The following is a 113,382-nucleotide window of genomic DNA, read 5'->3' on the forward strand; positions in this document are numbered from 1 at the left end:
CGGCTCGTCGGATCGCCCTTGAGCATGGCGTCGAGGATGGCGTCGCTGATCTGGTCGGCGATCTTGTCCGGGTGACCCTCGGTGACCGACTCGGAGGTGAACAGGCGGCGGGACATCTTCACTCCTCGGGAATCTTGGCGCGAGATCCGAATTCTCGCGTCCTGTGCTCAAGCTCGATTAGAAACGACTGCGGACGGCCATGCCGACAAAGATCACGGGCTGGAGAGTGGCCGCCGTCGTGGCGATGGTGAGCCGATGGCGATATTCGCCTGAGAAAAGCAAGGGCCATCGTGCGAATGGCGCTCGCGCGATGGCCCTTGCCCGCGTGGGGACTTACCGCGAAGGAAACCAGCGACCAGGGACATCACCTCTTCATGCGGTTAAAAATCCTTGCAAGCTCGATTGATTCGATGCTAGACCGGAGCCCGACCCCGCTGAAACCCCAGTGCGACCCCTACCGTCCGGGCCGCCGATAGCCGCGTTATCGAGGACACCCCGGCGATGCTTTTCAAAGGGGCTCGCAGCCCGCGCGCGCGGGGATACCCCACGCGTTTCCCGCCGTTCACCCTATTACCGCCACCGGCCCCGTCGCACGCCGCGCGGGCCGTCGGCGGCGGCGGGCGCCGCGCCGTCCCGCCCCGTGCGCCGTGCTCCCCACCGACCCCTGGCCAGGATATTCTCCGGTCGATAACCGGATGCGCAGGCGGCCTTTCGGCGTCCGGAATATGCCCTAGTTGTCGTGCGCACCGAGTTGTACCATGCGAAGACAAGTGGTCAAGGTCGGCGAGGGGGCGATCGGCGCCGCGAGGCTCCGCCGCATGTCCGGGCATTCGATCCACTCAAGCCCGAAAAACCGCGTCACCTGAGCGGTGTGTCCGATACTGGGAGAGCGCGAAGACTTCGGGTGGTCCCGCGGGTTCTCTTGCAAGGAGTCACAGGTGGAGTTCCGAATCCTGGGGCCGCTGGAGGTGGTCGAGGGCACTGAGCGGCTGGACGTGGGGGGGACGCGGCAGCGCATCACTCTGGCCAACCTCCTGCTCGACCCCAACCGCGTCGTCACGGTCGACCGGCTCGCCGAGGCCATCTACGGCATCGCCCTGCCGCCCACCGCGCGCGCGCAGGTCCAGATCTGCATTTCCTCGTTGCGCCGGCTCTTCGCCGCGTACGGAGGCGCGGACCTCATCACCACCCAGTCGCGCGGTTACATGATCCGCGTCGACGAAGGCCGCCTGGACGCCCAGCGCTTCGAGGCGCTGACCCAGCGGGCCCGGCGCGCCAGGGACGCCGGCGACGCCGACCAGGCGGTGCTGGCCTACCGCGAGGCGCTGGCGCTGTGGCGCAGCGAGGAGGCCCTGGACGGCATCGAGAGCAGGCCGGTGCAGTCGGCGGCGAGCCGGCTGACCGAAGAGCGGATGACGACCAACGAGGACTGCCTGCAGCTCGAGCTCGACCTCGGACGGCACGAGCAGCTGATCGGCGAGCTCACCCAGCTCGTCGACCGCTACCCGCTCCGCGAGCGCCTGCGCGGCCAGCTCATGCTGGCCCTGTACCGCGCCGACCGCCGGGCCGAGGCCCTGCAGGTCTACCGGCTGGCCCGCCAGACCATGATCGAGGAGCTGGGCATCGAGCCCAACGAGCAGCTCCAGCGCCTGGAACACGCCATCCTCACCGCCGATTCGAGCCTGGACCCGCCGGGCAAGGCCGCCGTCATCTCCGCCGAGGCGCCGCGGGCGCCGTCCGTGACCGCGGTGCCCTTCCTGCTGCCGAGCGCGATCGCCGACTTCACCGGGCGCAGGAAGCAGATCGACGCGATCGAACGCGAACTGGCGATCGCCGAGGAGGACCCCACCCGGTTCGCCGTGCCGATCATCATCGTCGCCGGCAAGGGCGGCATCGGCAAGACCACCGTCGCGGTGCACGCCGCGCACACCGTGGCCGGCCGCTACCCCGACGGCCGGCTGTTCGCCGACCTGCACGGCGGCGGTTCCCGGCAGGTCAGCCCGATGCACGTGCTCGAACGGTTCCTGCGCGCGCTCGGCGTCCCCGGCAGCGCGATGCCCGAGAGCCTGGAGGAGCGCGCCGAGATGTACCGCGCGCTCCTCGCCGACCGCAGGACCCTGGTGGTGCTGGACGACGCGTCCGGCGAGAGCCAGGTCCTGCCGCTCCTGCCCGGCACCCGCACCTCCGCGGTGATCATCAGCAGCCGCAGCCGCCTCGCCGGGCTGGCCGGGGCGCTCCACGTCGACATCGGCGTCTTCGACACCGACCAGTCCATCGAGATGCTCGAGCGCATCGCCGGCGCCGAGCGGGTCCGGTCGGAGATCGAGTCGGCCAGGGCGCTGGCGGAGCTGTGCGGGCACCTGCCGCTGGCGCTGCGCATCGCCGGCGCCCGCCTGGCCGCCCGTCCCCACTGGCGCATCGAGCAGCTCGTGGGCCGCCTGGCGGACGAGACGCGCCGGCTCGACGAGCTCAACCACGGCGACATGGGCATCCGCGCGAGCCTCTCGCTGACCTACGAGTCGGTCGGCGAGCAGGCCAGGCGGCTGTTCCGCCGGCTGGCGATCCTCGACAGCGGGGTCTTCTCCGTCTGGACCGGCGCGGCGCTGATGGACGTGCCCTTCTTCGACGCCGAGGAACTGTTCGACGAGCTGGCCGACGCCCAGCTCATCGAGGCGACCGGCGGGCACGGCCCCTACAGCGCCTACCGCTTCCACGACCTGGTGCGCGTGTACGCCCGCGAGTGCCTGGCGGCGGAGGAGACCTCCGCCGAGCGCAAGGCCGCGCTGGGACGGGCGCTCGGCGGTCTGCTGTTCCTGGCCGAGGCCGCCCACCGCCGCGCCTACGGCGGCGACTACGTCCAGATCCACAGCGGCGCCGAGCGGTGGGCCCTGCCCGACAAGCTGACCGGCGTGCTGGTCGCCGATCCGTTCGCCTGGTACGAAGCCGAGCGCACGCTGCTGGTCTCCGGCATCCGCCAGGCCGCGCACGCGGGCTTCATCGACCTGACGTGGGACCTGGCGGTCAGCGCGGTCACCCTGTTCGAGTCGCGGATGTACCTGGACGACTGGCGCGAGACCCACGCCATCGCCCTCGCGGCCACCCGGCAGGCCGGCGACGTCCGAGGTGAGGCCGCGATGTTGTACTCCACGGGCACTCTGAAGCTCACCGAGAGGCGCCTGGCGGAGGCGTCGCTGGACTACGAGGAGGCGCTGCGCCTGTTCGCCGAGGTCGGCGACGACAAGGGCACCGCTCTGGTACTGCAGGTCATGAGCCTGCTGGACCGCGTGGGCGGCCGGTTCGAGCAGGCGATGGCGCGCGCCCGGCAGGCGCTGGAGATCTTCACCGGCACCGGCGACCAGGTGGCCGCCGCGTACGTGCTGCACAACATGGCCCAGGTGCGGCTGGAGAGCGGCGACTCCGCGGGGGGCGAGAGCGCCGGCGAGCTGCTGGCCCAGGCGCTGGACCTCAGCCGCCAGGGCGGCAGCAGGAGGGTGGAGGCCCAGGTGCTGCACCGGATGGGCCATGCCCATCTGGCATCGCACGAGCCCGACAAGGCCGTCGAGGTCTTCGAGACGGCGCTGACCATGGTGCGCGAGCTCGGCGACACCTCCGGGGAGACCTACATCTTCAACGGGCTCGGCGTCGCCCGGCTGCGGCAGGGCGAGGCCGCGGCGGCGGAGGACGCACTGCACGAGTCGGTGCGGCTGGCCGTGAGCACGGGCGACCTGCTGGCCGAGGGCCGTTCGCTGCTCGGCCTCGGCGAGGTGGCGATCGCCCGCCACGACGGCGAACGGGCCGTCGCGCTGTGTGAGCGGGCGCTGGACATCTTCAGGTCGATCAGCACACCGACCTTCGAGGAGCGGGCTGTGGCGTTGCTGGAGGAGGCGCGGGGCATGCTCGCGCCCGCGGAGCGCATGGGCGAGACGGGCGAACTGGTAGGCTGACCCGCCTGGACGCCGGAGCGGACCGGCCGACTCGCGCTCCCCGCGAGAGGCGTCCCGCGGTCAAGACCCGAAGACCGGTCGTGGCCCTAGGGGCGGTCGCGGCTTAAGGCCGATCATGACCCAAGGCCGGTCGTGGTCCAAGGGCGGTCGCGGCCGGGCCGCCGGTCGCCGCGCGGGGCCGGGAGGCGTCGCGGGTGCCGGACGGCGTCACCGGGAAACAAGTGCCGCGACGGCAATGTGCGCCCGGTGTGCAATCTCGTCCTTTCGCGCATTGGACGCCGGAATGCGCGCCGCCGCATCTCGCAAACAGCTATTGTCGGCGGCGGCGGCCGAATAAGAGCGTGCCAGGCGGTGCCCGCCGGCCGCGAATACGCGGGAAATCCCCCGTGCGAGCGTTGCCGAGCGGCCGCGACCTCCGGCCGGCGCCACGCCGGTCTTTTTCCCCGGGCGTCCCCGCGCGCACCCTTAGTACCCCGTGCCCGGCCCTAGCCCGGCGTCCGGCCGTCCCGAGAAAGATTGGCGTTGACGCCTCGTGGAACGGCGGCGTCGATACGCTTGGATCGTGATCGCCATGCGAGTGAGGTACGAAAGGTCCCCGGGGGCCGGCGTTTCCGATTTCGCCGTTTCCTTCGGGAAACGAAACGCCGCCGTCCCGCCATCCCGGCCGCGGACCGGCGGACGCTCGCGCGACGGCGTCTCGCCTTGGCCGGTCTTCCCCATACCTTTTGGCGCGAGCCCGCTCGCCCTCAGCCCCCTGCCGCACCTCGAGGGATCATGATCAAGTCAATCCTGCCCGACTTCGTCGCGGCCGTCGACGTGTTCACCGATCCACCCGACCCGATGCTCTTCCCCGAAGAGGAGCAGGTGGTCGTGCACGCCGACGACCGTCGGCGGCAGGAGTTCAGCACGGCGCGGGTGTGCGCCCATGACGCGCTGCGCAAACTCGGCGTGCGTCCGGGCCCGGTGCTGCCCGGGCTGCGCGGGGAGCCCCAGTGGCCCACGGGCGTGGTCGGCAGCATCACCCACTGCGCCGGCTACCGCGGGGCCGTCGTCGCGGCCGCCTCCAAGGTCACGGCCATCGGCATCGACGCCGAGCCCAACGAGCCGCTCGTGCCGGGCGTGCTGGAGGCCATCTCCCTGCCCGAGGAGCGTGAGAGCCTGGCCAAGCTCACCGCCCGGCATCCCCGCGTGCAGTGGGACCGCATGCTCTTCAGCGCGAAGGAGTCGGTGTTCAAGGCGTGGTTCCCGCTGGCCAAGCGGTGGCTCGACTTCCAGGACATTCTGATCAACGTCGACCCGGCCAACGGCGAGTTCACCGCATGGCTGCGGATCGGCGGGCCGCGGGTGCGCGGCCTGCGCATCACGGTCTTCTCCGGTCGCTGGGTCTCCGACGCCGGGCTCGTGCTGACCGCCGTGGTGCTGCCGGCTCCGGGCCGTGCGGGCTCCCCCCGGCCGGGCGCCGTCCACCGCGCCCCGGTCCAGGGACGACCGCCGCACGCGATGTGACCGCCGCCGCCTCTCCGGCTCCCCGGCATGATCGACTATCGAATACGTGTGCGAAAGTGTCGCATATACTGCGGGTATGGACACCGCGTTCCAGGCTTCGCTGCTCGACTGGGGTGACGAGGCCGGCCTCGGCCCGCTGGGGCCGGCGGTCCGGCGCACCCGTCTGGCCCACGGCGCGTGGGTCGACGTCCGCCCGGCCTGGGTCTCCGGCGCCGACGCGTTGTTCGAGCGGCTGGCCCGGGTCGTGCCCTGGAAGGCCGAGCGGCGCCACATGTACGACCGGGTCGTCGACGTACCCCGCCTGCTGAAGTTCTACGAGGAGGGCGAGCCGCTGCCCGACCCCCTGCTGGAGGATGCCAGGCGCGCGCTCGACGCCCACTACGGCGAGGAGCTCGGCGAGCCGTTCCGCACGGCCGGGCTGTGCTTCTACCGGGACGGCCGCGACAGCGTCGCCTGGCACGGCGACCGCATCGGGCGTGGCGGCACCGAGGACACCATGGTCGCGATCATCTCCGTGGGCGTGCCGCGCAGCCTGCTGCTGCGCCCGCACGGCGGTGGAGGGCCGACGCTGCGCCACGACCTCGGCCACGGCGACCTCATCGTGATGGGCGGCAGCTGCCAGCGCACCTGGGAGCACGCCATCCCCAAGACCAGCCGTCCCACCGGCCCGCGCATCAGCATCCAGTTCCGCCCTCGCGGCGTCCGCTGACCCGTTCCCCCGTTCACGGCTCCCCCGTCGGCCGGGTGACGCCTTGGTCAGCCGCGGGGAATGAGCAGCGAGCCCATGCCGATGAACAGCGCCCCGGTGACGATGTCGAGCTTCCTGCGCGCGCGCCGGTAACTCCTGGCGATCACCGGGGTGGCCGACAGCAGGGCCACGCACCCGAACCAGGTGAAGGCGATGACGAGCATGGTGGCCAGTGTCCCCGCCCTGACCGCCATGGAGGCGCCGTGCGGCAGCAGGCTCGCGAAAAGCGCGCCGAAGAAGGCGAGGGCCTTGGGGTTGGCCAGATTGGTCAGCAGCCCGACCCGCCACTCGCGCCACCGGCTCTGCGTCGCACCCGCCTCCACCGGCGGCGTCACGCCGTCGGCCGCGCCCGCCGACCGGTCGCCGAACGCCTCCTCCGCCGAAGCGGCCATCTCCCCTGTGGCCGTCCCGGTCCGCCCGCCCGGGTCGCCCTGGTTCGTCAGGTCGGTCCCGACGGCACGCGCGGCCGGGCGGCGGGCCGCGCGGATGGTCAGCACCCCGAGCGCGACGAGGAACAGCGCACCCGCGACGCGCGTCGCCGTGTACAGCCACTCGAATCGTTCGACGACGACCGTCAGCCCGAAGAGTGCGGCGAGCGCCCACACGGCGATGCCGGTGACCACACCCGCGGCCACCCGCAGGCCGCTCCCCCGCGACCGGCCGGCCGAGTACCGCAAAGTGATCAGGAAATCGGGCCCGGGGCTGATGACCGCGAGGGTCCAGAATCCGAGCAAGGGAAGCAACGCGAGCCAAGACATGGTGAACGATCCTCCAGGGTGCGGGTCAGCCGACCACCGGTGAGGCGATGACGACGATGATGTCGGCGGCCTGGTCTCCGGTGCGGTAGGAGTGCGGGCGGTCGCCGGCGAAGGCGAGAAGGTCGCCGGGGGTGAGCTCGCGGACGTCGTCGCCCGGACCGGCGGCGACCGCGCCGGAGGCGATCAGCAGGTGCTCGACGGTGCCGGGCGCGTGCGGCACCCCGGCGAGGCCGGTGCGCGGCGGCATGCGCAGGCGCCACAGTTCGAGACTGTGCCCGCTGCCGACTCGGCGCAGCAGTTCCCGGGTGGGCTCGTCCTGGCTGGCGACGGTGGCCGGGACGCGGACCGGGCCGGAGTCGGTGTCCCGGGCCAGCAGGTCGGTCAGCGGGATGTGCAGGGCGACGGCGACGGCGTCCAGGGTGTCGATCGTCGGGTTGCCGGTTCCCGCCTCCAGCCCCGACAGCGTCGCCTTGCTGAGCCCGGCACGGCGGGCCAGCTCGGCCGCCGACATGCCGCGCTGCGCGCGCCGCCGCCGGATCTGCTCCCCCACGGCCACCGCCGCCCCGCCGCCGTCCGGACGCCGCTCCCCGTTCATGTCGCCCGCCCGGAGAGACGCGCCGCAAGCGCGACCGACCGCGCGCCCACGTAATGAACCATACGTTCACTATACCGAACGTATTTGTCAGGCGCATCGTTCCGACGTCTCGCCGGCCTTCAGAAGCGGTAGCGCAGGATGCGGCCGACCTTCCTGAGGAAGTAGAAGCGGTTCATGACGGCCAGGGCGGCGCGGTACCCCGCGGGGAAACGGGCCACCTCCGGGACATCGGAGAAGAACAGCTCCTCGGCGAGGTGGAGGCCCGGGACGGCGGCGGTGAGTTCGGCGGGGTCGTCCAGGCCCCAGCGCAGGGTGGCGCCGGTCGCGCGGATGGCGGGCTGGAAGCGGCTGAACCTCACGGCGAGGTGGCTGAGCGCGTCGAAGACGATCTCGCCGGCGGGGAACCGGCCGGTGATCCGGCGCAGGAGGTCATGGACCTCCTCGGTGGTGAGGTACATCATCAGGCCCTCGGCCACGACCAGCACCGGGCGGTCGGCGGGCACGCGCGGCAGCCATCCCGGGTCGGTCGCGGGCAGGCCGATCATGGTGTAACCGGTCGTCGCGGTGCCCTCGCGAGGTGGGAAGAGGCGTTCGCGCAGGGCGATGATGTCGGGGTAGTCGACGTCGAACCACCGGACGGCCTCCGGCGGGTCGAGGCGGTGGACGCGGGTGTCCAGGCCGCAGGCCAGGTGGACCACCGTCGCCCGCGGATCGACGGCGAGGCGGCCGGCGGTGAGGGTGTCGAAGGTCTTGCCCCGGATGGCCACGCCCAGCGCGTCCGTGGAGCGCATCCTCAGCTTGCCGAAGTCGTAGTCGATGCGATCGAAGGCCCGCTCTGCCAGCGGATCGCGCAGGACCGGGTCCGGTGTGCGGCTGTGCACGGCGCGGCCGTACAGGGTGGCGAGGAGGGTCTCCTTCTCCTTGGTGAGGTGGACCTTCTCGGTACCCATCCCTCCAGCGTAGACCCGACCGGCAGGGAGTCCGCGCAGGTCAGCACGGGTCCGCACGACGGAGTTGCGCTAGCCCGGGGGCTTCGGGCCGGTGGACCAGCCGGCGTGGCGGGCGGTGGCGATGGCCTCCTTCAAGGCCAGCCGGCTGACATCGGCGCGCAGCCCGGCCAGGCGCAGCACGTGGCCGTCCTCGGCGACGGCGTACTCGTGGCGGTCGCCGTCGGTGCGGTACCACCCCACCTCGTCCCGGTCGCAGGAGACCCGCACGTCGGACAGGTCGGCGTCGGGCAGGTCGCCGGCGGCGGCCGGCGTGGGCGAAGCAGGGGCGGCGGCCGGCGGAGGCGAGGCGGGGGCCGGCGTGGACGAGGCGGGGGCGGGGGTGGCGGCGGACGGCCTGGGGTCGGGGTCGTCGGTGGGCGGGTCGTCGGTGTGGACGGGCCAGTGGCGGCAGATCTCGTCACTGAAGGAACCGCGGTCGACGCCGAACCACACCTGCCGGCCTTCGCCGGAGATGTAGTAGGTCTGGAAGCCCTCGTCGTTGTAGACGCTCACGGACTGCCTCGCCGGCTCGTATCCCGGCAGGTCGACCACGTACACCAGGTCGGGGGACACCCCCTGCTCCCTGAGGTCGTCGAACTGCACCCCGGCCAGCGTCACCCCGGTGCCGCAGCCCGACACCAGGACGAGCCCGGGCATGATGAGCAGGCCGGCACGTCGTATCACGCTGACACCTTCTCCTACGGCGTCCTCACCGGCCGGGTCATTGGGCGACCTGATCCCCGAACAGGCCGGACCTTTACCTTCGGGCGCCGCTCCGCTCCCCGGCTCCCCCCTCCGGCGGCGACCGCAGCAGCCACGGGGAAGCCGGGCAGGAGGTCAGCGGAGCGCACGGGCCTGGCGTGCGGACAGGCCCGTGGCACGTGGGGATCAAGGGCGCGTCCAAGATCGGGTGCCGAAAGAGCGGCATGCCCGGGAGGCGATCGCTATGGCGAAGTCGAGCGCCGCGATGAAGGCGCCGGCGTCGAGTCGCCCGGCGAAGCCCGCCGGCCCGCCGTCCGCCGGCATCGCCCGGCACAGCGCGAAGGTCAGGGCCCCGTGCAGGACGTCGCCGGCGCCGAGGGTGTCCACGACGTCGACCCGCGGAACAGGCCGCATCCCCGTCCCACCCGGCGCCGAGACCCCCGTCCCACCCGGCGCCGAGACTCCCAAGTCACCAGGCGCCGAGACCCGCGTCTCCCCCGGCATCGACGGGTCCTCGCGGCTTTTCGGAGGTGAGGCCACGTGGTCGTCCCCCAGGAAAGGCGGCGCCTCGGCGGTGGCGCGTCCCGCCGTAGGTGTTCGGGGGGACACGGTTCGCACCACGTCGGGACCGTCGTCCCGCCTCGGGCCTCGCCACAGCACCGGGGCCGGGCCGCGGGTGACCGCCGTCCACGGCACGCCGGCCGCGTGCAGGTGGGCGAGCGCCTCCTCGGGCGTCCGGGTGCCGGGCGGGTGGAACTCGGCGGACGCCACGGCGACGTCGATGTAGGGCAGCAGTTCGGCCGTGCCGGACTTCCAGCTCCCGGCGTCGAGGACGGTGAGGCGGCCCTGCTCGCGCGCGGCCCGCGCCGCGGCGAGGGCCAGGCGCGGGTGGTGGCCGTCCAGGTGCACCGCCTGGCTCGCCGCCACCAGCGAAGCGAGATCGGAGGGCGGCTCGGCGCGCTGGTGGGCGGCGTTCACCGAGACCACCGCCCGGTCCCCGCTTCCCCGGGTCACCATGATGGTGGAAACGGCCGGCGGCTCGGTCGCCGCCGGGGTGGCGTCCACGCGGCGCACGCCGTACTCGGCGAGGTCGGCGTCGATGCCGGTGACCAGCGGATGCGCGCCGACCGCGCTGAGCAGCGTCGCCTCGCCGCCGAGATGGGAGAAGGCGACGGCCGCGTTGGTCGCCGGTCCCCCCGCGGCGACGACCTGGGCCAACGCCGTGATCTTCTCGTTGGGCGAGGGCATCCGTTCGACCGACTGCACCAGGTCGAGCGTGCACAACCCGGCGAACAGCGCCCGCGACATCGTCATGCCCAAACGTAACCACACGCCCGAACCCACGCCGCGCTCTCCCCTGGCGACCGGCCGCCGTGGTCGGTGGAACGGCCGGACCGGCGCACCGTCGAATCCGACCGATCCGGCTCGCCACCGGACGCGACCGGCTCGGCCGACCGGTCCGCCTCGCCACCGGATCCGACCGGCTCGGCCGACCGGTCCGGCTCGCCACTGGAACCGACCGGCTCGGCCGAGCGGGCCGACGTACCGCCGGGAACCACTCGCCGGCTCACCAGGCGGGCGCGCGCGACGGCCCGCTACCGCGCCGGAGCCAGGGCGGCGTCCGGGCGGTCGACGTACAGCCTGTCGAACTCGGCCAGGTTGGCGAAGCCGGCGAAGTTCGCGTTCACCTCCGTGCGCTCCACGGCGCTCGGGTTGGCGTTGGTGCAGCTCACCGGGGCGCTGGAGCCGGACATCAGGTCGCTGCAGCGGCCGGTGCGGCGGTCGGGCAGGCCGAGGATGTGCCCCATCTCGTGGGTGGCGATGCGCAGCGGGTAGTACCCCTCCGCGGTCGCCTCGCGGCCCATCCAGATCGTGCCGCGGCCGAGGCCGGCCATCTGCGTGCGCGGCCAGCCGTTGTCGGCGAGCACGACGAAGTCGGCGGGGGTGCCGGCGACCAGGCGGACGTTGGTCACACTGGCGTTCCACACCTGCGCGGCCTGGTCCATGACGGTGCGGAACTCGGCGGCGCGGGTCGCGTCGTACCGCAGCACGCGGACGGCGGCGCCGACCTGTGCGGAGGCCGCCGGGGCGGGCGACACGGTGACGAGGAAGGCCAGGCCGAGCAGCAGAGCCGAGACGGTGCGAAGGATTCGTGACACGTGATCGGGTCTCCTCAAGGTGGGGACGGCCACCGCGAGGCACGCCGAAGGGATCACCGGCACGGCGGCCCGCGACCTGCGGAGTCCTCGGGTGAGGCTCCCGCCAACGTACGCGCGCCGCCCTCCACCCGGGGATACGCCAGTTCCCCCCTACCACCGCGTTATGGATCGCCGCACAGCCGCACCTCGATGCCGCCGGTGGCGTCATGGGGTGGCACGCGGAACCGTCACGACAAAGCAGTCGCGAATGTCCCCTGAACGCACCACAGGACGGGCCCCGCGCGGCGGTGCCGTCATGGGGCGTGGATCGGGGACAGGGCGTTGTGTCAGAGGGTCAGGGGGATCCATTCGCCGTGCTCGCCGCCGCGCAGCAGAGTGGTCAGCCCGGCGTCGTCGAAGGCTCGGTCGATGTCGGCGCGGCCCTCGCTGAAGTGCGCCCATCCGTCGTAGTGCGCGGGGATGACGATCGGCGCTCCCAGCACGGCCGCGGCCGCGCCGGCGCGCTCGCTGGTGAGCGTGAGAGGCCGGCCGCGTTCCTTCCGCGGCACCCGTGCCCCGCCGACGAACAGCACGGCCGCGTCGACCGGCCCCACCCGCCGGGCGATCTCGGCGACCACGCCGAGCGAGGCGTTGTCACCGCTGACGTACACGGTCGGCAGATCTTGGCCGGCCAGCAGGAAGCCGGTGACCTCGCAGTTCACGTGGCCGTCCTCGTCGCGCGCCCCGTCCTGCGGGCCGTGCACGGCGGGCAGGGCGTGGACCGAAAGGCGCCCGCCGCCGTCGGCGCGCGGCAGCTCGTAGGTGGTCCAGGGGGCGAGCCCGATGGCCGGCGGCCCGAGCCGCCGGGCGGTCGCCGGCCCGGTCAGCAGCACCGGCGCGGCCAGCGCGAACGCGCGCCCGCGGTCGTCGAGGTTGTCCGGGTGCAGGTCGTGGCTGACCAGCACCGCGTCCACGGGGCCGACCTCGTCCTCGGAGGCGGCGGGACCGGTGAGCTTGGTCAGGTACGCGTGCGGCCCCGGGTCGTCGAACGTGGGGTCGGCGACCAGTCGCAGGCCGCCGATGTCGATGACCGTCGTGGGCCCGCCCAGCACGGTGACCGCGCACTCCTGCCGCTCCACCCCGATGCGCCCCGTCATATCGGCTCCTTCCGCTCCCCTGTGGACCTGGCGTCACCCGCCTGGCCTCACCTCTTATGCCACCATGGGCGCCCGCCGGTCGCGCCGGGAGGGCGGGCGGGCAGGGCGCGCGGACGGGTCAGGCGCGGTTCCTGGCCTCGTCGTAGTGGTCGCGGGCCTCCATGATCTTGGGCATCTGGCCCCCCAGCCACTCGTACAGGCCGAGCAGACGACGGGCGGCCTCCTGGCCGAGCGGGGTGAGGCTGTACTCCACGCGGGGCGGGATGGTGTGCTGCGCCTCGCGGTGGATCAGGCCGTCGCGTTCGAGGGCCTGCAGGGTCTGCGCCAGCATCTTCTCGCTGACCCCGTCGACCCTGCGGCGCAGCGCGTTGAAGCGGTAGGGGCCCTCGCTGAGCGCGAGCATGGCCAGGATGCCCCAGCGGCCGGTGATGTGCTCCATCGTCTCGCGCGAGGGGCATCCGCGGGCGAACACGTCGAAGATGAGCCGCCCGTGCTCCTCGGCCTGGGCGGTGCCCTGCTCGTTCATGGTCGCAGCCTACGCCGTCACCTCACTGCGCGTCGCACCGTACTAACTTTTGACTAGCACTTTCTGAAAGTTAGTACTAACCTTCCCGCGAGATGTCGCCAACGAAGGAGCACAGATGATCGTCGTCACCGCCGCGACCGGGCAGCTCGGCCGCCGCGTCGTGGAAGGACTGCTGGAGCGCGTCCCCACCGGCCAGATCGTGGCGGCCGTGCGCAGCCCCGAGAAGGCCGCCGACCTCGCCGCCCGCGGCGTGCTGGTCCGCGAGGCCGACTACGACCGGCCCGAGACGCTGAAGGGGGCCTTCGGGGCCGGGGACGTCGTACTGCTCATCTCCTCGGACCTGGTGGGCGGCCGTCTGCCGCAGCACGTCGCCGTCGTGGACGCCGCCGTCGAGGCCGGGGTCGCCCGCATCGCCTACACCAGCCTGCTGCACGCCGACACCGCGACCGTCTCGATCGCGCCCGAGCACAAGGCCACCGAGGAGCACATCCGCGCCTCCGGCCTTCCCTTCACCTTCCTGCGCAACGGCTGGTACAGCGAGAACCACGCCGCGGCGATCGCGCAGGGCGCCGCGACCGGCTCCATCTTCGGCAGCGCCGGCGAGGGCCGCGTCGCGAGCGCCACCCGCGACGACTACGCCGCCGCCGCGGTGGCCGTGCTGACCGGCGTGGGGCACGAGAACACGGTCTACGAGCTGTCCGGGGACCTCGCCTGGAGCCTGCCCGAGCTCGCCGCCGAGGTCTCCGCGGTCGCCGGCAGGCCGGTCTCCTACCAGGACCTGCCGGTCGAGGCCTACGAGCGACTGCTGGCCGAGGCGGGGCTTGCGCCCGAGCTCGCCGCCGCCTACGCCGGCTTCGACGTCGCCATCGCCAAGGGAGAGATCGGCGACGCCACGGGCGAGCTGCGCCGGCTCATCGGGCGGCCCACCACGCCCCTGCGCGACACGGTTGCCGCCCTTCTCGGCGACGCCTGACGCTCTCACCGGGAGCGCGACCGTCCCGCCCGGCGGCGGCCATGCCGCGCGGAGCGGAGCGCCCCTCGGCGCCCTCAGTCGAGGGCGCCGAGGGTGATGCCCTCGATGATGTGACGCTGGGCGGCGACGGCCACCACCAGGACCGGGACGATCGTGATGAGCGACGCCGCCATGATCAGGTTGTACTGGGTGGTGAACTGGCTCTGGAACACCGACAGCCCCTGCGACAGCACGGCCATGTCGGTGGTGTTCACCACGATCAGCGGGAACAGGAAGTTGTTCCAGTTCTGCAGGAACAGGATGATGGCCAGCGCCGCGACGACCGGCCGGGCCAGCGGGGCGTACACGCTGAGGAACACGCGCAGCTCCGAGGCGCCGTCGATGCGGGCGGCCTCCCCGAGCTCGCGCGGCGTGCCGAGGAAGAACTGCCGGAACAGGAACGCGCCCAGCGCCGAGGCGATGTTCGGCACGATGAGGCCCTGGTAGGTGTTCAGCCAGCCGAGGTCGCCCAGGAGCTGCGACATCGGCACGATGATGGCGCTGAAGGGCACCATCAGCCCGCTGAGCGCGAGCAGGAACAGCGGGCGCCTGCCCGGGAAGTCCAGCATGGCGAAGGCGTAGCCGGCCAGCAGCCCGCTGGCGAGCTGGCCCGCGGTGGCGGCCACGCCGAAGATCGCGGTGTTGAGGTACCACCGGCCGAACGGGGCCTGCGACAGCGCGCGGCCGATGTTGGACCACTGCGGGTCGCGCGGCCACAGCGGCGCGGCCGGGTTGATGATCTCGGCGTCGGTCTTGAGCGCGCTCACCGCCATCCACACCAGCGGGAAGGCCACGATGAGCACGGCCAGGCCGAGCAGCGCGTACACCACCGAGCGGCGGGCGACCAGGCTAGCGGGCACGGTCGACCCGCCCGAGCAGCCAGATCTGCGTCACGGTGACCAGCAGCGAGATGAGGAACAGCGCGACCCCCATGGCGTTCGCGCGCCCGGTGTCGAACTGGACGAACCCCTCGTTGTAGACGTAGTAGAGCGCGGTCTGGGTGGCGCCGTCCGGGCCGCCCTGGGTCAGCACGTAGATCTGGGTGAAGGTCTGCAGGCCGGTGAGCGTGGTGACCACCCAGATCAGCAGGGTGTGGCGCCGCATGATCGGCCACTGGACGTGGAGGAAGCGCCGCCAGGCCCCGGCGCCGTCCACGCTGGCCGCGTCCAGCACGTCCCGGGGCACCGACTTCAGGGCCGCGACGTAGAGGATGACGTTCTGCCCGAAGAACTGCCAGGCGCCGAAGGTCAGCACGGCGGCCAGCGCGAGCCCCGGGGAGGACAGGAAGTCCGCCTGCGGCAGGCGCACCGCGCTGAGCAGCCGGTTGATCAGCCCGAACTGCGGCGCGAACATGTTCGCCCAGATCAGCGCGGTCGCGACCACCGGGACGACGAGCGGGATGACGAACGGCGCCCGCAGCCGCGCCACACCGGGCGCCCGCGAGTTGAGCAGCAGGGCCAGCACCAGCCCGGCGCCCATCGTCAGCACGACGAACCCGGCGGTGTAGAGGCCGGTGACGCCGAGCGCCCGGGCGCCGCCCTCGCCGAGCATGTCCGCGTAGTTGTCCAGGCCGACGAACCGCGGCTCGACGTCGAACACCCCGCCGCTGTACAGGCTGCGCCACAGCAGCATGGCCAGCGGCACCAGCGAGAACAGCACGGTCAGCAGCACCGTGGGCGCCACGAACGCGTACCCGAGCGCCCAGGTGCGGCGCGAGCGCCGCATCAGCCGAGTTTCTTCAGGGCCGCGTCACCCTCCCGCGCCGCCTTGGCCAGCGCCTGCGCCGGGGTCTGGCGCCCCTTGAGCGCCGCGTTGATCTCGGTCCACAGGCTCTGGGAGATCGCGTTGTAGGCCGGGGTGATCGGGCGGACCTTGCCGGTCTTCTCGGCCTCGGCGAACACCGGGTAGGTCGGGTCACCGTCGATGTGCTTCTTGAGCTCCGGCTGTTCGAGCTGGGCCGGGTCCGAGGGCAGGCCGCCGCTCTTGACCGCCAGGTAGGCGCCCCGCTCGGGGGTGGCGAGGAACTTGAGGAACGCGAGGCCGGCCTTCTCCGCCGCCGGGTCGGTCTTCAGCAGCGCCGCCACGCCGATGCCGAGGCTCGTGGCCGTGCCGGACGCGCCGGCGGGCATCGGCGCCACGCCGAAGTCGATGCCGGCCTTCTCGAACGTGGGCACCGCCCACTGGCCGTTGACGATCATGGCGACGGTGCCGCTGGCGAACGCGGGGGCGCCGTCGAAGCTGCCGGCCTGCGCGTAGCTGGTGCTGGGCGCCGCGCGTTTCTTCAGCAGGTCCACCCAGGTGGTCAGGGCCTTGACGCCGGCGGGGCTGTTGAAGGCGGTGGCGGTGCCGTCGGCGTTGAGGAAGGACCCGCCTTCGGCGTAGAGCATCGGCGCCCAGGCGAAGGAGATCCATTCGGCCTCGCCGAGCGGCACGTAGAAGCCGTACTTGTTCTTGGCGGGGTCGGAGAGCTTCTCGGCGTCGGCGGCCAGCTCGGTCCAGGTGGCGGGCGGCTTGGCGATGCCGGCGTCGGCGAAGGCCTTCTTGTTGTAGAACAGCACGATGTCGCCCACTCCGGCCAGCGCCATGCCGAGCTGGTGGCCCTTGTGGAACAGGGACTCCTTGATGCCGGGGTACAGCGCGTCGGTCTCGGCGGTGAGCTTGCCGTCCAGCGGGATCAGCTTGCCGCTCTGGTTGAGGATCGGCAGGTCGGAGGGGTTCTGCGTGAGCAGCACCGTGGGCTGGGTGCCGTTCTTCAGCGCGGCGATGACCTTGGGCAGGTACTGGTCGGAGCTGGCGATGTACTCGCCTTTGGCGTGCATGCCGGGGTGGGCCTTGTCGAAGGCCGCGTCGACCTCGGCGATCTGGGCCGGCTGCCAGCCGCTGGTCCAGTAGGTGAACGTGCCGCCCGCCGCGCCGGAGCCGCCGGCGCCGCCGGACCCCTGGTGCGCGCCGGTGCCCCCGCACGCGGCGGCGGCGAGCATGAGACCCGACGCGATGGCGCCGGCGGCGACCCTCTTGCTGATCATCATCTTCCGTCCTGTCGCTCTCGGGGCTCCATGGGACGTGCGGCGTACGGCCGGTGGATCACGGTGACCTACTTTATAAGTAGGTAAAGACGTGTTGTAGAGACTCCCACGATCACCCATGTACCCCAAGATCGCCGGCTATCACGTCCCCGGCCGCCGAGCGAAACCAGGCCGATGAGCAGATCAGTGGCCGACCACGTCGGAGTCGACGGCGGCGGCCTCGCCCTTGTCCAGGGCGCTGATCGCCGCCACCTCCTCGGCGGTCAGGGAGAAGTCGAACACGTCGATGTTCGCCCTGACCCGCTCGGGGGTCGCGGACTTCGGCACCGTGATCAGGCCGAGGTCCAGGTGCCAGCGGAGCACGATCTGGGCCGGCGTCTTGCCGTACCGCTCGGCCAGGCCGGTGACGACCTTCTCCGACAGCGGCCCGGTGCCGCTGCCGCCCAGCGGGCTCCACGACTGCGTGGCGATGCCGTGGGCGGCGTGGTAGTCGCGGGCGGCGTCCCGGGTGAGGTCCGGATTGAGCTGGATCTGGTTGACGTCGGGCACCACCCCGGTCTCGGCCACGATGCGGTCGATGTGCGCGGGCTTGAAGTTGGAGACGCCGATGGCGCGCACCCGGCCGTCCTGGAGCAGCTTGACCAGGCCCTTCCACGCCTCGACGAACCGGTCCTGCCGGGGCAGCGGCCAGTGGATCAGGTAGAGGTCGACGTAGTCCACGCCCAGCCGATCGGCGCTCGCCTGGAACGCCTCCTGCGCCGCCTGGTAGCCGTGCCACTCCCCGTTCAGCTTGGTGGTGACGAACAGCTCCTCGCGCGGCACTCCGGAGGCGCGCAGGCCCCGCCCCACCCCCACTTCGTTGCCGTAGGCGTAGGCGGTGTCGAACAGCCGGTAGCCGGCCTGGACGGCGTCGGCCACGACGACCTCGGCCTCGCTGTCGGTCATCGGGTAGGTGCCCAGCCCGATCGCGGGGATCGAGGCGCCGTTGACCAGCTTGACGGTGGGTGCGGCGGGTGCGGCGGGTACTGCCATGTGCGGGACTCCTCGGCGGCGCGTGCGCGCGTAGCGGGCCGGCTGATCGGCCGATCAGCGGTGCACCTGTCCAATCCCCCGAAGGCCGGGTGTATTCCGCCGGCCGGCGCGAGCCGATTCGCCTCCGGGGAGGTTCCCGGTCCGGGGGGCGGGTACCTGAAGCGGACGTCCCATCCCTTCGAGCGGAAAGGACCGCCCATGGCCGACCGGCAGCGCGTCGTCATCGCCGGCGCGGGGTTCGCGGGTTTCACCGCCGCACGCCGCCTCGCCCGCCTCGCCAAAGGCGCGATCGAGATCGTCCTGGTCAACCCCACCGACTACTTCCTCTACCTCCCCCTGCTGCCGGAGGTGGCGGCCGGCGTCCTGGACCCCCGCAAGGTGGCCATCCCCCTGTCGGGCAACCTGCCCGGCGTCCGGCACCTGCTGGCCGCCGTGGACCGGGTGGACGCCGACGCGCGCCGCGTCGAGTGCACCGACGCCGAGGGCAACCGGCGCGAGCTGCGCTACGACCGGCTGCTCCTCGCGGTCGGCAGCGTGAACAAGCTGCTGCCCATCCCCGGGGTGGCCGAGCACGCCCACGGCTTCCGCAGCATCGCCGAGGCGCTGTACCTGCGCGACCACCTGATCCGCCAGATCGAGCTGGCCGACGCGAGCGACGACCCCAAGGAGCGCGAAGCGCGCTGCACGTTCGTCGTGGTGGGCGCCGGCTACACCGGCACCGAGGTCGCGGCGCAGGGCCAGTTGCTCACCCGGGACGCCAAGCGCCGCCGGCCGGGGCTGCGCGACCAGCCCGACCGCTGGCTGCTGGTCGACAAGGCCCCCCGCATCCTCCCCGAGCTCGACGAGCGACTGTCGCGCACGGCGCACCGCACTCTCGTCGGGCGCGGCCTCGACATCCGGCCCGGCATCACCGTGTCGGAGGCCACCGCCGACGGCGTCAAACTGTCCGACGGGGAGTTCGTGCCCACCCGTTCGCTCATCTGGTGCGTCGGCGTCCGCCCCGACCCGCTGGTCGAGTCGCTCGGCCTGCCGACCGAGCGCGGCCGGCTGCTCGTGGACGAGTATCTGTCGGTCCCGGGGCGTCCGGAGATCTTCGCCTGCGGCGACGCGGCGGCGGTGCCCGACCTCACCCGTCCGGGCGAGTACACGGCGATGACCGCCCAGCACGCCACCCGCCAGGGGACGCGCGCCGCCGACAACATCGCCGCCTCCTACGGCCGCAAGGAGCGCCGTCCCTACCGGCACAGCGACCTGGGGTTCGTGGTGGACCTGGGCGGGGCCAAGGCGGCCGCCAATCCGCTCGGCGTGCCGCTGTCCGGCCTGGCCGCCAAGGCGGTGACGCGGGGATACCACCTGCTGGCCGTGCCCGGCGGGCGCACCCGCATCGCCGGGAACTGGCTGCTGGACGCGGTGCTGCCCCGGCAGACCGTCCAGCTCGACCTGGTGCGCGGCTCGGCGGTCCCGCTCGACTCGACCACCCCTGAGCGCCCGCACGCCCAGGACGGCTGACCGCGCCCGCCGGGCACCGCCCCACCTGGGCGGTGTTTGGCGCGGGCGGTGGTGGTAGAGAGGCGGGATGCCCGATGACGATCTACGTCCCGGCGTCCTGGTGGGCACGGCCTCGTGGACCGACCGGAGCCTGCTCACCTCCGGCTGGTACCCCAAGGACGCCACCACCCCCGCGGCGCGGCTGGCCTACTACGCCTCACGGTTCCCGCTGGTCGAGGTGGACGCCACCTACTACAACCCCCCGTCCCTGCGCACCGCCGAGGCCTGGCGCGACCGCACCCCACCCGGCTTCACCTTCGACGTCAAGGCCTTCTCCCTGCTGACCGGCCACCCGACCCGGACGCGGTCGCTGTACAAGGACCTGCGCGAACGGCTCGGCACCGCCAAGGACACCGTCTACCTGCGCGACGTGGGCCCCGACATCGCCGAGGAGGTCTGGAGCCGTTTCCTCGGCGCGCTGACGCCGCTGCACGAGGCCGGCAAGCTCGGGGCCATCCTGCTGCAGTTCCCGCCGTGGCTGGTCCCCGGCGAGCGCGGCCTGCGCTACGTGCTGCACTGCGTGGAACGCTGCCGGCCCATGCGCGCCAGCGTGGAGTTCCGCAACGCCGGCTGGATGGCCCCCGAGCGCCGTGACGAGACCATCGGCTTCCTGGCCGAGCACGGCATCCCCTACGTGGCGGTCGACATGCCGCAGGGGCACCCCTCCTCGGTCCCGCCCGTGCTCACGGCGACCGCCGACCTGGCCGTCGTCCGCTTCCACGGCCACTCCGACAAGTGGACCAGCAAGGTCATCGAGGAGCGGTTCGGCTACCTGTACTCGGAGCAGGAGCTGGAGAAGTGGGCCGTCGACATCGCCGGCCTGGCCTCCCGCGCCCGCACCGTCCACGTGCTGATGAACAACTGCTGCGCCGACAACGCCCAGCGCAACGCCGCCCACCTGGCGTCTCTGCTCGCCGCCGGGGCGCCCGCCGCAGGATGATCCGGCCCCGGGCCGCGGTTGCTCTTGACGGTGGAGCGACGGGGACCATACATTCCCCGGCAACTGAGGCAGGTGGGGAAATATGGCCGGCACGCAGGACGAACCCATAGATCAGCCGTACGGCCGCGCGGGCGGCGGCGGGCTCAAGGTGGAGGTCCACGGGCTCGACGTCATCGGTGACGCCGAGCGCAAGGGACGCCCCCGGCAGCTGTTCTGGCCCTGGTTCGGGGCCAACGTGTCCATCCTCGGGCTCAGTTACGGCTCCTTCGCGCTGGGCTTCGGCGTCTCCTTCTGGCAGGCGGTCGCGGCCGGGCTGGCCGGCATCCTGTTCTCGTTCCTGCTGTGCGGATTCGTGGCGCTGGCGGGCAAGCGGGGCTCGGCGCCCACGATGGTGCTGAGCAGGGCCGCCTTCGGCGTGCGGGGCAACCGGCTGCCCTCGGCGATCTCGTGGCTGCTGACCGTCGGCTGGGAGACGGTGCTCACCGCGCTGGCGACCCTGGCCACCGCGACGGTGTTCGACCGGCTCGGCTGGGGAGGCGGCACCCCGACCAAGCTCGCCGCGCTCGTCGTCGTGACCCTGCTGATCATCGCGGGCGGCGTCATGGGCTTCGACGTGATCATGCGCATGCAGACGGTCATCACCGTGGTCACCGGCGCGCTGACCGTGGTCTACATCTTCCTGGTCGCCGGCCACATCCACTGGGACGCGGTCGCCGCCATCCCCGCCGGGCCTCCGCAGGCGTTCATCGGGGCGCTGGTCTTCATGATGACCGGCTTCGGGCTCGGCTGGGTCAACGCGGCGGCCGACTACTCCCGCTACCTGCCCCGCCGGTCCTCCGGCGTGGGCGTGGTGGGCTGGACGACCTTCGGAGCGTCGCTGGCCCCGGTGGTGTTGCTGATCTTCGGCCTGCTGCTGGCGGGGTCGTCCAAGGGGCTCAACGAGGCGATCGCCGCCGACCCGATCGGCGCGCTGACGACCGTGCTGCCCACCTGGTTCCTCATCCCCTTCGCCGCGGTGGCCGTCCTCGGCCTGGTCGGCGGCGCGGTGCTGGACATCTACTCCTCGGGGCTCGCGCTGCTCGCCGCCGGCCTGCGCGCGCCGCGCTACGTCGCCGCCCTGATCGACGGCGTGCTGATGGTCGCGGGCACCGTGTACATCGTGTTCTTCGGCGGCACGTTCCTCGGGCAGTTCATCGGGTTCCTGACGACGCTCGGCGTGCCGATCGCGGCCTGGTGCGGGGTCATGCTGGCCGACGTGGCGCTGCGCCGCCGCGACTACGACGAGGCCGACCTGTACCGCCCGGCGGGCCGCTACGGGGACGTGCCCCTGACGCCGGTGGCGGTGGTCGTCGTCGCCACGGCCATCGGGTGGGGCCTGGTCACCAACACCTCGGCGAGCTGGCTCGGCTGGCAGGGCTACCTGCTCGGCCCGCTCGGGCTCGGCGGGACCTCCGGCTCCTGGGCCTTCGCCAACCTCGGCGTGCTGGTGGCGCTGGTGCTCGGTTTCGCGGCGACGCTGCTCGCCCGCCGCGTCCACGTCCGCACGCAGGAGGACCTGCCGTCCACCGGCCCGGACGCCGAGCCCGCCGGCGCCCGCCCCTGAACGGCTTCCGACGCCGGGGCGGCCGCCCCTGAACGGCTCCCGAGGCCGGGGCGGCCGGCCCGTCCCCGCGGGCGAGCCGGGCGTCAGACGTCCACGATGCCGCCGGTGCGCCAGTACACGTTGTTCTCCCTGCCGAGCAGGCCTTCGTCGATGAGGTAGCGCCGCAGGGCGGCGTAGTCGTCGTGGAAGGCGCGCAGCACCACGTTCACGTCCTTCTCGGCGTAGCGGACGCCGGGCTCGAACGCGCGGGCGATGTAGTTGAGCACCGCCAGGCGCTTCTCGCGCCGCGTCGGGATCGCCCGCAGGCGCCCTTCGACCAGGAAGGTGCGCACGACGCGCTCCTCGGCCGAGACCGGCGCGGCGGGCGGCCTGGCGCCGGCGTGCAGCAGTTCACGGAACCGCTCGCGCCGCACCCGCCAGCCCGCGCCCTCGCGCACGGCCAGCCCGCCGCGCTCCAGCCGCTCCAGCGCCCGGCGCGCGACGTCCGGGGCGAGGCCGCAGCCGTCCGCCGACCCGTGCAGGACCAGGGCGGACAGCACGCGCAGGGTGTCCTCCTGGTACAGCAGGCCGAGGACGCGCCTGACCGCTTCGTCGATTTCGCCGGTCTCGCCGGTTCCGCCCATCGCCCCGATGCCCTCGATGTCGTGCTCGCTCATGGTCTCCAGCCGATCGACGCCGCGCGGGCCTGGTCCCTTCGCCCTGGTACGGCCCGCCAGGTCGATCCTCGCACTGGTCGAGGAGTCGATCGGTCACACGGCCCGGTCGTACTGGTGCGGCCAGCGCGGTCCGGCGCCGAGCTCGCGGGCGGCGCGGTTCGGCCAGTACGGGTCGCGCAGCAGCTCGCGGCCGAGCAGGACGGCGTCGGCCTGACCCGAGGCGACGATCTCCTCGGCCTGCCGTGGCTCGGTGATCAGGCCGACCGCGGCGGCGGGGAGGTCGGTCTCGGCCTTCACCCGGGCGGCGAGCGGCACCTGGTAGCCGGGGCCGAGCGGGATACGGGCGTCCGCCGCGTTGCCGCCGGAGGAGGTGTCCAGCAGGTCGACGCCGTGGACCAGCAGCTCCTTGGCCAGCAGCACGGTGTCTTCGGCGGTCCAGCCCTGACGAGGGTCCTCGGCGTTCTCGGTGAGCCAGTCGGTCGCCGAGACGCGGAACAGGACGGGCAGGTCGTCGGGCCAGACGGCGCGCACGGCGTCGACGACCTCCAGGGCGAAGCGGACGCGGTTGCCGTGGGAGCCGCCGTAGGCGTCGGTGCGGTGGTTGCTGTGCGGCGAGAGGAACTCGTTGATCAGGTATCCGTGGGCGCCGTGCACCTCGACCACCTGGAACCCGGCGGCGAGCGCCCGGCGCGCGGCCTGCGCGAAGGCCTCGACGACGCGCCCGATCTCCGCGGCGCTCAGCTCGGCGGGCTCGGGGTGCCCGCCGGCGAACGGGATCGGGCTGGGCGCGACCGGCCGCCAGCCCCCGTCCTGCGGCCCGACCGGGCGGCCCCCGCGCCAGGGCCGGTCAGTGGACGCCTTGCGTCCCGCGTGGGCGAGCTGGATGCCGGGCACGGCGCCGTGCTCGCGCAGGAAGCTCGTGATGCGGGTGAACTCGTGCTGCTGCCGGTCGTTCCACAGGCCGAGGTCGTAGGGGCTGATGCGGCCCTCCGGCGTCACGGCGGTGGCCTCGGTGATGATCAGACCCGCCCCGCCGACGGCCCTGGCCGCCTGGTGGGCGAGGTGCCAGTCGGTGGGCGCCCCCTGGCCGGGACCATCGGAGGCCGCGCTGTACTGGCACATCGGGGACATCCAGACCCGGTTGGGGATGGTGAGGTTCCGCAGGGTCAGCGGCTCGAACAACGCGCTCACGTCTTCGCTCCTTGAGGTCAGGGCCGGAGTTCCGTCCCGTGTGCCGGGCGGCAGATTGTACGATACATGGCGTACTACGGTAAGTGTCAAACTACGGCGACCGTCGTACAATGGGTGACTGATCGAGGGAGGAACACCGTGACGTCGACGTCCGCCAGAGAGCTGGAGCATCCTCAGTGCGGGGAGATCCGGCTGGAGGCGGTGCTGCACGCCCTCTCCGACCCCATGCGCCTGCAGATCGTGCGCTACCTGGCCACGCTCGGCCGCGACGGCGAGGCGCCGTGCTCGGCCATCGACCTGGTGGTCACCAAGTCCACCTCCACCCACCACTTCCGCGTCCTGCGCGAGGCCGGGGTGATCTGTCAGATCTACCAGGGCACGGCGAAGATGAACCGGCTCCGCCGCGAGGACCTCGACGAGCTGTTCCCCGGCCTGCTCGGCACCATCCTGGACGCCGACGCCGCCCAGTGCCGCCGCCTCGGCGACGGCCACTGACGGAACGGGCACGCGCCAGGGTGTGCGCGACGGCCCGGCCGCACGGGCGACGGCGCGGACGTGGACGCCGCCACGGGCGCGGCGCCGGCGGTGACGAGCGGCCGACCTGGAGATGAATTCTCGGCCGTCCCGCCCGCCGGAGGATTAGACGCCGCCCGTGGCGTCATATCAGCCGCATGGATGCGAACACGGTGCTCCTGGCACTCGTCGTCGTCACGGCCCTGTCCTTCGACTTCACCAACGGCTTCCACGACACCGCCAACGCCATGGCGACCTCCATCGCCACCGGGGCGCTGCGCCCCAAGGTCGCGGTCGCCCTGTCCGCGGCGCTCAACTTCGCGGGCGCGTTCCTGTCCCTCCAGGTCGCGGCCACCATCGCGACCGGCATCGTGGACAGCGGCGCCATCACCCTCACCGTCGTGTTCGCCGGGCTGGTCGGCGGCCTGGCCTGGAACCTGGTGACGTGGTACTTCGGCATCCCGTCGAGCTCGTCGCACGCGCTGATCGGCGGCGTGGTCGGGGCCACGCTCATCGCGGCCGGCGCCTCGGCGGTCAAGGGCGCGGCGGTGGTGTCCAAGGTGCTGGTCCCGGCGCTGCCGGCCCCGGTCGCGGCGATCCTGGTCGCCACCCTCGGCACCTACCTGGTCTACACCCTGACCAGGAACGTCCCCGACGGCACCCGGTCCCGCGGGTTCCGGTACGGGCAGATCGGGTCGGCCTCACTGGTGTCGCTCGCGCACGGCACCAACGACGCCCAGAAGACCATGGGCATCATCACGCTGGCGCTGATCGCCGGGGGCGTGGTATCCAAGGAGGCCGGTCCCCCGCTGTGGGTGATCGTCTGCAGCGCGAGCGCGATCGCCCTGGGCACCTACCTGGGCGGGTGGCGGGTCATCCGCACCCTGGGCAAGGGCCTGACCGAGATCGAGACCCCGCAGGGCTTCGCCGCCGAGACCTCCTCGGCCGCGGTGATCTTCGCCTCGTCGCACTTCGGCTTCCCGCTGTCGACCACGCACGTCTGCACCGGCTCGGTGATCGGGTCGGGCCTCGGCAAGCGCCTGTCGGAGGTGCGCTGGAGGGTGGCGGCCAGGATGCTGCTGGCGTGGCTGGTCACGCTGTCCGCGGCGGCGGCCGTGGGCGCGCTCGCCTGGGCCGGCGCCACCCGCATCGGCGGCACGCTCGGGGTGGCCGCCGTCCTGGCCGTCGCCCTGGTGCTGTCCGGGGCGCTGTACCTGGCCTCGCGCCGCACCGCGGTGCACGCCGGCAACGTCAACGCCGACTGGACCGGGCGGCTCGCCCCCGCCCCGGCGACGGAGGGAGGGGCCGCGTGAACGACTACATCGACCTGGACGCCCTCTGGAAGGTCATGGTCGCCTCGCTGGTCGCGGGTGCCGGCCTGGCCGCGGTCTTCTCCCTGGCCCTGGCCGGGCTGTCCACCGGCCGCCCCGCGGGCCGCGCCGCCGCGGGCCTGTGCCTGCTCGTCGTCGCCGCCGCCATCGCCCTCGGCCTGTACGTGATGCTCGCCGCGTAGCCCCTTCCGGCTCGCCCCTGGAACCCCCGCGCGGGCGGGGTGCAAGAGGGGCGAGCCGAACTTGTGATGAAACCGTCCTTGCTAATCACGCCCGTCGTGGGCAATTATTTTCATCCGATCACTCATCGGTGAAAGGAACGCCCGTGACCGGAGGTGCGCTGGGCCGGATCCAGACGGAACTGCCTGGACTGCCCGAGGCCCTCCGGCGTGTCGGTGAGGCGATCATGGAGGATCCTGCCCTGGCGGCGCGCTCGACGATCACCGCGCTGGCCGGCCGCAGCGGCAGCTCCCCGGCGACCGTGACCCGGTTCTGCCGCCTGTTCGGCTTCGCCGGGTACGCCGGGCTGCGGGTGGCGCTCGCGACCGAGACCGGCCGCGCCGCCCAGGCGCACTGGGGCGCGGGGGTCGGCCGTGAGATCGGGCCCGCCGACGCCCTTGAGTCGGTGGTGGAGGTGGTGGCCGCGGCCGACACCCGCCTCATCCAGGAGACCGCGGCCCAGCTCGACCTGGCCGTGGTCGGCAAGGTCGCCGACGCCGTGCTGGCCGCCGGCCGGGTGCTGCTGTTCGGCGTGTCGGCCAGCGGCGCCGTGGCCGGCATGCTGGAGGGCCGCCTGCGCCGCATCCGGGTGCCCTGCTGGAGCTTCACCGACCCGCACGACGCGCTCGCCGACGCGGCGCTGCTCGGCCGGGGCGACGTCGCCATCGGCATCTCCCACCGGGGCCGCACCCGCGAGGTGCTGGAGGCCCTCGCCGAGGCCGCCAAGCACGGTGCGACCACAGTGGCGGTGACCTCCTTCGCCCGCTCGCCGCTGGCCGAGGCCGCCGACCTGGTGCTGACCACCGCCAGCCGCGCGACGACGTTCCGCCCTGGCGGCCTGGCCGCCGTCCACTCGCAGCTGCTCGTCCTCGACGTGGTGTACGTCGCGGTCGCCCAGCGCACCTTCGAACGCGCCGACCAGGCGTTCGAGCTGACGATCAGGGCCGTCGAAGGCCACCGCGTGGAGAGGAGCTGAGAGAATTGGACATCAGTGCCGCCGCCTACGTCCAGAAGGTCGAGACGCTGGTGCGCGAGGTCGCCGCCGGCCAAGAGCGGGCCGTGCGCGACGCCGCGACGCTGCTGTGCGCCTGCCTGCGCGGCGACGGGGTGATCCAGGCATTCGGCTCAGGCCACTCCGAGGCGATCGCGATGGAGATCGCCGGGCGGGCCGGCGGGCTCGTGCCCACCAACCGGCTGGCCCTGCGCGACCTGGTGCTGTACGGCGGGGAGCCGCCCGGCCTGCTCGGCTCGCCGGAGCTCGAACGCGACCCCTCGATCGCCCGGCGCATCTACGAGCTGGCGCCGGTGCGGCCGCAGGACGCCTTCGTCATGATCTCCAGCTCGGGGGTGAACGGCTCGGTGGTGGAACTGGCCTCGATCGTCAAGGAGCGCGGGCACAAGCTCGTCGCCCTGACCTCGGTGCGGCACAGCTCCGAGATGAAGTCCCGCCACCCCACCGGGCTCAAACTGCTCGACCTCGCCGACGTGGTGCTGGACAACGGCGCCCCGTACGGAGACGCCGTCATCCCGCTCCCGGGCGGCGGCACCTTCGGAGCGGTGTCGACGATCACCTCGGCCCTGCTCGCGCAGATGGTCGTCGCCGAGGTGGTCAGGGAACTGCTGGAGGCCGGCGAGGCGCCGCCGATCTACCGCTCGGCCAACGTCCTCGGCGGCGACGAGCACAACCGGGCGCTGGAAGCCCGCTACGCCGGACGCATCCGCCGCGGCGGATGACCGCGCCCGGGCCGCGCGGTCCGCGCGGTCCGCGCAGCCCAGGCGACCTTCCACCCGCACACGACCCGACCAGGTTCGACCAGAGAACCGCCCGGCGTGCCGGGGCCCGCCTCACGGGCCCCGGGACGGCGGTCCGGGACTCCCGCCCCCCAGGAGGACTGATGGCGCAAAACCCTGTCACCCGGCGCGAGCTGCTGCGCAGCGCCGCCCTCGCGGGACTGCTGATCCCGGCCGCCGGCACGCTGTCGGCGTGCGCGACCCCGGCGGGCGGCGGCGGCCCCTCCGGCCCGGCACCCCAGGCCACCGGGCCCACCAGCGCGGCCAACCCGCTCGGACTCGCCGAGGACAAGCCCTTCGAGGTGGTGATCTTCGACGGCGGGTACGGCGACGCCTACGCCAGGACCATCCACGAGCCGCTGTTCAAGACCAAGCACCCCAAGGTCGAGATCAAGCACACCGCGACCAAGGAGATCGCCAAGACCCTGCAGCCGAGGTTCGCCGGCGGCAACCCGCCGGAGTTCGTCAACAACTCCGGCGACAACTCGATGGACTTCGGCGCCCTGGCCCAGGACGGGCAGTTGCAGGACCTCTCCCCCCTGCTCGACGCCCCGAGCTGGGACGATCCGAACGTCAAGGTACGCGACACCATTCTGCCCTCGGCCATCGAGCTCGGCACCTACGACGGCAAGTACTGCGTGCTCGAGTACGCCAACACGGTGTGGGGCATCTGGTACTCCAAGAAGCTGTTCGACGACAACGGCTGGCAGGTGCCCAAGACCTGGGAGGAGTTCACCGCGCTCTGCGAGCAGATCAAGAAGTCCGGCAAGTGCGCGCCGTTCACCTACGCCGGCAAGCACCCGTTCTACATCTACGAGACCATCCTCACCCTCGCCGCCAAGATCGGCGGCGTCGAGGTGCTGAAGAACATCGACAACCTGGCCGACGGGGCGTGGAAGGCCGAGCCGGTCGCCAAGGCCGCGGGCGCCTTCGCCGAGATCGGCGCCAAGTACCTGCTGCAGGGCACCGAGGGCCTGGACCACATCCAGACCCAGACCGCGCACAACAAGTACCAGGTGGCCATGCTGCCCTGCGGGTCGTGGCTGGAGAACGAGCAGAAGGACTCCACACCGGCGGACTTCCACTACGCGATGTTCCCGCTCCCGTCCTTCTCCGGCTCCGACGCCCTGCCCTACGGCACGGTGCACTCCCGGCCGGGCGAGGAGTACTTCGTGGCCGCCAGGTCGGCCAACCCCCGCGCCGGCATGGAGTACATGCGTGCCATGCTGTCCAAAGAGGGGGCCGGCAAGTTCAGCGAGCTGCTCAGCACGCTGACCGTGGTCAAGGGCGCCTCACAGGGCCGCAAGCTGACGCCGGGTCTGGAAGCCGCGGCGACGGCGCTGCAGAACGCCGGCGCCAACACCACCTACTTCCGCTTCCGCCAGTGGTACCAGCCGCTGCACGACGAGGTGGCCGCCGCCACCGGCCAGCTCATGGCGGGCCGGCTGAAGGTCGGCGAGTGGGCCGACCGGTGCCAGAAGAAGTCCGACGAGATCAAGGGCGACTCCTCGGTGAAGAAGTTCACCCGCTGAGATCATGGGCGGGAGGGGCCGCGGCCCCTCCCCCGTCCCGCGCGTCCGCCGGGCACGCCAGGCCGCCCCGCGGGCGGGGCCGCCGCCCGCCGTCAACGACAGAAAGCAGATGTCCCATGTCCAGCTCGGCCTCCAACCGGCGCCCGGACGGTTCGCCGTGATCCGCAGGGCCGGCCTCCTCCGGGCGCGGTTCATCGCGGGCTTCCTGGTGCTCCCGGTGGCGCTGTACGTGACCTACGTGATCGCGCCCTACGCGCAGGCGTTCTACATCGCGATGACCGACTGGCGCGGGGTGAGCGCCAGCCCGCGGTTCATCGGGCTGGAGAACTTCCGCCGGCTGTTCGCCGACTCGGTGTTCTGGACCGCCGTCGGCCACAACGCGCTGCTGCTGGTGCTGCTGCCGCTGCTGACCATCGTCATCGCCCTGTTCTTCGCCTTCCTGCTCAACGCGGGCGGGGAGTCCGGCGGCGGGCACGGCGGAGTGTTCGGCGCCCGCTTCTACCGCGTCGTGTTCTTCTTCCCCCAGGTGCTGGCGGTCGCGATCGTCGCGGTGCTGTTCCAGCAGGTGTTCCGGCCGGACAGGAGCGGCATGCTGAACGCCCCCCTGATGGCGCTCGGGCTGGACCCGGTCGGCTTCCTGTCCAACCCGGACGTGGCGTTCTGGTCGATACTCGGCGTGCTGGTCTGGCAGGCGGTCGGGTTCTACGTGGTGCTGTTCTCCGCGGGCATGGCCTCCATCCCCCGTGAGATGTACGAGGCCGCGCGCATCGACGGCGCCGGCCGCGCCCAGCTGTTCTTCCAGGTCACCTTGCCGCTGCTGTGGGACACCGTCCAGGTGGGGCTGGTCTACCTCGGCATCGCCGCGCTGGACGTCTTCGCCATCGTGTGGGTGATGACCGCCGAGCACGGCGGCCCCGACCACTCCACGACCGTGATGGCCGCCGAGATCTACCGCAACGCCTTCCAGTACTTCAGGTTCGGCTACGCCTCGGCCCTGGGCGTGGTGCTGTTCTTCTTCACGGTCGCCTTCGCGGCACTGACCCTGCGCCTGTCGCGACGCGAGCGCATCGAGTTCTAGAGGGAGGCCTGGCGACATGGTTTCGCAGGCAGGCAAGGTGACGCTCGGCCGGAGCGCGTCGCGGGAGCGGCGCAGGGCCCGCCTCGGGCCGCTGTCAGGGCTGTCCCACCTGGCGCTGATCGTGTGGACGGTCCTGGTGGCGGTGCCGATCCTGTGGACGTTCCTGGCCTCGGTCAAGAGCGAGGACGAGATCTTCGGCAGCGCATGGTCGCTGCCCGCGGCGCTGCGCTGGGACAACTGGGCCCGCGCGTGGGACACCGCCCACATCGGCCGTTACATGATCAACAGCGTCATCGTCGTCGGGTTCGGCACGTTCGGCACCATGCTGCTGGGGTCGATGGCGGCCTACGTGCTGGCGCGCTACCGGTTCCGCGGCAACCGGGCGATCTACCTGCTGTTCGTCTCGGGGCTGGCCTTCCCCGTCTACCTGGCTCTGACCCCGCTGTTCTTCGTGGTGCAGAACATGGGCGCCGTGCCGGTGATCGGCCGGTTCATCGGCCTGGACACCCACGGCGGGCTGGTGCTGGTGTACATCGCCTACTCGCTGCCCTTCACCGTCTTCTTCCTGTCGGCGTTCTTCCGCACGCTGCCCGAGGCGGTCGCCGAGGCGGCGTTCGTGGACGGCGCCTCCCACAGCAGGGTGTTCTTCCAGATCATGCTGCCCATGGCCCGGCCGGGCATCGTCAGCATCACGATCTTCAACGTCCTCGGGCAGTGGAACCAGTACCAGATCCCCCTGGTGCTGCTCAGCGGCCAGGCCAAGGACAAGTGGGTGCTCACTCAGGGCATCGCCGACATCTCCACCTCGGCGGGGTACGACGCCGACTGGTCGGCGCTGTTCGCCGCGCTCAGCATGGCGATCCTGCCGATGTTGATCGTCTACACGGTCTTCCAGCGCCAGATCCAGGCCGGCCTCACCGCGGGCGCGCTGAAATGACCTCGCCCCGCGGGTGCGGCCGCACCCGCGGCCGGCCCCGGCATGACGCGACGGCCGGGCCCGGCCCGACCGTCCGGGCACGGCGCTAACCGGTGCGCACGAAACTGTCGCGGCTCCTGGCGAGGCTGGCCCGGCGCTCGTCGGGGTCGGTCCCTCCCCAGATGCCGTGTTCCTGGCCGGTCCGCACCGCGTAGTCCAGGCACGCGTTCCGCACCGGGCAGCGGCGGCACACGGCCTTCGCCCGTTCGTGCTGGGCGTAACCGGGACCCTTCGCCGAGATCGGGAAGAACAGCTCGGGGTCCTCACCGCGGCAGGCGGCACGGCGCAGCCACGAAACGGCCGGTATGAGGGTGTCCTGGATGACCATAGCTATCCCATGAGAGTGAGTGGCGTTATGCGGTCTCTGCCGAGGGTTCGCGTGCCCGCTCTGGTGGGGTTGACACATCTTTGTGGAATTAATTTAAGGAGTCCGTTTTTCCGGATTCGGTCCGTTTACCTCGGCCGGAACCGCTGAGCCCCACTCCTCCTCGTCCTCCTCGTCGGCGTACAGGGCCTCCTGGGCGGACCCGGGGGGCACATGGCGGCGGGGGGTGAAGCCGAGCAGCTCCTCCACCAGCTCGTCGTTGCCGGCGTATCCCGCGTCGGCGTCGAACACCTGGGCGCCGTCCCACAGCGCGAGGATCGTCGAGACCGTGCGCAGCTCGCTGTCGTGCATCAGGTCGTAGTGGGCGATCATCGGGACGGTCGGGTAGGTGCACCACAGGTCGTGGCCGGTCATGAGCAGGTCCAGGCCGAAGCGCACGGTCAGGCCGAGCAGCTCGGGCTTGTAGTTGTCGTCGATGCCGGCGAACGCCTCGTCCAGCGCGATCACCCGCGGGCACGAGGCCCGCCCCGAGGAGTACAGCGCGTTGGCGGCGGCGAACAGGGGCAGGTGGATCGAGGCGGACTTCTCCCCGCCGGACATCTGCGAGTGCCTGGCCCGGGTCAGCCGCACCTCCGGCTCGCCGCGCCGGGCCATCAGCAGCTCGAAGGTGTACCAGGAGCGGTAGTCCAGCGCCGCGGCGAGCGCCTCCTTGTAGGTGGCCCGCGAGTGGCGGCCCCGGTGGTCCCTGATCATCCGCCGCAGGTGCCCGCGCAGCGTCGCCAGCCCCTGTCGTCCCAGGGCGTCGGCGTCGCGCACCAGCAGCCCCGCCACCGCGCGCTGCGCGTCGTCGATGCGGTCGGACTGCACCCAGCGGATGCCGATCGTCGTGCCCGAGGACATCGGCTTGGACCGGGTGTCGGCGTTCATGCCGCGCACCAGTTCCCTGGCTGCGGCGACGCGGGCGTGGATCTGCCGGGCCAGCCCCGCGAGCAGCTCGTCCTCCAGGACGGTGCGCTCGCGGTCCTCCAGCAGGACGCCCTGCTCGGCGGCGCGCTCGGCGACCCCGCGGGCGAAGGCCGCCACCGGAACCCGCCCGTCGGCGTCGATCACGTGGACGGTCAGCACCGCGCCGGGCTCCCAGTCGAGCCGGTAGTCCTCCTGGCACCGCTCCAGTGCCGCCTGGAAGTCGCGAAGCCCGTTGGAGACGCGGTCGAGGGTGTTCTTCAGGGTGGCCTCGGTGACGGCGCGCCCTCCCCCGGTCGCCGCCTCGAAGGCGTCGATGATCGTCAGGGCGTCGGGGGGCAGGGTGGCGCGGACGCTCTCCAGCGGGCCGGGCGCGGGATCTTCGAGCATGAGGTCGGCGACGGACTTGGCGGCCTGCTCGGGCCCCCGGGGGTCGTTCTCCCTCGGCCACGGGGTGGTGTCGGCGACGCCGGCGAGCGGGCGCAGGTCGGCCTGGGTGTAGGGGACCAGCTCGGCGACCTGCCCGGCCAGCGCCTCGAAGGCGCCGGTCAGCGACTCGCGGGCGTGTTCCAGCTCGGCCCCCGCCAGGACCTCGGCCTCGCGCTCCCTGGTGGCGGTGCGGTCGCGTTCGTCGCGGGCCGCGCGCGCCCGTTCGATCAGCCCTTCGGTCTCGGCGATGCGGCCGAGCACGTCGCGCAGATCGGCGTCGAAGGTGCGCTCGAGCGTCTCCAGCCGCTCGGCCAGCACCGCGTGGGCCGCCTCGCGGGCGGCGAGCGCCGCGGCGGCCTCGGCGTGCTCGCCGCCCAGCCGCTCGGCCGTCCGCTCGCGCTCGGCGAGGTCTCCCTGCGCGGTGGCGGCCTTGTCGCGCTCGGCGCGCAGCCCCTCGGCCGCGCGGGTGAGGTCGTCCAGGGCCTGCGCGACGGCGTCCACCTCGCGCGGGTCGCGCGGCATCGACAGCTCGGCGGCGGCCTGGCGGAGCCTGCGGCCGGCCGCGCCGACCTCGGCGACCATCCCGTCGAGCTCCCCGCCGGCCTGCTCCAGCCGCGCGCGGGCCACGGCCAGGCGGGTGGCCCGGTCGGCGAGGCCGCGCGCCGCCGCGACGACCGGCGCGGTGCCGGGCAGCTCCTTCCTGGCACGGCCGAAGCCGGCCACGAGCGCGGCGAGGCGCTCGGACTCCTTCTCAAGGCCCGCCAGGGCGGCGGCACCCTCGGCGATGAGCCCGTCGTAGCCGGCCAGGCGGGACGCGCGGCGCGCCGCGCGGGCCGTGGCCCCGATGTACTCGGCCGCCGCCTTCGGCCGGCCGCCGAGGTGCGGCCCGAGGCCGTACCGGGCGTCGGTGCTGACCACCGGGAAGGCGCCGGCCAGGTCGTCGCCGAGGGCGATCGAGCGCAGGACGGTCTCGACGACCTCGGGGGGCACCATGTCCTGGTCTTCGGCGATCAGGACGGCGGCGAGCGTGCGGCCGCCGGGGCGGCGCTCCTCGGGGAGGGCCACCAGATAGCGGCCCGACGCGCCGGCGGCCAGCTCGGCCATGGTCAGAGCGGGGTCGGGGTGGATCCACGCGGTGAGCAGCCCGGCGCCCTCCAGCGCGCCCTCGACGCCGGCGGCGGCCCCCTCGTCCACCCCGTCGGCGAACCGCACCAGCCGCCACAACGGCGCCCCCGCCCGCTCCTCCCCGGCGGTCGCCGACCCATCTACGGCGGCCCGCGGCTCGTCCCCAGCGGCCTGTGACTCGTCTACGGCGGCCCGTGGCTTGTCTCCAGCGACCTGTGGCTCGTCTCCAGCGATCGCCCGCCGCTCACCGGCGGTCGCCCATTCCTCCCCGGCGGTCGCCTGCCGATCTCCAGATCGGCCCGGGCCGGCGGGACGTCCCTGGCCCTCTCCGCCTCCGCGGTCGCCGGAGTGCCCCGCCTCGCCGGGCGGGGCGTCGTCGCGTTCGGCCGCGACGGCGTCGCGTTCGGCGCGCAGGTCGCCCAGCAGGGCGCTCACGCGGGCGTGCTCGGCCCGCACCCGCGCCCTGGCCTCGATCACCTCGGCGCGGCGCTCCTCGGTCAGCTCGCCGAACGCCTCGGGCAGCCGGGGCGCGCCCGGCTCGCCGGCCGCGGCCAGCGTCTGTTCCAGCACGGCGAGGTCCGCCGGGGTCGCCACGGCCCACCCTCCAGGCAACGCGGACGCCCCGAACGCGGCGAAGCCGCCAAGGTCAGGCGCCGCGGAGACGGCGGGCGCGGCACCGGCAGACGTGGCAGAGGCGGCGGAGGCAGACGCGGCGGGCGTGGCACCAGCAGGCGTGGCGGAGGTGGCAGAGGCAGAAGCGGCGGGCGCGGCACCGTCAAGCGTGGCGGAGGCGGCGGGGGCGGTTGCGGGGGCGCTGGAGGCCGGGGAGGCGGCCGGGTCGGTGGTGATCCACTGTGCCGCCCAGTGGGACAGGGCGGCGGAGGCCGTCGTGCGGGCCTCCTCCAGCGTCTCCTGAGCCGACGCCAGAGCCCGCTGCTCAACGGTCACGGCCTGGTCGGCGTCCTGGACCGACCGCTCGGCGCGACCGCGCCGGGCCTCGGCGGCCTCCAGGGCGGCCAGGTGGCCGCGCACGGTCTCCACGTCGCCGCGCCGTGCGGCGGCGCGGGCCCTGGCCATGGCCAGGCCCTCCTCGGGCGCCGCCTCGGCGATCTCGGCGCCGCCCGCCACCCCGGCCCGTCCGGCGGCCTCGACCAGCTCGTTCAGGTGGCGGTCGGCCTCGGCCCGCGCGCCGGCGAGCCGCCCGGCGACCTTCGCGGCCTCGGCGCCGAGCCTGGCGACGTGCTCGCGGGCCTGGTCCAGGCGCCGCCGCTCGGCGTCGATGCCCGCGCTCTCGCCCGCGACCTGCCGGCGCAGCCCGTCGAGCTCTCCCCTGGCCTGGTAGGCATCGTGCTGCTTGAGCGCCGACAGCCGGCCGTCGTAGCGGTCGAGCTCGGCCTGCGCGGCCTCGCGACCGGCGGCGGCCTCCTGCCGTGCGGCGCGGGCGCGGCGCAGCTCGGCCGCGGCCTGGGCGACCCGGGCGGCGACGCCGGCCGCGCCCTCGACGCGCTCACCGACGCGGTCGAGCTGGTGGCGGATGTGGGCGCGCAGGTAGGCGGTGTAGTGGTCCAGGAACTCCTTGACCGCCCCGTCGGCGAGGGTCAGGTCGTCGAACAGGCGCTGCACGGCGGCGAGGTTCTCGAAGTCGCGGGCCGCCTGGTCGACCAGCGCCGGGTCGATGGGGCTGAGGCCGGCGCTGAGGGTGTCGGAGACCTTCACCGGGTCGAGGTCTTTCGCCAGCAGCGGGCGGCGCAGCGCCAGCAGCAGGTCCAGCAGCTGGGCGTAGCGTTCTCTGCCGAGCCCGAACAGGCGGGCGTCCACGGCCGCGCGGTACTCGGTGGCCGTCCGGTAGCGCGCCCCCGGCTCCAGGGACGCCCTGAGCTGCTTCTCGGTGAGCGGCCGGGAGTCGGCCGACAGCAGCCCGAAGTCGACGCCGACCCGCCTGCCGGTCACGAAGAACGAGGAGGCGACGCCGTCGCGGTGGCGGTGGGCGCGCAGGCCGATGACCAGCGTCACGGCCTGCGCGCCCCCGTCCCCCGCGCCGTCGTCGCGGGTGAACTCCATCCACACGTAGCCGTACTCGGCCTCCTGGCCGCGGTAGAGCAGGTTGGACTTCATCGTGCGGTTCTCGCCGCTGAACGGGTCAAGGCGCCGGGCGTCGCTCACCCCGTCCAGGATGAAGGGGAACAGCACCTCAAGGGCCTTGGTCTTGCCCGACCCGTTGTGCCCGCGCAGCACCAGACGCCCGTCGGCGAAGACGAACTCCTCGTCGATGTAGTCCCAGATGTTGATCACACCGGCGCGGGACGGTTTGAATCGGCCGAGAGCGGGTGTCATGAAGAGGGTTCCTCCGCAGGAGACGTCGGCGGTTCCAGGGCGAGCCGGCCCTGCTCGGCGCGCTTGTCGGGCAGCGCCAGTGTGATGTTGCGGTAACGGGCGAACGCCGGGAGCAGCAGCACCCCGCCGGGATGGCGCCGCACCAGGCGCAGTTCGGCCAGCAGCGTCACCGCGGCCTCCAGCAGCCCTTCGGGGTCGTGCTGCCAGGCTGCCGAGAACGACGCCGCGCCCAGCTCGTCGTACAGCTCGTGGATCATGCCCGCCAGCCTGGCCCGCTCGACCAGCGCCACCGGGGCCGGTGGTGCGCCGGTCGCCGCGGGCGCGCGGGCGGCGGCGGGCGGCGTCCAGGCCAGCGCGTCCACCACCCCGGCGCGTGGCAGCGCGGCGTCGACGCGCGCGAGCAGCTCGCGCTGGTCGGCGGCCCGCGCTGGCGGCTCGGCGAAGTGCAGCGCCGCCCGCTCGGCGGGATCCTCCAGCAGGTCGGCCATCTTTGCCAGCAGCAGCCCGGCCGCCCTGTTCACCGCCCCTCCCCTGCCCGGGAAGGGCTTGTCGGTGAAGCGGCCGCCGGGGTCGGCCAGCATGACGCCCTCGGCGCGGCGCTCCACGACCAGCCCGGTGAGCCGCGCGAGATCGGCGGCCAGGGCGGGGCGGCGCAGTTCCTCGGCGACCTCCGGCTCCAGCTCGCCGAAGTAGACGACCGGGTGCTCGACCAGGGCGCGGCGGGCCCGGCGGGCCGCCTCGCCGGGACGCGCGCCGCCGTCCGCGCCCTCCAGCAGGCCGGCGGCGCTGGTGAGGTGCTGCACCGGGCGAGCGGGCTTGAACAGCACCGCGCAGACGTCGTGGTCGATGTCGAACAGCGCGTCGCCCCGTTCGGTGTCGTGCGCCCAGGAGTCCAGCGAGCCGTCCGATATGCGCAGGGCGCCCCGCTCGACCAGCCAGTCGAGGCAGTCGACCACCGCGGCCTTGTGCGCGCCGAGCGTCGGGTCGAAGCCGAGCCCCTCGATGGCGCCGGCGGCCGGGGCGAAGGCCCGCACCAGGTCGGCCAGGCTGATCTCGACGCGCGACCGCTGGAACAGGGCGAGCACCAGGCACAGGTAGGCCAGGCGGCGGCGGTCGAACGGCTTGCCCTTCTTGGCGAACAGGTGACGCTGGGTGTCGTCCAGGGCGTCCAGGCGGCGCACCACGCGCACCTGGCGGGTGGTCGCGACCACGGTGTAGCCGAGCAGCTCGCGCAGGTCGCGGGTGAGCTGGTCGGCCCACGGCAGGACCTGCTCCAGCGCGCCGGGGCGCGGACGGGAGGCGGTGATCAGGTCGTTGGTGAGGGCGAGCCGCACGGCGTGCTGGTAGGACCCGAGGTCGCCGGGTGCGACGCCGGCCGCGGCGCCGCGGGCGCTCATCGCAGCGCTCCCCTCGCGTGCGCGGCGGGGGCCAGTTCGAGCCGCAGGCCCGGGAGGTGCAGGACGCCGTGCGGGGTGCGCACCGAGCTGCCCCGCGCCGCGGGGACCAGGCGGACGGTGAGCACCTCGTTGCCGCCGGAGGCGTCGCTCAGCCGGCCGGCGACGATGGTGCGGGCCTCCAGCGCGCGGGTGAGCAGGCGCAGGACGACCCGCGTCTCGGCCTCGTCCAGGACGCGGTCGTGCACGCCCGCCTCGATGAGCCCGCCGGCGGCCTCGCGCTCGGCGGCGCGGTGGGAGGCCTGGCGGCGGCGCAGCTCGCCGCGGATGCCGGCCCTTCCGCGCGCCGGCTGCGGCACGCCCGGCGCGGGAGCCTTGCCCTTGCGGAACAGCGGCACCGAGATCTCGACCCCGGGCGCGTCCCACCAGGTGGAGCGGACCGAGATGTCGTCGGCGTCCTCGTGGACGCCGCCCAGGTGGCGGGCCGTGCGCGTGTTGAAGGCGGCGGCCATCAGGGCGTGGGCGGCGCCCTCGTCGGGGGCGTTGAACACCCATTCGGCCAGGTGGCGTAGCTGGGTCGACCGGTTGACCCCGCCGCGCTGTGCCTCGGCGATCTGGCGCAGCAGGGCGATGACGCCGGACACGCCCGTCCTGGTGGCGGCGCGCAGCTCGGCGGCGCGGGAGGCCTCGCCGCCGTCGGCGGCGAACCAGGCGCGCAGGACCGCCCAGCGCCGGCGCCAGTCCGAAAGGCGCTCGTCCTGGTGCAGGAAGGGACGCTCGTCGGCCGCGGCGGCCCGGGCCAGCATGGCGGCCACGCCCGTGCGCTCGACGTCGCGTACGGCCCGGTCGAGCCGGGGCAGGTAGCGGTCGAGCTCGGCCATGAAGTCGGTCATGTGCGTGAGCAGGGTGTTCTTGTGGCGCAGGAAGGTCTCGGGAGAGGCGTCGGTGGAGCGGGTGATCTCGCCGAGGGTGAGGTGGAAGCGCGCGGAGCGGCGTGCCATGTCCTCCATGACGCCGTCCAGGCGCGACAGCCGGCGCCAGATCTGCTCGCCGTGGCCGGCGCGGTTGGCCGCGGCCAGCGCCCGCAGGTCGTCCAGGATGTCGGAGAACACCAGGCGGGAGAGGTTGGCGTCCTGCGGCCGGGCCGCGAGCACCTCCTCGACGGCGGCGAATGCCTGGTAGCCGAGCTCGCTGAACTGGTACACCGACTGGCGGTTGCGATAACGGACCAGACTGCCCGCCCGTGAGGCGTCCTCCAGGCGGTGGACGACGCCGTCGTCGGCCAGGGCGTCCAGGCGGGCGCGGAGGTTCTCCTCGGCGGCCGGCACCTGGTCGTGCACGCGGCCCAGCTCGGCGAGCACGCGGGCGACGTCGTCGGGGTGGGCCTGCATCTGGTGGACGGCCCTCAGGCCGTCCATCGCGCGCAGCACCCACAGGTAGACCAGGTGGTCGTCGCGCCGGGTGAAGTTGAACAGGCGGAAGCGGTCGCTCACGGCGGCGGCGCTCAGCTCGGGCGCGCGCGGCCCGCCCGTGACGGCTCTGTCGGTCATCCCACTCCCCCGGCCGGACCGCGGGGCTCTCCGGCCGGAGGCCCGCGGCGGCGATCGCGTCGATCGCGGGGAAGCGGATCGTCCCTCCCCCGGCTGTCTCACCCACCTGCCTGGCGACCCCGTGTGCGAACAAAGGATCGATACATGGATACACGAAGATCGGCTCTCGTGTGGCGGCCACGCGCCTCGACACCCGTCGCACGGCCCTGGCACAAGCCGTCCCGCGCGCGTTCTGGAGAACTTGCACACGCCGCTATTCGCCGTGTGCTTGGTACAATGCGCGCGTCGTCCCGTGCCGCCGGGCGGCGCGCCTGAGGAGGGACCGGTCATGGGAATCGCCGACGACGCCGTGGAGGTCCGCGCGCAGGGCTGGCGCACGCTCGCGGCGCTGCACGGCCTGATCGAGGCCGCCCTCGAACGTGAGCTGCAGGCAGGCCACGGGCTGTCGGTGGTCGAGTACACCGTGCTCGACGCCCTGTCGCGGCAGGACGGCTGGCACATGCGCATGCAGCAGCTCGCCCGGGCGGCGGCGCTGTCCAGCAGCGCAACCACACGGCTGGTCAACCGGCTGGAGGACCGCGGACTGCTGACGCGCGTGCTGTGCCAGGACGACCGCCGCGGCATCTACACCGAGCTGACTTCGGCGGGAGTGGCGCTGCTGGGCGAGGCGCGCCCGGCGCACGACGCCGTCCTCGCCAGGGCCCTCGCGGAGGCCGGCGCCCTTCCCGAGCTGGCCCCCTTGGTCCGAGCGCTGCACCACCTGCCGCCCGTTCCCGCCGCCCCGCCCGCCTCCGCGCCCGCCTCCGGCGTTTCCCCGGCCCGCTGACCGCCGGCCGTCCCCACCGGACTCACGTAGGCGTCAGGTGAGGGCCCTGACGATGAGATCGGCCACCATGTCGGGATCGATGTGGTGGCCGGTCAGCAGGCAGAGGTTCTCCTGGTAGAGCAGTACGGCGGCGAACGTCGCCGCCGCGGCCTCCAGCCGGGCGGCGTCGCCGCGGCCGCCCGGCAGGGTCAGCTCCAGCGCGAAGCCGGCGCGGCGGATGATCTCGGCGTTGAGGTGCCTGAGCCGCTCGCGTACCGAGGTGTGGGTGTCGGCCTCGCGGAACAGGATGCGCCGCATCGCCGGCGAGGCGCGCAGCGGCACCCGGCGGGCCAGCCCGGCCAGCGCACGGGCCGGGTCGCCGGGAACGTCCTCGGCGGGCCGGTCGCCGAGCTCTTCGATGCCGGTGCGCTCGTCGACCAGCGCCACCAGCACGTCGATCTTGCGCGGGAAGTAGTGGAAGACCAGGCCCTTGGGCACGGCGGCCCGCTTGGCGATCTCGGCGGTGGCGGTGGCCTCGTAGCCGCCGGCGGCGAACAGCCCCTCGGCCGCGTCGAGGATGCGCGTGCGCGCGTCGGGCTCCCCTCCGGGGGCCCCGGACCGCCGGCGGGCGGTGCGGGACCACACGGAGGGTATGATCACGCGTTCACCCGGGCGCGGCCGCGGATCTGGCTGGCCGTCCACAGTGTGACGATAACCGTCGCGGCGCCCGCGATCCATGCCGTCCAGGCCGCGGCGGCCGAGCCGTCGAAGTCGAACGCCCACGGGGACACCACGAGCAGGGCGCCGAACGCGGCGGTCACCCAGGAGCTCGCGCCGCCGGCTCCGAGCAGCGCCCACAGCGCCGAGACCAGCAGCAGCGCGCCGAGCACGAGCAGGGGCTGGGCGGCGTTGGAGGCGCCGCCCGCCCAGAAGAAGGGCGCCAGGACCGCGGCCGCGCCCGCGAGGAACGCCACGAGGTCCGGCCATGCTCTGGACAGATCCATCTCGGTGCCTTTCGTCCTCAAAGGTGTCGTGGACCTCGACCATCGTCCTGATTGACCGCCCGGTCAATCGACGCCGCCGTTACCTTATGCTCACCGTCCGTCGCGGCACGTGGTGAGCATTTCGCCGGCGCGGCACGCCGGGACACGCGACGAACGCCCCGCGGCGTCGCGGGGACGCGGCAGGTGCGGGGACGCGGCGGGTGCGGGGACGCGGCGGGTGCGCTCAGCCGAACGAGCGCACGCCGGCCATGGCGACCTCGATGCCGCGCCGTAGCGCGTCCAGCACCTCCGCCTGCGAACGGCCGATCGCGGCGCCCGCGAGGCCGGCGCCCTGGACGGCGCCCATCATGGCGCCGACCGCCGCCCCCGCGCTCACCGGGTCGAGCTCGCCCGGGAATGCCTTCAGCAGCTCCTCGGCGATGCGGCGCTGCAGGTCGAGCATCAGATGCAGCGCCTTGGCCTGGAGTGCGGGCACCGTCATGATCATGTGGGCGTACGCCTGCGACAGCTCGCGCTCGCGCTCCATCGGGGGGTCCTCGGCCACGTACCGGGCGATGGTCTCCTCGTAGACGCGCGCCAGCAGGTCGGGGATGCTCTCGCCCTCCCGCCGGGCCGCCAGGGTGTCGAGCAGGACGCGGGAGTGCCGCTCGGTGTGGGCGAACAGCACGTCCTCCTTGCTCGGGAAGTAGTTGAAGAACGTCTTGGTGGCCACGTCCGCCGCGGAGGTGATCTGCGCGACGGTGGTCTGCTCGTAGCCCTGTTCGGCGAAGAGCCTGAGCGCCGTCTCGGCGATCAGCTGCCGGGTCATGCGCTTCTTGCGCTCGCGCCGCGTCTCCTCCATGCGGATCAGCCTACACGCGGCTCTTACATCTCTACTATTTTTACATCAGTTGTATCTTTATATTTGATGGTGTTACATGGAAACCGGCAGGAGGTCCGGCCTCCGTCCCGAAGGCCGGCAAGCGCCCGCGAAAGGATCGCGATGTCCCCGACCCCTCCCCCGGCCCCGCTCCCGATGGCCCGGCGCGCCGGTCGCCCGTTCGACCCGCCCGAAGAGCTCGCCCGGCTGCGCGCCGAGCACCCCATCAGCCCGATGGCCTATCCCGACGGCCACGTCGGCTGGCTGGTGACCGGCCACGCCCTGGTGCGCGCCGTCCTGGCCGACCCGCGCTTCAGCCATCGCTCCGAGTTGACGCACATCCCGCTGCCGGGGGCCGGTGTCGGCCAAAGGCCCCCGTCGGCGCCCCCGGGACAGTTCACCGCGATGGACCCGCCCGAGCACACCCGCTACCGCCACCTGCTCACCGGCCAGTTCACCGTGCGGCGGATGCGCGGCCTCACCGGGCGCATCGAGGCGATCACCGCCGAGCACCTGGAGGCGATGGAACGCCACGGCCCCCCGGTCGACCTGGTGGAGGCGTTCGCGCTGCCCATCCCCGGCCTGGTCATCTGCGAGCTGCTCGGCGTCCCGGTCGCCGAGCGAGGCCGCTTCCAGCGCGACATGACCCTGCTGCTCAGCCTGGACGCCACGCCCGAGCGAAAGATGGCCGCCTATACGGCGATTCAGGAGTTCATGGGCGACCTGGTGCGGGCCAAGCGCGCCGATCCGACCGACGACCTGCTCGGCGGCCTGGCCGCGAGCGGCGACCTGACCGACGAGGAGCTGGCGAACATCGGCGGCACCCTGATGGGCGCCGGGTTCGAGACGACCGCCAACATGATCGCGCTCGGCGCCTGGGCGCTGATGAGCCACCCCGACCGGCTCGCGGCCCTGCGCGCCGACCCGGGCCTGGGCGCCCAGGCCGTGGAGGAGCTGCTGCGCTACCTGAGCATCATCCCGGTCACGGTGCGGACCGCGCTGGAGGACGTCGAGCTGGGGGGACGGCTGGTCAAGGCCGGCCAGTCGGTGACCGTCTCGGTGCCGGCGGCCAACCGCGACCCCGCACACTTCCCCGACCCGGACACCCTGGACCTGCACCGGGTGACGGCGGGGCACGTGGCGTTCGGCCACGGCGTCCACCAGTGCCTCGGACAGCAGCTCGCCCGCGTGGAGATGCGGGTCGGCCTGCGCGCGCTGTTCGACCGGTTCCCCGGGCTGCGCCTGGCCGTCCCTCCCGAGGAGCTGCCGCTGCGCACCGACATGCTCATCTACGGCGTGCACCGCCTGCCGGTCACCTGGGATACCGCCTGACCCCACGCCGGCGCCCTGCGGCGTCACGCCGCCGCGGCGGCCGCTGTCCTCACGTCACAGGTGGCACGCCCGGCGTCACGCCGCCGCGGCGGCCGCGGTCCTCAGGTCACAGGTGGCACGCCCGATGTCACGTCCGACCCAACCCCAGGCCATGCCACGCACCCGTTCACCGGAGCGGGCCGTGCCGCGCGCCCTCGGGCGCCTCGCGGCACGGCCCTACCCGGTTCGCGGCACGCCGTCAGCCGCTGTTCGAACTGCTGCTACTGCTGCTGGAGCTGCTGCTGGACCCGCCGCCACCCCAGCGGCCGCCGTCGTCCCAGCCGCCGCCGGAACCGCTGGAGCTGCTCGAGCTCGAACTGCTCGAACTGCTGGAACCGGACCCGCCGCCTCTGCCGCCGCCCGAGCCGCCGCTGGAGCTCGAGCTGCTGGAACTGGAGCTGCTGGACCCGCTCGAACCGCCGCCCCTGCCACCGCTGGAACCGCTGGAACTGGAGCTGGAGCTGCTTGAACTGCTGGAGCTGGAGCCGCGCCTGTGCGAGTCGCCGCGGCACCACCGGCGCCGGCAGTCGTCGGTTAAGCCGGACGCCGCTCCCGGCGTGACGGTGGCCTGACGGACCTGCGTGGTGGTGGCCGCGCTCGCCTGCTGGACGGGCATCGCGGCCGGGCCGATGAGGGTGGTGGCCACCACGGCGCCGGCGGCCAGAGCATGCTTGAGCATGAGATCACTCCGTGTCCTGCGTTGCGCCCGGCGGGTTGCTCGGGCTGACGGAGCGCCGTGTCGGTTCCCGGGAAGATGTCGAGACGACGTCTTACCTGAGACCCACGCTAGATGAAGCGAATCTGGGCGGTCATCCCGTATAGCCCAAAGCCTCGGTCCGGGCTCAGCAAGCCGGCGCGGTGCGCGGGGGCGGTCGCGCCGTCCTGCGAACATGGACGAAATAGATCATTTTGGGCTACTTTGCCGGGCATGATGCTTCGATCCGTGCTCGGGATGATCACAGCCGTGTCGGCGGTCGTCATGGCGATGCCCGCCTCCGCGCAGGCGGTGTCCGGCGCCCCTTCGGGCGACGGCGCCGTGCCCTCGGCCTCCGCGGCCTCCGCCGCTCCCGCGGCCGGCGGAGCGGTGTCCGCCTCGCGCGCGCCCGTCACCGCTGGGATCCCCGGGACGGGCGACGCGGCGGCGGGACGGGTGAGCCTCGCCTGGGACCCGCGGCCCACCGGAACCCAGGGGCGCCTGCGCGGGTTGTCGCCGGTCAGCGGCCGCGTCGCGTGGGTGTCCGGCAGCCTCGGCACCGTGCTGCGCACCACCGACGGCGGGCGCGACTGGAGCCCGGTCGCCCCGCCCGGCACCGCCGACCTGCAGTTCCGCGACGTCGAAGCGTTCGACGCGCGCACCGCCGTGGTGCTGTCGATCGGCGAGGGCGACGCCTCGCGCGTCTACCGCACCGAGGACGGTGGGCGCACCTGGGCCGAGACCTTCCGCAACGACGAGCCGCGCGCCTTCTACGACTGCATGGCCTTCTTCGACCACAGGCACGGCCTGGCGATGAGCGACCCGGTCGACGGCAGGTTCCGCATCCTGTCCACCGACGATGGCGGCCGCAGCTGGCGCGTCCTGCCCTCCGCCGGCATGCCCGAGGCGCTGCCCGGCGAGGCCGGCTTCGCGGCGAGCGGGCAGTGCCTGGTGACCGCCGGAGGCCGCGACGTGTGGCTCGCCACCGGCGGAGGCGCGCGCTCGCGCGTGTTCCACTCCCCCGACCGCGGCCTCACCTGGACGGTGGCCGACACCCCCATCCCTGCGGGCGACCCGGCGCGCGGAGTGTTCGCGCTCGCCTTCCGCGACCCCCGGCACGGCATCGCGGTCGGCGGCGACTTCCAGCCGGGACTGCCCTCCCCCGACGCCGCCGCCGTGACCGGCGACGGAGGAGCGACGTGGCGCGAGGCGTCCGCTCCGCCGCAGGGCTACCGCTCGGGCGTCGCCTGGCTGCCGCACCTTCCCTGGGCCGCCATCGCGGTCGGGCCCACCGGCAGCGACGTCACCTTCTCCGCCGGCGACCGCTGGCAGAATTTAGACGGCGGCTCCTACGACACCGTGGCCTGCGCCCCCGACCTGGCCTGCTGGGCGTCCGGCGAGCAGGGCCGCGTCGCCCGCCTCACCCTTCGAGGTGTCCCCTCCGGAACCGCCCGCCGGTAGCGGCCGGTCCACCGGACGTGCGCCGGTCGGACCTCGCGACGGTGCAGGTGGGTGTCGTTGAGGCGGGGCGCCGGGATCAGCAGGCGGTGTCGGCGGCCGGCAGCTCACCGGTGACGAGGTAACGGGCGACCGTGGCGTTGAGGCACTGGTCGCCGTAATGGGGGAACGGGGCGTGGGTCTGGGCGTCGATCGTGACCAGGCGTGATCCGCGGATGCGCGCGGCGACGGCCCTGCTCACGGACGCCGGCACCGCCACGTCCCGCAGGGCCGCCACGACCAGGGCGGCCGGCGCGCGGTCGCGGTCGAGTCGCACCGGCTCGTCCTTGGCGGGCGGCCAGAACGCGCAGGGGTTGATATTGGCGTTGCCCGGCCCGAACAGCGGGTGACGCACCCGATAAGCGGCGATGTCGCGCAGGTAGACGCGCGGGTCGCGCGGCCAGGGGGCGTCGGCGCAGCGGTAGGCGGTGTTGGTGGCGGTGTGGTGGTCGGCGGGCACACCGGGCACGCCCTCCGGCGGCGCGGGACGGATGGGGAACGGGACGAACGGCTCCCGTCCGGCGGCGACGGCGGCGACGGCCGCGGCGACCATGCCGAAGGCCCGCTCGTCGTAGATCCCGGCCACCAGGAGGGCGCCCAGCTCGCCGCCGGTCCAGGCGTGGCCGGCGATGACGATGGGTGCCCGGGTGGCCCGGTCGAGGATGCCGGTGAGCGTGGCGTGCGCCTTCGCGGTGGTCTCCCCCAGGCCGTATTCGGCGTGCCGCGCGGCGACCCAGGCGGCGAAGGCCACCGTGCCCTCCTCGAACGCCGGGGTGCGGCTCAGCTCGAACGGCCGCCAGATCGTGTCGGCGTTCACCGGGCTGTCCAGGACGAACCGGTCAACGCGGTGCGGGAACAGCGTGCCGTAGACGGCGCCGAGCAGCCCCGCGTAGGAGCCGCCCAGGTAGGAGATCTTCTCCTCGCCGAGGGCCGCACGGATGAGGTCCATGTCGCGGGCGGCGTTCGCGGTGGTGGCGTGCGGCAGGGCCCAGCCGGAGACGCGCACGCAGTCCTCGGCGTACCGCCGGGCCTCGGCCGCCTCGGCGAGGAAGCGTCCGGGTGTCGCGGGCCGCACCCAGAACCCGCCCGGCTCCTCCTCGGGCCGCCCGCAGCCGATGGGTGTGCTGCGCTCGACGAACCTCATGTCGAATCCGACCAGGTCGTAGCGGGCGCGGACGTCGGCGGGCAATGCGGGGGCGAGGCTCGCGGGCAGCGGAACGCCCGCCCCTCCCGGCCCGCCGCCGGTGGTGAGCAGCACCCCCCGCCGCCGCTCCGGGTCGGTGGCGGGCAGCCGGGAGATCACGATGGAGATTTTGGGGCCGGACGGGCGGCGGTGGTCGAGGGGGACGGTGACCCGGGCGCACCGCAGGTCCGGCGCGCTCACTCCGGCGCACGCCTCCCACCGCAGCCCCGGGCCTCTGACGGCTGCGGCGGTGCCAGGGGCGGCGACGGCGGAGACCGCGAGGGCCGCCGCGACGACCGGTGCGAGCGCGGTGACCGGCACTGCACGGGCCAGACGCCCGAACCCGCCCCGCCCGCGCGCCGCACGGGCCGGGGCCACGCTCGCACCGTCCCGCTCTTCCTCGACCGGCACGGCCGCGGCCTCACCTCCGGTGCCCTGCCTGTGGGCTTGCGCCGCGGAGGCCCGGGGCGGGTGCCGCGGTGCGCGCGCCGGGCCAGGCAGGTGCGCGCCGTCCGGGGAGTTGCCCGTGATGTCCGTCAAGTCGCCGGTCTCCGTTCCTGTGACATATCCGCCGATTCACCGGGATGGTCGCGTTCTCCGCGGCCGGGGTGAACTCCACGTCCTGGGAGCCGGTCGCCCAGGTGCCGCCGGTGCGCGCGGTGGTGGCCTGACCGGGCCGCCGGCGGGCCGGCGGCCCGGATTTCAGTGTGCCGTTCGTGCCTGGACCACCTTGCTCTCGGGCGGGCCGAGGTAGCTGGACAGGACGCCGCCGGTGTTCACCACCAGCCGCTGCACCACCACGGTCGGGTCGACCATCCAGAACTTCAGGACATGCACTCCTGGCGTGCTGATCGTGTGGGTGGTCGTGGTCACGTTGGCGTTGTCGGAGGTGTTGCGCTCCCACTGCCGGTTCATCGTCGTGTCGTTCGCGCCGGTCGCCTTGGTGACGTTCACGGTCTGCGGCGCCTGGTCGTCGAACGACACGGCGTACTTCAGCCCGTCGGTCGGCAGGACGTTGTTCCTCGGCGACAGGTACGCCGAGACCGTGACCGGGCCGGTGGTGAACACGGTCATCGTGTACTCCAGACGCGGGCCGTCCCCTCCTGGCGTACGGCTCGCCGCGGTGACCGGCCAGGGCGTCACGCCGTCGCCGGTCTTGCCGATGCCCGGGATGCGCTTCCAGGTGACGCCGGGCGCGCCGACCGCCCTGGTGTGGTCGGCCGCCTCGGCCGCGACGTACCCGCCGGCCTCGACGAAGCCCTTGACCCGCGAGGGCGGCGTCGCGGGGTTGTCCACGACCGCCGTGACCACCACGCTCTCGCCCGCGCCCGTGACGGTGATGGGCACCTCGATCCTGCCCTTCGGCGCCCGTGACCAGTCGACGCGCACGGTCACGCGCACCTGCTCGCCGACCTCTCCCGACCTCGGCGTGACGCTCACCCACGGCACCGACGGCTTGACGGTGTAGCCGAAGGGGGTCGTGCCGCGGTTGAACACCTCGATGTACTGCTGCGGCGAGGACTGGTACGGGCTGAACGCCGGCAGGACGGCCGGGGTCCGCTCGGCCGGCCACCACTTGTCCGAGCCGTCGACCGCGACGCCGAGGTCGGCCGCCGCCGGCACCTCGATGCGCTGCAGGTGCGGGTAGAAGGCGTCCGGCAGGGCGACGTTGTCCTTCTCGGGCTGCTGCCAGGGAGCGTTCGGTCCGTACCTCTCGATGTCGCCGTAGCCGATCTTCGGCTGGAGCTGGAAGCCGTCCCACTTCCCACCGGCCAGGGTCTTGTTGTAGTACTGCGACATCGCCTGGTCCTCGTCGAACCTGGCCTGGGCCAGGTCGGCGAGGTCGTTGGTGGCGGCGCGCCCCTGCCTGGCGTACAGGATGCCGGTGAACTGCGCCCTGCGCAGCGCGTACAGATTGGCCGTCGCCTTCACCTGGTAGTAGACGAGCTGGTAGTAGGCGTCGTCGTACCCGGCGGGCAGGGCCTCGCGTATCTTCTCCGCCTTGGCGGCCAGGGCCTGCCACTCGGCGGTGACCCGGTCCATCTCCTGGTAGGCCGTCAGGCTGAAGGGGGTGTCCTTGTCGTCGTAGACGATGGCCGAGGAGTCGGTGGCCGGGTCCTTGGCGGGGTCGAGGCCGATGCGGCGGTTCAGCAGCTCGGGCTTGCGCCGTGACTGCAGGCGGCCGTACGCGCTCAGCACCTCGGCGATGGCCCGCGCCTGCTCGGACCCGAAGTTCTGCGCGGCGTACCCCCGCTCCCAGTCGTCCAGCCGGTCCAGCGTCAGGCCGGAGGGGTCCCAGGCGTAGTCGAGGAAGAGCTGCAGCGGCTGCTCCTCGTTCTTCATGTCGCCGACGTTGACCACCCACAGCCGGTCCACGCCGTAGGTGTAGGCGAGGTTGAGCTGCTCCCAGGTGTTGGCAAGGTTGACGGTGTCGGCCCACTTGTAGTTGCGGCCGCCGCCGACGTAGTCGAAGTGGTAGTACATGCCGTAGCCGCCGCTGCGCCTGGGGAGCGCCTGGTCGGGCAGCTTGCGCATGTTGCCCCAGTTGTCGTCGCAGAAGACGACGGTGACGTCGTCCGGAGGGCGAAGCCCCTGGTCCCAGTAGCGCTGGACCTCCTTGTAGAGGGTCTGCACCTGCGGGATGGACGTCACGGGCTCGCCGCTCTCCTTGGCCAGGATCTCGCGCTGGGCGGCCAGAATGCTCTGCATCAGCTCGATGCCGTCGCCGTCGGGCAGGCCGACGTCGCCGTTGCCGCGCATGCCGAGGGTGACGACGCCCTCGAAGTCCTGCTCCTTCATGCGGCGGATGCCGTCGGCCCAGTACTTCTTGATGGCTTCGCCGTTGCGGCGGAAGCTCCACTCGCCGGTGCCGCCGTAGGGGTCGTGGCCGGGCACGGTGATGTTGCCCGCGCTGTCGCGCTGGGCGGCGACGGCGTGCCGGTTCCACTCCTCGATGCCGCGCATCATCGGCGCCTCGTGCGAGGTTCCCATCACGACGCCGTAGGCGGTGGCCGTCTTGTGGTTGTCCGGGTCGTCCTCGGCGAAGGCGCGCCCCCAGACCGCCGGCCACAGGTAGTTGGCCTTCAGCCGCAGCATGACCTCGAAGACCTTGGCGAAGAACTTGCTGTTGAAGCCGCCCGGGTAGCCCGCGGCCAGGCCGGGGCCGAAGTGGCGGGGCGCCCAGGTGCCGAGCGCCGGGTTCTCGTCGTTGATGAAGAAGCCGCGGTACTTGACCTTCGGCGTGCCCTGGCTGTGCCGGCCGGGCAGGACGTACAGCGCGTCGTGGTGGCGGGCCGGCACGTCGTCCCACCAGTACCACGGGGAGACGCCGATGCGCCTGGAGACGTCGTAGGCGCCGTAGATGGTGCCGCGCTGGTCGCTGCCGGCGATGACGAACGCGCGGCGCACGCCCGGCAGCGGGTCGGCGACGACCTGCTCCAGGGAGGTCTCCCACTTGCCGGCGATGCCGCTCACGTCGAGCTTGCCCTTGGAGACCAGCCCGTCGATGAGCGGACTCCTGCCGATGGTGCCGACGAGCACCACGTCGCCCCGGGGCGCCTGGTCCGTGGAGACGGCGGGCCTCACGCCGGTGACCCGCTCGATGTCGGCCCGCAGGTCGTCGACGACGCGGGTCACGCCGGCGTGGTCGCTCCCGCTGACGACGATGGGCGCCGCCTTGCCCGACGCGACGAGGGGGAAGCGCCCGGCTCCGCCGGTGAAGGCGATGTAGGAGCCGGGGTCGGCGGGCTCGTGCCGGGCCGTCGCGGCCGTCGCCGTCGCGGCCGCGGGCGACGACACGGCGGCCCCGGTGGCGATGACGGCCAGCGACAGCAGAATGCGGAGCGGCCTCCATGGTCCGCGCCTTTTCGTATGAGGGGGAGCTGCGGCGTGCCTTCTCATTTGGGATCTCCCTGAGGGGGCGGAACGGCGCGGATGACGGAAATTTGCTCCCGTATTACGAAAGTTTCGGTAATCCCCAAAAACAACCGGATGTTAACGAGCCCCATACAGGTGGTCAACCGTTCCGATAGTGCAGGCCGACAAGCCGGACCGCACACGAAGCGGCCGGTGAAACTTTCACCATGAATGTGCTCTCATCACCGCACACGACTGATGCCGACGCCGCTGGACGCCTGTCGCCGCCCCGGCCGGTGCACGAGGGCGCCGTCCTGGCCCGCGACCAGGGGTGGCGTGCGGGCGCGGGCCGACGCCGATCTCGCCCGCGAGTCCGCTCCGGCCCGCCGAGGGAAGACCGCTATTGTGAGTTAGAGCCGTACGAATCGGTTCACTCGGCTTCAATCATCGCGTAATCGGGTCGAACCACCTTCTCTGGCACGATCTCCGCAACGACCGTCGGCGGCACGAAGGAAAGAGACCGATGGGCATCATCTCGCGCGGCTTCCGCGGCCGGCCCAGGGACGAGGGCGTCAAGCTCCCGCCCGGCCAGTACCTCACGCACGACTTCCCGGTGCTGTCGGCCGGGCCCACCCCGCGCATCCCACTGGACCGCTGGGAGTTCACGATCGACACCGAGGCGGGGCACACCCACCGCTGGAGCTGGGAGCAACTGCTCGGCCTGCCGGCCGAGACGCCCACCGTCGACCTGCACTGCGTCACCAAGTGGTCCAAGCTCGGCACCGCGTGGAAGGGCGTGTCGCTCGACGTGCTGATGGAGGACGTCGAGACCACCGCCGACTACGCGCTGGTCCACTCCTACGGCGGCTACACCACCAACCTGCCGGTGGAGGACCTGCTCGACGGCCAGGCATGGATCACCTACCAATACGACGGGGAGGAGCTCGCGCCCGCGCACGGCGGCCCCGCCCGGCTGCTGGTCCCGCACCTGTACCTGTGGAAGTCGGCCAAGTGGGTGCGCGGCATCCGGCTGCTCAACGACGACTGGCCCGGCTTCTGGGAGACCGCGGGCTACCACAACTACGGCGACCCGTGGCGCGAGCAGCGCTACCAGGGCGATTGAACACCCGCCGGCTGACGTGGCGGGCCGCGCGGCTGGTCGGCTCCCGCGCCGAGAACGACGCCGCGCGCACGCTGGTCTTCAAGATCCCCGGCTGGCCCGGCCATCTGCCCGGCCAGCACGTGGACGTGCGGCTGACCGCCGAGGACGGCTACAGCACCCAGCGCAGCTACTCGGTGGCCTCCGCCTCCGACGGCGACCTCGTCGAGCTGACCGTGCAGAACGTCCCCGGCGGTGAGGTCTCGCCCTACCTCGCCGAGGTCCTGGAGGTGGGCGACGAGGTGGAGATGCGCGGACCGGTGGGCGGCTGGTTCGTGTGGCGCCCCACCGGCGTGGAGCCGGTGCTGCTGGTCGCGGGCGGGTCGGGCATCGTGCCGCTGATGGCGATGATCCGCGCGCGCCGGCAGGCGGGGAGCCGGACGCCCTTCCGCCTGGTCTACTCGGTGCGGGAGCCGCGCCAGCGCTTCTACGCCGAGGAACTGCGCCACGCCGGCCCAGGCGATGCCGGGCTCGACGTCGCCTACCTGTACACGCGGTCCGCCCCGGACGGCTGGCCCCGCGCGGCGGGGCGGCTCATGGCGGCCGACCTCGGCGCCCACGGCTGGCCGGCCGGGCTCGCGCCCGACTGCTACGTCTGCGGGCCCACGGGGTTCGTCGAGACGGCCGCCGACATCCTGCTCGCCCTCGGCCACGATCCCCGCAAGATCAGGACCGAACGCTTCGGCCCCACCGGAGGCTGACATGACCCGACCGATCGAAGACGCCTACCAGGACGGCAACGCCCTGGCCGGCCCGCTGCGCGAGATCTTCGCCGTCGACGTGACCGCCGCCGACGGCCGGTGCGCGGGCTGCGGGCTCGCCGGCCCGCTCGCGTCCCTGCGGGTGTACGGGCCCGCCCCGGGCTGGGTGGCCCGCTGCCCCGGGTGCGAAGAGGTCGTCATACGCCTGGTGCGCGGCCCCGATGCCGCCTGGCTGGACATGCGCGGCACCGTGAGCCTGCGCATCCCGCTGCCCGCCGATCCGCAGGGGACCGCGGGCCCCTGATCCGCGCGAAGCGAGGGCTCACGACGCGCCCGATCAAACACCTGTTCTAGAAACCTGGCGTCCAGGTCTTCCGGAACCGGTGCCGTGGACGGAATACTGACCGTCGGTAACCATTCCGTCCACACCGAAAGGCATCGCGATGACCGTCCTTCTGGCCCTTGGAACCGCGAAGGGGCTGTTCCTGGCCCGCAGTGACGACGACCGCGCGTCGTGGGACATCACCGGCCCCCACTTCCCCATGACCGGTGTTTACGGTGTGTGCGTGGACAAGCGGGGGCCGGTCCCGCGCCTGCTGGCGGGGGTCAGCAGCTCCCATTACGGGCCGAGCGTCGCCTACAGCGACGACCTGGGCGCCACATGGCACGAGCCCGACCGCCCGCCGGTGGCCTTCCCGCAGGACACCGGCGCGGCGCTCGAACGCGTCTGGCAGCTGGTCCCCGACCCCTTCCGCCCCGGGCGCGTCTACGCCGGCACGCAGCCCTCGGCCCTTTTCGTCTCCGACGACGGCGGGGTGACGTTCGAGCTCGTGCGCTCCCTGTGGGATCACCCGCACCGTCCGCAGTGGCAGGCAGGCTTCGGCGGGCAGGCCATCCACACGATCCTCCCCCACCCCGGCGACCCGTCCTCGCTGCTGGTCGCGATGTCCACCGGCGGCGTCTACCGCAGCGCCGACGGCGGTGACTCCTGGGTGCCGGCCAACTCCGGCATCCAGGCCACCTTCCAGCCCGATCGTTTCCCCGAGTTCGGCCAGTGCGTGCACAAGGTCAGCAGGGACGCCGGCGACCCCGACCGCCTGTACGCGCAGAACCACCACGGGGTCTACCGCTCCGACGACGGCGGGGCGCACTGGGAGTCCATCGCCGAGGGCCTGCCGAGCGACTTCGGCTTCACCATCGTCACCCACCCGCACCGGCCCGATGTCGTCTACAACTTCCCGCTCGTCGCCGACGCGATGCGCTTCCCGCCCGAGGAGCGCTGCCGCGTCTACCGCTCGCAGGACGCCGGCAAGAGCTGGGAGGCGCTGTCCGACGGCCTGCCGTCCGAGCCGTTCTACCCGGCCGTGCTGCGCGACGCCATGTGCACCGACGACGCCGACCCCGCGGGCGTCTACTTCGGCACCCGGTCAGGCGAGGTCTACGCCAGCCCCGACGAGGGCGACTCATGGGCGCTGGTCGCCTCCCACCTTCCCGATGTGCTCTGCGTCCGGGCAGCGGTGGTCTGACCGATGGCGGTAACCGTTCTGGTGCCCTCCACGCTGCGCGGCGAGGTCGACGGCGTCAAGGCGCTCAGCGTGGAAGCCACGGGCACACTGCGCGCTGTGCTGGACGAGGTGGGCCGGCGCTGGCCCCGCCTCGAACGGCGGGTGCGCGACGAGCAGGGCGCCCTGCGGCGTTACATGAACGTCTACATCGACGGGGTCGACTGCCGCTCCATCGGCGGCTCGGATGCCCCCGTGCCCGGTGAGGCGGAAGTCCACCTCCTCCCCAGCGTCGCAGGCGGCTGACCTCACACAGGCTGGCACCTGCACGGTCGTCGCCCATGCCAGTCCCGGACGGCTGCTCTCTTGCAGTCGAAGACGGCCGACCTCGAGCCGGCGCGGACGGCTGACGTCTGGCGGTGGCGGCTGAGGTCCGGCGGCGGCAGAGGGGTGCCCTGGCAATGGCGGGATGCCGATGTCCGGAAACGGCGATGCGGCCGGAGCCGTGTGGGCTCCGGCCGCATCAAAATCACGGCTTTGGTGGGGCTCAGCCCCAGGGAGTGTTGCCAAACTTGTCGGGGGTCAGGCTCAACTGCGCCGCCGAAGTCAGAGTGTCGATGAGGGTTTGAGGTGAGGCGGTGGTCCCGACGTACTCGCTCATTGCGCTGACCCCTCGTCCATGGCGGTTCTGGCGTTGTGCCGTCCCGCCGTCGCACTAGCGAAGCTATTCGCGCCCGCTATTCACTCCCTATCGGTACGCTTCTCATGCAGGAAAACAGGCTCATGCAGCAGGTTGTCCCCCCCTATTCGAAGTATTCCGATATTTCAGGATGGTTTCCCCTGACTCATATCGGTAACGCCATCACTGCCATTTCGGTCAACCCGATATCGCCACGAAACATTGTTCCGGTGACGGTGGAAAATCCATGGGTCAAGTGACCCCTGGACCACCCTCGGGACAACATCGCCCCGGCTCCCAACCGCACCTGGGGGAAGACCCCGCCGCGTCGACCGCACTTGGGGGAAGAACCGGCCACCGGAAAGTGAAAGGCCGACGAGCCGGTACCCGCCGACCGCACCTGCGGCAGGCACCGGCTCGCCGGGCGACACGCCGGTCCGGATCCGGCGCCACGGGCCCGGCCCCGAAGGGCCGGGCCACCGGGCGGCGGCTCCTGAACCGGCAGCTCAGGATGGTCGCGATCACTCAGTCGGGCATATACGTCCCCGCTCCTCGTCCTCGGACCGCCCATGGCGATGCGGGGCGGTTCGTCCGACGGCCCTCACTGCTGATCACGGCGCCGGGTGCACCAGCATGTGGACGCGGAGGAGGAATCTCCGTCGGCCGCGGAAGGTCCAGGGCATCCGACGCAGCCCATGCCGCGCAGGCAGACGCCGGGACGGCGCGGCACGGCGCGTGCCGCGGAAGCGGTGCGATCCCCGCGTGCGGCGGCCTCCCGTCGCGCCTCGGCGATCTCCTCTTCCCAGAGGGCCACGTGCTGCTCCCACAGGTAGGTGTGATCGCCGAGGGAGACATGCCGGGACGCCGCCGGCCGAGGCGTCTCCCCGTCACCCGGTTCCGCCGGGGCGGACCGATCCCGGTGTGAGGTCACGTCCTCTCCGCGCCACGACCGTCGCCGGTCATCGGAATACGCCTCCCCCGCCGCCGGACGGTCTTCGTGGCCGGGAGCGCCATTGCCCGGCCACGAAGAACCACCCTGCCCCGGGAGCACGTTCTGCGGCGCCGGACGGTCCGAAGAACCCGGCACGTCATGCCCTGCCCACGGACGACTCTCGCCCGGGAACACATCCCTCGGCCTCGACCGCTCTCCGAGACCGGGGGCGCCATCGCCCGGCCACGGACGACGACTCTCGCCCGGGAACCCGTCCTTGGACCCCGCCTGCTCCCCAAAACCGAATGCGCCACCACCCGGCCCTGGACGACCGCTCTCGCCCGGGAACCCGTCCTTGGGCACCGGCTGCTCTCCGAGGCCGAATGCGCCGTTACTCGGCCGCGGCCGACCGTCCTCACCTGGGAACGCGTTCCTCGGGGTCGAGGGCCGCCTCGGCGAGGGGCCGTCCTGACCGCGGCGGGAAGGCCGGCTCGGGTCCGGGAACACCTCGCCGGGCGCGGAGAAGGTCCCGGGCCGGAACGCGTCCTGGTCGGGACGTGGCAGCCGGCGCCGGTCGGCGGCGGCCTCGTCGTTCCCGCCCGGTGGGAGATGGTCGTCATCCGGGGTGGGGTGATGTGTCCACTCGGTCGGGTCCTGCTCCCACCAAGGCGGTTCCTCTTCCCAGCGCTCGTGGTGGTCGTCGCGTGGAGACATGGTCATCCTCATCGGTTGCGCGGAAGATTCGGACCGCCGGCTCGCCCGCCGCGCGGCGCCGGCCCGCCGTCCCGGACGGGGACGGGGGGCCGGGCCCGCGCGGCGGGCCGGGCGGTCTAGGGCCACCAGGCGAGTCCCAGGAGGAAGGACCTGCCGGAGCCGGGGGGCTCCTGGCGATGGTCGTCCTCGCCGGCCGGCCGATCGGCGTGCGCGTCGTTGCCGGCGGACGGCTCAGGCCGCCGCCTGTCTTCTTCTTCGCCCCTGCCGCGATCCGGCCCCGGAGAACCCGCGGCCGGACCATCCGGGTCCGCCGTACGTTCTTCCTCACCGAAGCCACTCGGATCCCGCGGGGAGAGCCCCTCGCCCGGAACCGGCTCCGTACGGCGAGTGCCGGGGGCCGCAGGACGTCCTGCCCCGTTGGGGGTGGGGTGGTCCCGATCGGCGGGGTTGGACGGGGGACGTTGGAAGGGCCCGCCGCCGGGCGGCTCCGGGGGGCGTGGGAGCACGCCGCGGGCCGCCCCTGGAGAGTCCTGGTGGAACGGTTCCTCTCCGGGCTCGCCCGGGTCCCGGTGCAGGACCACCTCGTCCTGGTCCCGCGGGCCGCCGCCGTTCCCCGGAGGGGGGACGGGGGCGGAAGGGTGACCCAGGCGGTCGCGCGGCTCGCCCGCCTGGGGTTCGCCCTCAGCGCCGCCGTTCCCCGGACGGGGGACGGAGGCGGAAGAGTGACCCAGGCGGTCGCGCGGCTCGCCCGCCTGGGGGTCATCGTCGGCGCGACCGCGGTCGTCGCCGTATCGGGGATTCGTGCTCTCGTCCATGCCCATGGTGACCTTCGGTGCCGGCGTCCTGTCGTCTGATGCTGCGCTGGTGGGGCCGCCGCTCTCACGTGCGGCGGGAAGGGCCGTCAGGCGAAGAGCTTGTCCAGCCAGTCCTGCCAGGCCTGCTCGACCTTCCTCGGGTCGATCTTGTCGGTGAAGATGTGGTGCGCCACCACGACCGTGTCTTGCTGGCCCCGGATGAACCGGTACAACCCATCACCGGTCCGCACGCCCAGGAAGTCCGGCGCCACATAATCGGCCACCCCCTCGATCGGCGCGAAGCCCTCCGGCGTCAACCGCAACCGATCGCCCTGAACCACCTTCCCCGACAACCCCAGACCCCGCTCCAGCACCGACCACACCGGCTCCACCCCGCCGCCACCCGGCCGCGCCGCGAACACCACCAGCGCGAACTGACCGGGAAAATGCGTCAGATACTGATCCAGCGTGTGCAGATACATGTCCCAGCCGCGCTCCAACGCCTCCACCTCCGCCTGCCATCCATCACCCAGAACACCGCTCTGCACGAGCCGCAGCACCGTTCCGCCCTGTTCGCGCCCCTCGATCAGGAACTCGAAGGCCATGAACGTGCCGTCCTCGCCCTCGGCTCCCCGGAACTCGAACCGCCTCCCCGGCTCCCACGCCGTCACCGTCGCCTCCACCGGGAAGTCACCGAAGAACTGCACCGCCTTGCCGCCCACCCACGGCTCGACCTCATTGCGGCCCAGAAACCAGGAGTTCAACCCCGGCCCGCTGGCCACCGCCTCCCACACCTGCTCGGCGCTCGCCCGCAGTTCGATCTTCTTGCGCACTTCGAACGGATGCGTCATCACGGGGTCCCTTCAGGCTCGAGGTCTGTCTCACTTGGCACGTAGGGGTGCATCGCCACGATCAGGCGGTGTACGCGGCCGCCATCGGCCGACTCGTCGTGGTATTCGCCGGCCAGGGCCGTGACCGCCTCGGCCAGCCGGGTGGCGAACGCGGCGCGGTCGGCGGCCGAGGCGAAACGCACCTCGCCGTCGATGGTGAAGGTCGGCACCCGCCTACGGGCCTTGGCCGCGGCGACGACGAGTCTTCCCACGTCGCGCACGAGCCGCGAGGCGACGGCGAGCAGCCAGCGCGCCGAGAGCGCGTCCGGCGAGCGCGCCGGATCGGGCGCCACCGCCGCCAGTGCCACCGGCGAGATGACGTACGAGGCCGCCGTGGCCCGCATCACCCGTTCGGTCGCATTGCCCTTGCGCCGCTCCTCCACCAACTCGACCAGGCCGTGCCGCTCCAGCGCCTTGAGGTGGTAGTTCACCTTCTGGCGCGGCAGTCCGACCCGCCCGGCCAGTGTCGCGGCCGAAGCGGGTTCGGCCAGCGCGGCCAGCAGCCGGGCCCGCACCGGGTCCAGCGAGACCTGGGCCGCCGCCGCATCTTCGATCACCGCAACTTCGAACATGACACAACGGTCTCACCGACAAACGAAGTTGTCAAGACTGTCTAAGTTGTCGGATCGCGGGGGCGATGGTGAAACGGACTCGAGCGTCCCGCATTGGGTAGAGGTGGGTGATGTTCATCTTGTTCGGGCTCCGCACGACCATCCACCCGCTCGGCACGCTCCGCTCCGCCTGCCGGGTCTGCGGCACCGTGGCGGCCCAGATGCTGTCAGAACGGGTGACCCGCTTCAGCCTGTTCTTCGTCCCGCTGTTCCGGCTGCGCACCAGGTACGCGGCACAGTGCACGGCGTGCGGCGCGACGTACGGCCTGTCGCGGCAGGAGGCGACCCGCTCGGCCATCCTGTGAGGCGGCGCGACGCGCGGCCGGTTTCCCGCGGCGGCGGTCGCGGAATGCTCACGCCATGACCGTCGAGCACACCACCCCGGCCGCGATGCTGGCCGTGGCGCTGGAAGAGGCCAGGAAGGGGTTCGCCGAGGGCGGGGTCCCCGTCGGCGCGGCGCTGTTCGGACCGGACGGGCGGCTGCTCGGCCGGGGCCGCAACCGCCGGGTGCAGGACGGCGACCCGTCGGTCCACGGCGAGACCGCCGCCTTCCGCGACGCCGGCCGGCAGCGCACCTACCACGGGACCACCATGGTGACGACGCTGTCACCCTGCTGGTACTGCAGCGGCCTGATCCGGCAGTTCGGCATCACCGGTCTGGTCGTCGGCGAGAGCCGCACGTTCACCGGTCAGCACGAGTGGCTGGCCCGCCACGGCGTCCACGTGGTCGTGCTCGACTCCGCCGAATGCGCCGAGCTGATGACGGCGTTCATCGGCGAGCACCCGGAGCTGTGGTACGAGGACATCGGCCAGGACACCTGACCCCTCCGCCGGCGGCGGAAGGATCACGCCGGCGAGCACGGCCCGGCGTCGCGGCGTCCCGGCTCCGAGACCGCGTCGCGGCCGTACGGTGCCGGCAGGCGACGGGGAGGCCGGGACTCAGGCGTCGCGGGAGGCGGTGGCCTGCCTGGCGGGGACCGCGGACGCGGCCGGGGCGGCGACGACCGGTGCGCCCACGGGCGCGGCCGGCCCGTCGGTGACGGGCAGGTGGATGATGAAGCGGCTCCCGCCGGTGTAGGCGAGGTCCAGCTCGATGCGCCCGCCGTGGTAGGCGGCGATCTTGCGGCAGATCGCGAGCCCGATGCCGGTGCCCTCGTAGGCGTCGCGGGTGTGCAGCCGCTGGAAGATCAGGAAGATCTTGTCGGCGTACTTGGGCTCGATGCCGATGCCGTTGTCGGTCACCGTGATGCGCCACTCGTCGCCGCCCTGCTCGCCGTCGACCCGCTCGGCGTCGACCCGCACGACGGGGGCACGATCGGGATGGCGGAACTTCAGCGCGTTGCCGATGAGGTTCTGCCAGAGCATCACCAGTTGGGTGCGGTCGCCGGTGATCTCCGGCAGCTCGCCCACCTCGACGGTGCCGCCGGTGTCCTCGACGCGGACCGCGAGGTTGCGCACGGCCAGCTCCACGGTCTCGCTGAGCTTCAGCCGTGCGGACTCGACGTTCAGCCTGCCGATGCGGGAGAAGGTCAGCAGCTCGTTGATGAGCGTCTGCATGCGCTTGGCGCCGTCGACGGCGAAGCCGATGTACTGCTTGGCCCGCTCGTCCAGCCGGTCGCCGTAGCGCTGCTCCAGCATCTGGGTGAAGCTCGCGATCTTGCGCAGCGGCTCCTGCAGGTCGTGGCTGGCGACGTAGGCGAACTGCTCGAGCTCGCCGTTGGAGCGCCGCAGCTCCTCGGTCTGCCGCTCGAGCATCTCGCGCGACTGGCGGGTCTCCTCCAGCTCCGTCACGATGCGCACCCGCATCGCCTCGATGTCCAGGGCCAGTTCGGCGACGTCGGAGGGGCCGCCGGTGTCGACGTGGTGGCCGAAGTCGCCCGCCGTGACCCGCCGCGAGGCGGCGCGCAGGCGCTCCAGCGGCCGGAAGACCACCAGCCGGAGCAGCACCGCGAGCGCGATGATGGTGAGCAGGAAGAAGACGATGATGCCGCTGAAGCTGACGTTCCTGACCGTGCGCGCGGAGCTCAGCTCGGCGCGGGCGGCCTCACGGGTCCGTGCCCACGCGGCGTCCTGCGCGTCGAGCGCGGCCCGCAGGGTGTCGAACGCGCGGCGGCCGGCCTCGGTGCGCTCAGCCTGCACGTTGTCGAACCCGTCGCGCCGGACGGTGGCGATCAGCGGCTCGGCGTAGCGGGCGCGCCACTCGGCGCTCAGCCGCTCGACCTCGTCCAGCTCGCGCAGCGGCGGCGCGCCGGGCGCGAGCCCGCGCACGGCCGCGGCGGTCCGCCGCTCGGCGGCCTGCCCGGCGATGTAGGGGTCGAGGAAGTCCTCCTTGCCGGTGAGCAGGTAGCCACGGACGCCGGTCTCCTGGTCGACGAGCGCGGTCCTGATGCGCTCGGACTCGATGCGCGCCGGGGAGATCACGTCGGTCAGGCGGTTGGAGACCTCCGTCGTGTGACGCAGGACGACCGAGCCCGCCAATGCGGACAGCGCCAGCAGGACGACCATGACGACCAGCACCAAGGCGAACCACGCCTGGGCGCTCCAGCGAGCTCTCATAGGGTGCCCGAAACGACCCTGACGATGGCGGACATGCAAGGCATCGTAGCTTTCCCCCAGCGTGCTCCGGACCGTACGTCCCCGTGCCGCGCGTCTGTCGTCACAGCGGGTATGGAGACCGGCCCGGCCGAGCCGCGCGGCCGTGGGGCCCGGTGGAATAACCGGTACGGTGACGACGCTTAGGTCGTTGAAACTTCAACAATACGAAGGATGATGAGGGCGATGCAGTTCGGGATCTTCAGCGTGGGCGACGTCACCACCGACCCGACCACCGGCACGACGCCGAGCGAGCACGAGCGCATCAAGGCGATGGTCGCCATCGCCCTGAAGGCGGAGGAGGTCGGCCTGGACGTATTCGCCACCGGCGAGCACCACAACCCGCCCTTCGTCCCCTCCTCCCCGACCACGATGCTCGGCTACATCGCGGCGCGCACCGAGCGGATCATCCTGTCCACCGCCACGACCCTGATCACCACCAACGACCCGGTGAAGATCGCCGAGGACTTCGCCATGCTCCAGCACCTGGCCGGCGGGCGCGTCGATCTGATGATGGGCCGCGGCAACACCGGCCCGGTCTACCCGTGGTTCGGGCAGGACATCCGCCAGGGCATCCCGCTCGCGATCGAGAACTACGCGCTGCTGCACCGCCTCTGGCGCGAGGACGTCGTCGACTGGCAGGGCCGGTTCCGCACGCCGCTGCAGGGATTCACCGCGACACCGCGCCCGCTGGACGGCGTCCCGCCGTTCGTCTGGCACGGCTCGATCCGCAGCCCCGAGATCGCCGAGCAGGCGGCCTACTACGGCGACGGGTTCTTCGCCAACAACATCTTCTGGCCCAAGGAGCACTTCATCCGGCTGATCGGCCTCTACCGCGAGCGCTTCGCCCACTACGGGCACGGCGCTCCCGAGCAGGCCATCGTCGGTCTCGGCGGGCAGGTGTTCATGCGCAGGAACTCCCAGGACGCGGTGCGCGAGTTCCGGCCGTACTTCGACAACGCCCCGGTGTACGGCCACGGCCCCTCGCTGGAGGAGTTCACCGAGCAGACCCCGCTCACGGTGGGCAGCCCGCAGGAGGTCATCGACAAGACGCTGACCTTCCGCGAGTCGTTCGGCGATTACCAGCGCCAGCTGTTCCTGATGGACCACGCCGGCCTGCCGCTGAAGACCGTCCTGGAACAGCTCGACATCCTCGGCGAGGAGGTCGTCCCGGTGCTGCGCAAGGAGTTCGCCTCCGGCCGGCCGGCCCAGGTGCCGGACGGGCCCACCCACGCCGCCCGCGTCGCCCACCGCGACGCCGAGGCGGCGGCCCAGGAGCCCCAGGTCACCACCGGACCCTCCTCCTGAACCTCCGCACGCCCACGAGGCACGGGTCCCCGGCCCTCGGGCGCCATTCCCCGCCGGAGTAGCGCCCCTCGAACCCCGCCTCAGAACCGGTCACTCGAGCCCGTAGTCAGGCCCGGCCACTCGAACCCGGCCCTCAGAACCGGCCATTCCAGCCCGGGCTCTGGAACCGTCCACGCGGGCCCCGTCCGAGAACCGGACTTGGGCCCCGTCCCGCCTCCTGACCGGCGTCGATCCGCCCGGACGCCGGTCCCTTCCCCGCCATCCCCCGACCTCCGGGAGCACCCCATGAAGCCGTTGAAGCTCGTCGCCGTGTCCGCGGGCCTCAGTTTGCCGTCCTCGACGCGCCTGCTCGCCGACCGTTTGACCGAGGCCGCCCGCGCCCGACTGACGGAGGACCGGGAGCTGGAGGTGCGCGTCGTGGAACTGCGCGAACTGGCCGGCGACATCGCCGCCAACCTGGTGACCGGCTTCCCCTCCCCCGCGCTGGACGAGGCACAGCGAGCGGTGGGCGAGGCCGACGGCCTGATCGCCGTCACCCCGATCTTCACCGCCTCCTACAGCGGGCTGTTCAAGTCGTTCGTCGACGTGCTGCCGAACACCGCGCTGGCCGGCAAGCCGGTGCTGATCGCGGCGACCGGCGGCACGGCCCGGCACTCGCTGGCGCTGGAGCACGCCATGCGCCCGCTGTTCGCCTACCTGCGCGCGGTGGTCGTGCCGACCGCGGTGTACGCCGCCTCCGAGGACTGGGGCTCGGCCGGGGACGAGCGCACCGAGGGCCTGGCGGCCCGCGTCGCCCGCGCGGCCGGCGAGCTGGCCGACCTGATGCTGCGCCGGCCTCCGGCCGCCGAGCCGGCCGAGGAGTTCATCCCCTTCGAACAGCAGCTGGCGGCGCTGCGCCCCTGATCCGGCTCCGTCCGCCGGCCCGCGCCGTCCAGCGACAGGCGCCCGTGCCTGCCGGGGACGGCGCCGGCGACCACCGCCCGTCCACTGACAGGCGCCCGTCCGATGACGGGTGCCCGCCGGAGACCGGCGTCCGCCCGAAGGTCACCACCCGCCCGTGACCGGCGTCGGTCCGGTGACCACCCGTCCAATGACCACCGCCCACCCGGGTGACCGATGTCCGTCCGCGAAGCCGCGCCGCCGTGCGCGCCGTCCTGCCATGATGGACCGATGCGAAAGCGGACCACGCAGGCCACGCAGGCCACCCCGGCAACGGCGGCCGCCCGGGCCACGCGGAAGGAGCCGCCCGCCGAGCCTCGTGCCGCCGGCTACCTGATCGAGCAGGAGCTGCGCGCCGGAGGGGCTCGCGTCATCGCCGGGGTGGACGAGGTCGGCCGCGGCGCGTGGGCCGGTCCGGTCGTGGTGTGCGCCGCGGTCACCGACCTCGGCCCGCCGCCCGAGCTGCCCGGCCGCGGCGGGACGACGGTGCGGCTCACCGACTCCAAGCTGCTGGCGCGCACCCACCGCGAAGCGTTCGCCGAGGCGCTGCCCGGCTGGCTGACCTGCCACGCGATCGGCGCGTCGAGCGCCGAGGAGATCGACGAGGTGGGCATGACCGAGGCGTTGCGCCGGGCCGCGTCCCGGGCGCTCTCGGCCCTGCCCGTGCGTCCGGACGCGGTCATCCTGGACGGCAAGCACGACTTCCTGCGGGCACCGTGGCGGGTGCGCTGCGAGGTCAAGGCCGACCTGCGGTCGGTCAGCGTGGCGGCGGCGTCGGTGCTGGCCAAGGTGCACCGCGACCGGCTGATGGCCGATCTGTCCCCCGGGCATCCGGCCTACGACTTCGCGGGCAACGCCGGCTACCCCTCCCCCGTCCACCAGGCGGCGCTGGCCGAGCACGGCCCGACGCCGCACCACCGCCTGAGCTGGTCCTACCTGGACGACCTGCCCAAGTGGCGGCACCTGCGCAGGCACCGCGACCCGCTCGCCGCCTCCGGCCAGCTCACTCTGCTCTAGCCGGCGGTTCCCGACCGGCCGCGCACCGCAGGAAGCCGACCACCGTGCGGGCGGCGGGCAGCGGCGCGGGCGGGAGCACCGCCGACACGGTCCGGCACGGCGCCGGCTCACCGAGCGGGCGCAGCGCGAGCCCGTCCGGCACGGCCCACGCGGCGATGGAGGGAACCAGCGTGACGCCGAGCCCGGCCGCGATGAACCCGAACTTCCCCGTCCACTCGGCGATCTTGAGCGTGCGCGGGGTGAAGCCGGCGCGGGCGCAGGCGTCCGCGAGCATGGTGCGCTGCCCGGGAGGCGGCGCCTCCAGCCAGGTCTCTCCGCGCAGGTCGCGCAGGTCGACGCGGCCGGCCGCCGCGAGCGGATGGTCGCCGGGCAGCGCGACGAGCAGCTCGTCCCGCACCAGCTCGACGAACTCCAGGTCCTCGTCGTAGGGGAGCCCTGAGGGGTAGTCGCTGACCACCGCGACGTCCAGGCTGCCCTCACGCATGCGGCGCAGCAGCGCGCCACTCTGTCCCTCGGCGGGGACCATCTCGACGTGCGGGAACTCCCGGCGGAAGGCGCTCAGCGCGGCCGGGACCAGCGCGACGTTGGCGGTGGCGAACGCCCCGAGGCGGACGCGCCCCCGGTAGCCGCCGTGGATGCCCGCCAGGTCGTCCGCGGCCCTGGCCAGGCGGTTGAGCACGGCCCGCGCGTGCTGCCACAGAAGCTCCCCGGCCGGGGTCGGCCGCACGCCCCGGGGGAGCCTTTCGAACAGCGGCCCGCCCGCCTGTCGTTCCAGGGACGCGATGCGGCGCGAGACCGCGGACTGGGTGTAGGCGAGCTCCCCGGCCGCGGCCGTGAACGAGCCTCTGCGGGCGACGGCGTCGAGCAGGCGCAGTGCGTCGATGTCGAACACATTCCTCCAGCGCATGGGATACATGCAATCTAGTCGCTGGTGGAATGCGTGGCGCTTCTCTACGGTCGAGCCCGTGATTGCCTTTCTCGGACTGGGACGCATGGGCGTCCCCATGGCCCGGCGACTCGTGGAGGCCGGGCACGACGTGACGACGTGGAACCGCACCTCGCGGACGGTGCCGGGCGCGCGAACCGCCGCCTCGCCGGCCGAGGCCGTGGCGGAGGCGGAACTGGTCATCACGATGCTCAGCGACCCGCCCGCGGTGACGCACGTGCTCGGCCTGGCGGCTCCCGGGCTGCGGGAGGGGACGCTCGTGGTCGAGATGTCCACCATCGGCCCCGGCGCGGTGGCCGCCCTGCGCGACCTGCTCCCCGCGAGCGTCGGCCTGGTGGACGCACCGGTGCTGGGCAGCGTGGACCCTGCGCGCGAGGGCACGCTCACCGTCCTGGCCGGCGGGTCCCCTGGCGACCTGGCGCGGTGCCGCAAGGTGCTGGAGGTCTTCGGGCACGTGCGGGAGATCGGCGGCCCCGGCGCCGGGGCGGCGATGAAGCTGGCCGTGATGAGCGCGGTGGTGCCCGCCCAGGTGCTGCTGGCCGAGACGGTCGCCTACGCCCGCGCGGCGGGGGTGGACACCGGGGCGCTGCTGGACGTGCTCGGCGCCAGCCCCCTCGCCGCCCTGGCCGAACGGGTGCGCCCCGCGGTGGAGGGCACGCGCGCCGAACGCCGCTACGGGCTCGGCCTCGCGGCCAAGGACCTCGCGCTCGCCGCGCACCCCGTCCAGACGCTCGCGGGGGCGGCGGGGAGCCGGCTGGACGCGGCGGTCGCCGCCGGCCTCGGCGGCGAGGACCTGACCGCCGTGTTCCCCCACATCGCCGGCGGCCCGGCGCCGCGCGCGCGTGCCGGGGTGGACAAGCTCAACCCCGCCTCGGTGCCCGCCACCAACGGGCGCTACTCCCACGCCACGCGGGCCGGCGACCTGCTGTTCGTCTCCGGCCAGGTGGCGCTGGACGCCGAGGGCAACGTGATCGGCGAGGACGACATGACCGCGCAGTCGGAGCAGGTGATGGAGTACCTGTCCCGCATCCTCGCCGACCAGGGCTGCACGTTCGACGACGTGACCCATATCAGGACATTCCTCACCGACATGTCCCGCCTGCAGGAGCACGCCGCCGTGCGCGCACGCCACATCACCGGCGAGCCCCCCGCCAGCACGACCGTGGAGGTCTCCCGCCTGTTCCGCCCAGGCCTGCTGGTAGAGGTGGAACTCACCGCCGTCATCCCCCCGCCCGCCGCCGGCTGAGAAACCTCGACGGGACATCGGAAAGGAGCAAACGCCGAAGGCGGGTCGCACGACAGTGAAGTGTGACGCTGCTGACTTCCCCCAAGCACGACAGATGGGCGGCGCTGACCGCCCTGACCGCCGGCGCCTCGTCCTGGCAGTCGACCGCACTCATGGCCGGTGCGCTGGCGGCCTGGACCGCGATGCGCCTGCTCACCGAGTGGCAGATGCGACGCACCCTGGTCGCCCTCGCCCGCACGGCCCGATCGGGGCTGATCACCATCCCCGGGAACGCCCCGCCCGGGCATGCCTTACGGCTGTCCTGGGGAGCCGACCACGACTCCGATCGGCGCCCACGGCGGACGGGGAGATGACGTGGATCCCTCCGACCGCCGGCCGAAGCTCACCAAGAGGCAACTCGAACAGGCCGAGGAGATCTATCGGCAGAGCGCCCCGGGTCTGTTCCAGTACGCCTGCCGGCTGCGTTCACAGGGCTATGGCGCAGATCCCCATGACCTGGTGCAGACGACCTTCCAAGCGGCGATCGAGCAGTGGGCGAAGGTGGGTCTGTTCAGCCCCGACGAGCGCGAAAGATGGCTGCGCCGGGTACTGAAGAACAAGGCGATCGACCACATGAGAAGACAAGGCGTGATCGACCTCTCCGCCGAGATCCCGTCGCCGCGCCCACCGTCCGACGACACCTGTGAGCGCGCCAGGATGAGGATCGCCCTCGACGCCTGCCGGAAGGTGATAGCGGCGATGCCTCGGATGCGGCGGGCGGTCGCGTTCCTCACCTGGCATGAGGACTGGGGCGACGAGCGCATCGCCGAGCATCTCCGGATAACACCGAGCACCGTCCGAGGACACCGGCGCAAGGCGCGCAAGCAGTTGAAGGACGAACTCGGCCCCTTGGTGTCCTTCAGCGACGAAGACGAAGACGAACCCGAAGGAGAGGAGGAGTCCGCCCAATGAACCACAAGGAGGAGCCGATTCCGGTCACGTTCGCCGAACTCTACCGGCGCGCCCACGCTTCTGAGGCGTTTGCGCCCTTCGACCTGGCGCGCGGTCTGGAAGAACTCAGAACGTGGATCGACCGGGAGGTCGACATCGTCGAGGAGGACTCGGGCATCGACGAAGCGGAGGGGGTACCGGCCGCGGTACGGAGTCCCCGAGTAGAGCTTCGCGGGCGCCATGACGTGCTGGAGGAACTGGCCGCACTGGCACGCCGACCCGAGGACGGCCCCGCCGTGCTCATCGGGGCGGGCGGCGCGGGGAAGTCCACACTGGCCGCGGCCCTGGCCGAGCAGGCACGGAACCGGGGACGGCAGGTGTGGTGGATCTCCGCCGCCGACCTGACCGGATTCTCCGCGAGCTTGGCCGAGGTCGCCCGGGAGCTGGGCGGGTCCCCCAACGACGTGGAGTACATCGCCAAGGGAGGAGCCGACGCTCCAGGACGGCTCTGGCGCCTCCTGGACGACGCGCCCCGCGAATGGCTGCTCGTCCTCGACAACGCCGACGACCCGTGGGTGCTGGCCACGGCGGACTCGTCCGCGGGCGTGCAGGACGGTTCGGGCTGGGCGCGCGCATCGCGGCGTGGCCTGGTCGTGGTGACCAGCCGGGAGACCGACCCCCGTATGTGGGGAGCCGCCCGGCTCTTCCAGGTCGGTGACCTGAGCACGACCGACGCCGCCCAGGTCCTGCGTGATCTGGCGCCGGAGGCGGGGGACGAGAACGAGGCCCGCGCTCTGGCGCGCCGCCTTGGCGGGCTTCCACTCACCCTCCATCTGGCCGGGACCTACCTGCGCTCCGAGGCCGCGCAGCGGCGAACCTTCTCCGCGTACGCCCGCGCCATCGGTCGCGCGGAGGGAACCATGGTGGCCCGCACCGCGGAGATCTCCCTGGACGGGCTGGAACGCCATGGCATCCCTCAGGCCCGCACGCTGCTGCGGCTGGCCAGTTGCTTCGCGCCCACGTCGATCCCGACACGCATCCTGGCCATGAAGGGCCTGAAGGAGGCGCTGGACGGGCTCGGAGGCGTGGGTCTGATCCAGGAGCACTCCGCCACGGTCACGCTCCACCCGGTCGTCACCGACACCAACCGTGCCCACCTGAAGGGACCGGAAATCCGGCACACCGCGGTCGAGCGACTGGTCGAGGCGCTGGAGGAACTCGATTGGTACCGGCCAGACCACTGGCTCCAATACCGGCAGCTCGGACAGCATCTGCTGGCGCTGCTCGACAACGCGGCCGAACATGTGGACCGCGAGCACCTCGCCCTGCTCGTGCACGCTGCGGACATCACGGCCAGAGCCTTCGTCAACAGCGGCGCGGGCAGGGCCGCCGGCGTCATGTGCCGGGCCGCCCTGGCACGTTGTGCCGCGCTGGGCGAGGAGCACCCTGCTGTGCTGCGCGTGCGGCACATGCTCGCCTGGACGGTCGCCGACGGGGGGAACCCCCATGAAGCGGAGGCCATCTACCGGGACGTTCTCGGCATACGGCTGCGCGTGCTCGGCGACTCCCATCCCGACACCCTCGCCAGTCGTCACGAGTTCGCCTGGATCGCCACCTGCCTGGGCAGGTGGGCGGAGGCGGAGCGGCGCTACCAGGACACCCTGCGCGACAGCCTGCGCTATCTGGGCGCCGGCGCAGGAGAAACCCTCACCACCCGCCACGAACTGGCCTACGCGATCGCCCGGCAGGGCCGTCTCGACGAGGCGCTCGCCGCCTTTCAGGGCGTCCTTCGAGACCGGCGGCGCGTCCTCGGCGGCGGTCATCCCCAGACGCTGCAGACCCAGCACGAGCTCGCCTGGATCACCGCCAAGCAGGGCAGATGGGAAGAGGCCGAGGCCATGTACCGTCACCTGCTCAACCTGCGTCAGGTGTTCGAGACCGACCATCCCCATGTTCTGCTCACCTTGCACGAACTCGCCTGGACGGTCGCACGCCAGGGGCGCCGGGCCGAGGCGGAATCCCTTTACCGGAAGGTCCTGCAGCGTCGCAGGCAGACCCTCGGCGACGACCACCCCGAGACCGAGATCACCCGGCGGGCACTGAGCGAGCTCCTCCAGGGCCGCATCTCCGACGCCGATCACCTGGCCTGACCACGTGGAGGTCCACATGATCCTCGCCGAACACCTCGACATCGCCATCGACGACCTGCGCCTCGCCGACCGCCCGGTCATGCTGCACACCTCGTTGCGGTCCTTCGGAACCGCCATCGCCGGTGGCCCCGACACCCTGCTGGACGCGTTGCTGAAGCGCGGATGCACCGTGGTGGTGCCCGCTTTCACCGAGCCTCAGTTCGGCCTGCCGGCGCCCGCCGACATGCGCCCTGCGCGCAATGGTCTCGACTACACCACCCTGCCCTCCGGAACCGACCTGCCGGCAGGACCTGCCTACAGCGTCGACTGCGGGCTGATCAACTCCCATCTGGGCAAGCTCCCCGCGGTGCTCATCGACCGCCCCGCCGCCGTACGCGGCAGGCATCCGCTCAATTCCTTCGCGGCCATCGGCCCATGGGCCGCCGAGCTCATCGACGTCCAGAGCCCCGACGACGTGTACGGGCCCATCCGCGAGCTGGCCGATCGCGACGGCGCGATCCTGCTCATCGGCGTGGAGCTCAATCGCATGACGGCGCTGCACCTGGCCGAGCAGCGGTCGGGCCGCCGCCTGTTCCGCCGCTGCGCCCGCGACGAGGACGGCGAGGTCCGCATGGTGGAGGTCGGCTCCTGCTCCGAGGGATTCCCGCGGTTGGAACCGGTCCTCGGCCCCCTCGCCCGGACCACCGTCGTAGGCGGCTCGCGCTGGCGCGCCTACCCGGCCCGGCAGGTTCTCGACGTCGCCACAGCCGCCATCGCCGCCGACCAGGACATCACTCGCTGTCCCGACCCCGGCTGCCTGCTCTGCCGCGACTCGATCGCCGGAGGCCCGACGGGTCACTGACGCACCCGAGCCGCGCCGGGGTGAGTGATCACCCCGGCGCCGCCCGCTCGCCGGAACGGGGCTCCACCTTCACGATGTGCCATCCGCACCGCGGAGCGCCGGCCCTCGTCAGAGGCCGGCGGTGGGGTCCAGGAGGTCGGCGGTGGGGTCCAGGAGGTCGGCGGTGTGGGTGAGGGTGGGGCCGAGGGGGGCGTCGACGGTGAGGTCGGCGTAGTCGTCGCCGCGGGTGGGGCCCTGGTTGACGATGGCGACCGGGACGCCCAGCTTGGCGGCCCTCAGCACGAACCGGCGTCCGGACATGACGCTGAGGGACGAGCCGAGGACCAGCAGCAGCCGGGCGCGCTCGACGAGCGCGAAGCACGCGTCGACGCGGTCCCGCGGAACGGTCTCGCCGAAGAAGACCACGTCGGGCTTGAGCGTCCCGCCGCCGCACGCCCGGCAGGCGGCGGGGACGAACGCCTCGACGGCCTCGCCGGGCAGTTCGACGTCACCGTCGGGGTTGACGGCGGTGACCAGGGCGCCGAACCGGGGGTTCGCCTCCCGCAGGCGGCGGTCCAGCTCCTCGCGCGGGGTCGTGTCACGGCAGTCGAGGCAGATGACGCGGTGCAGACTGCCGTGCAGCTCGATCACGCTCCGAGCGCCGCCGGCCTGGTGCAGGCCGTCGACGTTCTGGGTCACCAGGCCGGACACCAGGCCGCGCCGCTGGAGGCGGGCGACCGCGTGGTGCCCGGCGTTCGGCCTGGCCCGCGCCATGGACCGCCACCCGGCGTGGCTGCGCGCCCAGTAGCGGCGCCGGGCGGCCGGGTCGCCGGTGAAGGCCTGGTAGGTCATCGGGGTGTGCCGGCGCAGGGCGCCGCTCGGCCCCCGGTAGTCGGGAATGCCCGACTCGGTGGAGATGCCGGCCCCGGTCAGGACCACCACGTCGCCCTCGGCCAGGAACTTCGCCAACATGCCCGCGCCCTCGTTCACCCCTCCATGGTGCCCCACGCCCGCGTCCGGGCGGAAATCCTGCGGGTGAACGGCATTCCGCCTGTTCGCCACGCTGAGGGGGGTCAGGACGGGCGCGACCGCCACGCTTCAGGCGATCTTGCGGCGGTAGGTGGCCATGGCGGCGATGTAGGCGACGACGAGGATGCCGGCACACCAGGCCAGGGCGATCCAGATGTCGGTGCCCACCGGCCGCTGGGTGAACAGGTCGCGGATGGCGTTGACGATGGAGGTCACCGGCTGGTGCTCGGCGAAGGCGCGCACCGGGCCGGGCATGGTGGCGGTGGGCACGAAGGCCGAGCTGAGGAACGGCAGGAAGATCAGCGGGTAGGAGAACGCGCTCGCGCCGTCCACGGACTTCGCCGACAGGCCGGGGATGACGGCGATCCACGTCAGCGCCAGGGTGAACAGGACCAGGATGCCGGCGACCGCGAGCCACGCCGGCACTCCCGCCGCCGAGCGGAACCCCATGAGCAGGGCGACGAGCACGACGACCACGAGCGAGATCAGATTGGCGACCAGCGAGGTCAGCACATGCGCCCACAGGACGGACGACCGGGCGATCGGCATGGAATGGAAGCGCTCGAAGATGCCGCTCTTCATGTCCATGAACAGCCGGAACGCGGTGTAGGCGATGCCTGAGGCGACCGTGATGAGCAGAATGCCGGGCAGCAGGTAATTCACATACGATTCCGCCCCTGTCTTGATCGCGCCGCCGAACACGTAGACGAACATCAGCATCATGGCGATCGGCATGATCGTGGTCGTGATGATGGTGTCCACGCTACGCGTGATGTGACGCAGCGATCGTCCCAGCAGGGCCGCGGTGTCACCGAGAAAATGCCTGGTCATCGTTGCTCCTCACTCGTCCGTGCTGAGATGGCGTCCAGGCCGCTCCCGCCGTGCTCACCGTTCTTGCCGCCGCCGCCGACGAGGGTGAGGAAGACATCCTCCAGGGTCGGCTGCTTCTCCACGTATTCCACCTTGGCCGGCGGGAGCAGTCGCTTCAGTTCGGCCAGGGTGCCGTTCACGATGATCCGGCCCTCGTGCAGGATCGCGATCCGGTCGGCGAGCTGCTCGGCCTCGTCCAGATACTGCGTCGTGAGCAGCACCGTCGTACCTCGCGCGGCGAGTTCCTTGACGGCCCGCCACGCCTCGATGCGCGCCTGGGGGTCGAGCCCGGTCGTCGGCTCGTCGAGGAAGACGACCGGCGGATCGCCGACGAGGCTCATCGCGATGTCCAGGCGGCGGCGCATGCCACCCGAATACGTCGACACCTTCCGCGCGCCCGCGTCGGTCAGCGAGAACCGTTCCAGCAGGTCATCGGCGATCTGGCCCGGATCCTTCAGGTGCCGTAACCGGGCGACCAGCACGAGGTTCTCCCGCCCGCTGAGGATCTCGTCCACGGCCGCGAACTGCCCGGTGAGGCTGATGGACTCCCGCACGTCCGCGGCCTGCGTGGCGACGTCGAAGCCGTTGACGCGCGCCTTTCCCGCATCGGCCTTCAGCAGCGTGGACAGGATTCTCACGACCGTGGTCTTCCCCGCCCCGTTCGAGCCGAGCAGGGCGAAAATGCCGCCCCGCGCCACGTCGAAATCGACGCCGCGCAGCACCCGCAGTTGTTTGTACGACTTCTCCAGGCCCTGCACCCGGATCGCGGGGCCCTGAATCCGATCGGCTGTCATTCCGATATCCGTTCTCTGTTTCGTCATGACTTGTCACCCGCGGCCAGATCGGCGGCGCGGTCGATGGCGTCGGTGAGCCGTTGCCGCTCGCGGCTGATCCACTGACCCTCCGGGTAGTTGCGGAGGAACGCCTCGGCGAACTCGACCGGGTCCTCCCCGACGACCTCGCGGACCGGGATCCCGTTCGCCGCGCTCTGCTCGAACAGGTCGGCGAGATCGTCCAGCATCGCCAGCAGGCTGTCCGCCTTTCCCGGCCCGAAGTACAACATGTACCGCTGCAGTGCGTCGATCGCCGTGTGGTAGTCCGCGGGAAGCCGCTCCGTGCGCGCCTTGTACCGCCGGTAGCGCTTTTTATGCTCGAACGGCCCGGTGACCAGTTCCAGGTACCGCAGGTAGCGATTCTTCTGCTCGATCGGATCCGTGGTCATTCTCCATTACCTCCGTCGCGGAGCTGTTCGAGCCGTTCGGCGAGAAAACTCCAGGTCTTCCAGAACTCTTCGAGGTACCCCCGTCCCTGAGCGTTCAGGGAATACACCTTGCGCGGCGGCCCTTTCTCGGACGGAACCTTCTGCACGTCGACGAGACCGCGCTGTTCGATCCTGATGAGCAGCGCGTAGACGGTGCCTTCGGCGATGTCGGAGAAGCCCTGGTCGCGCAGCCACGCCGTGATCTCGTAGCCGTACGCGGACCGGCCGGACAGGATCGCGAGGACGATGCCCTCCAGCGTCCCCTTGAGCATCTCCGTCACCAGCTTGCCCATGAGGCATCCCTCCTCCAGCTACTTGGTGACACTAGCTACTGGTACATAGTAACGCTGAATAGCGACGGCGCAAGCCCGCGTGGCTCCCTCGCCCCACGGACGACCGGTCCGGCTCTCCACTGGCACGGGATGCCGCGGATCAGGGAGTAAGTGGGATGCAAGGGAGCTTTCAGGGGGTTCGCCCAGACTCTGCGGAGGAGATGCCTGAGGGGGTGGAGCCATGCGAACGCGCTTGCGGATGGCGGCGGCGGGGCTGAGCTTGGCGGGAATGGCCGTGGTGCCGGGGGTCACCGGGGCCGCCCCGGCGGAGGCGGAGCGCGGGGTGGCGGTCGGCACGCGGCTGGCGGCCCGCACCGATCCGGCGGTGCAGCTGATCGAGACCGACTACGCCGCGACCGTCACCGTGCCGTCGCCCAAGGCCAAGAAGGCGTTCTCCGCGCTGTTCGACGCGGCCGCCCGGCACGCCAAGGCGGGGCGCATCCCCGCCGACCACCAGAGCCAGGCCAAGTGGGTGCTGCGCACCGCCGCCGGGCACGTCGAGCGCTACCTGGCCCCGGCCGGGCCCGCGCGCACGGCCAAGCTGGTCCGTCCTGGCCTGTGCACCGGCTGGTGGGTGACGCCGGACGGGTACATGGTGACCGGCGCGCACTGCGTGAGCGCGACCCGGGCGGCCCTGCGGCGGTTCTACGGCGCCAAGGTGCTCCCCACGGTGACCGGGGCGGACGCGAAGTCGTTCCTCACGGCGATCCGCAGGAGCGCCCAGCCGGACGACGAGCTGGTGCGGCTGGCCAAGGAGATGTTCGGGCGGTTCAACGCGCGGCAGATGCGGGTGACCGGGATCCACCGGAGCATCGCCGTCATCACTCCGCTGCCCGGCGGCGGCAGGGACAAGACGGCCAAGGTGACGCCGATCCGGTTGATCGCCAAGGGCCGCGACTACCCCGGTGAGGACTTCGCCGTGCTCAAGATGCCCGGCGCCCATGACCTGCCCACGGTGCCGCTCGGCCGCGACTCCGACGTCCGCGTCGGCGACCCGCTGTACATCAACGGGTTCCCCGGGCTCATCACCACCAACACCGCCGTGTTCGACCTGCGCTCGCGGCTGTACCCGGCGCTGACCGAAGGCGCCTACAACGCCCGGCGCACCACCGTGCTCGGCGTGCCGTACATCCAGGCCCAGGCGCCTTCCTACCACGGCAACTCCGGCGGACCGGTCTTCGACGAGGACGGCAAGGTCATCGGGACGCTGATCGCCGGCTCGGTCGACCCGGCCACCGGCGAGACCGCCGAGAACCACAGCTTCATCCTGCCGGTGAGCATCGTGCGCAAGCGGCTGGCCGCAGCCGGGGTCGCGCCGTCCGCCTCACGGACGACGGTGCTGTACGACGCCGCCTTGCAGGACTTCTTCTCCGGCCGCTACCGGGCGGCGCTCCCCCGGTTCCAGCGGGTGCGCGCGATCTTCCCCGCCCACCCCTACGTCGCCTCGTACATCACCGAGTCGCGGCACGCCATCGCCGCCGGCAAGGACAGGACTCCCCGCCGCTGACCCCGCCCTGTCCCGCCGGCCGCCGGAGATCAATCGAGAGGCGGAGGGAACCCCGACTCCCCGCGACCCACCAAGGACCCGCCGCGTCGGCGCCCGAGGAGGCTCGCGAGTCTCGGAACACGGGTACGCCGGCCCCCGCGGCCGTGGCCCGGCTCGCCGTTCGCGGCGGCCGAGTCGCCATTCACGAGGGCCGAAGCGCCGTTGGCCAGGGCCGGGTCGCCGTTCGCGCGGGTGGGGTCGCCGTTCGCGCGGGTCGGTCGACCGGTGGCCAAGGCCGGGTCGTCGTCCACGCGGGCCGGGTCACCGGGTCTGTGGTCCTGGTCGCCGTGCGGGGGCCGCGTGGACGGGGGCCCCGCGAGGGCGTCGGGGGTGGTGGGGACCTGGCCCCAGCGGGCCCTGACCATCCATTCCACGTAGGACTGCATGCCGGAGTTCATCGCACACCTCGTTTCACGTCGCCGGGTCACGGTCGTCGTCGGGGGCGGGCTGGAAGAGGCCGAGAAGGGCGCCGAGCTCGGTGCGGTCGCCGATGCCGAGCTTGCGGTAGGCGCGCTGCAGGTGGTTCTCGACGGTGCGCACCGACAGCACGAAGTGGGCGCTGATCTCCTTGCTGGACATGCCCTTGGCGGCCAGCTCGGCGATCTGGTGCTCCCTGCGGGTGAGCCGCGGCCGTTCCAGCGCGGACAGGGCGGGAGTGCGGGCGCCGCTCGACTTGGCCAGGCGCAGCGCCCTGGCCGCCGCGGCCGAGGCGGCGGCGAGGTCGCCGGCCGCGCGGTGGCAGTTGGCCTGCTCGGCCGCCGCCTCGGCGGCCAGCAGGGGGCTGCCGAGCCGCTCGAGACCGGCCGAGGAGGCGGCGAGCCCGTCGCCGTCGCCGGCGGCGGCCGCCGCGACGTGCGCCGCGTACAGCGGCACCGCGCCGCCGCCGGCCTGCCCGGCCAGCTCGCGGAGCCGGCCGAGGACGTGCTGGGGGGCGCCCATCCTGGCCACGTCGTGCAGAGCGAGGGCCTCCATGCCGACGGCGCCGAACTCGCGGGCGAGCGCCGCGCCCTTCTGGGCGATGGCGGGGGCGTCGGGAGAGTTGCCGGCCGCGGCGACCCATGAGCGGGCCAGCTCGATCCACGGCTGGAGCAGCCACAGGGACCGCTGGTCCAGGCCGTCGGCCTCCGCCAGGGCCCTGCGGGCCGCCTTGACGTCTCCCGCGAGCGCGAGGCCCTGGGCGAGCTGGGCGAGCAGGACGGCGAGCAGGCCGCGGTTGCCGTGGTCGCGGGCGATGGCGACGCCCTCGCGGCAGCGGTGCAGCTCCTCGCGGACCTCGCCGCGCGCCCGGGCGACCAGGCCGCGCAGCAGGCAGAACCAGGCGATCGCGAAGGGGAACTGCCGCGCCACCGCCCGGTCGTACCCCTCGGTGGCGCACTCCTGGGCCTCCAGGAAGCGGCCGGTGAGCAGGCAGGCGTGCACCCGTCCCAGCTCGATGAAGATCTCCAGCCAGGGCAGCTCGCCCTGCCAGCGCATGCTGTGCTCGCGGGCCTCGGCGAGGGCGGCGAGGCTCTCCTCGGGCCGCCGCAGGAAGGCCAGCGCCACGCCGCGGGCGACCTCGGCGACGCAGCGGGCGCGTACGCCGGCGGGCGTCTCGGCCATGACCTGCTCGGCGAGCACCACGGCCGTCTGGCAGCGTCCGGCGAAGACGTGCAGCAGGGACTGCAGGGCGCGCAGCTCGGCGCGGGGTTCGCCGCCGTGCAGGTCGTGCAGCTCGGCGCGGAGCAGCAGCCACGCCTCGGACACGCTGTCGAGGCCGAAGGCGAGGTTGAAGGCGCGGACGCCGGTCAGCAGCGCGCGCTCGCGCTCGCGGGTGGGGCGGCCGAGACGGGCGAGCTGCGCCTCGGCGTCGCCGGGCCGGCCGGCGAACATCAGCCCGTAGCCGAGCGGCTCGGCGATCTCCACGCCCTTGCCCGCGGCGACGGCGCAGGCGGCGAGCTGCCGGCTCAGCGGCAGGTCCATGTGCGACCAGGCGCTCCTCATGGCGGCGGCGACGGCGCCGGCGGGCGGCTGCACGCCGTTCTCCAGGCGCCAGGCCGCGACCCTGAGCAGGTCGTCCGCGCCGGGTTCCGCGGCCTCGACGGCGTCGGCGAGCTCTTCCCTGCATCGGCGTGCCCGCAGGCGCGGGGCGCGGGCGCGCAGGACGTCCCCGTACAGGGGGTAGGCGAGCCGCGCACGGTCGCGGCCGCCGAGCCGCTCGACCTTGACGATGCCGCGCGCCTCGACGGTCTCGACGGCGGCGCGGGAGACCAGGGCGGCCAGGACGTCCGGGCTGACCGAGTCGCCGAAGGCGAGCAGCTCCAGGGCGCTGCGGCATTCGGGGGTGAGGCCGGCGAGGCGCTTGTCGACCAGCCCGGCCAGCCGGGAGGTGACCGGGAGCGGATCGCCGCCGCGCCAGACGCCCTCGGCGAGGGTGAGCGCGCCGGTCTCGAGCATGGCGGTGATCAGCTCGCGCAGCAGGAAGGCGTTGCCGCGGGTGGCGTCCCAGCACCGCTGGACCAGCACGCCCTCGGCCGGGCCGCCCAGCGTGGTCGAGAGGATCTCCCTGACCTCGTCGCGGGTGAAGGGGCGCACCTCGATCCACTCGGCCAGGCCGCTGGTGCACAGGTCGGCGACGGGGTCGGGGACGCCCTCGCCGCTGCGCGAGGCGGTCAGGACGAACGCCTCGCGGTGGCGGGCCATCTGGAAGGCCAGGGCCACCGAGGCCTCGTCGAGCTGGTGGGCGTCGTCGATGACCAGGAGCAGGTCACGGCCGCCCGACTGGCCGATCAGGGCGTCGGCGGCCATGCGCAGGGCGTTGCCGTTGAAGGCGGTGTCCATGAGAGCGGCGGGGAGGTACTGCGCGAAGGCTCCGAAGGGCACCGCCGAGGTGGCCTGGCAGGCGCAGGCGCGGACGACGTGGAACCGTTCCTCGTCCGCCCGCCGGACCACCTCGGCGAGCAGCCGGCTCTTGCCGGCGCCGCCGTCGCCGATGAGCGCGGCCCCGGACAGGCCGGGGTGACGCATGGCGGCGGCGATGCGGTCCAGCTCGTCGCGCCGGCCGACGAAGACGTGCCCGAGCTCGGCCATCGCGACCCATGACCGCGGAACGTAGAGCGGGGAGCGCCCGTCGCCTGTGATCAGGCCGACCTGGTCCGGCGCGACAGGGACTTCGAGCGTCATATCGCCTCTCCCGTGTCATCGTTGCGCGTTTCCCGATCATTGTCATTTAGCGCCCATCTCCGACACCAGTGCGCCGGTCATTCGGCCGATGTGAATCCGTCATGTGCGTTCCCTTACACGCTCACAATGGGCCCCCACCTGCGCCGTTACCGGCGGCAAAGCGGGTGAGTAACGACCCGGCGCCCATTGAGTAGCGCCGTGCGGCCAACAGAGCAGCGCGAGGTATTACCTCGCGATAAACCGTTGCCTACCTTGGTCGCAGGCAAGGCTGAAAGTTCCGATCGGACCGGCACTCCGCGCACAGAACAGGGAAACCCGACACGAGAAAGCGGCCCAATGCGTATAACGAAAACGTCCGCCCCATGGCCCGCCGAGGTCGTCGAGAAAGGGTGGAGCCACGGCAGGCTCCCCATTACGGCGACCAGCGAATGGAACGAGTTCGCCAAGTACTGGGAAGACCTTCCGGCCGACGAGTACGTCAGGGAAAGTCACGGCACCACCCGGCTCCGCCGCATCGGGCACCTGCTGGCCCGCGGCGGCGAGGGCGCGGGCGTGACCATGGAGAGGGCGCCGCACGGGGCCTTCTACCAGAGCACTGAGATCAATTCGGTGTACGGCGGGCAGGTGCGCACCTTCGCCCCGATCACCGCCGAGACCTACGAGAACCTCTGCTTCCGTGCGGCCCTCGAACATGACCTCGCCCTGGTCAGGCGCCTGGAAGGCGACCATCAGACCTGGCTGGTCACCGTGCACCTGATCCGCATCGTGGCCACCGGCGACGCCGCGTCGGCGCCGGCCCCCGAGGGGCGGCACAGCGACGGCCACGACTACGTGATCATGCACCTGGTCAACCGGGAGCGCTGTTCCGGCGGCCTCAGCCGCGTGTTCCGCAAGGGCGGCGACCGTCCCGCGCTGGAGCACACGCTGCTGGAGCCGATGGAGACCGTCGTGATCGACGACCGCACGATGGAGCACGAGGTCACCCCGATCAGGCCGGCCGACGCCACCAGCGCCGTCCGGGACATGATGATCATCGATTTCGACCGCGTGCAGCCCGGCGGCTGAACCGACCGCCGCCCCGGGCGGCGCCCGCACGCCATCGGCGCCCTGCACCTCGAGGGCGCCGCATGCGAGGCGCGCGCGAACGCGCCGGCCCCGGGCGAACCGGCCGGGCCGGACGTCCCGTCACCCGAAACGCCAAACCACGCCGAGGAGTTGTCATGGCAAACATCACGGCCGCCCCCGCCTGCCTGCAGTGCGAGACGGACATCGCCGTGCCGTCCGACGTCGAACTGGGCGACATCCTGGCCTGCCGCGGCTGCGGCCAGGAGCACGAAGTGCTGGACACCGCGCCGGTCGTCCGTCTGGACCTGGCGCCGGAGGTCGAGGAGGACTGGGGTGAGTGACGCCCCTGCGGACGTGCTGGTCTCCGTCACGATCATGCGCCCGGAGGAACGGCTTCTCCTCTCGGCGTTCCGCGCGGCCGGTCTGACCGCGCGGTCCGTGACGCCCCGCCACACCACCGCGTTTCTCAACGACCCGGCGCTCGCGCCGCGGCTGGTCATCCTGCGCAACGTCTCCCACCGCGAACTGGCGGGGATGTCCGACCGCTTCGAGCATGCCGGCATCCCCACCCTGAACTCGCCCGCCGCCGTGCGCCTGTGCCTGTCCAAGGACCTGCAGGCGCTCGCCTTCGCCCGCGCCGGGCTCCCCCACCCGACCACCCGCATCGCCTTCTCGGCCGAGCAGGTGGGCGAGCAGATCGAGGCCCTCGGCGGCCACGCCGTCGTCAAGCCGGTCAGCGGCTCCTGGGGCCGGGGCATCGTGCACATCACCACCCCCGCGGAGCTGGCCGCCTGGAGCGGCGGCTGGGAAGGACTGGACCCCGGAGGGCGCTCCTTCCCGGTGGTCGTGCAGCAGTACATCCCCAAGCCCGGCTTCAACGAGCGGGTGATCATCGTCGGGCACACGCCGGTCGTGGCCTACAAGCAGGTGAGCCCCGACCTGCGGACCAACACCCACCTCGGCGGGACGGTCGAGCCGATCCCGCTGTCGCCGAGGTCGGCGGAGCTGGCCAGGCGCGTCGTGGACCTGTTCGGCCCCGGCTTCTACGGCGTCGACCTGGCCGAGTCGGCCGAGACCGGCGAGCTGTACGTGCTGGAGGTCAACACCAATCCCGAGTTCGCCAAGTCGGTGAGCGTCCACGGCGTCGACATCCCCGCCCACCTGGCCCGCTTCGCCCGCTCGGTCATCGACGCCCAGGACCGGGCCGGCAGGTTCGCCGAGCGGAAGGAGAGGGCGGCATGACCGAGCGGATGAGAGTCGCCGTGCTCGGGGCGAGCGGCTTCATCGGCGCCGAGCTGATCCGGCTGCTGAGCGACCACCCGCAGGCCGAGGTGTCGTTCATGTCGTCCCAGCAGCACGCGGGCAAGCCGCTCGGGCAGGTGGTGTCCGGGCTGCGCAACTCGCGGCTCGCCGGACGGCGGCTGCGCGCCGCCGACGAGCTGTCCAAGGTGGACGTGGCCTTCTCCTGCCTGCCCAACGGAGTGCTCCCGCGCATCCTCGACGAGGTGAGCGGCCAGGCCGACCTGGTGCTGAACGTCGCCGGCGACTACCGGCTGCGCGACCCGGGCGAGATCGCCGAGCACTACCCCGAGTCGGCGGAGGGCTGGCGCGAGCCGATCCCCTACTACGTGCCGGAGTTCACCGCCAAGCCGAGCGAGCCGGTGGTCAACCTGCCGGGCTGCATGGCCTCGGCCGGGCTGTACGCGCTGTACCCGCTGTTCCGCGACGGGCTGGTGGAGCCCAGGGCGGTGGTCGACGCCAAGACCGGCTCCAGCGGCGGCGGCAACCACAGCGCCGAGCATCCGGCGCTGCGCGACGGCAACGTGCGGGTGCACAAGCTGCACGGGCACCGGCACGCGCCGGAGATCCGCCAGGCCCTGTCCACCTGGACGGGCGCCGCGCCGGAGCTGCAGTTCTCCGCCTTCAGCCTGCCGGTGACCCGCGGGGTGTTCGCCACCGCCTACACCTGGCTGCGCGAGGGCGTGGACGCCGGCCAGGTGCGCCGCGCCTACGCCAGGGCCTACGCGGACGCCCCGTTCGTGCGCATGAGCAACGGGCGCTCGCCGATGGCGTTCCCCATGCTCAAGACCGTGGTCGGCTCCAACACCGCCGAGGTCGGGGTGTCGGTGGAGGGCTCCCGCTGCGTTGCGGTGTCCGCCCTGGACAACCTGATCAAGGGCGGGGCCGGCCAGGCCGTCCAGGCCATGAACCGCATCTTCGGCCTGGAGGAGACCCTCGGACTGCCGGAGGTGGGACCATGGCCGTGAGCCGGGCCGCCGGGTACGGCGCCCCCGCGTTGAAGGCCGTCAACGGCCACCGGGCGCTGTACGTGGTCAAACTGGGCAGCTCGACGCTGCGCCACGACGGCGTGTACGACGAGCTGGCCGAGCTGAGCGGGCGCGGCGTCCGGCTGCTGGTGATCACCGGCGGCGCGGCCGACATCAAGTTGCACTACGCCCTCATCGGCCGGCCGGTCAGGACGCTGACCCTGCGCGGCGGCGACGAGGTGCGCTACTGCCCTCCGGAGGAGATGGCGCACATCATCGACGCCTACGAGCAGATCACCCTGCCCCGGGTGCGCGAGGAGCTGGGCCGGCGCGGGCTGTCGGTGTTCGCCACCACCGGCCGGGCCGAGAGCCTGGTCACCGCGACGCCGAACGGCCCCATCCGGGCGCTGGACGGCGACCGGCAGCGCTTCGTGCGCGACCACCGCGCCGGCACCGTCGCCCAGGTGGACGGCGCCCGCCTGGCGCGGCTGCTGGAAGCCTTCGACGTGGTGTGCCTGTCGCCGCCGGTGGCCGCCACCGACGGTGGCTCGGCGCTCAACGTCGACGCCGACGTGCTGGCCGCCGAGGCGGCGCTGGCCCTGGACGCCGACCACCTGCGGCTGGTGACCGGGACGGCGGGGCTGCTCACCGACCCGGCCGACCCCGGCAGCACGCTTCCGGAGGCCGCCGCGGGCGAGGGCATGGGCTACGCCGGGGGCCGGATGCGGCAGAAGGTGCGCGCGGCCGAGCTGGCGCTGGCGGGCACGCCCGACATCGCCATCACCGGCCCGCACACCCTGGACGCGCGGGGCGGCACCCGCTTCTGGCGGGCCCCCGCCCCCGCGCCCGACCTGGGGCTGCTGACCCGGATGGTCGAGCTGTCCTCGGTGTCGGGCGACGAGCGGGAGCTGGCCGACTACCTGGTCGACTGGTGCGCCGCGAACGGCGTGGACGCACGCGTCGACGCTGCCGGCAACCTGGTGGCCACCCGCGGCACCGGGCCGCGGCGGCTGCTGATGCTCGGCCACCTGGACACGGTGCCCCACCGGTGGCCGGTCCGCTGGGACGGCGAGGCGATCACCGGGCGCGGCAGCGTCGACGCCAAGGGCAGCCTGGCCGCCTTCCTGGCCACGCTGGCCGCCCTGGAGGTGCCCGAGGACGCCACCGTGCGCGTCGTCGGCACCGTCGAGGAGGAGCGCACCGCCGAAGGCGCGTTCTACGCCCGCGACCACTACCCGGCCGACGCGGTGATCATCGGCGAGCCGAGCGGGGCCGCGGCCCTGACCGTCGGCTACCACGGGGTGTGCAAGGCGCGCCTGAGCGTGTCCCAGACGACCGCGCACACCGCGGGCAAGGCGGCGCGGACCGCGGCCAGCCGGATCGCCGACGCCGTCACCGCGGCGGAGGCGGAGGTCGCCCGCCTGGGCGCCGACACGCTGTTCGCCGTGCTCAGCCTGCGCGCGGGCAGCCAGGGCGAGGCTCAGACGGCCGAGGCCGTCGTGGACGTGCGGGTCCCGCCCGGCACCACGACGAGCGAGGTCATCGACGCCCTGCGCAGGGCGGCCCCCGACCCGGTGCGCGTGGAGACCCTGCTGGCGACCCCCGCCGTGGCCACCCCGCGGACCAGCGCGCTGGTCAAGTCGTTCACCCGCGCCCTGCGGGCCACGACAGGCGCCTCGCCCCGGCTGCTGGCCAAGAAGGGCAGCAGCGACATGAACACCCTCGCCACCACCTGGCGGGAGGTCCCGATGGTGGCCTACGGGCCGGGCGACGCCTCGCTGGACCACACCCCGCACGAGCGCCTGGAGGCGGCCGAGTACCGGCTGGCCGTCCAGGTGCTCGGCGAGGCGGTGCGGCGCTGGCTGAGCGACGGCACCCCCGCCGCGTCCCCGGCGTCCCCGACGCCCGCGGTCACCGCCGTACCCGCAGTGTCCCCGCTGTCCCCAGTGTCCCCAGTGTCCCCTGTGCCCGTCGTCGCGGGCGCCGTCACGACGGGAGAGAGGAGATGAACGACATCGACCTGGCTCGTGAGCGCGCCCTGCGCGCTCGCGGGTCGGTGGTGGACATGGCGGCGAGCCCGGCAGGCTGCCACCTCGGCGGCAGCCTGTCGGTGCTGGACATCCTGATCGCCGCGCACACCGTCGCGGAGTCCAGGCCCGGCGTCGAGGTCGTCCTGAGCAAGGGCCACGCCGCCGCCGCGCTGTACGCGGTGCTGCACCAGACCGGCGACATCGAGGAGGACCCCGCGCCGCGCTACGGCAGGGCCGGCGGCCCCTACACCGGTCACCCCTCCCCCAAGGTGCCCGGCGTGCGGTTCCCCACCGGCAGCCTCGGCCACGGGCTCGCCTACGCGGCCGGCTGGGCGCTGTCGCGGCGGCTGCTCGGCGAGCCCGGCGGCGCCATCGCCGTGGTCGGCGACGGCGAACTGCAGGAGGGCCTGGTGTGGGAGACCCTCCAGATCGTCCAGGCCAAGCGCATCGGCGGCCTGACCGTCGTGGTCGACGTCAACGGCGGCCAGAACGACGGGTACGTGGCCGACATCTCGCCGATGACCGACCTGCCGGCGCGGCTGGCCGCGTTCGGGTTCGAGGTGGCCGAGGTGGACGGGCACGACATCGAGAAGCTCGCCGCCGTGCTGGTCCCCGAGGACCGGCCCAAGGCGGTGCTCGCCGCGACCGTCAAGGGCAAGGGCGTGCCCGCCACCGAGGGCAAGGCCGCCTCCCACTACGTCAAGATCAGCCCGGCCCGCGCCCGGCAGTGGAAGGCGGTGCTCCGATGACGCTCCCCGGACGCGAGGCCTACAAGGACGAGCTGACCGCGCTCGCAGCCCTCGACCCGCGCATCGTCTGCCTGGAGGCCGACCTCGGCGGCCCATCGCATCCGTTCGCCGAGCGCTTCCCCGAGCGGTTCCTCAACCTGGGGATCGCCGAGGCCGCCGCGGTGGACATCGCGGTCGGGCTGGCCTCGGCCGGCCTGCGGCCCTTCCTCAGCACCTTCGCCGCGTTCGGCACCTGGCGGGCGGCCGAGAGCGTCAAGCTCGGGCTCGGCTACCAGCAGGCGCCGGTCGTGCTGGTCTGCCCGTACGGCGGGGTGTCCGGCGGCTGGTTCGGGCCCACCCACCACAGCCTGGAGGACCTGGCCGTGGTGCAGAGCCTGCCCGGGGTGCGCATCGCCGTGCCGTGCGGCGAGGCCGAGACCCGGGCGGTCATCCAGGCCGCCGCCGACGAGGACCGGCCCTGCTACGTGCGGCTGGCGCGCAACGAGCCCTACGAGGCGCCGTTCGAGCCGGCCGGGCGCGGCGAGGTCGGCTGGGTCAGCGGCACGGGCGGGCCCACCCTCCTGGTGTCGGTCGGCGAGAAGCCCGCGCAGCTCTGCGTGGCCGCCACCGAGCGGCGCCCGGACCTCTCACACGCCCACCTGTGCTGGGTGGACTTCGAGAGCCTGTCGCAGGCCGCCGCCGAGCTCGCCGACCACGCCCGGCGGATCGTCGTGGTCGAGGAGCACCGGGCCGCCGGCAGCGTCGCCTCGACGCTGGCGCTGCTGCTGCCCCGGCACGAGGTGCACAGCGTCAACGCCGGGCCCTCCTGGCCCTCGGAGGGCGGGTCCCACGACGAGACCCTGGCCGCGCTCGGCCTCACCGTGCCCGCCGTGCTGGCCGCGGCGGGCGCCGGCGAGACCCCAGCGGGCGCATCGGTCCTCGGCGCGTCCCGCCCGGCGCGGCCCCACGACCCCCTCACCCGTCCGGCGGGCGCCCCCGCCGGCCGTCCCACCCCCAGCATGGCGAACCCCGGCGCCACGCTCTCCCCCACGACCTGAGCCAGGGAGCGACATGACAACGACAACCCACAGCAGCGCCACCGCCCTCGAGGTGACCCGCCAGACCCTCGCCGACCCGGCGCTGACCAGGCGCAGTCCCGGCGAGGAGTTCGCCTGGACCGTCTCGCGCGGCCGGGAGGACGGCGACACCGTCGTCCCGATCCACGGCTACCTGCCGGCGGCGTTCCCGCTGTTCGCCACCCGCCCGCGCTACACCGTCCGCCACCTGCTGAAGGTGGCCAGCGTGAGCGACCGGCCCTCCGCCTACGTCCGCGAGGCCCCCCAGGCGGGCCGGGACGTGCCCGGCAACACCTACGCCAGCACGCCGGAGTCGGCGTTCGGGCCGAGCGTCCAGCACGCCGAGCTGACCGACCTGGTGATCGACGTCCCGCTGCCGAAGGGCCTGCTGGACGAGCCCGCACTGCTGGCCGCGTTCGTCGACTACCGCGTGCTGGTCCGCTTGGGCGTGGTGGAGAACGAGTCGCTGCTGCACGGCACCGCCGACGGAAGGATCAGCGGCCTGCTGACCCTGCCCGAGGTGCGCACCGGCGAACTCGGCGACGACGTCTGCGCGGACCTGACCGCCGCCGCCGCACGCGTGGAGGACACCGGCGGCTCCTGCGACGGCATCGTCGCCCACCCGTCCCTGTATTGGCGGCTGGTGCAGGACGGCACCCTGAGCAAGCTCACCGAGGTGGGCATCAAGGTGGCCCGCACCCGCATGATGCCGCGCGGCAAGGCGCTGCTCGGCGACTTCCGCGCCGCGGTCACGCTGCTCGACCCGGGCGTGTCGTCCCTGTCACTGCGCAGGAACGCCGGGCCCGAGGGCGAGGACGTGGTCAGGGCGCACGCCCGGGTCGGCCTGGCCGTGCACCTGCCCCAGCACTTCCTGCTGCTGTCCCGCCCCTGATGCGACCGGAGGTTCACCCACGATGACAGACCGACCCAGAGTCCTGTACATCACCGGCTGGCTGCGCAGCGGCAGCACCCTCCTGGGGAACGTGCTCAACGAGCTTCCGGGGGTGCTTCACGCGGGCGAGCTGCACTATCTGTGGCAGAACGGGGTGCTGCGGGCGGGTACGAACTCGGTCTGCGGCTGCGGGGAGCAGGTTCGGGCCTGCTCCCTGTGGTCGGCGGTCCTCGCCTCCACCGGCGAGCAGGACCTCGCGGCCGCGGCGCGCGGCATGACGGCCGCCCAGCGGCGGCTGCTGCGCACCCGGCACACGCGGGCCCGGCTGGCCGAGACGCGGTCGGGCCGGCCCGCCCCGGCCCGGGTGGCGGCCGTGCTCGACCGGATGGCCGGGCTCTACCGCGAGCTGGCCGCCCGGGGCGGCGAGCGGCTGGTGGTCGACGGCTCCAAGTACCCGGCCGAGGCTGCGGCGCTGCTGGGGCGCGACGACCTGGACGTGCGGGTGCTGCACGTCGTGCGCGACCCGCGCGCCACCGCCCTTTCGTACCACAAGAGCAAGCAGTACATCTCCCCCATGAGCCCGGCGGCCAGCACCGCCTACTGGACGGGGTTCAACGTGGCCTCCGAGCTGGTCGGCTCCGCCGCCGGCGACCGCTACCTGCGGGTGCGCCACGAGGACCTGTGCGCGGCCCCGGCCGAGGTGGTCGAGCGGGTCATCCGGTTCGCAGGGCTGGACGACGCGACGCCGGTCGACGCCGGCGGGACCGTCCACCTGGGCGGCAACCACACCGTCACCGGCAACCCCGACCGGCTGCGTCAGGGCGCGGTGGCGATCCGCCCGGACGAGCGGTGGCGCACCGACCTGCCGGCCCGCCACACGGTGACGGCGACCGCTCTGGCCCTGCCGCTGCTGCCCCGTTACGGCTACCCGGTGCAGGTGCCGGGCCGCCGCACCCCGATCGGAAAGGAGAGCCTGAGATGGACCTCGGACTGACCGGGCGGGTCGCCCTGGTCGCGGCGGCGAGCAGCGGGCTCGGCCTCGGCGTGGCGCGCGCGCTCGCCGCCGAGGGCGCGCACGTGTCCATCGCCGCCCGCGACCCCGAGCGCCTGGCCGCCGCGCACGCCGAGGTCGACGCCGCCGGTCCCGGGCGGGTGCTGAGCACCGCGGTGGACCTGCGCCACGACGGCGCGGTGGCCGGCTGGGTGGAGCGCACCGTCGCCGCGTTCGGCGCGCTGCACGTGGTGGTGACCAACTCCGGCGGGGTGCCGCACGGCCGGGCCGACGCCTTCACCCCTGACCAGTACCGGGAGGCGATGGACTCCTCCATGCTCCCGCACGTGGCGCTGGCGCTGGCCGCGCTGCCGCACCTGAAGACCGCCGGCTGGGGCCGCGTCCTGCTGATCACCTCCGAGGCGGTGCGCCAGCCGCTGCCGGGCACCGCCCTGTCGGCGACCGCCCGCCTCGGCCTGCTGGGCTTCGCCAAGGGCCTGGTGCACACCCTGGGCGCGAGCGGCGTCACGGTGAACGTGCTGGCGCCCGGGTGCCACCGCACGCCCGCGTTCGAGACCTTCCTGGATGCTCGCCTGGCCCACGACAAGGAGACCGCGCTCAAGGAGATCACCGCGGAGATCCCGCTCGGCACGGTCGGCGATCCGGACGATTTCGGGGCTCTGGCGGCGTTCCTCGCCAGTGAGCAGGCGCGGTTCGTCACCGGCACGGTGCTGGTCGCCGACGGCGGCAACACGCGGGGGCTGGGATGAGGGCGGCGGTGATGGACTACCAGCTCGGGCAGCTCGACGCGCTGGAGTCGGAGGCGATCCACGTCTTCCGCGAGGTCGCCGCCGAGTTCGAGCGCCCCGCCCTGCTGTTCTCCGGCGGCAAGGACTCCATCGTCCTGCTGCGCCTGGCGGAGAAGGCGTTCTGGCCGGCGCCGATCCCCTTCCCCGCGGTGCACGTCGACACCGGACACAACTTCCCCGAGGTGCTGGACTTCCGCGACCGGCGGGTGGACGAGCTCGGCATGCGGCTGGTGGTGGGCTCGGTGCAGGCCTCCATCGACGCCGGCCGGGTGGCCGAGCCGGGCGGGCGGTGGCCCAGCCGCAACCGGCTGCAGACCACGACGCTGCTGGACACCATCGCCGAGCACCGGTTCGACGCGGTGTTCGGCGGCGCCCGCAGGGACGAGGACAAGGCGCGGGCCAAGGAACGCGTCTTCTCCTTCCGCGACGAGTTCGGCCAATGGGACCCCAAGAACCAGCGGCCCGAGCTGTGGAACCTGTTCAACACCCGCATCCGCAAGGGCGAGCACATCCGGGTGTTCCCGCTGTCCAACTGGACCGAGCTGGACGTGTGGCAGTACATCGAGCGCGAACGGCTGGAGGTGCCCTCCATCTACTTCGCCCACGCCCGGCGGGTCTTCGAGCGCGACGGCATGCTGCTCGCCGAGAACCCGTACCTGTCGCCCGGCCCGGACGAGCCGGTGTACCGGACGACGGTGCGCTTCCGCACGGTGGGCGACATGACGTGCACGGGGGCGGTCTCCTCCGCCGCCTCCGACGTGGACTCGATCATCAAGGAGATCGCGGTCGCCAGGACCACCGAGCGCGGGGCCACCCGGGCCGACGACCGCGCGAGCGAGGCGGCGATGGAGGACCGCAAACGCGAGGGCTACTTCTGACCCTCAGGCGCCGGCGGGGAGCCCGCGCCGTCGACCGCCTCCGGGCCCCCGTCCCGCTTCCGCCCAGCCCTCCGCAATCACCCCCGCAATGACACGGGCCACTTCCGACTCGGCGAAACGAGCAGCCATGACCATGGACATCCTCCGGTTCGCGACGGCCGGCTCGGTCGACGACGGCAAGAGCACGCTCGTCGGCCGCCTGCTGTACGACTCCAAATCGATCTTCGAGGACCAGCTCGACGCGGTCGAACGCGTCAGCCTGGCCCGCGGGAACGACCGCATCGACCTGGCGCTGCTCACCGACGGCCTGCGGGCCGAGCGGGAGCAGGGCATCACCATCGACGTGGCCTACCGCTACTTCGCCACGCCCAAGCGCAAGTTCATCATCGCCGACACCCCCGGCCACGTGCAGTACACCCGCAACATGGTGACCGGGGCCTCCACCGCCGACCTGGCCATCGTCCTGGTCGACGCGACCAAGGGCGTGCTGGAGCAGAGCCGCAGGCACGCCGTCCTGCTCAGCCTGCTCGGCGTGCCGCACATCGTGGTGTGCGTCAACAAGATGGACCTGGTCGGCTACAGCCAGGAGGTCTTCGAGCGCATCAAGGACGAGTTCACGGCGTTCGCCGCCAAGCTCACCGCCTCCGACGTGACCTTCGTGCCCATCTCGGCGCTGAACGGCGACAACGTGGTCGCCCGATCGCCGGAGATGCCCTGGCACGAGGGCGGCTCGCTGCTGCACCTGCTGGAGACCGTGCACATCGCCTCCGACCGCAACCTGGTCGACCTGCGCTTCCCCGTGCAGTACGTGATCAGGCCGCAGACCGGCGACCACCGCGACTACCGGGGCTACGCGGGCCAGCTCGCGGGCGGCACGCTGCGGCCCGGCGACGAGGTGCTGCACCTGCCGTCCGGGCTGACCACCCGGGTCACCGCCATCGACACCCTCGACGGGCCGGTGGCGGAGGCGTTCCCGCCGATGTCGGTGACGCTGCGGCTGGCCGACGACATCGACATCTCCCGCGGCGACATGCTCTGCCGTCCCCGCAACGCGCCGTCGGTCACCCAGGACGTCGACCTGATGGTGTGCTGGATGGGCGACCAGCCGATGCGGCCGCAGTCCACGCTGACCGTCAAGCACACCACCCGCACCGCGCGGGCGCAGGTCCGCGACCTGCACTACCGGCTCGACGTGCACACGCTGCACCGCGACCAGGACGCCGGCGTCCTGCGCCGCAACGAGATCGGCAGGGTGAGCCTGCGGGTCACCCGCCCGCTGTTCTGCGACCCCTACTCGCGCAACCGGCTCACCGGCGGGGTCATCCTCATCGACGAGGCGACCAACGCCACGGTGGGCGCCGGAATGATCACCGGGTCGGGCGGCCTCGACTGAGGTCCCGCCGACCGTCACGCGGACGCGGCGCCACCCCCGGGACGGACCCGCCCGGGGGTTCCGGGCGGCCGGTCCGCGAATTGAGTAACGCCGGGCGCCAATGGAGTAGCGCCGGCCATTAACCCGGCACCGCCGCCTTTCGTACCTTCGTCTTGGCAAACGGCGCCGCCCCCGTATGTCCCCCTTAACCGGAAGGAGCTCCGATGCCCACCTTGCGACCGTCGGATCTCGATACTCTCGCCACCGCCGTCGTGGACTCCATCGCGGTTGCCCTCGACCCGGACGCGCCCCAGTCGGGCCTTTACTACTGGGAGTGCGCGCGCCCGTTCACCGGAGCGGTGGTGGAGGCCGTGCGCGACGCCGAGGACCCCGCCGTCCGGGAGCTCGGACGCGCCCTGATCGCCGACCCGTCCGACGCCGGCCGGTACGCCGCCCTGCGCGAGGCCCTGAAGGCGCCCGAGGCGCAGGGTCCGGGACTGGACCGCATCTTCGACCTGGCGTGGCAGTCGGAGTGCAACAACCGCCTGGGCCACCATGTGGGCGCCGCCTACACGGCCAAGGAGAGCGTGGTCACCGTCGAAGAGCTGCGCACCCTGCCGCCGGGGCCCGGGCTGCCGGCCGGCGCCGACCCCGAGGTGCTCATCGTCGTGCCCTTCCGCGACCGCGACACCGGCGGCGCCCGCCTGCGCAACCTGCTGGCCTGCCTGCAGTCGCTGCGCGACCAGTCCTTCCCCCGTGAGCGCTACCAGGTCACGGTGGTGGAGTCCGACTCCTTCCCGCGCTGGCGCGACGTCATCGAGCCCTACGCCGACAACTACCTGTTCGCCCCCAAGGCGAGCACCTTCAACAAGTCGTGGGTGGTCAACGTCGGCGTGGTGCACTCCCCCGGCCACTCGGAGGTCATCTCCATCCTGGACGCCGACGTGCTCGCCGACCGCGAGTTCGTCGAGCGCAACGCGACCCGGTTCGAGCGGCCCGGCACGATGGGCCACCTCACCTACCGCAACATGCTGTGCCTGGACACCCCCTCCAGCCAGAGGGCGATCAAGGAGCGGCTGTGGGATTGCGCCGGCCAGCCTGATCTGGACCGGCTGCGCGGCTACACGCTGCGCCGCGGGCCGGGCTGCTCGCTGTGGGTGCGCACCAGCGCCTTCCACCGCATCGACGGCATGGACGAGCGGTACGAGGGCTGGGGCGGCGAGGACATCGACTTCAACTACCGCTTCGACTTCGCCAACGCCTACGACAGCTACGACGACCCGCTGCTGCACCTGCGCCACCCCCCGGCGTCGGCGCTGCGCGAGGACGGCGAGCTGACCAACGCGCACATCCCGCCGCTGAGCTGGAAGCCCGAGGAGCCCATCGGGCGCATCGACCGCTTCGCCCACGAGTTCACCGAGCGCGCCGAGCGCGGCGACTCGGCGGAGCGCGCCGCGGCGGTGGAGGCGGCATGACCCTCATCCACGACCTGTCGGCCGCCGGCAGGTCCGAGCGGACCCTGGGCACCGACCGGATCGACCGCAACCTCGACCTGGCCGGCAAGCTGTACCAGCGGTCGGTGTACCCGAGCGCCGCGGAGGTCGCGCACGGGCGCAGGCTCGGCTCCCCCCTGGTGGTCGACCTGGACCCGACCACCCTGTGCGACCTGGCCTGCCCCGAGTGCATCAGCGCCGGGGTGCTGCACAAGGGCCAGCTCTCGCGCGACCGCATCGTCGAGCTGGCGCACGAACTGGCCGCCTCCAGCGTCAAGGCGGTGATCCTCATCGGCGGCGGCGAGCCGCTGATGCACCGGTCGATCGGGACGATCATCACCATCCTGTACGAGGCCGGCATCCAGGTCGGTCTGGTCACCAACGGCACGCTCATCGCCCGCTACATCGACCAGCTCGCCGAGATGGTGTCCTGGGTGCGGGTGTCGATGGACGCCGGCACGATGGAGACCTACGACAAGTTCCGGCCGAGCCGCCGCAAGACCAGCGTCTTCCCGCTCATCGTGGACAACCTGCGGGCGCTGGCCGAGCGCAAGCGCGGCGCGCTCGGGTACTCCTTCCTGCTGATGCAGCGCCGCGACGCCGCGGGCGCCGTGGTCGACACCAACTACCACGAGGTGTACACGGCCGGGAAGCTCGCCAAGGACCTCGGCTGCGACTACTTCGAGCTGAAGGCGATGCTCGACGACGACCACTTCACCGTCAACCAGACGCCCGCCGACGTCGCCCTGGTCGAGGAGCAGATCGCCCGGCTGCGCGAGCTGGAGGACGGCTCGTTCCACCTGCTCGGCTCCTCCAACTGGGAGACGGTGCGCCACGACCTGGACCCGGTGCAGCCCAAGGACTACCGCACCTGCCACGTGGCCGAGCTGCGCACGACCGTGACGCCGAACGGCGTGTTCGTCTGCCCCTACCACCGGGGCAACGACAAGGCCAGGCTCGGCGACATCAACGAGTCGTCCTTCGCCGAGCTGTGGGCCAAGGCCGACACCACCGTCGTCGACCCGAGCACCGACTGCCGGTTCCACTGCGCGCGGCACCAGACCAACCTGGAGATCGCCGCGATGCCGGGCCGTGGCCGGCCGGTGGAGCTCCTCGACGACTTCGACCCCTTCATCTAGGCGGCGGGAATGCGCATCGCGGTGATCGGAGCGGGGCCCGCGGGCCTCACCAGCGCCAAGCAGGCGCTGGAGGCGGGACATGACGTCGTGGTGTTCGAGAAGCACGACGACGTGGGAGGCATCTGGAATCCGGCGTCGCTCGGCGCCTACGAGGGCGTCAGGATGCAGACCTCGCGGTCCGGCTTCCCGTTCTCCGACTTCGCCCCGCGGCAGGGCGGCGACTTCCTGACCGTCCCCGAGGTGCACGCGTACCTGCGCGGATACGCCGAGCGGTTCGGGGTGTGGCCGGTCATCCGGTTCGGGCACGAGGTGACCCGGGTGGCCGGCGGCGAGGGCGACTGGCACGTCACGGCCGAGTGCCGTGGCGTGCCGGTCACCGCCCGGTTCGACGCGGTCATGGTCGCCAACGGCGAGCTGTGGCGGCCCAGGGTGCCGCCCGCCGCCGGCGAGGCGCCGCACGGCGTCCGCGTGCTGACCGCCAAGGACTACCGCCGCCCGGACGCCTTCCGCGGCCTTCGCGTGCTGGTGGCCGGCGGCGGGGTGAGCGGCGCCGACATCGCCTCGGAGCTGGTCGGAGAGGCGGCGGCGGTCGACTGGGCGGTGCGCCGCAAGGCGCTGTTCCTGCCCCGCGACTGCGGCGGCCTGGCCAACGACATGCTGTTCTCCTACATCGGCCGGGTCGCCCTGGAGGAGATGCCCTACGACGGCTACCTGGCGTGGCTGTCGCGGCTGATGCCGGAGTACATGGCCATGTACCGGGACACGGGTCTGCTGCCGGAGACCGGATTCCACGGCGCCGTGCACGTCAACGAGAAGATCGTGCCGCACGTGCACCGCGGCGAGGTGGGGGCCCGCGCGGCGTTCGACCGCTTCGCCGCCGACGGCCGCGTCGTCTTCGCGGACGGGACGTGGGGCCGGTACGACGCGGTGATCCTGTGCCTGGGGTACCAGATGCCCGACTACGGGTTCGTCGAGGGCTTCGACCGCCGGGAGCTGTACGAGCACTTCTTCTGGTACCGGGACCCGTCCCTGGTGGTGGTCAACACCCCGGTGGACACCGACGCGTTCGGCACGGCCTGCCCGTACTTCGAGGCCATCGCCGGATGGGCGCTCGCCGTGCTGTCGGGCAAGGCCGAGCTGCCGGGCCGGGAGGAGATGGCCGCCTGGTGCGAGCGCCACATGGGCGCGCTGCACGAGCGCCGCTACTACGACTGCTGGCTGGAGACCGTCCGCATCGGCCTGGACAGCGGCGCGCTGCCCGACCCCGCCACCCAGTTCGCCGACTACTGGCGGCTGGTGTCGGGGGTCGTCGACCCGGCGAACCTGCGGCCGGGCGCGCAGACCGACCGTCCGGCGCCCTGCGACGAGCTGTTCGACCTTCCCGGCCTCAAACTGCGGCTCCTCGCCTGGCTGCCCCGGCCGGCGCTGGACGCTCTGCTGGCGTCCGGCCAGATCGGCGCGGCCGAGCACGCCGGGGCGCTGGAGGTGCCGCCGGCGCGCCGCGTCGCCCCGTGGCTGCCCTACCGCCAGCGGCTGCAGGGCGATCCCCAACCGCCCGCCGCGGGGACGGCGTCCCTGCGGGCGCGTCCCGGGCCGGACGCCGGCTAGTCCCGCCCTCACCCCCCAAGGAGACGATGTGTATTCGACGAAGAGCAGCGGCCTGCGCATCTTCAGGGACGGCGCGGTCACCCGCCTCGCGGCCGCCACCGCCGCCATCGGGGTGGGGGGCGCGATGGTGGTCCCCACCGTCAGCCTCTTCCTGGCCGACGCCGTGCGCGCCACGCCGCTGATGATCGGGGCGTTCGTCGCCGGGCGGGCGATCGCCGAGATCGCCACCGACCTGTCGGTCGGGGTTCTGTCGGACCGCATCGGCAACCGCAGGATCGTGCTGGGCGTCTGCGCCATGTTCGCGGCCGGGGGCGCGCTGTGCTACCTGTTCCTGCGCGAGTACTGGCTGCTGCTGGCCTCCTCCGCGGTGATGTTCGGGCTCGGCGGCGCCACCTTCCCGCAGATGTTCGCCTACACCCGCGAGCTGGCCGAGACCCGCGGCCACGGCGTGACGTTCTTCAACTCGGCGCTGCGGGCGGTGACCTCGCTGGCCTGGATCGCCGGCCCGCCGCTGGCGTTCGCGCTGATCGCCACCCGCGGGTTCGAGACGCTGTACGGGGTCGCCGCCGTGCTCTACGCCATCGGCGGGGTGATCTGCTTCGTGGGGCTGCCCAACACCGACCGGCGGCCGGCCCCGGACGCGGACAGCACCGCCTCCCTCATCGCCGACGCCGACGCCGGGACCGGCGGCTCCGGCGGCGCGGCCGTGACCGCGGAACCGGAGCGCAGGACGCGCAACCCGTTCGCGGGGCTGACCCCGAAGGTGAAGGCGCTGCTGGTCACGATCGTGCTGCTGCTGGCCGTCAACGCCATGTACCAGTTCGACATCGCGCTCTACATCACCAAGGACCTCGGCATGGACGAGGGGTTCACCGGGCTGGTCCTCGGGCTCGGCTCGGCGCTGGAGGTTCCCGCGATCATGTACATCGGCGCGAAGGCGGACCGCATCGGCCACTGGCGGGTGGTCATGGGAGCCGCCATCTGCGCCACCCTGTTCTTCGCCGCCATGCCGTTCGCGACCTCCAAGCCGGCGCTGCTGCTGCTGCAGGTGCCCAACGCCATCTGGACGGCCATCGCGCTCAGCATCCCGGTGACCATCCTGCAGGACTCGATGCCCGACCGTCCCGGCGTCGCCTCCTCCCTGTACTCCAGCGCGTTCAAGGCGGGCATCTTCCTCGGCGGGGTCGTCGCCGGGATCGTCGCCCAGTACGTGGGCTTCACCAACGTCTTCTGGGCCTGCGCCGTCCTGTCCGCCGGAGCGCTCCTCTCCGTCATCCTTAGGAGAAAAGCATGAAAAGCACGCCCACGTGCAGTGTGATCATCCCGACGTACAACCGGGCCGAGCTGCTCGCCCACACCCTCAACTCCCTCGTACGGCAGACCCTCTCCTCCGCGGACTTCGAGGTGCTGGTGGTCGACGACGGGTCGAGCGACGACACCGCGGCCGTGGTGGAGTCGTTCAAGGACCGTCTCGACGTGCGCTACTTCTACCAGGAGGACCGCGGCTACCGGGTGGCCAAGGCCCGCAACGTGGGCATCGCGAACGCCCGGGGCGAGGTCTGCGTCTTCGTCGACTCCGGCGTCCTGCTCGCCTCCGGCTGCCTTGTGGCCCACCTGGCCAGCCACGCGGCCTGGCCGGGCCCGGTGGCCGTGGTCGGCTACGTCTACTGCTTCAACGAGGGCAACGAGGACGGCGCGCAGATGCTGGGCGTCATCGACGTCGACGACCCCGACGCCACCATCGCCATGCTGCGCGACAAGGGGCAGTGGCTGGACATCCGCGAGGACTTCTACTCAATCTACGGCGACGACTTCGCCGACGAGCCGGTCCCCTGGGTCGTCTACTGGACCTGCGACGTCTCGGCGTCCACCGATCTGCTGCGCGAGATCGGCGGGTTCGACGAGTGGTTCAGCCGCTGGGGCGGGGAGGACGTCGAGATCGGCTACCGGCTGCACCGCGGCGGCGCCAGGTTCGTGCTCAACCGCGAGGCCGCGGCCATCCACCACCCGCACGAGAAGGACTACGACGCCAACGTCGGCGGCGCGCTCGGCAACTACGAGTACATCGCCCAGAAGCACGACACCCCGATCACGCGCCTGGTCGTCGGCAACCACTTCTTCCTGATCAACGACCTGGTCCGTGAACGCGGCCTGCCCTCCTGCGAGGAGTACCTGGCCGGCGCGGCGGCGCCGGAGCCGGCGGGGATCGTCCACCCGAAGCTGCCCCTGCTGGAGCAGGCGGAGATCGTCAGCGCGCGGGCGCGGGCCGCGCGCGAGCGGGCGCTGGCCAAGGTGGTGGAGCATGCGCGCTGAGCCGGCGGCGGGCGAGACGGTCATCGTCTTCGCCCCGCACCCCGACGACGAGGTCATCGCCTGCGGCGGCGTCATCGCGGCCAGGGCCGCCGCGGGCGCCCGCGTCCTCATCGTGTTCTCCACCGACGGGTCGCGCTCGCACAGCGCCGTCCTCGGCATCGACTCCGATCCCACGCCCGCCGAACTGGCGGTCATCCGGCGCAAGGAGGCCGAGTCGGCCGCCAAGGCGCTCGGCGTGCCGGCCGAGAACGTGGTCTGGCTGGGCCACACCGACACCCGGCTCGCCGCGTCGATGGACGCCTTCCGCGCCCAGGTGACGCGCCTGCTGGCCGGGCACAGGGACGTGGCCGAGGTGTACCTGCCGCACGACGTGCGCGAACTGAACGCCGACCACCGGCTGACCGGCGAGGGCGTGACCGGCTGCCTGGCCGGGCTCGGCCTGTCGCCGCGGCTGCGCAAGTACGTGGTGTGGGACGAGGACACCGAGGCCGCGTTCGCGTTCGCCAACCGCGCCGAGCCAGAGCGCGAGCCGTCCCCCACCGAGCGGCTGGTGAGCGTGGACATCGCGCCGTGGGTGGCCCGCAAGCTGGACGCGCTGGAGGAGCACCGCACCCAGGTGACGCTGTTCTCCCCGGCGCAGACCCGCACCGTGGTGCCCGAGCCGTTCCTCGCGCGCCTGCGCGCCAAGCGCACCGAGGACTTCTGGATCGACGAGCCCGAGGAGGACGCGTGACCGGCCAGGCGGAGAACCGGACCACCGAGGACGCCGCCGCCGCCGCCGGCGGGACGGGGCGGGACGGCGCCGGGGCGCCCGCGGCCGGGCTGCCCTACTTCCCCGAGTGGCCGCGCGTGGCCTCGGCGTTCGCGGCCGACCCGCGGGTCGAGGAGCGCGTCGAGGGCATCCTGGCGCAGATGACGCTGGAGGAGAAGCTCGGCCAGATGATCCAGCCCGAGCTGGCCGAGCTGACCCTGGAGGACGCCCGCGAGTACAAGATCGGCTCGGCGCTGAACGGCGCCGGCATCTGGCCGGGCGGGAACCGGCACGCCGACGTCAAGGAATGGGTCGAGACCGTCGACGCGTTCTGGGAGGCCGTCGAGGAGGGGTACGCCGACCGTCCCTTCCGCGTCCCGTTCATGTGGGCCACCGACGCGGTGCACGGCCACAACAACGTGTACGGGGCGACGATCTTCCCGCACAACATCGGCCTGGGCGCCGCGCGCGACCCCGGCCTGGTGCGCAGGATCGGCGAGGCCACCGCCCGCGAGATCGCCGCGACCGGGATGGACTGGACCTTCGCCCCGACCGTCGCCACTCCCAGGGACCGCCGCTGGGGGCGCTACTACGAGGGCTACTCCGAGGACCCCGAGGTCGTGTACGCCTACGCGCGCGAGATGGTGAGCGGGTTGCAGGGCGGCACGGACGGGCTGGCCACCGACGCGCACGTCATCTCCACCATCAAGCACTGGGTCGCCGACGGCGCCACTTTCGAGGGCGTCGACCGGGGCACGGCCCGCTGCGAGGAGGACGTGCTGCGCAACATCCACGCGATGGGGTTCATCTCCGCCATCGAGGCCGGCGCGCAGGCGGTCATGGCGTCCTTCAGCGGCTGGTCGGGACCGGCCAACTACGATCACACCCCCGGGCGCCCGGTCGCCTACAACCACAAGATCTGCGGCAGCCGGTACCTGCTGACCGACGTCCTCAAGGGCGCGATGGGCTTCGACGGCATCGTGATCAGCGACTGGGACGCGCACGCCGAGGTGGCCGGCTGCACCGTCGGCGACGCCGGGTACGCGATCAACGCCGGGCTGGACGTGCTCATGGTGGCCGGGCGGGAGGCCTGGCGGTCGGTGTGGCGCAACGCCCGCGAGCAGGTCCTGTCCGGCGTCATCCCCATGGAGCGCGTCGACGACGCGGTGCGGCGGGTGCTGCGCGTCAAGATGCGGGCCGGACTGTGGGACAAGCCGCGCCCGCGCGAGCGGTCGCTGGCCGGCGAGGCGTCGGTGCTCGGCCACCACGACCACCGCGCGCTCGCCCGCGAGGCGGTGCGCAAGTCGCTGGTGCTGCTGAAGAACGCGGGCGGCACGCTGCCGCTGTCCCCGGCGTCGCGGGTGCTGGTCGCCGGCAGCGCAGCCGACGACATCAGGAAGCAGGCCGGCGGCTGGACCCTGAGCTGGCAGGGCAACGAGGTGACCCTGTCGGACCTGCCCGGCGCGACGACGCTCGCCGCGGCCGTGGCCTCGGTCACCGGCGAGGACCGCTGCCAGGTGGACCCCTACCTGGAGCACGCCGACCCGGCCGCGTTCGACGTGGCCGTGGTGGCGATCGGCGAGGACGCCTACGCCGAGATGCGCGGCACGATCAAGCCGTGGGGGACGCTGGAGTACGCCAGGCTCAAGCAGTCCTACGCCCGCGACCTCGCGACGCTGCGCCGGCTCCGCGAGGCAGGGGTGCGCGTGGTGACGGTCATGTTCACCGGGCGCCCGCTGTACGTCACCGAGGAGATCAACCTGTCCGACGCGTTCGTGGTGGCCTGGCTGCCCGGCACCGAGGGAGTGGGGATCACCGATGTGCTGTTCGCCGGGCCCGACGGCGCGCCGGCCCACGACTTCCAGGGGCGGCTCACCTTCAGCTGGCCGCGCAGGAAGCGGTCGATGAGCGTCAACCGCGTCCCGCCGCACATCCCCGGCTACCGGGTGCCGGCGGAGGAGCTGTCCCCCGAGGGCGAGCACGAGCCGCTGTTCCCCTACGGCTTCGGACTGTCCCTGCGCGACACGGGCACGGCCGCCGACCCCGGCGAGCTGCCGCTGGACCAGGAGCCCCCGCCGCCGCCCGCTCCCCCGGTCGCCGGGCCGCTGGAGGTGGCCGGAGCCCGCGCGGGCGGGGCGTACCGGCTGCGCATCGGCGGGCACAACACCTGGTCGCGGGAGGACATCTCCTCCGACCGGCCCACCGAGACGCTGGTGGTGCGGGCCGAGCCCGTCCCCGGGCCGGGCGGCACGTCCGCGGTGTCGCTGCGGTTCATGGGGTACGTGGCCTTCGTCTACGCGCAGGACCCCGAGCAGCGGCCGCGGGACCTGCGCGGCTACCGCGAGGCCGGCGGGCGCATCGCCTTCGACGTGCGGGTCGTCGAGGCCCCGGACCTGCCGGTGTACCTCGGCTGTCACGACGACTACCCGGCCCAGCCCGGGCTGGACCTCGCCCCGTCCCTGCGCGCGCTGCCGGCGGGGACCTGGACCACCCTGGAGGTGCCGCTGGCCGACCTCGAACGCGCCGGCGTGGACCTGCGCCACGTGGACGTGCCCTTCATGCTCTACACCGAGGGCCGGACGGTCCTTTCGATCGGCGAGGTGCGCTGGCTGACCGATTGACCGATTTCCAGTCGCTCGACCGCTTTGACCAGCCGCTTGACCTGAACGGCGGGAGTGCCCGAACTCCCGCCGTTCACCTTTGTGCGAAGGTGAAGTCAAACAGGACCGTCGCTTACGTTTCCGGGGCCGGGCACATAGGGTTGTCCGGGAGATCAACGAAGGGAAGCGGCGGGTGCCTACGGAAAGCGGGAGCTGTTAGTGCGCACCCTGAAGATCCTCCTGGCGGAGGACGTCCACATGGTGCGTGGAGCGCTCGTGGCCCTGCTCGAACTCGAGCCCGATCTGACCGTCGTGGCACAGCTCGACCGGGGTGACGCGATCGTGTCGGCCGCCATGGAGCATCGGCCCGACGTGGCGATCATCGACATCGACCTGCCGGCCGTCGACGGCCTGACCGCGGCCGAACTGCTGCGGCAGCAGCTGCCGTCGTGCCGCACGCTCATCCTCACCAGCCTCGGCCGGCCGGGCACCGTGCGCCGCGCGCTCGCCGCCCAGGTGTCGGGGTTCCTGCTCAAGGACGCCCCCGCCGACCAGCTCGCGGAGGCGGTGCGCAACGTGGCCGCCGGCAAGCGCGTCATCGACCCCCAGCTCGCCCTGAGCGCCTGGGACGTGGGCGACAACCCGCTGTCGGAACGCGAGCTGCAGGTGCTGCGCATGGCCGCCAAGGGCGCCGAGGCCCCCGAGATCGCCGCCGGCCTCCACCTGTCCGCCGGCACGGTGCGCAACTACCTGACGACCATCGTCATGAAGCTCAACGCCCGCAACCGCGTCGACGCCATCCGCATCGCCACCGAGGCCGGCTGGGTCCCCTAGACCCGCCGCCCGCCGCCGGCCGCGGGAGCGGCCGACGGAGGCCGGCCGCCACACCCGGCCGGGCGGAGCGAGGCGGCCGGCGGGCGGTCAGGCGAAGGGGTCGAAGGGGATGCCGGCCGGCTTGGAGCGCGACAGGAGGTCCTGGAACCGCCCGTCGTTGATCTTGATGGTCGCCGCCCCGAAGTCGGCGTTCATCAGCCTGTCGCGCAGCGCGGTGCTGGGCCAGCCGTTCCAGTCCACCAGCGGGGGGTAGCGCCAGTTGTGGTAGTGGTTCTCCGGCGGCTCGTCGTTGCCGTTGGCGAGCCGGAAGAAGTGGGTGGACAGCCCGTCCTTGTGGTAGACGATCTTGGGGTGGGAGCCGTCGAAGCGCACCTGTGAGCGCGCGTAGGTGACCACGCCGCTGTGCTGCGTGGTCGACACGTACTCCACCCGGTTGGACGCCTGGTCGATCCAGGAGATGACGTGCTCCCAGTCGTGGCGGTGCCCGCCGAGGCTGCTGCCGGGCAGCGCCTGGTCCTTTTCGAAGTACCCGGCGTAGACGACGGCGCACCAGCCGTTGTTGCAGGTGGAACGGGCGTAGGTCTGCGAGTTGTCCAGGTCCGACTGGTCGCGGCAGTTGCCGTTGACCGCGCCGGTCGGGTTCAGCCCCGGAGCGAGGGTGCCGTCCGGTCCGATCGCGGGGGTGGCGTAGCAGCCGTCGCCGTCGTAGTCGAAGGCCGGCGAGAACGACTGCTCGTATCCGCCGGCGTTCTGCGGCAGGTTGTGCGGCGGGTCGGCGAAGGCCGCCGACGCGGGAACCACGACCGCCATGGCGGTGAGGCCGAGCACGACCCCGAGCCGGGAACGCCCGCGCTTGGCGCGCCTGGCGGGGGACGTGCTCCTGTCCGACACGGTCGCTGACTTCGATGCCCTGGGGGACGACGTGAATGACGGCAGTTTTCGCATTCTTCCGCTCTCTCGACGCACGGGCCATGCCGCGACATCGCGCCGGCATGGTGGGGGGTGGCAGGGGCACCGGCGGCGTTGCGGCGCCGATGTGGAACATGCCTCGCAGTGTCACGACACCACGTGGCAGGCACATGATCAAGGTCCCCGCGCCGGATGACATCGGCATGGAGCGGCGAGGGCGGAAAGATGGATCACGAGCGAACGCTCGGCTCCCCCGGGGGCCGTCGTCGCCACCCCCGCGCCCGGGCCGCAGGGACGATCCCGTTCGGGCCCTCGTACCGGGTTGACCTCAACCTAGGTTCAACTCGCATGCTGGGCCCTGCGAGACGAAGCGGCCACCCCGGCGACCGGCGTGCCGATCGTCCGGGACGCGCCGGCGACGGCGCTTCGACGAAGGTCCGGGAAGGGACGGCAGGCGTGCGCGCTGTGGTGATGGAGCGGTTCGGCGGGCCGGAGGTCCTGCGCATCAGGCAGGTCGAGGATCCGGTCCCCGGACCGGGGCAGGTGCTGGTGGAGGTGGCGTACGCGGGCATCACCTTCGTGGAGACGCAGGTGCGGAGCGGAAACGCCCCGCCGGTCTTCGCGACTCCCACCCTGCCGCGCGTCCCGGGCAACGGTGTCGGCGGCCGGGTGCGTTCCGTGGGTGCGGACGTCGATCCCGGGCTGGCCGGGCGGACCGTGGTCACGACGACCGGCGGCGAGGGGGGTTACGCGGAGCTGGCCCTCGGCCGGGCGGAGGACGCGATCCCGGTCCCGCCGGGCGTGAGTCTGCCCGACGCGGTGGCGCTGCTGGCCGGCGGGCGGACGGCGGTCATGTTGCACCGGCAGGCGGAGATCGAGCCGGGCGAGTGGGTGCTGGTCGAGGCGGCCGGAGGCGGCGTCGGCACCCTGCTGGTGCAACTGGCGGCGGCGTCGGGCGCCAAGGTGGTGGGCGCGGCCGGTCCCGGCAAGGCGGAGCTGGTCAGGTCTCTGGGCGCGGTCGCCTGCCTGGACTACACCCGTCCCGGATGGGAGCGCGAGGTGGTCGAGCTGACCGGCGGCGCCGGCGTCGACGTGGTCTTCGACGGGGTGGGCGGGCCGGTGGGCACGCAGGGCATGTCGGCCGTGCGGCCCGGCGGCCGCGCGCGCATCTACGGCATGGCCGGCGGCTCGTGGCCGCAGGCCGGCGAGCACGTGACGGTGATCTCCGCGCCTCCGCCCGACGCCGCGCGGACGCGCGCCCTCACCGAGGAGGCCCTCGCCCTGGCCGCGTCCGGCCGCCTGCGCCCCGTCATCGGCCAGACCTTCCCCTTGGCCGAGGCGTCCGGCGCCCACCAGGCGATCGAATCGAGGATGACGACCGGCCGGACCCTGCTGGTTCCCTAGTGCTTCCCTTAGTGCGCCGTCCACGGCCGTTCACCGGGCCGCGCGCCGCAGGGCGGCGCCGGCCTCGCCGTACCACGACCGGCCGCCCCGGCGCCGATCGCACATCCGCGTGCATCGGGTGGAGGGCCGCGACAGGTGCAGGTGGGCGGTCACCGCCCCAGGCGGCCACCACCGGCCCGCGTCGCCGGGTCTACGCGTGCAGGCTCTCGTAGGCGGCCGTGACGAGCAGGAGGCCGCGGTCGTCGCCCAGGCTGCCGCTCAGCATGCGGTTCATCGCGTAGGCGACGGTCATGCGGGCGTCGAGGTCGTTGACGACCAGCGAACCGCCCCACCCGCCCCAGTAACAGATGCGCCGGCCGGGGAACATGCCGCCCCCCAGCCCGTACCCGATGCCGTAGCGCATCGGCACGCCGAGGACGCGGTCCGGGCCGTGGTACTGCTCCTCCAGGGCGCGCTCGCAGCCGGCCGGTGACAGCAGCCGCACCCCGCGCGCCGTCCCGCCGTTGGACAGCACGGACTGGACGGCGCCGACCGCCCGGGCGTTGCCGTGCCCGTTCCCGGCCGGGATCTCGGCGCGCCGCCAGGCGACGGTGTTGGCGTCCTCGGCCCGGAGCGGGGGGTTGCCGGGCTCGCCGGAGTCCCCCGGCGACGGCGGGGGCGCGATGACGGGGGCGACGCGGTGGTCGTGCTCGGCCGGCGTCCCGATGTGGAAGTCGGCGCCGAGCGGCCCGGCCACCTCCTCGGCGAAGAAGGCGCCCAGGGTGCGGCCGGTGACCCGGCGGACGACCTCGCCGACCAGGTGCCCCTGGGTGACGGCGTGGTAGCCGGCCTGGGTGCCCGGCTCCCAGCGCGGGAACTGCCCGGCGAGCCGCCGCGTGGACTCCTCCCAATCGCAGACCTGCTCGACGGTGATGGGCTCGTCGAAGGCGGGCAGGCCCGCGGTGTGGGAGAGCAGGTGCCGCACCTCCACGCGTTCCTTGCCCGCGGCGGCGAACTCGGGCCAGTACTTGGCCACCGGGGCCGTCAGGTCGAGTTCGCCGCGGTCGGCGAGGATCAGCGCGCACAGCGCGGTCATGGTCTTGGTGGTGGACCAGACGTTGACGATGGTGTCGCGCTCCCAGGGGACGGTGCGCTCCGCGTCCGCGTACCCGCCCCAGAGGTCCACCACCGGCTCGCCCTCGAGATACACCGCCACCGAGGCGCCGACGTCCCGGTCGTCCAGGGACGCCGCCAGCGTCTCGCGCACCGCGCCGAACCGTTCGTCACACATGCCGTGGGTATCCGCCATGAACGGCAACCTAACCCGGCCGCGCCCGCACGGCCACCGCTTGCGCGGCGAACACCCGCCCGGTGGGCGACGCGGCCTGCTCCGGCCGCTTCCCCACCGGCGTCGACGTCCACGGCCAGGCCGAGCGTCGTCGCAGGACCGCCGTGACGGCGGGCGGCCCCGCGACGGGAGCCGCGCCCGGCCTCAGCGACCGGGCGGTCGGGCGCCGCGCAGGGTCTCAAGGCGGGCGTGGTACTCCTCCGCGTCGATCTCTCCCCGGGCGTAACGCTGCGCCAGCACGTCCTCCGCCACGGGCACCGCGGGGCCTGAGCCGCCCCGGGCGCCCGGCCTGCGGGCCAGGTAGCGGAAGAGCAGCACGACCACGGCGATCACCAGGCCCCAGAAGAGCACCATGTTCAGGATCATCAGGCCGTAGCCCCAGCTCATGCCGGGCCCGTTCCAGTACATCATCCTCATCTCCTCGCTCATCGGCTCATTCGCCGAGATCGGAGCCATGGTGCTCAGGATGCGGCCTCGCGCCCCGCGCCGGAAGGGCCGAAGGACCATTCCCGCCCGGCCGTCGTTCCCTCGGTGGCCGTGCCCGCCTGGCTCGGCCCCCGCGGTGGTGACCGGTCGCGGCGCCGGTGGTGGGGGCCGCTCCTGCGGCCCGCGCTTCAGCGGGCGGACGACAGGGCGGCGGCCACCTGGCGTTCGGGGGCGGGGATCGTCGGCGGGTCCTCCTCGGTCTCCACGTGGCCGTAGGCGGCGGCCAGGACCGCCCGTACGGCTCGCGCGAGTACCCGCGCCAGCAGCGGCTCGACCACGCGGTCGTACATCGGCACGCCGAGGTCGAACCGGGCCTCGAAGACCACCTCGCAGGAGGCGTCACCGGGGCCGGGGAGGAGGTTCCAGGCGCCGGACAGGGCGGCGAAGTCGCCGTCCACCTGCTCGAAGGCGATGCCCGGCGCCGCGGAGGAGACGTCCGCCGGTGCGGCGGGCGTCCACTCGCGCTGGCGCCAGCGCACCGTGCCGCCGCGGAAGGGCAGGGCCCATTCGCTGAGGCGGTCGTCGTCGCTTCCCACTCCGGCCGGTCCTGCCGGGCTCACCGGGCGGCCGGGGACCGCCTCGATGCCGGGGGGCGACTCGATGTCGAGGAGGGTCGCAGGCTCGGCCGGCGCCACGGAGGTGGGAGGTCGCTTCCCTGTGGTCACCGTCAGGGCGTCGCCGTCCAGGCGGCCGTGCCAGGCGCTCGTGGTCAGGCGGGCCAGCGCGGTGCGGGCGTCGAGGGCGACGCGGGCACGCACCCTTACCTCTCGCATGTCATGGTCCCCTTTCACATCCCGCCGGCCGCGGCCGGTCTCGCGGGGGTCAGGGCGACGCCCTGGAGGTGGGTGGTGCGGATCATCATGTAGCTGGCCTCGCCGAAGACGCCGCCGGTGAAGCCGGTGCCGCCGTGGGAGGGCATGTAGGGATAGAAGCCGCAGTGCGAGTCGTCGTTGACCTTGAGCACGCCGCCGTTGCGCACCTCGTCGGCGAACCGCCCGGCGATCCGCTCGTCGGCGGTCCACAGCGAGTTGCGCAGGCCGTAGGCGTTGCCGTCGACGAACGCCAGCACCTCGTCCAGCAGGCGCTCGTCGGAGCCGCCGGCCTCGGGGACGACCACGGGCAGCAACGGGAAGAAGGTCTCGCTGCGCACGGCCTCGACCTCCCGCGCCCCGGCCAGGCCGTTCACGCGGATCACCGTGGGCTCGATGAAGAACCCCGTGTCGGACGGCGTGCCGTCCACCTCCAGGCGCCGCCCGCCGCACACCAGCTCGGCCCCCTTGCCGAGCGCGTCGGCGAGGAAGGCGAAGAACCCGTCGGCGGCCAGCACCGGGGTGAGGACGACGCCCTCCTGCTCGGGGTAGCCGGGCCTGATCCGCGCGGCGGCGTCCGCCAGGCGGGCGATCAGCTCCTCGGCTATGGCCGGGTGGGCGATCACCTGGTTGGGGATGTTGCAGATCTGGCCGGAGGCGTGGAACGCCTCGACCAGCGCGCCGGCGGCGAGGTCGAGGTCGGCGTCGCGCCAGACGACCGCGCAGTCGTTGCCCGCCAGTTCGAGGATGGGCTTCTTGCCGGCGGCGACGCAGTCGTTCTGGAAGACCAGCCCCTTCTCGGTGCCGCCGAAGTAGATGATGTCGTCGACGTGCTCGCTGGCGAGCCACTCCTGCATCATGGGCGGGCCGCACACCACGTTGAGGGTGCCGGGCGGGGCGCCGGCCTCCTCCAGGGCGGGGGCGACGATCTCCCGCAGGGCGTACATGACGCCGAACGGGATGCTGCGCGGCGCGCGCACGACGACCGCGTTGCCCGACAGCACGGCGGCGGCGCCGTAGATGGCGTTGGAGTGGGGGGCGTTCTGCGGCGGGGCGACGCAGACCACCCCGTCGGGCTTGCGCCGCATCGAGATGCGCTTGCCGCCGTAGTGGAAGTCACGCCGCAGCAGCTCGGCGCACCAGCTCAGCGTCTCGGGGCTGACGATGTGCAGCAGCCCGTCGACCTCCCACTCCGCCAGCGTCCGCGTCCGCCCTTCGGCGACCATGATCTCGACGAAGGCGGACCGGGTCTCGGCCAGGCGTTTGCGGATCAGCTCACCGGCCCGCAGCCGTACGTCCAGGGGGCTCCTGGACCACTCGCGGGCCGCGGTGGCGGCCGCCTCCAGGGCCGCGCGGGCGGTGGCGGCGTCGGCCAGCGCGCACCGGCCTATCACCTCGGGGCCGGCCGAGGCGGGGTCGATCTCGCCGCGCTCCAGCATGCGCTTCAGGCGCAGGGCGCGCGGGGCGTCCTCCAGGATCGCGCGGGACGAGACGGCGTAGATGTGCTCGGCCGCGTCGATGTCGCGTCCTCCAACGTAGGAGGCGTAGGTCGGCAGGGGTGCGTGGGGTTCGCGCATCAGGCGGTCTCCGCTCGTCGGGTGGACGGTCAGGGGGCGTGCTCGCGGCCGAGGAACTCGCGGGCGATGACCAGCTTGGTCGCGGCGGCGGTGCCGTCGGCGAGCTGCGTGCCGATCACGTCGCGCAGGCGCCGCGCCACCGGGCCGTCCTCCGACCAGCCGAAGTGCCCGAGGGTGAGCAGCGCCTGGTGGGCGGCCTCGGCCGAGGTCTTGGGCGCCCACCACTTGGCCATGTTCGCCTCGACCCGGTGGTTGAGGCCGGCGTCGTTGCGCCACAGCGCCTCGTAGGCCAGCAGCCGGGCGGCGTGCAGGTAGGTGGCGTGCTCGACCAGGGGGAACGTCAGCCCCTGGAAGCGGCTGAGCGGCTGGCCGAACGCCTCGCGCTCGCTGGCGTGCTCGAATGCCGCCTCCAGCGTGACGCTGGCAGCGCTCACGGCCATGAGCGCGATGAGCGCGCGGGAGTAGTCGAAGCCGCGCATGCCCTGCACGAACCCGAGCCCGGTGCCGCCGACCACGTTCTCCTGGCCGACGTGCAGCCCGTCGAAGACCATGGTCGCCCGCCCGCCGGTCCGGCTGCCGAGGCTGGGCAGCGTCGTGCGGGTCACGTGGGCGTCGTCGAGCCGGGTGTAGAAGGCGGTCACGCCGCGCGAGCGCTCGCGCTTCTCTCCGGTGCGGGCGAACACCAGTCCATGAGTGGCGTACGCGCCGAGCATGATGGAGGTCTTCTCGCCCGACAGCCGCCAGCCGTCGCCGTCCGGCTCCGCGCGCAGCTCCAGCGCCGCGGCGTCGGTGCCGTGGGCCGGCTCGGTCATGCACACCGCGACGACGGCGTCGCCGTGGGCGATGGACGGCAGCCAGCGCGCCTTGAGCTCCTCGCCGCCGTGCAGGTTGAGCACCCCGCCGACCAGGGCGGCGTTGAGCACCGGGTAGCAGGCGGTGATGTCGCCGCGCGCCAGTTCCTCGATGGCGACGCCGGTGCTGACCGCGTCCAGGCCCATGCCGCCGTACTCGACGGGGATGCGCAGCCCGAACAGGCCTTCGGCGGCCAGCTCGGCGAACAGGCCCGGCGCGAACCGGCCCTCGCGGTCGCTCTCGGCGGCGGCCGGGGCGAGCCGGTCCGCGACGTAGGCGCGGACCTTCTCGGCCAGCGCGTTCTGCTCAGGGGTCAGGAGAAAGTCCATGGGATGCCCTCACTCAGCCGTTCAGCCGGTCGCGTAGCACGAACTTCTGCACCTTGCCCGAGGGAGTCCTGGGCAGCGCGTCCACGATCTCGACGCGCTCGGGCCAGTACTGCTTGGCCATCTCCAGCTCCGCCAGGTGGGCGCGCAGGTCCGAAATGGTGGGCGGGGTCCCGTCCGGGACGATGACCGCGCAGGCGCGCTCCCCCATCCGCTCGTCGGGCAGGCCCACGACGGCGATGTCGCGGATGGCCGGGTGGCGCAGCAGCGCCGCCTCCACCTCCACCGCCGGGATCTTCACCCCGCCGCGGGAGATGACGTCCTTGACCCGGCCGGCGATGCGGATGCCGCCGTGCCCGTCGTCCCTGGCGAGGTCGCCGGTGTCGAACCACCCGTCGGGGGTGAGCGACTCGGCGTAGAGCTCCTCGCGGCGGTAGTAGCCGAGACACTGGCTCGCGCCGCGCACCTGGAGCAGGCCGGTCGCGCCGGGCGCCACGGGCCGGCCGGTCCGCTCATCGACGATGCGGACCTCCATGCCCGGCACCGGCGTCCCGTCGCTCTCGGCGGCCCGCATCGGCGGGTCCTCGGGACGGGTGACGGTGACCGCGCCGTTCTCGGTCATCCCCCACAGCGCGTACAGCCGGCAGCCCAGCACGTCGCGGGCCTGCTCGACGAGCACCGGCGGGATGGGGGCGCTGCCGGTGGCGAAGGAGCGCAGCGCCGACAGGTCGCGGGGATCCTCCTGCTGGGCCCGGATGAGGTCCATCAGGAACGGCGGCGGGCCGTAGAAGAAGGTGACCCCCTCCTGCTCCATGACGCGCAGCATCAGGCCGGGGTCCCAGGCGTCGATCTGGACGGCCGTGGCGCCGAGGATCAGCGGCATCAGGAAGTTCCAGGTGTAGCCGGCCTGCAGGGTGGTGGGCGAGCCCATGGCGGTGACCTCGTCGGAGGTCAGGCCCAGCACCTCGATCTGTGCGCGGTTCAGCGCGCCGAGGGTGTTGTGGCTGTGCATGACGCCCTTGGGCTCGCCGGTCGTGCCGGAGGTGAACATCACCTGCGCCAGGTCGTCCGGCCGTGCCTCGTGGGCGTCCAGCACGCCCGGCTCGACCTCCCGTTCCCACTCCCGTCCGAGCAGGTCGCGGTCGAGGTCCAGCGTGCCGCCGGCCCCGCCGCCGCCGAGCAGCACCCGGTGCCGCAGCGTGGGCACCGCGGCGGCGACCTCCGCGCTCATGTCGGCGAAGGAGAACCCGCGCACCTCGGCGGCGGCCACGTAGAGCGGGCTGCGGGTGAGCCGGGTCATGAACTCCACCTCGCGGCGGCGCATGATGGTCGCGACGGGGCCGGCGATCGCGCCGACGCGGGCGCAGGCCAGGCTCAGGGCGACGAGTTGCCAGGAGTTCGGCAACTGGAGGGTCACCACGTCGCCCCGGCGCACGCCGAGCCCGTGCAGGGCGGCGGCCAGCCGTTCGACGCGCGCGGCCAGTTCCGCATAGGTGAGCCGGTCGGGCTCGCGGCCGTCCGCGTGCCAGACGACCACCGCCGTGCGGCCGGGGAAGCGCTCGACCGCGCCGCGCAGGTCGTCCATGGCGGTGCGGTCGCGCCACACCCCCTCGGCCCTGAAACGGTCGCCGGTGATTTCCAGCACCGGAGCCATGTTTCCGCTCCCTTCCTGGAGGCAGATTTTCGGCTGTCTGGTATTTCGCCGCCGGCATGTCCGGTCATCGAAAATGCGGCGGCCGATCGCTTGAGGAGAACTCGCTAGTAGGACATCGGGCGACCGGCGGGAGTTCGCAGGTCCAAATGGTCCGTGAGCCGTTTTCCCGCTGATTTCGGGGTGGCGGGTCTTGTGCACCGGATGCGACGCATGACCGGCTCCCTCCGATCGGTCCGACGTTCGACAAGTGTGCTCGGGAATGGGGCGAAAGGGCCACTGACCGGCTCATCGGTGCGATGTGAAGGATTCATGCCGCGAAGGTGAGCGGCGAACTGGCCCCGTGGCGGGGCGGCGGTGCAAGATGCGGTGCGCGGGGTCGCTCCACCGGGGCGGCGGTTGCGCCCCGCGCCCGCGGGTAATGCGCCGACCGAGGCGGCGAGGTCCGCCTGCATCCCCCTGTGCCCCCCGACGGCCCGGAAGAGGCTCTCATGGTGGAAACGGAAACCGGCACCGGCGTCACCGTCGCCCATCGCCGCCCCGGCACGACGACTCCCGGCGCCCGCGTCGCCGGCACGCCCCTCCCGGCGCCCGCGCCCGCGTCGGCGCCCGTGGCCGACCCGGCCACGACCGGCGCCGCCACGGCCCCGCGCATCGGTTTCAAGAGCCACCTGCGCCCCGAGATCATCCCCGGCGAGGCGGTGTACCTGGTCTCCGCGCGCGGCACGACCGCGCTGTCCGGCCGCCCCGCCGAGGTGCTCGCCCCGCTGCTGGACGGCACCCGCACCCTCGCCGAGATCCACGAGCAGGCCTCCCGGGAGCTGCCCGCCGCACAGGTCGGCCAGGTGCTCGGCCGCATGGCCAAGGCCAACCTCGTCGGGCACCGCGCCTCCACCTGCCCGGCCGACCCGGCCGCCGAGGCCTACTGGGACCTGGCCGGGCTGGAGGGCTCCCGCGCCCCGGCCGCGCTCGCCGGCGCGGTCGTCGGCGTCCTCGCGCTCGGCCACGTCGAGACCGGCGCCGTCCTGGCCGCCTGCCGGGCGGCGGGCCTGGCCGCCGTGCCCGACACCGGCGGGGGCGAGCCGTGCGGCGAGCTTTCGCTGGTGGTCTGCGACGACTACCTCGACCCGGCGCTGGCGGAGGTCAACGCCCGCCGGCTGGCCGACGGGCGGCCCTGGCTGCTGGCCAAGCCGAACGGCGCCGACGTGTGGGTCGGCCCGGTGTTCCGCCCCGGCTCGGGCCCGTGCTGGGCGTGCCTGGAGCGGCGGCTGCGCGGCCACCGCCGCGCCGAGAGCTGCCTGCTGACGGCCTCCGGGGCCCCCGCGCTCCCGCCCGAGGCGTCGACCGCGCTGACCCGCGGCATGGGGCTGCTGGCGGTGGCGCTGGAGGCGGCCAAGTGGCTGGCCGGGCACCGCCACGACGGCCAGGACGCGGTGTGGACGCTGGACACCCTCACCATGGCCGGGCGGCACCACCGGCTGACCCGCCGCCCGCAGTGCCCGTCGTGCGGAGACCCCGGCCTGGTCGCCCGCCGCGTGCGCCGGGCCGTCGTCCCGGTCTCCCGGCCCAAGGAGGCGCTCGGCGGCACCGGCGAGCGGGCCGCGTCCGCCCGCCAGGTCTGGGAGCGGTTCGGCGGCCTGGTCGACCCGGTCACCGGGATCATCGGCGGGGTCCGGCGCGACCCGCGCAGCCCCTCGTTCCTGCACTGCCACCTCGCGGGCCCGAACCTGGCGCTGCCGGTGAGCAGCCTGTCGACGGCGCGGGCGGGCCTGCGCGCGCAGGCCGGCGGCAAGGGCGTCACCGACCTCGATTCCAGGGTCAGCGCGCTGTGCGAGGCCGTGGAACGCTACTGCGGCTCCCGCTTCGGCGACGAGCCGACGATCACCGACACCTACCGGGGGCTCGGCGAGGCCGCCGTCCACCCCGACGCCTGCCAGCTGTTCCACCCGCGCCAGTTCCGCGACCGCGACCGGTGGAACGCCGCGCAGCCCCCGTTCCAGCACGTCCCCGCCCCATTCGACGAGCGGGCGCCGCTGGAGTGGACCCCGGTGTGGTCGCTCACCGGTGAGCGGCACCGCTACCTGCCGTCCGACCTGCTGTACTACCGGCCGTTCACCCCGCGCGGCTCCTCGCCGGTGCGCGCGGACTCCAACGGCGCCGCGGCCGGCGC

At 72.9% G+C, this 113,382-nt stretch carries 99 protein-coding genes (1 of these 99 only partly in view); 57 read left to right on the forward strand and 42 right to left on the reverse strand.

The window, feature by feature from the left end; all coding sequences use genetic code 11:
- The coding region (locus ABZT47_RS02905; RefSeq protein WP_354836556.1) for an S-adenosylmethionine synthetase N-terminal domain-containing protein at positions 1-116 on the reverse strand (116 nt) is incomplete at its 3' end.
- 822 nt (positions 117-938) lie between these two features.
- On the opposite strand from ABZT47_RS02905, the gene ABZT47_RS02910 reads away from it, so the two are divergent.
- The 3 genes from ABZT47_RS02910 to ABZT47_RS02920 all read left to right on the forward strand — a co-directional run bounded on the left by ABZT47_RS02910 (position 939) and on the right by ABZT47_RS02920 (position 6,159).
- Positions 939-3,944, forward strand: a complete 3,006-nt coding sequence (locus tag ABZT47_RS02910; RefSeq protein ID WP_354835470.1) for a BTAD domain-containing putative transcriptional regulator — start codon at positions 939-941, stop codon at positions 3,942-3,944.
- Between the two features lie 774 nt (positions 3,945-4,718).
- On the forward strand, positions 4,719-5,450 hold the full coding sequence (locus ABZT47_RS02915) for a 4'-phosphopantetheinyl transferase superfamily protein (protein ID WP_354835472.1): 732 nt from the start codon (positions 4,719-4,721) through the stop codon (positions 5,448-5,450).
- Between the two features lie 76 nt (positions 5,451-5,526).
- On the forward strand, positions 5,527-6,159 hold the full coding sequence (locus ABZT47_RS02920; protein ID WP_354835474.1) for an alpha-ketoglutarate-dependent dioxygenase AlkB: 633 nt from the start codon (positions 5,527-5,529) through the stop codon (positions 6,157-6,159).
- Between the two features lie 47 nt (positions 6,160-6,206).
- Here ABZT47_RS02920 and ABZT47_RS02925 read toward each other — a convergent pair whose 3' ends face one another.
- From ABZT47_RS02925 to ABZT47_RS02960, 8 genes are all read right to left on the reverse strand, one after another.
- On the reverse strand, positions 6,207-6,956 hold the full coding sequence (locus ABZT47_RS02925) for a LysE family transporter (RefSeq protein ID WP_354835476.1): 750 nt from the start codon (positions 6,954-6,956) through the stop codon (positions 6,207-6,209).
- A 25-nt stretch (positions 6,957-6,981) separates the two neighbouring features.
- The gene (locus ABZT47_RS02930) at positions 6,982-7,551 is read right to left on the reverse strand and encodes an XRE family transcriptional regulator (protein ID WP_354835478.1); all 570 of its coding nucleotides are present in this window, start codon (positions 7,549-7,551) and stop codon (positions 6,982-6,984) included.
- 119 nt (positions 7,552-7,670) lie between these two features.
- Positions 7,671-8,501 carry a class I SAM-dependent methyltransferase gene (locus ABZT47_RS02935; protein WP_354835480.1) on the reverse strand — a complete coding sequence of 277 codons (831 nt, stop codon included), beginning with the start codon at positions 8,499-8,501 and terminating at the stop codon, positions 7,671-7,673.
- 69 nt (positions 8,502-8,570) lie between these two features.
- Positions 8,571-9,224: a hypothetical protein gene (locus tag ABZT47_RS02940; RefSeq protein ID WP_354835482.1), complete on the reverse strand. Its 654-nt coding sequence runs from the start codon at positions 9,222-9,224 to the stop codon at positions 8,571-8,573.
- 204 nt (positions 9,225-9,428) lie between these two features.
- Positions 9,429-10,556 carry a PfkB family carbohydrate kinase gene (locus ABZT47_RS02945; protein ID WP_354835484.1) on the reverse strand — a complete coding sequence of 376 codons (1,128 nt, stop codon included), beginning with the start codon at positions 10,554-10,556 and terminating at the stop codon, positions 9,429-9,431.
- Between the two features lie 281 nt (positions 10,557-10,837).
- Positions 10,838-11,401, reverse strand: a complete 564-nt coding sequence (locus ABZT47_RS02950; RefSeq protein WP_354835486.1) for a snapalysin family zinc-dependent metalloprotease — start codon at positions 11,399-11,401, stop codon at positions 10,838-10,840.
- Between the two features lie 326 nt (positions 11,402-11,727).
- Positions 11,728-12,537 (reverse strand): MBL fold metallo-hydrolase, encoded by an 810-nt coding sequence (locus tag ABZT47_RS02955; RefSeq protein WP_354835488.1) that lies wholly within the window; start codon positions 12,535-12,537, stop codon positions 11,728-11,730.
- Positions 12,538-12,655: 118 nt separating this feature from the next.
- On the reverse strand, positions 12,656-13,063 hold the full coding sequence (locus ABZT47_RS02960; protein ID WP_354835490.1) for a helix-turn-helix domain-containing protein: 408 nt from the start codon (positions 13,061-13,063) through the stop codon (positions 12,656-12,658).
- A 115-nt stretch (positions 13,064-13,178) separates the two neighbouring features.
- On the opposite strand from ABZT47_RS02960, the gene ABZT47_RS02965 reads away from it, so the two are divergent.
- Positions 13,179-14,036, forward strand: coding sequence for an SDR family oxidoreductase (locus tag ABZT47_RS02965; RefSeq protein WP_354835492.1), 858 nt, complete (start codon positions 13,179-13,181; stop codon positions 14,034-14,036).
- A gap of 74 nt (positions 14,037-14,110) precedes the next feature.
- Here ABZT47_RS02965 and ABZT47_RS02970 read toward each other — a convergent pair whose 3' ends face one another.
- The 4 genes from ABZT47_RS02970 to ABZT47_RS02985 form a co-directional block, all read right to left on the reverse strand.
- Entirely contained in the window at positions 14,111-14,935 is an 825-nt protein-coding gene (locus ABZT47_RS02970; RefSeq protein ID WP_354835494.1) for a carbohydrate ABC transporter permease, read from the reverse strand.
- Positions 14,925-15,800 (reverse strand): sugar ABC transporter permease, encoded by an 876-nt coding sequence (locus tag ABZT47_RS02975; RefSeq protein WP_354835496.1) that lies wholly within the window; start codon positions 15,798-15,800, stop codon positions 14,925-14,927. Before ABZT47_RS02975 ends, ABZT47_RS02970 begins: the two co-directional genes overlap by 11 nt.
- Complete coding sequence (locus ABZT47_RS02980) at positions 15,800-17,104, reverse strand: ABC transporter substrate-binding protein (protein ID WP_354835498.1); 1,305 nt, start codon at positions 17,102-17,104, stop codon at positions 15,800-15,802. Before ABZT47_RS02980 ends, ABZT47_RS02975 begins: the two co-directional genes overlap by 1 nt.
- A gap of 180 nt (positions 17,105-17,284) precedes the next feature.
- Complete coding sequence (locus ABZT47_RS02985; protein ID WP_354835500.1) at positions 17,285-18,133, reverse strand: aldo/keto reductase; 849 nt, start codon at positions 18,131-18,133, stop codon at positions 17,285-17,287.
- A gap of 198 nt (positions 18,134-18,331) precedes the next feature.
- Here ABZT47_RS02985 and ABZT47_RS02990 point away from each other — a divergent pair, with 198 nt between their 5' ends.
- The 3 genes from ABZT47_RS02990 to ABZT47_RS03000 all read left to right on the forward strand — a co-directional run bounded on the left by ABZT47_RS02990 (position 18,332) and on the right by ABZT47_RS03000 (position 22,224).
- Complete coding sequence (locus ABZT47_RS02990; protein WP_354835502.1) at positions 18,332-19,642, forward strand: NAD(P)/FAD-dependent oxidoreductase; 1,311 nt, start codon at positions 18,332-18,334, stop codon at positions 19,640-19,642.
- A gap of 67 nt (positions 19,643-19,709) precedes the next feature.
- Positions 19,710-20,621 carry a DUF72 domain-containing protein gene (locus ABZT47_RS02995; protein WP_354835504.1) on the forward strand — a complete coding sequence of 304 codons (912 nt, stop codon included), beginning with the start codon at positions 19,710-19,712 and terminating at the stop codon, positions 20,619-20,621.
- An 82-nt stretch (positions 20,622-20,703) separates the two neighbouring features.
- Positions 20,704-22,224: a cytosine permease gene (locus ABZT47_RS03000; protein WP_354835506.1), complete on the forward strand. Its 1,521-nt coding sequence runs from the start codon at positions 20,704-20,706 to the stop codon at positions 22,222-22,224.
- Between the two features lie 83 nt (positions 22,225-22,307).
- Here the strand turns inward: ABZT47_RS03000 and ABZT47_RS03005 are convergent, their stop codons facing one another.
- On the reverse strand, positions 22,308-22,880 hold the full coding sequence (locus ABZT47_RS03005) for a DUF2087 domain-containing protein (RefSeq protein WP_354835508.1): 573 nt from the start codon (positions 22,878-22,880) through the stop codon (positions 22,308-22,310).
- A gap of 93 nt (positions 22,881-22,973) precedes the next feature.
- Positions 22,974-24,071 (reverse strand): NADH:flavin oxidoreductase/NADH oxidase, encoded by a 1,098-nt coding sequence (locus ABZT47_RS03010; protein WP_354835510.1) that lies wholly within the window; start codon positions 24,069-24,071, stop codon positions 22,974-22,976.
- Positions 24,072-24,209: 138 nt separating this feature from the next.
- Here ABZT47_RS03010 and ABZT47_RS03015 point away from each other — a divergent pair, with 138 nt between their 5' ends.
- The 8 genes from ABZT47_RS03015 (at position 24,210) to ABZT47_RS03050 (ending at position 31,472) form a co-directional block, all read left to right on the forward strand.
- A complete protein-coding gene (locus ABZT47_RS03015; protein WP_354835512.1) occupies positions 24,210-24,566 on the forward strand; it encodes a helix-turn-helix transcriptional regulator in 357 nt (118 codons plus the stop codon).
- Between the two features lie 176 nt (positions 24,567-24,742).
- Positions 24,743-25,897 carry an inorganic phosphate transporter gene (locus tag ABZT47_RS03020; protein WP_354835514.1) on the forward strand — a complete coding sequence of 385 codons (1,155 nt, stop codon included), beginning with the start codon at positions 24,743-24,745 and terminating at the stop codon, positions 25,895-25,897.
- The gene (locus tag ABZT47_RS03025; RefSeq protein WP_354835516.1) at positions 25,894-26,097 is read left to right on the forward strand and encodes a hypothetical protein; all 204 of its coding nucleotides are present in this window, start codon (positions 25,894-25,896) and stop codon (positions 26,095-26,097) included. The genes ABZT47_RS03020 and ABZT47_RS03025 overlap by 4 nt, the downstream gene beginning before the upstream one ends.
- Before the next feature lie 143 nt (positions 26,098-26,240).
- Positions 26,241-27,110 (forward strand): MurR/RpiR family transcriptional regulator, encoded by an 870-nt coding sequence (locus ABZT47_RS03030; RefSeq protein ID WP_354835518.1) that lies wholly within the window; start codon positions 26,241-26,243, stop codon positions 27,108-27,110.
- 5 nt (positions 27,111-27,115) lie between these two features.
- On the forward strand, positions 27,116-27,868 hold the full coding sequence (locus ABZT47_RS03035) for an SIS domain-containing protein (protein WP_354835521.1): 753 nt from the start codon (positions 27,116-27,118) through the stop codon (positions 27,866-27,868).
- A gap of 161 nt (positions 27,869-28,029) precedes the next feature.
- Entirely contained in the window at positions 28,030-29,457 is a 1,428-nt protein-coding gene (gene ngcE, locus ABZT47_RS03040; RefSeq protein WP_354835523.1) for an N-acetylglucosamine/diacetylchitobiose ABC transporter substrate-binding protein, read from the forward strand.
- 109 nt (positions 29,458-29,566) lie between these two features.
- On the forward strand, positions 29,567-30,535 hold the full coding sequence (locus tag ABZT47_RS03045; RefSeq protein ID WP_354835525.1) for a sugar ABC transporter permease: 969 nt from the start codon (positions 29,567-29,569) through the stop codon (positions 30,533-30,535).
- A 16-nt stretch (positions 30,536-30,551) separates the two neighbouring features.
- Positions 30,552-31,472 carry a carbohydrate ABC transporter permease gene (locus ABZT47_RS03050; protein WP_354835527.1) on the forward strand — a complete coding sequence of 307 codons (921 nt, stop codon included), beginning with the start codon at positions 30,552-30,554 and terminating at the stop codon, positions 31,470-31,472.
- An 85-nt stretch (positions 31,473-31,557) separates the two neighbouring features.
- Here the strand turns inward: ABZT47_RS03050 and ABZT47_RS03055 are convergent, their stop codons facing one another.
- The 4 genes from ABZT47_RS03055 to ABZT47_RS03070 all read right to left on the reverse strand — a co-directional run bounded on the left by ABZT47_RS03055 (position 31,558) and on the right by ABZT47_RS03070 (position 39,631).
- Entirely contained in the window at positions 31,558-31,839 is a 282-nt protein-coding gene (locus ABZT47_RS03055) for a WhiB family transcriptional regulator (RefSeq protein ID WP_354835529.1), read from the reverse strand.
- Positions 31,840-31,932: 93 nt separating this feature from the next.
- Positions 31,933-36,687, reverse strand: a complete 4,755-nt coding sequence (locus tag ABZT47_RS03060; RefSeq protein ID WP_354835531.1) for an SbcC/MukB-like Walker B domain-containing protein — start codon at positions 36,685-36,687, stop codon at positions 31,933-31,935.
- The gene (locus ABZT47_RS03065; RefSeq protein WP_354835533.1) at positions 36,684-38,084 is read right to left on the reverse strand and encodes a DUF2398 family protein; all 1,401 of its coding nucleotides are present in this window, start codon (positions 38,082-38,084) and stop codon (positions 36,684-36,686) included. The genes ABZT47_RS03060 and ABZT47_RS03065 overlap by 4 nt, the downstream gene beginning before the upstream one ends.
- Positions 38,081-39,631, reverse strand: a complete 1,551-nt coding sequence (locus tag ABZT47_RS03070; RefSeq protein WP_354835535.1) for a TIGR02677 family protein — start codon at positions 39,629-39,631, stop codon at positions 38,081-38,083. Before ABZT47_RS03070 ends, ABZT47_RS03065 begins: the two co-directional genes overlap by 4 nt.
- A 328-nt stretch (positions 39,632-39,959) precedes the next feature.
- On the opposite strand from ABZT47_RS03070, the gene ABZT47_RS03075 reads away from it, so the two are divergent.
- Positions 39,960-40,457, forward strand: a complete 498-nt coding sequence (locus ABZT47_RS03075) for a MarR family transcriptional regulator (RefSeq protein ID WP_354835537.1) — start codon at positions 39,960-39,962, stop codon at positions 40,455-40,457.
- Between the two features lie 33 nt (positions 40,458-40,490).
- Here the strand turns inward: ABZT47_RS03075 and ABZT47_RS03080 are convergent, their stop codons facing one another.
- From ABZT47_RS03080 to ABZT47_RS03090, 3 genes are all read right to left on the reverse strand, one after another.
- Entirely contained in the window at positions 40,491-41,096 is a 606-nt protein-coding gene (locus ABZT47_RS03080) for a helix-turn-helix domain-containing protein (RefSeq protein ID WP_354835539.1), read from the reverse strand.
- Positions 41,093-41,440, reverse strand: a complete 348-nt coding sequence (locus tag ABZT47_RS03085) for an SPW repeat protein (protein ID WP_354835541.1) — start codon at positions 41,438-41,440, stop codon at positions 41,093-41,095. Before ABZT47_RS03085 ends, ABZT47_RS03080 begins: the two co-directional genes overlap by 4 nt.
- Positions 41,441-41,663: 223 nt before the next feature.
- Entirely contained in the window at positions 41,664-42,281 is a 618-nt protein-coding gene (locus ABZT47_RS03090; protein WP_354835543.1) for a TetR family transcriptional regulator, read from the reverse strand.
- A gap of 141 nt (positions 42,282-42,422) precedes the next feature.
- On the opposite strand from ABZT47_RS03090, the gene ABZT47_RS03095 reads away from it, so the two are divergent.
- On the forward strand, positions 42,423-43,631 hold the full coding sequence (locus ABZT47_RS03095) for a cytochrome P450 (RefSeq protein ID WP_354835546.1): 1,209 nt from the start codon (positions 42,423-42,425) through the stop codon (positions 43,629-43,631).
- Between the two features lie 260 nt (positions 43,632-43,891).
- Here ABZT47_RS03095 and ABZT47_RS03100 read toward each other — a convergent pair whose 3' ends face one another.
- Positions 43,892-44,182, reverse strand: a complete 291-nt coding sequence (locus ABZT47_RS03100; protein ID WP_354835548.1) for a hypothetical protein — start codon at positions 44,180-44,182, stop codon at positions 43,892-43,894.
- A gap of 416 nt (positions 44,183-44,598) precedes the next feature.
- On the opposite strand from ABZT47_RS03100, the gene ABZT47_RS03105 reads away from it, so the two are divergent.
- Positions 44,599-45,825: an oxidoreductase gene (locus ABZT47_RS03105; RefSeq protein ID WP_354835550.1), complete on the forward strand. Its 1,227-nt coding sequence runs from the start codon at positions 44,599-44,601 to the stop codon at positions 45,823-45,825.
- A 76-nt stretch (positions 45,826-45,901) separates the two neighbouring features.
- On the opposite strand, the gene ABZT47_RS03110 is transcribed toward ABZT47_RS03105, so the two are convergent.
- Together ABZT47_RS03110 and ABZT47_RS03115 are read right to left on the reverse strand one after the other, a co-directional pair.
- Positions 45,902-47,584 (reverse strand): alpha/beta fold hydrolase, encoded by a 1,683-nt coding sequence (locus ABZT47_RS03110; RefSeq protein ID WP_354835552.1) that lies wholly within the window; start codon positions 47,582-47,584, stop codon positions 45,902-45,904.
- A gap of 162 nt (positions 47,585-47,746) precedes the next feature.
- Positions 47,747-50,944, reverse strand: a complete 3,198-nt coding sequence (locus ABZT47_RS03115; protein WP_354835554.1) for a glycosyl hydrolase 115 family protein — start codon at positions 50,942-50,944, stop codon at positions 47,747-47,749.
- Between the two features lie 478 nt (positions 50,945-51,422).
- Between ABZT47_RS03115 and ABZT47_RS03120 the strand changes: the two genes are divergently transcribed.
- The 6 genes from ABZT47_RS03120 (at position 51,423) to ABZT47_RS03145 (ending at position 55,200) form a co-directional block, all read left to right on the forward strand.
- Entirely contained in the window at positions 51,423-52,022 is a 600-nt protein-coding gene (locus tag ABZT47_RS03120) for a molybdopterin-dependent oxidoreductase (RefSeq protein ID WP_354835556.1), read from the forward strand.
- A complete protein-coding gene (locus ABZT47_RS03125) occupies positions 52,019-52,759 on the forward strand; it encodes a ferredoxin reductase (protein ID WP_354835558.1) in 741 nt (246 codons plus the stop codon). The genes ABZT47_RS03120 and ABZT47_RS03125 overlap by 4 nt, the downstream gene beginning before the upstream one ends.
- A 1-nt stretch (position 52,760) precedes the next feature.
- Entirely contained in the window at positions 52,761-53,063 is a 303-nt protein-coding gene (locus ABZT47_RS03130; protein ID WP_354835560.1) for a DUF6510 family protein, read from the forward strand.
- A gap of 139 nt (positions 53,064-53,202) precedes the next feature.
- Positions 53,203-54,285, forward strand: coding sequence for an exo-alpha-sialidase (locus ABZT47_RS03135; RefSeq protein WP_354835562.1), 1,083 nt, complete (start codon positions 53,203-53,205; stop codon positions 54,283-54,285).
- Positions 54,286-54,288: 3 nt separating this feature from the next.
- Positions 54,289-54,567, forward strand: a complete 279-nt coding sequence (locus ABZT47_RS03140; protein WP_354835564.1) for a MoaD/ThiS family protein — start codon at positions 54,289-54,291, stop codon at positions 54,565-54,567.
- A 477-nt stretch (positions 54,568-55,044) separates the two neighbouring features.
- Positions 55,045-55,200 carry a hypothetical protein gene (locus tag ABZT47_RS03145; protein ID WP_354835566.1) on the forward strand — a complete coding sequence of 52 codons (156 nt, stop codon included), beginning with the start codon at positions 55,045-55,047 and terminating at the stop codon, positions 55,198-55,200.
- A gap of 2,286 nt (positions 55,201-57,486) precedes the next feature.
- Here the strand turns inward: ABZT47_RS03145 and ABZT47_RS03150 are convergent.
- Both ABZT47_RS03150 and ABZT47_RS03155 read right to left on the reverse strand, forming a co-directional pair.
- Positions 57,487-58,230 carry an SRPBCC domain-containing protein gene (locus tag ABZT47_RS03150; protein WP_354835568.1) on the reverse strand — a complete coding sequence of 248 codons (744 nt, stop codon included), beginning with the start codon at positions 58,228-58,230 and terminating at the stop codon, positions 57,487-57,489.
- Positions 58,230-58,841 carry a helix-turn-helix domain-containing protein gene (locus tag ABZT47_RS03155; protein WP_354835570.1) on the reverse strand — a complete coding sequence of 204 codons (612 nt, stop codon included), beginning with the start codon at positions 58,839-58,841 and terminating at the stop codon, positions 58,230-58,232. Before ABZT47_RS03155 ends, ABZT47_RS03150 begins: the two co-directional genes overlap by 1 nt.
- A gap of 110 nt (positions 58,842-58,951) precedes the next feature.
- On the opposite strand from ABZT47_RS03155, the gene ABZT47_RS03160 reads away from it, so the two are divergent.
- Together ABZT47_RS03160 and ABZT47_RS03165 are read left to right on the forward strand one after the other, a co-directional pair.
- Entirely contained in the window at positions 58,952-59,185 is a 234-nt protein-coding gene (locus tag ABZT47_RS03160; protein WP_354835572.1) for a zinc-ribbon domain-containing protein, read from the forward strand.
- Positions 59,186-59,240: 55 nt separating this feature from the next.
- Complete coding sequence (locus ABZT47_RS03165) at positions 59,241-59,702, forward strand: nucleoside deaminase (RefSeq protein WP_354835574.1); 462 nt, start codon at positions 59,241-59,243, stop codon at positions 59,700-59,702.
- A gap of 117 nt (positions 59,703-59,819) precedes the next feature.
- Here the strand turns inward: ABZT47_RS03165 and ABZT47_RS03170 are convergent, their stop codons facing one another.
- Positions 59,820-61,436 carry an ATP-binding protein gene (locus tag ABZT47_RS03170; protein ID WP_354835576.1) on the reverse strand — a complete coding sequence of 539 codons (1,617 nt, stop codon included), beginning with the start codon at positions 61,434-61,436 and terminating at the stop codon, positions 59,820-59,822.
- Between the two features lie 222 nt (positions 61,437-61,658).
- Here ABZT47_RS03170 and ABZT47_RS03175 point away from each other — a divergent pair, with 222 nt between their 5' ends.
- The 3 genes from ABZT47_RS03175 to ABZT47_RS03185 all read left to right on the forward strand — a co-directional run bounded on the left by ABZT47_RS03175 (position 61,659) and on the right by ABZT47_RS03185 (position 64,736).
- Complete coding sequence (locus ABZT47_RS03175; protein ID WP_354835578.1) at positions 61,659-62,780, forward strand: LLM class flavin-dependent oxidoreductase; 1,122 nt, start codon at positions 61,659-61,661, stop codon at positions 62,778-62,780.
- A gap of 285 nt (positions 62,781-63,065) precedes the next feature.
- Complete coding sequence (locus ABZT47_RS03180) at positions 63,066-63,683, forward strand: FMN reductase (protein ID WP_354835580.1); 618 nt, start codon at positions 63,066-63,068, stop codon at positions 63,681-63,683.
- 267 nt (positions 63,684-63,950) lie between these two features.
- The gene (locus tag ABZT47_RS03185; protein ID WP_354835582.1) at positions 63,951-64,736 is read left to right on the forward strand and encodes a ribonuclease HII; all 786 of its coding nucleotides are present in this window, start codon (positions 63,951-63,953) and stop codon (positions 64,734-64,736) included.
- Here the strand turns inward: ABZT47_RS03185 and ABZT47_RS03190 are convergent.
- A complete protein-coding gene (locus ABZT47_RS03190) occupies positions 64,723-65,643 on the reverse strand; it encodes a LysR family transcriptional regulator (RefSeq protein WP_354835584.1) in 921 nt (306 codons plus the stop codon). The two genes, ABZT47_RS03185 and ABZT47_RS03190, sit on opposite strands and share 14 nt — an antisense overlap.
- A 58-nt stretch (positions 65,644-65,701) precedes the next feature.
- Here ABZT47_RS03190 and ABZT47_RS03195 point away from each other — a divergent pair, with 58 nt between their 5' ends.
- The 5 genes from ABZT47_RS03195 to ABZT47_RS03215 all read left to right on the forward strand — a co-directional run bounded on the left by ABZT47_RS03195 (position 65,702) and on the right by ABZT47_RS03215 (position 70,849).
- Positions 65,702-66,928, forward strand: coding sequence for an NAD(P)-binding domain-containing protein (locus ABZT47_RS03195; RefSeq protein ID WP_354835586.1), 1,227 nt, complete (start codon positions 65,702-65,704; stop codon positions 66,926-66,928).
- A gap of 62 nt (positions 66,929-66,990) precedes the next feature.
- Positions 66,991-67,281 carry a hypothetical protein gene (locus tag ABZT47_RS03200; protein ID WP_354835588.1) on the forward strand — a complete coding sequence of 97 codons (291 nt, stop codon included), beginning with the start codon at positions 66,991-66,993 and terminating at the stop codon, positions 67,279-67,281.
- A 1-nt stretch (position 67,282) separates the two neighbouring features.
- Positions 67,283-67,879 carry a sigma-70 family RNA polymerase sigma factor gene (locus ABZT47_RS03205; RefSeq protein WP_354835590.1) on the forward strand — a complete coding sequence of 199 codons (597 nt, stop codon included), beginning with the start codon at positions 67,283-67,285 and terminating at the stop codon, positions 67,877-67,879.
- Positions 67,876-70,008, forward strand: coding sequence for a tetratricopeptide repeat protein (locus tag ABZT47_RS03210; protein WP_354835592.1), 2,133 nt, complete (start codon positions 67,876-67,878; stop codon positions 70,006-70,008). Before ABZT47_RS03205 ends, ABZT47_RS03210 begins: the two co-directional genes overlap by 4 nt.
- 16 nt (positions 70,009-70,024) lie before the next feature.
- The gene (locus ABZT47_RS03215; RefSeq protein ID WP_354835594.1) at positions 70,025-70,849 is read left to right on the forward strand and encodes an AAC(3) family N-acetyltransferase; all 825 of its coding nucleotides are present in this window, start codon (positions 70,025-70,027) and stop codon (positions 70,847-70,849) included.
- Between the two features lie 108 nt (positions 70,850-70,957).
- On the opposite strand, the gene ABZT47_RS03220 is transcribed toward ABZT47_RS03215, so the two are convergent.
- From ABZT47_RS03220 to ABZT47_RS03240, 5 genes are all read right to left on the reverse strand, one after another.
- Positions 70,958-71,800: an NAD-dependent protein deacetylase gene (locus ABZT47_RS03220; protein ID WP_354836558.1), complete on the reverse strand. Its 843-nt coding sequence runs from the start codon at positions 71,798-71,800 to the stop codon at positions 70,958-70,960.
- A gap of 126 nt (positions 71,801-71,926) precedes the next feature.
- Entirely contained in the window at positions 71,927-72,688 is a 762-nt protein-coding gene (locus ABZT47_RS03225) for an ABC transporter permease (RefSeq protein ID WP_354835596.1), read from the reverse strand.
- Positions 72,685-73,521: an ATP-binding cassette domain-containing protein gene (locus tag ABZT47_RS03230; RefSeq protein WP_354835599.1), complete on the reverse strand. Its 837-nt coding sequence runs from the start codon at positions 73,519-73,521 to the stop codon at positions 72,685-72,687. The genes ABZT47_RS03225 and ABZT47_RS03230 overlap by 4 nt, the downstream gene beginning before the upstream one ends.
- A gap of 23 nt (positions 73,522-73,544) precedes the next feature.
- Entirely contained in the window at positions 73,545-73,949 is a 405-nt protein-coding gene (locus tag ABZT47_RS03235; protein WP_354835601.1) for a DUF1048 domain-containing protein, read from the reverse strand.
- On the reverse strand, positions 73,946-74,281 hold the full coding sequence (locus tag ABZT47_RS03240; protein WP_354835603.1) for a PadR family transcriptional regulator: 336 nt from the start codon (positions 74,279-74,281) through the stop codon (positions 73,946-73,948). Before ABZT47_RS03240 ends, ABZT47_RS03235 begins: the two co-directional genes overlap by 4 nt.
- Positions 74,282-74,501: 220 nt before the next feature.
- Here ABZT47_RS03240 and ABZT47_RS03245 point away from each other — a divergent pair, with 220 nt between their 5' ends.
- Complete coding sequence (locus tag ABZT47_RS03245) at positions 74,502-75,827, forward strand: serine protease (protein WP_354835606.1); 1,326 nt, start codon at positions 74,502-74,504, stop codon at positions 75,825-75,827.
- Between the two features lie 450 nt (positions 75,828-76,277).
- On the opposite strand, the gene ABZT47_RS03250 is transcribed toward ABZT47_RS03245, so the two are convergent.
- Positions 76,278-79,025 (reverse strand): LuxR C-terminal-related transcriptional regulator, encoded by a 2,748-nt coding sequence (locus tag ABZT47_RS03250; protein ID WP_354835610.1) that lies wholly within the window; start codon positions 79,023-79,025, stop codon positions 76,278-76,280.
- Positions 79,026-79,361: 336 nt separating this feature from the next.
- On the opposite strand from ABZT47_RS03250, the gene ABZT47_RS03255 reads away from it, so the two are divergent.
- From ABZT47_RS03255 to ABZT47_RS03350, 20 genes are all read left to right on the forward strand, one after another.
- Positions 79,362-80,090: a 2OG-Fe dioxygenase family protein gene (locus ABZT47_RS03255; RefSeq protein ID WP_354835612.1), complete on the forward strand. Its 729-nt coding sequence runs from the start codon at positions 79,362-79,364 to the stop codon at positions 80,088-80,090.
- Positions 80,091-80,245: 155 nt separating this feature from the next.
- On the forward strand, positions 80,246-80,431 hold the full coding sequence (locus ABZT47_RS03260) for a lysine biosynthesis protein LysW (protein WP_354835614.1): 186 nt from the start codon (positions 80,246-80,248) through the stop codon (positions 80,429-80,431).
- A complete protein-coding gene (locus ABZT47_RS03265; protein ID WP_354835616.1) occupies positions 80,424-81,332 on the forward strand; it encodes a RimK family alpha-L-glutamate ligase in 909 nt (302 codons plus the stop codon). The genes ABZT47_RS03260 and ABZT47_RS03265 overlap by 8 nt, the downstream gene beginning before the upstream one ends.
- Positions 81,329-82,357, forward strand: a complete 1,029-nt coding sequence (gene argC, locus ABZT47_RS03270; protein WP_354835618.1) for an N-acetyl-gamma-glutamyl-phosphate reductase — start codon at positions 81,329-81,331, stop codon at positions 82,355-82,357. Before ABZT47_RS03265 ends, argC begins: the two co-directional genes overlap by 4 nt.
- On the forward strand, positions 82,348-84,366 hold the full coding sequence (locus ABZT47_RS03275; RefSeq protein WP_354835620.1) for a M20/M25/M40 family metallo-hydrolase: 2,019 nt from the start codon (positions 82,348-82,350) through the stop codon (positions 84,364-84,366). The genes argC and ABZT47_RS03275 overlap by 10 nt, the downstream gene beginning before the upstream one ends.
- Complete coding sequence (locus tag ABZT47_RS03280) at positions 84,363-85,136, forward strand: 1-deoxy-D-xylulose-5-phosphate synthase N-terminal domain-containing protein (RefSeq protein ID WP_354835622.1); 774 nt, start codon at positions 84,363-84,365, stop codon at positions 85,134-85,136. The genes ABZT47_RS03275 and ABZT47_RS03280 overlap by 4 nt, the downstream gene beginning before the upstream one ends.
- A complete protein-coding gene (locus ABZT47_RS03285; protein ID WP_354835624.1) occupies positions 85,133-86,173 on the forward strand; it encodes a transketolase in 1,041 nt (346 codons plus the stop codon). The genes ABZT47_RS03280 and ABZT47_RS03285 overlap by 4 nt, the downstream gene beginning before the upstream one ends.
- 13 nt (positions 86,174-86,186) lie before the next feature.
- Positions 86,187-87,083 carry a family 3 encapsulin nanocompartment shell protein gene (locus ABZT47_RS03290; RefSeq protein WP_354835626.1) on the forward strand — a complete coding sequence of 299 codons (897 nt, stop codon included), beginning with the start codon at positions 86,187-86,189 and terminating at the stop codon, positions 87,081-87,083.
- A 22-nt stretch (positions 87,084-87,105) separates the two neighbouring features.
- Positions 87,106-88,077, forward strand: coding sequence for a sulfotransferase (locus ABZT47_RS03295; RefSeq protein WP_354835628.1), 972 nt, complete (start codon positions 87,106-87,108; stop codon positions 88,075-88,077).
- Positions 88,062-88,844 (forward strand): SDR family oxidoreductase, encoded by a 783-nt coding sequence (locus ABZT47_RS03300; protein WP_354835630.1) that lies wholly within the window; start codon positions 88,062-88,064, stop codon positions 88,842-88,844. The genes ABZT47_RS03295 and ABZT47_RS03300 overlap by 16 nt, the downstream gene beginning before the upstream one ends.
- Before the next feature lie 11 nt (positions 88,845-88,855).
- Positions 88,856-89,761 carry a sulfate adenylyltransferase subunit CysD gene (gene cysD / locus ABZT47_RS03305; protein ID WP_354835632.1) on the forward strand — a complete coding sequence of 302 codons (906 nt, stop codon included), beginning with the start codon at positions 88,856-88,858 and terminating at the stop codon, positions 89,759-89,761.
- 127 nt (positions 89,762-89,888) lie between these two features.
- Positions 89,889-91,154: a GTP-binding protein gene (locus tag ABZT47_RS03310; protein ID WP_354835635.1), complete on the forward strand. Its 1,266-nt coding sequence runs from the start codon at positions 89,889-89,891 to the stop codon at positions 91,152-91,154.
- A 203-nt stretch (positions 91,155-91,357) separates the two neighbouring features.
- Entirely contained in the window at positions 91,358-92,608 is a 1,251-nt protein-coding gene (locus ABZT47_RS03315; protein ID WP_354835637.1) for a galactosyltransferase-related protein, read from the forward strand.
- The gene (locus tag ABZT47_RS03320) at positions 92,605-93,765 is read left to right on the forward strand and encodes a radical SAM protein (RefSeq protein WP_354835639.1); all 1,161 of its coding nucleotides are present in this window, start codon (positions 92,605-92,607) and stop codon (positions 93,763-93,765) included. The genes ABZT47_RS03315 and ABZT47_RS03320 overlap by 4 nt, the downstream gene beginning before the upstream one ends.
- A gap of 9 nt (positions 93,766-93,774) precedes the next feature.
- Positions 93,775-95,373: an NAD(P)/FAD-dependent oxidoreductase gene (locus ABZT47_RS03325; protein WP_354835641.1), complete on the forward strand. Its 1,599-nt coding sequence runs from the start codon at positions 93,775-93,777 to the stop codon at positions 95,371-95,373.
- Between the two features lie 28 nt (positions 95,374-95,401).
- Positions 95,402-96,667, forward strand: a complete 1,266-nt coding sequence (locus ABZT47_RS03330) for a sugar efflux transporter (RefSeq protein ID WP_354835643.1) — start codon at positions 95,402-95,404, stop codon at positions 96,665-96,667.
- Positions 96,664-97,686, forward strand: coding sequence for a glycosyltransferase (locus tag ABZT47_RS03335; RefSeq protein WP_354835645.1), 1,023 nt, complete (start codon positions 96,664-96,666; stop codon positions 97,684-97,686). Before ABZT47_RS03330 ends, ABZT47_RS03335 begins: the two co-directional genes overlap by 4 nt.
- On the forward strand, positions 97,676-98,419 hold the full coding sequence (locus ABZT47_RS03340; RefSeq protein ID WP_354835647.1) for a PIG-L family deacetylase: 744 nt from the start codon (positions 97,676-97,678) through the stop codon (positions 98,417-98,419). Before ABZT47_RS03335 ends, ABZT47_RS03340 begins: the two co-directional genes overlap by 11 nt.
- Positions 98,416-101,058, forward strand: coding sequence for a glycoside hydrolase family 3 N-terminal domain-containing protein (locus tag ABZT47_RS03345; protein ID WP_354835649.1), 2,643 nt, complete (start codon positions 98,416-98,418; stop codon positions 101,056-101,058). Before ABZT47_RS03340 ends, ABZT47_RS03345 begins: the two co-directional genes overlap by 4 nt.
- 198 nt (positions 101,059-101,256) lie before the next feature.
- Positions 101,257-101,871 carry a response regulator transcription factor gene (locus ABZT47_RS03350; RefSeq protein WP_354835651.1) on the forward strand — a complete coding sequence of 205 codons (615 nt, stop codon included), beginning with the start codon at positions 101,257-101,259 and terminating at the stop codon, positions 101,869-101,871.
- Positions 101,872-101,958: 87 nt separating this feature from the next.
- Here ABZT47_RS03350 and ABZT47_RS03355 read toward each other — a convergent pair whose 3' ends face one another.
- Positions 101,959-102,762 carry an NPP1 family protein gene (locus ABZT47_RS03355; RefSeq protein ID WP_354835654.1) on the reverse strand — a complete coding sequence of 268 codons (804 nt, stop codon included), beginning with the start codon at positions 102,760-102,762 and terminating at the stop codon, positions 101,959-101,961.
- 474 nt (positions 102,763-103,236) lie between these two features.
- On the opposite strand from ABZT47_RS03355, the gene ABZT47_RS03360 reads away from it, so the two are divergent.
- On the forward strand, positions 103,237-104,184 hold the full coding sequence (locus tag ABZT47_RS03360) for a zinc-binding dehydrogenase (RefSeq protein ID WP_354835657.1): 948 nt from the start codon (positions 103,237-103,239) through the stop codon (positions 104,182-104,184).
- 190 nt (positions 104,185-104,374) lie between these two features.
- Here the strand turns inward: ABZT47_RS03360 and ABZT47_RS03365 are convergent, their stop codons facing one another.
- From ABZT47_RS03365 to ABZT47_RS03390, 6 genes are all read right to left on the reverse strand, one after another.
- Positions 104,375-105,472 carry a serine hydrolase domain-containing protein gene (locus ABZT47_RS03365; protein WP_354835660.1) on the reverse strand — a complete coding sequence of 366 codons (1,098 nt, stop codon included), beginning with the start codon at positions 105,470-105,472 and terminating at the stop codon, positions 104,375-104,377.
- Between the two features lie 183 nt (positions 105,473-105,655).
- Positions 105,656-105,940 carry an SHOCT domain-containing protein gene (locus ABZT47_RS03370; RefSeq protein WP_354835663.1) on the reverse strand — a complete coding sequence of 95 codons (285 nt, stop codon included), beginning with the start codon at positions 105,938-105,940 and terminating at the stop codon, positions 105,656-105,658.
- 185 nt (positions 105,941-106,125) lie between these two features.
- On the reverse strand, positions 106,126-106,770 hold the full coding sequence (locus ABZT47_RS03375) for an SRPBCC family protein (protein WP_354835665.1): 645 nt from the start codon (positions 106,768-106,770) through the stop codon (positions 106,126-106,128).
- A gap of 14 nt (positions 106,771-106,784) precedes the next feature.
- Positions 106,785-108,383 carry an aldehyde dehydrogenase family protein gene (locus ABZT47_RS03380; protein WP_354835667.1) on the reverse strand — a complete coding sequence of 533 codons (1,599 nt, stop codon included), beginning with the start codon at positions 108,381-108,383 and terminating at the stop codon, positions 106,785-106,787.
- A 29-nt stretch (positions 108,384-108,412) separates the two neighbouring features.
- Positions 108,413-109,564 carry an acyl-CoA dehydrogenase family protein gene (locus ABZT47_RS03385; protein WP_354835669.1) on the reverse strand — a complete coding sequence of 384 codons (1,152 nt, stop codon included), beginning with the start codon at positions 109,562-109,564 and terminating at the stop codon, positions 108,413-108,415.
- A 13-nt stretch (positions 109,565-109,577) separates the two neighbouring features.
- On the reverse strand, positions 109,578-111,215 hold the full coding sequence (locus tag ABZT47_RS03390; RefSeq protein ID WP_354835671.1) for an AMP-binding protein: 1,638 nt from the start codon (positions 111,213-111,215) through the stop codon (positions 109,578-109,580).
- Between the two features lie 488 nt (positions 111,216-111,703).
- On the opposite strand from ABZT47_RS03390, the gene ABZT47_RS03395 reads away from it, so the two are divergent.
- Positions 111,704-113,382, forward strand: the 5' portion of a protein-coding gene (locus ABZT47_RS03395) for a TOMM precursor leader peptide-binding protein (RefSeq protein WP_354835673.1). It continues 730 nt past the right edge of the window; the window shows 1,679 of its 2,409 coding nt (coding positions 1-1,679); its start codon is at positions 111,704-111,706; its stop codon lies off the right edge, out of view.

The organism is Sphaerisporangium sp. NPDC005289, assembly GCF_040607455.1.
Taxonomy (GTDB): domain Bacteria; phylum Actinomycetota; class Actinomycetes; order Streptosporangiales; family Streptosporangiaceae; genus Sphaerisporangium; species Sphaerisporangium rhizosphaerae.

Bases quoted from the DNA above. Each gene is read 5' to 3' on its own strand.
- ABZT47_RS02915 (WP_354835472.1), top strand. From the start codon at position 4,719: ATGATCAAGTCAATCCTGCCCGACTTCGTCGCGGCCGTCGACGTGTTC.
- ABZT47_RS02920 (WP_354835474.1), top strand. From the start codon at position 5,527: ATGGACACCGCGTTCCAGGCTTCGCTGCTCGACTGGGGTGACGAGGCC.
- ABZT47_RS02925 (WP_354835476.1), bottom strand. From the start codon at position 6,956: ATGTCTTGGCTCGCGTTGCTTCCCTTGCTCGGATTCTGGACCCTCGCG.
- ABZT47_RS02930 (WP_354835478.1), bottom strand. From the start codon at position 7,551: ATGAACGGGGAGCGGCGTCCGGACGGCGGCGGGGCGGCGGTGGCCGTG.
- ABZT47_RS02935 (WP_354835480.1), bottom strand. From the start codon at position 8,501: ATGGGTACCGAGAAGGTCCACCTCACCAAGGAGAAGGAGACCCTCCTC.
- ABZT47_RS02945 (WP_354835484.1), bottom strand. From the start codon at position 10,556: ATGACGATGTCGCGGGCGCTGTTCGCCGGGTTGTGCACGCTCGACCTG.
- ABZT47_RS02955 (WP_354835488.1), bottom strand. From the start codon at position 12,537: ATGACGGGGCGCATCGGGGTGGAGCGGCAGGAGTGCGCGGTCACCGTG.
- ABZT47_RS02960 (WP_354835490.1), bottom strand. From the start codon at position 13,063: ATGAACGAGCAGGGCACCGCCCAGGCCGAGGAGCACGGGCGGCTCATC.
- ABZT47_RS02965 (WP_354835492.1), top strand. From the start codon at position 13,179: ATGATCGTCGTCACCGCCGCGACCGGGCAGCTCGGCCGCCGCGTCGTG.
- ABZT47_RS02975 (WP_354835496.1), bottom strand. From the start codon at position 15,800: ATGCGGCGCTCGCGCCGCACCTGGGCGCTCGGGTACGCGTTCGTGGCG.
- ABZT47_RS02980 (WP_354835498.1), bottom strand. From the start codon at position 17,104: ATGATGATCAGCAAGAGGGTCGCCGCCGGCGCCATCGCGTCGGGTCTC.
- ABZT47_RS02985 (WP_354835500.1), bottom strand. From the start codon at position 18,133: ATGGCAGTACCCGCCGCACCCGCCGCACCCACCGTCAAGCTGGTCAAC.
- ABZT47_RS02990 (WP_354835502.1), top strand. From the start codon at position 18,332: ATGGCCGACCGGCAGCGCGTCGTCATCGCCGGCGCGGGGTTCGCGGGT.
- ABZT47_RS02995 (WP_354835504.1), top strand. From the start codon at position 19,710: ATGCCCGATGACGATCTACGTCCCGGCGTCCTGGTGGGCACGGCCTCG.
- ABZT47_RS03000 (WP_354835506.1), top strand. From the start codon at position 20,704: ATGGCCGGCACGCAGGACGAACCCATAGATCAGCCGTACGGCCGCGCG.
- ABZT47_RS03005 (WP_354835508.1), bottom strand. From the start codon at position 22,880: ATGAGCGAGCACGACATCGAGGGCATCGGGGCGATGGGCGGAACCGGC.
- ABZT47_RS03020 (WP_354835514.1), top strand. From the start codon at position 24,743: ATGGATGCGAACACGGTGCTCCTGGCACTCGTCGTCGTCACGGCCCTG.
- ngcE (WP_354835523.1), top strand. From the start codon at position 28,030: ATGGCGCAAAACCCTGTCACCCGGCGCGAGCTGCTGCGCAGCGCCGCC.
- ABZT47_RS03045 (WP_354835525.1), top strand. From the start codon at position 29,567: ATGTCCCATGTCCAGCTCGGCCTCCAACCGGCGCCCGGACGGTTCGCC.
- ABZT47_RS03050 (WP_354835527.1), top strand. From the start codon at position 30,552: ATGGTTTCGCAGGCAGGCAAGGTGACGCTCGGCCGGAGCGCGTCGCGG.
- ABZT47_RS03055 (WP_354835529.1), bottom strand. From the start codon at position 31,839: ATGGTCATCCAGGACACCCTCATACCGGCCGTTTCGTGGCTGCGCCGT.
- ABZT47_RS03060 (WP_354835531.1), bottom strand. From the start codon at position 36,687: ATGACACCCGCTCTCGGCCGATTCAAACCGTCCCGCGCCGGTGTGATC.
- ABZT47_RS03065 (WP_354835533.1), bottom strand. From the start codon at position 38,084: ATGAGCGCCCGCGGCGCCGCGGCCGGCGTCGCACCCGGCGACCTCGGG.
- ABZT47_RS03070 (WP_354835535.1), bottom strand. From the start codon at position 39,631: ATGACCGACAGAGCCGTCACGGGCGGGCCGCGCGCGCCCGAGCTGAGC.
- ABZT47_RS03075 (WP_354835537.1), top strand. From the start codon at position 39,960: ATGGGAATCGCCGACGACGCCGTGGAGGTCCGCGCGCAGGGCTGGCGC.
- ABZT47_RS03085 (WP_354835541.1), bottom strand. From the start codon at position 41,440: ATGGATCTGTCCAGAGCATGGCCGGACCTCGTGGCGTTCCTCGCGGGC.
- ABZT47_RS03090 (WP_354835543.1), bottom strand. From the start codon at position 42,281: ATGGAGGAGACGCGGCGCGAGCGCAAGAAGCGCATGACCCGGCAGCTG.
- ABZT47_RS03095 (WP_354835546.1), top strand. From the start codon at position 42,423: ATGTCCCCGACCCCTCCCCCGGCCCCGCTCCCGATGGCCCGGCGCGCC.
- ABZT47_RS03105 (WP_354835550.1), top strand. From the start codon at position 44,599: ATGATGCTTCGATCCGTGCTCGGGATGATCACAGCCGTGTCGGCGGTC.
- ABZT47_RS03115 (WP_354835554.1), bottom strand. From the start codon at position 50,944: ATGAGAAGGCACGCCGCAGCTCCCCCTCATACGAAAAGGCGCGGACCA.
- ABZT47_RS03120 (WP_354835556.1), top strand. From the start codon at position 51,423: ATGGGCATCATCTCGCGCGGCTTCCGCGGCCGGCCCAGGGACGAGGGC.
- ABZT47_RS03130 (WP_354835560.1), top strand. From the start codon at position 52,761: ATGACCCGACCGATCGAAGACGCCTACCAGGACGGCAACGCCCTGGCC.
- ABZT47_RS03135 (WP_354835562.1), top strand. From the start codon at position 53,203: ATGACCGTCCTTCTGGCCCTTGGAACCGCGAAGGGGCTGTTCCTGGCC.
- ABZT47_RS03140 (WP_354835564.1), top strand. From the start codon at position 54,289: ATGGCGGTAACCGTTCTGGTGCCCTCCACGCTGCGCGGCGAGGTCGAC.
- ABZT47_RS03145 (WP_354835566.1), top strand. From the start codon at position 55,045: ATGCAGCAGGTTGTCCCCCCCTATTCGAAGTATTCCGATATTTCAGGA.
- ABZT47_RS03150 (WP_354835568.1), bottom strand. From the start codon at position 58,230: ATGACGCATCCGTTCGAAGTGCGCAAGAAGATCGAACTGCGGGCGAGC.
- ABZT47_RS03155 (WP_354835570.1), bottom strand. From the start codon at position 58,841: ATGTTCGAAGTTGCGGTGATCGAAGATGCGGCGGCGGCCCAGGTCTCG.
- ABZT47_RS03160 (WP_354835572.1), top strand. From the start codon at position 58,952: ATGTTCATCTTGTTCGGGCTCCGCACGACCATCCACCCGCTCGGCACG.
- ABZT47_RS03165 (WP_354835574.1), top strand. From the start codon at position 59,241: ATGACCGTCGAGCACACCACCCCGGCCGCGATGCTGGCCGTGGCGCTG.
- ABZT47_RS03170 (WP_354835576.1), bottom strand. From the start codon at position 61,436: ATGAGAGCTCGCTGGAGCGCCCAGGCGTGGTTCGCCTTGGTGCTGGTC.
- ABZT47_RS03175 (WP_354835578.1), top strand. From the start codon at position 61,659: ATGCAGTTCGGGATCTTCAGCGTGGGCGACGTCACCACCGACCCGACC.
- ABZT47_RS03180 (WP_354835580.1), top strand. From the start codon at position 63,066: ATGAAGCCGTTGAAGCTCGTCGCCGTGTCCGCGGGCCTCAGTTTGCCG.
- ABZT47_RS03185 (WP_354835582.1), top strand. From the start codon at position 63,951: ATGCGAAAGCGGACCACGCAGGCCACGCAGGCCACCCCGGCAACGGCG.
- ABZT47_RS03190 (WP_354835584.1), bottom strand. From the start codon at position 65,643: ATGCGCTGGAGGAATGTGTTCGACATCGACGCACTGCGCCTGCTCGAC.
- ABZT47_RS03210 (WP_354835592.1), top strand. From the start codon at position 67,876: ATGAACCACAAGGAGGAGCCGATTCCGGTCACGTTCGCCGAACTCTAC.
- ABZT47_RS03215 (WP_354835594.1), top strand. From the start codon at position 70,025: ATGATCCTCGCCGAACACCTCGACATCGCCATCGACGACCTGCGCCTC.
- ABZT47_RS03220 (WP_354836558.1), bottom strand. From the start codon at position 71,800: ATGTTGGCGAAGTTCCTGGCCGAGGGCGACGTGGTGGTCCTGACCGGG.
- ABZT47_RS03225 (WP_354835596.1), bottom strand. From the start codon at position 72,688: ATGACCAGGCATTTTCTCGGTGACACCGCGGCCCTGCTGGGACGATCG.
- ABZT47_RS03230 (WP_354835599.1), bottom strand. From the start codon at position 73,521: ATGACAGCCGATCGGATTCAGGGCCCCGCGATCCGGGTGCAGGGCCTG.
- ABZT47_RS03235 (WP_354835601.1), bottom strand. From the start codon at position 73,949: ATGACCACGGATCCGATCGAGCAGAAGAATCGCTACCTGCGGTACCTG.
- ABZT47_RS03240 (WP_354835603.1), bottom strand. From the start codon at position 74,281: ATGGGCAAGCTGGTGACGGAGATGCTCAAGGGGACGCTGGAGGGCATC.
- ABZT47_RS03245 (WP_354835606.1), top strand. From the start codon at position 74,502: ATGCGAACGCGCTTGCGGATGGCGGCGGCGGGGCTGAGCTTGGCGGGA.
- ABZT47_RS03250 (WP_354835610.1), bottom strand. From the start codon at position 79,025: ATGACGCTCGAAGTCCCTGTCGCGCCGGACCAGGTCGGCCTGATCACA.
- ABZT47_RS03255 (WP_354835612.1), top strand. From the start codon at position 79,362: ATGCGTATAACGAAAACGTCCGCCCCATGGCCCGCCGAGGTCGTCGAG.
- ABZT47_RS03260 (WP_354835614.1), top strand. From the start codon at position 80,246: ATGGCAAACATCACGGCCGCCCCCGCCTGCCTGCAGTGCGAGACGGAC.
- argC (WP_354835618.1), top strand. From the start codon at position 81,329: ATGACCGAGCGGATGAGAGTCGCCGTGCTCGGGGCGAGCGGCTTCATC.
- ABZT47_RS03275 (WP_354835620.1), top strand. From the start codon at position 82,348: ATGGCCGTGAGCCGGGCCGCCGGGTACGGCGCCCCCGCGTTGAAGGCC.
- ABZT47_RS03280 (WP_354835622.1), top strand. From the start codon at position 84,363: ATGAACGACATCGACCTGGCTCGTGAGCGCGCCCTGCGCGCTCGCGGG.
- ABZT47_RS03285 (WP_354835624.1), top strand. From the start codon at position 85,133: ATGACGCTCCCCGGACGCGAGGCCTACAAGGACGAGCTGACCGCGCTC.
- ABZT47_RS03290 (WP_354835626.1), top strand. From the start codon at position 86,187: ATGACAACGACAACCCACAGCAGCGCCACCGCCCTCGAGGTGACCCGC.
- ABZT47_RS03295 (WP_354835628.1), top strand. From the start codon at position 87,106: ATGACAGACCGACCCAGAGTCCTGTACATCACCGGCTGGCTGCGCAGC.
- ABZT47_RS03300 (WP_354835630.1), top strand. From the start codon at position 88,062: ATGGACCTCGGACTGACCGGGCGGGTCGCCCTGGTCGCGGCGGCGAGC.
- cysD (WP_354835632.1), top strand. From the start codon at position 88,856: ATGGACTACCAGCTCGGGCAGCTCGACGCGCTGGAGTCGGAGGCGATC.
- ABZT47_RS03310 (WP_354835635.1), top strand. From the start codon at position 89,889: ATGACCATGGACATCCTCCGGTTCGCGACGGCCGGCTCGGTCGACGAC.
- ABZT47_RS03315 (WP_354835637.1), top strand. From the start codon at position 91,358: ATGCCCACCTTGCGACCGTCGGATCTCGATACTCTCGCCACCGCCGTC.
- ABZT47_RS03320 (WP_354835639.1), top strand. From the start codon at position 92,605: ATGACCCTCATCCACGACCTGTCGGCCGCCGGCAGGTCCGAGCGGACC.
- ABZT47_RS03325 (WP_354835641.1), top strand. From the start codon at position 93,775: ATGCGCATCGCGGTGATCGGAGCGGGGCCCGCGGGCCTCACCAGCGCC.
- ABZT47_RS03335 (WP_354835645.1), top strand. From the start codon at position 96,664: ATGAAAAGCACGCCCACGTGCAGTGTGATCATCCCGACGTACAACCGG.
- ABZT47_RS03340 (WP_354835647.1), top strand. From the start codon at position 97,676: ATGCGCGCTGAGCCGGCGGCGGGCGAGACGGTCATCGTCTTCGCCCCG.
- ABZT47_RS03365 (WP_354835660.1), bottom strand. From the start codon at position 105,472: ATGGCGGATACCCACGGCATGTGTGACGAACGGTTCGGCGCGGTGCGC.
- ABZT47_RS03370 (WP_354835663.1), bottom strand. From the start codon at position 105,940: ATGAGCGAGGAGATGAGGATGATGTACTGGAACGGGCCCGGCATGAGC.
- ABZT47_RS03375 (WP_354835665.1), bottom strand. From the start codon at position 106,770: ATGCGAGAGGTAAGGGTGCGTGCCCGCGTCGCCCTCGACGCCCGCACC.
- ABZT47_RS03380 (WP_354835667.1), bottom strand. From the start codon at position 108,383: ATGCGCGAACCCCACGCACCCCTGCCGACCTACGCCTCCTACGTTGGA.
- ABZT47_RS03385 (WP_354835669.1), bottom strand. From the start codon at position 109,564: ATGGACTTTCTCCTGACCCCTGAGCAGAACGCGCTGGCCGAGAAGGTC.
- ABZT47_RS03390 (WP_354835671.1), bottom strand. From the start codon at position 111,215: ATGGCTCCGGTGCTGGAAATCACCGGCGACCGTTTCAGGGCCGAGGGG.